Below are 112,320 nucleotides of genomic sequence, written 5' to 3' on the forward strand. Positions count from 1 at the left end.
CCCCACACTCTGACTGCGACCACCGACAAGCGTGAGACGTCAACGATGTCCCGACGACACGACGTCAAGCATGTCCCGAGCCCTTACACGTCACACGTCGGCAACCCACCGGTGGCGGGTGGAGCCGTCGTGCTGGTACTCCGTCTCCAACTCTTGAAAGAACTCAGTGATGTACATGCTGGAGCGATACGGGAAGTACCGAACTTCGTCGACGTTCTGGGCATCGTCGCGTCCGAGGTTGCCCACGACGAGGTTTCCAAGAGCTTCGAGGTTGCGGCGACGGAACTTCACATGGGCATTGTTGCAAGCGACGCCGACGAATGCCCACACCTCGCGCGACCCTGCGGGCGATGCCCGATCAAGACCGAGGCGTTCGACTACCAGTTCGTCGGACCATCCGGGTAGCGTGTCGCAAGGGTCGGTTCCGAACTCGGCGGCCATGCCGTCGGCGGCAGGGAGATTGCACGCCCTGGTGGTTCTCGATCAATTTCCCACGGTGTATAGCGTGGACTTGCGGCGTTGAAGGTGTGCTGCAGGAGGATTTCCATCAGTGAGTTGAGTTGCCCGACTCCTTTGAGCCCGTGGCGTCGGTATGACTCATTCGCCTCGTAGACATCTGCGCGGCACATGTGCTGATCCGCCTCAAGCGTTCCGCGGTAGAGTGAGGGCATTCTCGAAGCCACTGACGAGCGCGAGTCAGATCTGTTGCCGGAGTGTCCTGTCTGCACGTAGCTCCTTCAAGGTGGGCGCCATTCAAGTGGCTCCTCGCCGAATCCCAGGTCAGGCAACAGGCTGTTTGATCGGATTGTGGACCACTGCTCGCGTACCAGGTTGCGCGCCGAGCTGAGATCGCCGTCGTTGGAATCCTCAGAGTAGAGCGATTCTGTCGCGAACTCGGCGGCCCCGCCGGTGTAGACCTCCCAAATCGCGACGGCTAGCGCGTGTGGAGTCACTGCTCTGAACGTGCGGCTCGTGCTAAGAATTCTCGCAATGGAGATCGTGAGATCTGGATTGGCAAGTTGAAGCCGCCGGCGGTGGTAATCGATAGGAGGCGGGCCGGTGAGCAGTTCCCGGGTCTGGTTCTCGATCTGATCCAGGGTGTCGGTCCAATCGCCGCTGCGCTTGATCTGGCGGATGAGTAGTGGTGGGTAGCGCGAGAATTCGTGAGGCAGTCCTAGCGCGAAAGCGATATGGCCCCAAGGTCTCGCGGTCCCAGACCGTGCAAGGAGCATGGAAAGGACGGCGCGATCCTTCGCAGTCGTGTAGTCGCGGAATCCCGTCCAGTGAACTTGAGGTATCGACGAGAGAGGAATGTGGTTGCCCGGGATCTCGTGGGCCGTCGGATAACGGGCACACCCACTAGCAACTCGAAACGTCAGTTGTGCCGTCGGCGATAGCTTTTCGGCGAGCGGGGTGATGGCGAGGTGGCCGATAACCGCATTCGTCCGACTACGGGGCAAATCTCGGCCGTCCCTGAGAAGCCAGGTTCCTGGAGTAAGGACGCTCTGCTCTACGGCGAGCGAATGAGCCGCATGAACGTCCTCCTCGCAGAGGATGGACTTTACCTTGAGGAGTTGCTCGAGGCACGCGGCGTCAGGGTCGCTTGCTGCCTGACAGCTCATAATGGGCTTGCCCAGCGTCAGAGCCGCGTCGAAGTATTCGCGTGTACTGAACCGCTGACCGCCAAAGCTGTTCGTCGAAGGCTCTGATGCACCGCGTGCGAGTTCGAGAATCCAAACCTGAGCTTCAACGATCTCGGGGGCAACCCTACGGAACTCGACGTCGCGCAAGTCGTGGCCGCAGTATGCGTGTCGAGTTCTTGGTGTTCGGGGGCGATTGTCGCGCTGCGGACAGGCCCAGTTGGGGTCGGTGCTATTGGGCCAACTCGTGCCCGCCCACGGCGTCTCGGCACACCGAGGGCAGTTGGTAGGCATCAAGATCGCATGTTCGACACAGACGCGGTGTAGCGGCAGTGACCATGTCGAGTTCCAGTATCCTTGCTGAGCAAGGCATTCGGGACAGTAGGAAGGGTCGAGGGGCATCGATTCCGAAGACTTACCGTACCGTTCCCAGTGCGTGCGAAATGCGGAAACAGCCTCGGATATGAGTCCTGCCCGGAGGTATCGGGCTCGTTCGTCCGGTAGCCCCACCGTATCCACAATCAAATCACTGTGCTCAGCGATATGCGCAGAGACTCGTGTGGGGGACCAGGCACTCGTTGGAATCCCGAGTTCTCGGAGTAGCGCGCGTGCGGTGAGTCCGTAGCGGTGGCCGAAACGGCGCAGCCAACTCGGTGCGGTCTCATCGTCCCTGGGGGCGACGAGTATGGGAAGCCGCCGCGGGTTGTACCCGTCTGGTATCGCAATTGCGGAGGGTAGTTGCTCCGCGTCGGTTCTCTCACCTCTTGGGAGTGGTGAGCCGCTGAGCGGCATTGTCAACGACGACCTCCTCCAGGATGCTCGCAGTAATTTGCTCGGTGCCCGTCTTAATAGCCAGATAGGCGGCCCGATCGAGCAGGTTCGTCAGTGAACCGATGTGCCCTTGCGTTCGGCGGAAGAGTTCCTTGCCGAAATCGGATAGTGTCCCAGGCGTTTGCGCGGCGAGCATTAGGTGCAATTCGAGGGCGTTGAGAAGCGAGATCCAGGCGACGTTGCTGGCATCGGAGTCGGTGTTGAACGGCGCGACGCGTGCACGTGTGGCACGGCGGGCAGTCTGTGCGTACACGGCACCGTCATCGCCTCCCAGGCCCTCGTCGAAGAACTTCTTCTCTGTGAGGCGTACACCGACGTAAATGAACGTGACCGCCATTTCGTTGGCCAAGCCCTTCAGATGATTGCTTACTTCGCGACCGTGACGGTCTCGAAAGTCGATGAAGTGAAGGTCATCGATGACAATTATCTGAGTCTCGCAGCTCCGTACGCAGTCGACCGCGAGCGCACCCAAACCAGAAGTATTCGCACCAGCTACCCCCAGATGGCCATAGAAGGCGAGGATCTTTCTGTTCAGGCCCTTGAGGGTGATTCCAGCATCGAGCGGGATGAAGGCGACCGGAATACGCTGATCGCCTGCGGCGGTCTCGCTGCTGAGGCGGCGAATTGCAGTTCGATGGAACTGCCTTGCGTAGCGGATGGCGATGGTGGTCTTACCGAGACCTGGCGGGGCGTCGATCACGACCGATCCGCGGAGGCGGTCGCCATCGCGACGGTTGGACGCCATGACTTGATCGATGACAGCGAAGGCGTGCGTGAGTTGAGCTGTCTTGACAGTCGGGAGGTTGGCATTCCATACAAAGCGAGCTTCGTTGTAGTCTTCGCGCTCGTCGTCGCTGAGCGCTGCGATCTGTCCCTTCGTGAGGAGTTCCAGGCTCGCGCGCGGCGGCGAATGCACGAAGTCGTGCCAGCCCACTTTTGACGCCAGGTTGTAGCGATGCGGTTGATTGTTTCGAAGCCATAGTGCCCATGGGTTACTCATTCGTCGAATACCTCATAGCTCGAATCGTCTGCACCTTGGTACTTCTCAAACACATCGAGGTCATCGTCCAAATCCCAACCTGGAGGGCGACGTTCTGCTCTCCTCGCGAGAAGGTCGATAACTCCTGGCAGTGATGCAATCTCGTCGTCAGGTTGGCCATCGCCAGTATCGCTTGCCGTGGAACGGGTGCTGGCCAGGCGTCGTGCGAGGGCGCGGTCGCGCTTGGATTTGGTGTTGCCTTTGGACCACTCATCGAGGAGGTTGCGGACGGCGTCCTGTGGGTCGACATGCCGGTTTTCGCGGACGGCCAGAAGCTTGGTGTAGTCGGCGGCGTCCGAGGAGAAGGGCTGGTCGAGTCCACCTGCGTGCTCCCAGACCAGAGGCGACCATTTGCCAGATGAGGGGTCGCGGAAGTACACGCGTCGAACATCGCCGCTGTCTATGTGGATTGGCCATTTTCTAGCCTTCGGACCACCGAAGTTGGACTTGCTATTCCGGTAAGGGTTGAGCGCCGCGCCATCGTATCGGCGCCCATCCACTTCTATGCCATAGTGCTGGATCGTGCGCCACTCCACATTGAGAAACTCGTACGCAAGGTCCGGTGAGGACGGGATGGTGAGTCCACCGGCGCGAGCCAGGCCGATCTCGTACATTTCGAGCGGTGATAGCTCGAGGCCGGGCGTCTCAGGGAGACACAAGCCTTCGTGTTTCGACCGGTGGTACACCCGAGCTGTCCACTCGCGAATTATCGACTCAAGCTCGGCGACGTAGTAGAACGCTTGACTCTCAATGTCTTCACCGCGGTGATAGACGTCGGGTCCCTTGTAGCCCGGCAGTTGCTGAAGCAGGCCGAGCCGAATGGTCTTGAAGAAGCGTTCGACAGTTGGCTTGTCTGACGCCTTCTTTACGATCGCAGGCTGAATCGAGATTCCGAGTCGCGCACAGGCGGATCTGACATGGTGCGAGAGGTAGATCTTGCCATGGTCAACAACGATTGACTCGGGTAGGCAGCCTGGGATGCTCGGAGTGGCATCGTCTGCGGTCGGGTCGTCGCGTTCGATTGCGATCGAACTAGGCACGCCGTGAAACGGCCACGCTCCGTCGTCGACCGGTTCTTGGGGCGTCACCGACTGGTGTAACACATTGGCCACGTCGATTGCCTTGGTTGAAATCGGGGTCAGGCGCAGACCGACAATGCAGCGTGTATAGAGGTCTTGCGCCACAGTGAGTTCGACCGGCACCCAACGCAGCGTGATCGGCTCCATCGCGAACACGTCGAGGCGCGTTGTGTCGAGTACGAAGTACTCTCCGGGGCGCGTGGCGCGCAAACGGCCATACGGGGCCTCCGGCCGGTCGGCGGCGATTCGCCGTGCCTTTCCGCTGCCAAATGAATAGCGACCCTTGGAGAGCTCGTCCAGCCAGCGGTAGGCGGTCGCATTGGATGGGGTGGGCGCCAGATCGGCGCCACACCGCTCGGTCAGCAGATTGTTGGCCTGGTCGATTACTATGTTTCTGCTGGGTGTGGATTCGCGTGTGTACCGATTGAGTACGTCGAGGCACGCCTCCCGCCAGAGTGGGTCGATCGGCGAGCGCTGCTTCCTTGCTTCGACGAGGCCGGCTGGTCCTGACTCTTGATACGCCTTCACCCAGCGTTTGACGGTGCGGTCAGACATGTTGTGTGCGAGAGCGACCGTTTCGGAGCTGCGACCGATAGAGTCGCCGCTGTTGTGATGCATCTCCAGTACTGCTTCGACGACGGCGAGCCGTGCGTTGTAAGTCTCTTGCTGTTTCTTCGTAAGATTCGAAAGCAGTTGTCCGGACGTCTCGCAGGGCCTGCGAGGTGCGTCGAGCGGCTGAGAAGACCTCACGAGGTGTGGAGTGCTCACCGCTCGTGTGCCGCGATCCGATTCGACTATCGACCGACTGTCGCTGATCTCGACTATGCGGACCACGGATCCGTCGATCCACACCCGATCGCCAACAGCAAGTCGATAAGTGTTGCTCATACGGCCTCGGCTCGATGGATCAAGGTGTTGTCGCCGAATGGCCGGGTGAGATCGGCCGTGAAGGTGCCCGTCCACAGAAGCTCGAGGACGATGTGTCGAGGCCGTGCAATCCGCTCGGCTGCGAGTGTGGCTTCAGCGTGCGCGATTGAGAGCTCCTCTGGAAATCGTTCGAGCACCGTCTGGAACAGGGCCGCGCGCGACTCGCGGCGAGCCTGAGAAGCGAATCTGATGTTGTTGATCAACGCCGAGTCCTCGCCGGTCCAAACCTCATAATCGGCGGAGAGGCGCTTGGACACCACCTTGGTCCACGTGAACACGGCCTTGACCTCGTCTTTCTGCGCGATTCGTGGATTCTTGACGTCCACGACCAAATATGACCCATCAGCCCGCGTCAGTAGGAGATCGGGACAGTGGCGTCGGCCGGTACCTCTGTCGTCGCCGGTGATCCAGAAAGGTTGCGCCGTGATCCAAACGACTTCGGGATCGAAGTCGGCAAGCAAGATGCGGTCGCGTTCGAGAAGGCTTTCGTAAACCACGTGGTCGGCTGTTGTACGGGTCCAAAAAAGACCTGGATAGTGGCGTTGGCCGGCGTGGGACGGTGGCAGGCGCACTGGCTGGGCTCGGGCCATCGAGCTGATCGAGTGATCCCTGACCTGACTGATGGTCTCGTCACCGGCTTCGGTAACGAAGCGAATCTCGGTCGCACCGATCTGATCAGGCATTTTGCTATCGTGCCGCATGACAGCCCGATGAGAACGATGACACGCCTATGACAAGCCGATGAGAAAATGACACGTTCGGTGAGAAGCTACACGTTTCACCCACGGCATAAATCCACCGGGAACAAACATCCTGCCACCAGGGTTGAGTCGGTCAGACTGAACTTTGGAGGATGAATGTCTGACAAGACCTATTCACTGCCCGTGCTGTTCGTGCCCGACGTCGTGGTTCTGCCCGGGATGGTCGTGCCGATCCCGCTCGACGACGCTGCTCAGGCGACGATTGATGCTGCACGTGCCAGCGAGTCCGGCAAACTGCTGGTCGCGCCGCGACTGGACGACCGCTACCCGACCTACGGCGTGATCGCGTCGATCGTGCAGGTCGGGCGCATTCCCGGCGGCGGGACTGCGGCGGTGCTGAAAGGTGAGCAGCGCGCCCACATCGGGACCGGGACCACCGGCAACGGCAATGCGCTGTGGGTCGAGGTCACCGAGACCGACGATCCCACAATCACCGACGAGACCAGGGCAAAGGCGGCCGAGTACAAGAAGCTCGTGCTCGCGATGCTGCAACGACGCGAGGCCTGGCAGGTCATCGACGCCGTCAACAAGATGAGTGACCCGTCGGAGCTGGCCGATACGTCCGGCTACTCGTCGTGGCTCACCGATGTCCAGAAGCGGCAACTGCTGGAGACGCCGGACGTCGGCGAACGCCTGCAGCTGCTCATCGACTGGACCGGCGAGCACATCGCCGAGACCGAGGTGAGCGACAAGATCGCCGACGACGTGCGTAACGGCATGGAGAAGCAGCAGAAGGAATTCCTGCTTCGGCAGCAGCTCAACGCCATTCGCAAGGAACTCGGCGAGGACGAGCCTGACGGTGCCGACGACTACCGCGGCCGCGTCGAAGCCGCCGACCTGCCCGACAATGTGCGCGAGGCCGCACTGCGCGAGGTCGGAAAGCTCGAACGCGCCAGCGACCAGTCACCCGAAACCGGTTGGATCAGAACATGGTTGGACACCGTGCTCGACCTGCCGTGGAGTGTCACCACCGAGGACTCGACCGACATCAAGGGTGCCCGCGACATCCTCGACACCGACCACCACGGACTCGACGACGTGAAAGACCGCATCGTCGAATACCTGGCGGTGCGTGCGCGTCGTGCCGAGCGCGGCCTACAGGTCGTCGGCGGACGCGGATCGGGTGCCGTGATGGTGCTCGCCGGCCCGCCCGGCGTCGGCAAGACGTCGCTCGGAGAGTCCGTCGCACGTGCGCTGGGTCGCAAGTTCGTGCGCGTCGCCCTCGGCGGCGTCCGCGACGAGGCGGAGATCCGCGGCCACCGACGCACCTACGTCGGCGCGCTGCCCGGCCGGATCGTGCGCGCCATCGGCGAAGCGGGATCGATGAATCCCGTTGTGCTGCTGGACGAAATCGACAAGGTGGGCTCGGACTACCGGGGTGACCCGGCGGCTGCGCTACTCGAGGTCCTCGACCCCGCACAGAACCACACGTTCCGCGACCACTACCTCGATCTCGATCTCGACCTCTCCGACGTCCTGTTCCTCGCGACCGCCAACGTCATCGAGAACATCCCGTCGGCGTTGCTCGACCGGATGGAACTGGTGACGCTCGACGGCTACACCGAGGACGACAAGGTCGCGATCGCCCGCGACTACCTGTTGCCGAGGCAAGCCGAGAAGGCCGCGCTCGACGACGACGAGGTGACCGTCACCGACGCCGCGCTGCGCGAGATCGCCGCGAACTACACCCGGGAACCCGGTGTGCGACAGTTCGAACGGCTCCTCGCCAAGGCGCTGCGCAAGGCGGCAACCAACCTCGCGTCGGGCAAATCCCAAGCACCGGTGACGATCGACGAACCCGACTTGCGGGACTATCTGGGCCGGGCCCGGTTCACCCCGGAGTCGGCCGAACGGACCGCGGTGCCCGGTGTGGCAACGGGTTTGGCGGTCACCGGCATGGGCGGCGACGTCCTGTTCATCGAGGCCAACCGCACCGAGGGGAAGAACGGTCTGCAACTGACCGGACAACTGGGTGACGTGATGAAGGAGTCCGCGCAGATCGCGCTCTCCTACGTCCGGGCCCACGCCGATCAACTCGGCATCGATCCGAAGAACCTCGACGGCACCATCCACGTCCACGTCCCGGCGGGCGCGGTGCCCAAGGACGGTCCGAGCGCGGGTATCACGATGGTGACCGCGCTGGTGTCGATGGCCACCGGCCGCAAGGTGCGCGCCGAGGTCGGCATGACCGGTGAGGTCACGCTGAACGGCCGGGTCCTGCCCATCGGTGGGCTCAAGCAGAAACTGCTTGCCGCCCAACGCAACGGGCTGACCCAGGTGTTCATCTCGCCACGCAATGAGGCCGACCTCGACGATGTCCCGGCCGAGGTCCTCGACGCGGTGGCGGTGACTCCGTTCGCCGATGTCGCCGACGTCGTCGCAGCCGCTCTCGAGCCCGCTGCTGAGGTGACCGCAGAGACAGTGAACACAGCGGCCTGATCGTCGGGCTACGGTGGGAGGGAACCCTCGGCACGTGTCAGCAAAGGAGCTTTGCATGTCCGACCTCCCACCGATCACCGACGCGGAGATGAAGACGATCATCGCGTACTCGCAGCCGTATTCGGTGGTCGTCCTGAAAGCCGGCCCCAAGTTCCACACCGACGAGGCGAAACCCCTCATCTGGGAGCACAGCCGCCGCAACTTCTCGTTGCGGGCCAGCGGCAAACTCTCGATCATCCTCGGTGCCAGCGACGACTCCGACATCCGTGGCTACGGGATCTTCGACCAAGACCCCGAAACCACCGCGAAGATCATGAACGACGACCCGGCCGTACAGGCCGGCGTCTTCGAGTTCGACGTTCACCCGGTCCGCGGCTTCCCGGGTGACGCGCTCATCCCCACGCCGGACTGAACCAGCTCAGCTCTTCGCCGAGAATCCCAGGATGCGCGCGACTGTCTCACGATTCATCGCCGCATCAAACGGCTGCGCGGTGACCAGGGTCTGCTGCTGGATGAGGCCTTCGATCACCGCGACGATCAGTTCGGCGGCACGGGTGGGGCGCTTCGGCCAGAACTCGAGCGTGATCTGATCGGCAAACCCCACGAACCGACTGCGATTGGCCACGATCAGTTCGCGCAGCGCCGGATCGAACTGCGCCTCGATCAGCAGCGCATGCCGCACCACCACGAGTCCGCGACCCTCCGTCGTCATCGCCTCGATGAACCTCACCACGCAGTCGAGGATCATCGTCTCCGACGGCCGGTGACCGCCGGCCATGGTGTCGAAGATCGGTTCGAACTCGCGCACCGCGATCTCCCGCATCCGTTCAAACGCTTCCTGGAGCGCGAGTTGCTGCAGCTTGGAACGGTTGGGTGCGTAGTAGTTGACCGAACCGGGGGGCACGCCGGCAGCGTCGTCGACGGCGCGGTGCGTGAGTGCTCTCAATCCGCCGGACGCGACGACGTCGAAGGCGGCGCTGCTGAATTGGGCAAAACGATCGGGTGTCGCGTTGCCGGTAACCATGTGCGGCGCACCCCCGTCCCGTCCGCGTGACCATACCTCGCCGAATGTAGTCGCTCGTTCGCGAATGGCCTCACACGCTCACCGCGCTCAGCATGGCCAGTTTCTCGTGACTCACGGTGCCCGGGGTCGCGGTGTAGACGAGCAGGCCCTGGTTGGCGTCGGGGTCGAACAGGGTCTGGCAGAACACCTCGATCAGCCCCAGCTCGGGATGGAGCAGCCGTTTGCGCTGGTCGGTGAGCCGAACGTTCACGTCGTGCTCCTTCCACAACGACGCGAACTCGGGGCTTTCCGCGAGCAGGGCGTCGGCGATCACCGCGGCGCGGGAGTCGGGTCCCTCCGTGGTGACCGCGGCGCGCAGTCGGGCGGTGTGGGCTCGTGCGTGATGGTCGTGGTCGTCGGCAGGGAAGCGTTGTCGGGTCGCTGGGTCGGTGAACCAGCGGTAGGCGATGCTGCGTGCGACGCCCTCGAAGTGCGTCTCGTCGCCTACGAGAGCCTTCGCCGGCATGGTCTGCAGCAGCGTCTCACCGGCGCTGTTGACGACCATCGCCGGTGTGTCGGCGAGACGGTCGACGATCCGCAGCATCCCCGGCCCGACGTGGTCGGACGCCGATCGGCGTCCCGGAGCGTGCTGGCCGGCGAGCCGGAAAAGGTGGTCACGCTCATCGAGCGACAGGTGCAGCGCCCGGGCCAACGCGGTCAGCATCTGCTCTGACGGATGCGGGCCGCGTTGCTGTTCGAGGCGGCTGTAGTAGTCCGTGGACATCTGCGCGAGCAGCGCGACCTCTTCGCGACGCAATCCGCTGGTACGACGCCGACTCCCGGCGGGCAACCCTACGTCCGCAGGCGTCAGCGTCTCCCGGCGGCGTCGCAGGAACTCCGCCAAACCGGCCCGGTCGAAGTCCATGGGCCCTCCTCACGATCGACTCTGCATTCCACTCTTGCCGATCGGCCCGTACTCATCCAGGGATCGACGGTCCGTGGATGAGTGGTGCCTTGTTGCCCTCGCCGCACTGCGGTGGTGTGGAGGTCGAAAGGTTCAGTCGTCAACAAGGAGACAGATCATGCGTATCAGCGGCAACACCATCTTCATCCCGGGCGCGACCTCGGGAATCGGGCTCGGTCTCGCACTGCGCCTGCACGAGGCGGGCAATCGGGTCATCGTCGGCGGTCGACGCACAGAACTGCTGTCGCAGATCGCCGACGCGCACCCCGGCATCGAGACCGTCCGCATCGACACCGCCGACGCCGACGACGTCGTGCGGGTGTCCGCCGAGGTCCAGCGACGATTCCCGGACACCAACGTGCTGATCGCGATGGCCGGCATCATGCGCTCAGAAGATCTGCGCGACAACGACTTTCTCAGCACAGCGGTCGCGGAGGTGGAGACCAACATCCTCGGACCCCTGCGCCTGGTGGCGGCGTTCACCGAATTCCTCGCCGCACAGCCCGACGCCACGATCATCACGGTGTCCTCGGGGCTCGCGTTCACCCCGATGGTGGGCACACCCACCTACAGCGCAACCAAGGCGGCCATCCACTCCTTCACCGACAGCCTGCGAATCCAGTTGGCCGACAGCGGTATCGGTGTTCTCGAGCTCGTCCCGCCGGCCGTCCAGACCGATCTCATGCCCGGGCAGGCAGAGGCCGAATGGGCGATGCCGCTCGACGACTTCCTCGACGAGGTGATGCACCTTCTCCCGGAGGCCACCCGCGAGATCCTCGTCGAACGCGTGAAGCCGCTGCGGTTCGCCGAACTCAACGGCAACCGCGATGACCTGATGGCAGCGCTGGCGCACGCGTAAGGCATACGCTGGCCTTACCGCTCCCTGAGGTGCGAGGAGCGCTAGCCGCCGGGTTGAGGAGCGACGAGGGAGCGGAGCGACCCGACGCGTCTCGAAATCGACGAGCCTCGAAGGGCAGGTGACGCCGGCTCATGTCGGAAGGTCTCTCCGCATCGTCGAGTTCCGGTCGCTGGCTCATCGCCGCGGCCGTGCTCGGCTCGGGGGTGGCGTTCCTCGACAGCACGGTGGTCAACGTCGCACTTCCCGCCATTTCCCGCGACCTCGACACTGGACTGTCCGGGCAGCAGTGGGTGCTCGACGGCTACCTGCTGACCCTCAGCGCTCTGCTGCTGGTCGGTGGCGTGGCCGGCGATCGTTACGGTCGGCGTCGGATCTTCGTCGGCGGACTGGTGATCTTCGGGCTGGCATCCATGGCCTGCGGCCTGGCGCCGACGATCGAGGCGTTGATCGCGGCTCGCATCGTCCAGGGCGTCGGCGCGGCCGCCGTGGTACCGGGCAGCCTCGCATTGATCGACGCGGAGATTCGCGAAGAGGACCGCGGCCAGGCGATCGGCCTGTGGGCCGGCATGTCCGGTGCCACAACCGCTTTGGGCCCGTTCGTCGGTGGGTGGTTGGTCGACGCCGTGTCGTGGCGATGGGTGTTCTACCTCAGCGTTCCACTTGCCGTCGGTGCCATCGCGATCGCGTTGAGGCACGTGCCGAAGTCGGACGGCGCCGGCACGGGAAGGCTCGACGTCGCAGGCGCTCTCGCGATGATCGTCGGGTTGAGTGGGGTGATCTATGCGCTGATCGAGTTCCCGGATCGAGGCTCGGACGCCGGTGTGATCGCCTGGGCGGCAATAGGTGTCATCGGACTGATCGGTTTCGTTGTCATCGAATCCCGGGTCGACGACCCACTACTGCCGCTCGGGCTGTTCCGGTCTGCGCAGTTCACCGGAGCCAACCTGACAACGCTGGCCGTGTACGCGGCACTCGGCGGAGCGCTGTTCCTGCTTGCGCTGCAACTGCAGCAGAGTATGGGCTACTCGGCGCTCGAGGCCGGGGCCGCGACCACACCGAGCACCATCATCATGCTGTTCGGGTCACCACTGTCCGGCAAGGTGTCGCAGATGACGGGACCGCGACTGCCGATGACCGTCGGACCGCTCGTCGCGGCCACCGGATTGGCGCTGATGACGCGGATCGAACCCGGCGCCGGCTACTTCACTGCAGTGTTCCCGGCTGTTGTGGTGTTCGGGCTCGGTATGACCATCACGGTTGCGCCCTTGACCTCCGCGGCGCTGGGCGCGGTCGACGACGCACATGCAGGCACTGCGTCGGGCGTCAACAACGCAGTTGCGCGTCTCGCCGGGTTGCTCGCGGTCGCGATCCTGCCGGTCGTCGCCGGTATCCACAGCGGTCCCGGCCAACCGCTGGGTGCGGGATTTCATACCGCGATGGTCATCGCGGCGGTCTGCTGTGCGCTCGGTGGGATCGTGGCGGCCGCGACCATCCGATCCGGGGCGCCGGTGACACCGCACGTCCAGCCGGCAATGAATCACGCATGCCAGCCGCCGGAGCGACTCACTTCTTGAGCCGACGACTCCCTGCGTGCCAATCTTCTTGGACCCCCACTTCAGCGTCTTCGACGCCGAAGGCACGGAGTTGAGGCTTCTCGCGCAGGCTGCGTTTGAGTTCCGCGAAGCCGGGAAAGCTCGCGAGGCCGATGACGTGGTCCCACAGGGCGACTGCGTCGTCGTCGCTGGGCAGCCGGCTGATGACCGGGCCGAAGAAGGCGACTCCGTTTGGCGGCTGGAAATGGATGATCGGCGTGCCCACGTCCCGTCCGGTGAGCGACAGCGCTTCGTCGGTCTCGGCTTGGATCTCGGCGTCCCACGACGAGTCCTCAAGGGCATCAATGTGTTCGGGTGACAGTCCGAGTTCGGCGAGGATCGGTTCGAGGAATTCGGCCGTGCCGCGGTGATCGCGCTCGCCCACCATGTAGGTTCCGGTGTGCGAGTCGAAGATTCGGGTCCCGAAAGCGGCGTAGAGCGGGCCGATGGCGTCGCGCCCGTGTTCGCGTCGGACACTTGCCGCCGCCCGCAGGAGCTTCAAACCGGCCCAGTGCCCGGCCTCGTACTCGGGCGGGAAGTGCGCGTCGTAGTCGATGTGCGCGTTGAGAAGTCGCAGCGAGATGAATCGCCAGTCCACCGCATACTCGCGTTGCGCCTGCACCTTGCGCACCCACTTGCTGGTCATCCAGGCAAACGGGCAGACCGGATCGAAGTAGAAGCGGATGTCGGCGTCGCTCACGGATCACCTCTCGATCAGTATGATTTTGGGTCCGGAATCCGGCCCCAAAATCATACTGATCGCGTGGACCTCAGACGAGGCCGAGTGAGTGCAGGATTTGATAGACCTGGTACAGGCCGACGATTGTTTCAACTGATCCCATGATGTCCCCCGACATATAGTGCGATTCTTACGTGTCATCGAATCTGATCACGACGACAAGGCTGACCTTAAGCCCGCGAATCGTGTTCTGCGAGTGGTAGTGACAGCACACACAGTGGGCTGAACCGGTGGTCCGCACCGCTTTTCGGCCCCGGCACCTGGCGGGCTCGGTCGCCCAAGCCGTCGCGCCGCAGACGCGAGCCTCACATTTGCCCAGTTCGCAGCGTCGGTCACCGGACTCTGTCGGATCAGCGTCCCGCCCGCCGGCGTCGTCGGCGATCGTGGCGGCGGGAAGAGCGTGGTCGCCGAGCGCGAGGGCAATGACACCCACCGGGAGGCGCCCGAAACGGGCCTCCTCAGTGCCCGCCGAGGCATATTGCCCTCGGCGACACCTCACGGCGACCGCTTCAGACGCCAACTCCCGGAGTCGAGCCGGCCCAACGACCCGAACGCACCGCGACCCGTCGGATGTCTGTACCCCTCAGCCCGGCCAAGGGCACTATGTGCTTGGCAAGCCTCCCAGGTACAGATTTCCGCAGCTCAGCGGAGGCGGTCACCCCAACTCTTCGAGTCGGCGACCCATCCGCCGACATCGTCGGTGATTGCAACGCCGAGCAGAACCGACCCTGACCAGCGATTACTCACATTGAGCGTATCGCGCTCAACTTTTTCGGGAATCCGGGAATGATCCCGGCCATGTCCCGGTTGAACAAATCGAGAAACCTGAGTCGTGTAGGCTCAACCCAGGTTGACTCCGGCTGTGTCCTCCAGTAGGACATGAGTCGGATGCACTGAAGTTCGGGTTTCGAACAACGTACTTGGGTGCACACCCACGAACTAGGAGGAAGCAACAAGATGTCCCGTGCTGTTGGAATCGACCTCGGCACCACCAACTCCGTGGTCGCGGTGCTCGAAGGTGGAGAGCCGGCCGTCATCGCCAATGCCGAAGGCTCCCGGACCACCCCGTCGGTGGTCGCCTTCGCGCGTAACGGCGAGGTGCTGGTCGGTCAGCCCGCAAAGAATCAGGCGGTCACCAATGTCGACCGCACCATCCGTTCGGTCAAGCGCCACATGGGCGAAGGTGACTGGACCGTCGACATCGACGACAAGAAGTACACCCCGCAGGAGATCAGCGCGCGCACGCTCATGAAGCTCAAGCGCGACGCCGAGTCGTACCTGGGTGAAGACGTCTCCGACGCCGTCATCACGGTGCCCGCATACTTCAACGACGCCCAGCGCCAGGCAACCAAGGAAGCCGGCCAGATCGCCGGCCTCAACGTCCTGCGCATCGTCAACGAGCCCACCGCCGCAGCCCTGGCCTATGGACTCGACAAGGGTGAGAAGGAACAGACCATCCTGGTCTTCGACCTCGGTGGCGGAACGTTCGACGTCTCGCTGCTCGAGATCGGCGACGGCGTGGTCGAGGTCCGCGCGACCTCCGGTGACAACCACCTCGGTGGTGACGACTGGGATCAGCGCGTCGTCGACTGGCTCGTCGAGAAGTTCAAGAGCTCCAGCGGCATCGATCTGACCAAGGACAAGATGGCCATGCAGCGTCTACGCGAGGCTGCCGAGAAGGCCAAGATCGAACTGTCGTCCTCGCAGTCGACGTCGATCAACCTGCCCTACATCACCGTCGACGCCGACAAGAATCCGCTGTTCCTCGACGAGCAGCTGAGCCGCAGCGAGTTCCAGAAGATCACCAGCGACCTGCTCGAGCGCACTCGCGCACCGTTCCAGGCGGTCATCAAGGACGCCGGCATCTCCGTCGGCGACATCGACCACGTGGTCATGGTCGGCGGCTCGACCCGTATGCCGGCCGTCACCGAGCTGGTCAAGGAACTGACCGGCGGCCGGGAGCCCAACAAGGGCGTCAACCCGGACGAGGTCGTCGCCGTGGGCGCCGCCCTGCAGGCCGGTGTGCTGCGCGGTGAGGTCAAGGACGTGCTGCTGCTCGACGTCACCCCGCTCTCCCTCGGTATCGAGACCAAGGGCGGCGTGATGCACAAGCTGATCGAGCGCAACACCACCATCCCGACCAAGCGGTCGGAGACCTACACCACGGCCGAGGACAATCAGCCGTCGGTGCAGATCCAGGTGTATCAGGGTGAGCGTGAGATCGCTTCGCACAACAAGCTTCTCGGCTCCTTCGAGCTCGGTGGCATCGCCCCCGCGCCGCAGGGTGTCCCGCAGATCGAGGTGACCTTCGACATCGACGCCAACGGCATCGTGCACGTCACCGCGAAGGACAAGGGCACCGGCAAGGAGAACTCCATCCGCATCCAGGACGGCTCGGGCCTGAGCAAGGACGAGATCGACCGGATGATCAAGGATGCCGAGGCGCATGCCGACGAGGATCGCAAGCGGCGTGAAGAGGCCGAGACCCGCAACCAGGCGGAGTCGTTGGTCAACCACACCGAGAAGTTCCTCAAGGACAACGAGGACAAGGTTCCCGCCGACGTCAAGGAGAAGGTCGAATCGGCCATCTCCAACGCGCAGGAGGCACTGAAGGGCACCGATTCGACCGCCATCAAGAACGCGATCGAGAAGCTGTCCGAGGAGTCCCAGGCTCTCGGCCAGGCCATCTACGCCAACACCGCCGAGTCGCCCAACGGTGACGCACCGGCCGGTGACGCCGCAGATGCCGACGCCGACGTCGTGGACGCCGAGGTCGTCGACGAGGAGAAGAAGTGACCCAGAGCGAGTCCTCGCCCGACACCGGGTTCGACCCGACCGAAGCCGAACTCGGCGGGGTCGAACCCGAGCGCGAGGGCGACATGCCCATCACCGTCACCGACAAGCGGGTCATCGACCCGGACACGGGGGAGGTGCGCCCGGGTACCCACCCGGCGGCCGAACCCGACGCGGCCGACGCGCGGGTGGCAGAACTGACCGCGGACCTGCAACGGGAACGCGCGCAGTTCGCCAACTTCAAGCGGCGTGCGGCGGAGGAGAAGCAGGGATCGGTTGCCTACGGCAAGCAGATCCTGATCGACAAGCTGCTCCCCGTCCTCGACGACCTCGACCGTGCGCGTGAGCACGGCGATCTCGAGAGCGGTCCGTTGCGTGCGGTCGCCGACAAGCTCGTCGGTGCCCTCACCGCGGAGGGCCTCGCCCGCTTCGGCGAGCCCGGCGACGAGTTCAACCCGGAACTGCACGAGGCCGTCCAGCACGACGGCGACGGCGCACACCCGGTACTCGGGGCCGTGTACCGCTGCGGTTACCGACTGGGCGACAAGGTGATCCGCACCGCGATGGTCACGGTCACCGATCCGGCAGAAACCGCCGCACCCTGAGGGTCAACGTTCCCTGAGGTGCGAGGAGCGCTAGCGACGAGCCTCGAAGGGCTTGGTGAGACAATGTCGCCAGCCCCTTCGAGGCTCGCAGGCTCGCACCTCAGGGAGCGGGGCTTACGGCTCAGAAAGTGGATTGCTTCACAATTTCATTGACAGACCAGACAACAGAACATCAAAGGAGGTGACGTCTGGTGGCTCCACAACGCGAATGGTTGGAACACGACTTCTACCAGGACCTCGGCGTTGCTTCTGACGCTTCGGCCGACGAGATCAAGAAGGCTTATCGGAAGCTCGCCCGCGAGCTGCATCCGGACGCCAACCCGGGGGACAGCGCGGCCGAGGAACGCTTCAAGCGCGTATCCGAGGCCCACAGCGTGCTCTCCGATCCCGCGAAGCGTAAGGAGTACGACGAGACCCGCGCCATGTTCGCGGGCGGTCGATTCCGCGGCGGCGGCAACGGTTTTCCGGGCGGCTTCGGCGGCGGCACAAACTACAACACGTCGGGCGGCGGGGCCGACTTCAACATCGGCGACCTGTTCGGCAGCGGTGCCGAGGCCGGTGGTGGCTCGGGTGGATTCAGTGACCTTTTCGAGGGCCTGTTCAACCGTGGCGGCGGCGGTCAGCGAACCTCGACCGCAAGCCGGCCACGCCGCGGCAACGACCTCGAAACCGAGACGTCGCTGTCGTTCAAGGACGCCGCACTCGGTACCACCGTCCAGCTTCGGGTGACCAGCCCATCGCCGTGCACCACGTGTCACGGCAGTGGCGCCAAGCCGGGCACCAGCCCGCGAGTGTGCCCGAGCTGCAACGGTTCCGGGTTCATCAGCCGCAACCAGGGCGCGTTCGGATTCAGCGAACCCTGCCAGGATTGTCAGGGCACCGGAAGCCGCATCGACGATCCGTGCACCGACTGCGACGGCAGCGGCGTCAAGGTCCGCGCCCGCACGATCAACGTCCGCATTCCCGCGGGAGTCGAAGACGGGCAACGCATCCGGCTTGCCGGACAGGGTGAGGCCGGACGACGCGGCGCGCCGTCGGGCGACCTCTACGTGGTCGTCCACGTGACCGCCGACAAGGTGTTCACGCGCAGTGGCAACGACCTCAAGGTGCAGTTGCCGGTGAGCATCTCCGAACTCGTGCTCGGGGCGACGGTGTCGGTGCCGACCCTCGAGGGGTCGGTCGGGGTCAAGATCCCGGCCAACACCACCGACGGCCGCACGCTGCGAGTGCGTGGTCGGGGCGTGCCGAAGCGTTCGGGTGGGGCAGGCGATCTGCTGGTGACCGTCAAGGTCGCGGTGCCGCCCAAGCTCGACGACGACGCCACCGAGGCCATGCGCCGCTATGCCGAGGCCGAACGCGCGAGCGGATTCGATCCGCGCGCCGGGTGGGGGCGATGATGATGGCGTCCCGTGACTTCGACGAGTCGGCGACGTTCCTGATCTCCGTGGCCGCCGAGCTGGCCGGTATGCATGCGCAGACCCTGCGCACATACGACCGGCTCGGCCTGGTCACCCCCCAACGCACGAGCGGCGGCGGCCGGCGCTACTCCACCCGCGACGTCGAACTGCTGCGCGAGATCCAGCGACTCTCCCAGGAGGAGGGTGTCAACCTCGCCGGCATCAAACGGATCATCGATCTGGAGAATCAGGTCGATGCGCTGAGCCAGCGGGTGCGTGAACTCGGCGACGAACTGCAGCAGGCCCGCGGCCGACGCGGCGGCGAACTCGTCCCGGTGCCGCGCACCAGCGCGCTGGTGGTGTGGCAGCCGCGTAACAGGCGTCCCAAGAGTTAACCCCGATCGGCCCCGGCAGCCGAGGACCCGGGACCTGCCGTTATCCTGTCTGGTCAAGGATCGACGTGAGAGGTAGTGCCCGGTGGCCGAGATGACCGATACCGTGCTCGGTATCTCCGTCGTCGACGACCAGATCGCCTCTGTCGTCCGCGACGGGGACGGCCGTGTCGTCGCCAGCAACCTCGTCGACCTGCCGGATTCGGCGACGTCGTCGCAGGTGGAGTCGGCGATCGAAGAACTCGTGACCTCGGTCCCGATGGACTTCCAGCACATCGGTCTCGCGGTCGCCGACGACTCCCTGCGCGAGCATCTCAACAGCGCATTCGCTCCGACCGCCGGCACTCCCGACTGGCACTCGAAGATCGGGGTGACCGATTTCCCGACCGCCCTGGCGGAGGTCGCCCGAGCGCAGGCGACGCGTCCCGGCGTGGTCGCGGTGGTCGACCTCGGAACCAACGCCGCCCCCTCGGTCGGGGCCACCACGGTCACCGTCGACGTCGCGACCGGACGTCTCGTCGGGGTCGGGCAATTCGATCGAGGTGAGTGCGGACCGGTCACCGAGCATGAGGGTGCCTCCGCGTTGGCCGACGCCATCACCGAGATGCCCGGCGGCGACAAGCTCACCTCGGTGATCTGCACCGGACCTGGTGCCGAGACCCCGGGCGTCGCGCCCGCCTTCGAGTACGCCGTCCAGCGTCCCGTGACGATCGCCGACCAGCCTTCCCTCGCGTCGGCCATCAGCTCCGCCGAGTTGGCCCGCGTCGCCGAGGCACCGACGATGCTGACCAGATCGGCGCCCGCATCATCGGGCCGACGCTGGTGGTTCATCGGCGCAGCAATCGGCGCTGCGATCGTCCTGGGTGCCCTTGCCATCACCGCGGTGCTCGCCGCCGACGGAGAACTCCGCGAGACCAGTCCGAGCACCATCACCTCCACCGTCACCACCCCCGGACCGGGCAGGACGGTGACCAAGACCGAGGCCGCCGACACCGTCGTCGAGACGGAAACCCGGACCGTCACCCAGACCACCACACCGCGGCCCGTCACCCGGACGAGGACGATCACCGAGACACCACCCGCGGAGACGACGACGGAGACGGAGACCGTCACCGAGACGGTCAACCCCAACCCCTACGACCCCAACGCCCAGAACTGAGACTTCTCAGATCACCGGATCGTATTGGATGCGGCTCGCGGGCACCCCGGCGATGATCAGCTTGCGCCGCGTCGCCTCCACCATCTGCGGCGACCCCGCGACCAGAACCTGATGGTCGTCCCACGATCCTTGTCCGACGACGACGTCACCGAGTCGCCCGATCAGGTGCGGCATCCCCAGATCTTCGGGTGACGGGAGCGAGCTCAGCCACCAAGGGTCGGTCGTCTCCTCGGTCACCGCGGTCACCTGCAGCCACGGATTGGTGGTGGCGATGCGTCGCAGCACGGCGAGGTCGTAGAGCTCACCGGGGTAGCGCATGCCGTAGAAAATGTGTGTGCGGGGCGAATCCGCGCGTTTGGACATCTCGATGATCAGCGCGCGAAGTGGTGCCAGCCCGGTGCCACCGGCGACCATCAGTACGTCGCGGTCGGGGTCGACGTGCAGCGTGCCGTGTCCCTGCGCCAGATGCCAGACATCCCCGACGCGGGTGTCGGCGACGATGGTCGGGCTCACCGTGCCGCCCTTGATGGCCCGGACATGGAACTCGAGTTCGCCGTCCGGATTCGGCGGGATCGCCGACGACAGATTCCGCCACGCCTTGGGCCACTGCGGGATCTGCACCTCGACGTACTGGCCGGCGTGAAAATGCAGCGGGGCGTCGGCCACCAGGCGGACGACGGCGAGGTCGCGGGATATCCGGTACTTCTCGGCGACGGTGGCAGTCCAGGTCGCCGGCTGTGTCGCGGTTTCGGCGGCGCCACGCATGACGCCGGTCAGCAGCATCGTCGCCTGCGCGACGACGTCGGCGGTGTCGGTGTCCCAATACCCGTCCATCAACTCGGCGAACTCACCCATGAGCGCGAGGTACATGACGCGGTAATGCTCGGGTTCGACGCCGAACTTCCGATGGTCGCGGCCCAGCTGGGCCAAGAACTCGACCAGCTCGGGCTGGCCGGATTCGGCGGGGATGACCTCCAGGACGTGGTCGACGACGCGGTAGAAGGCGTCGCGCTGGCCGGCCATCATCGCGGGGAAGAGGTCCCGGAGGTCCGGGTCGATGGCGAACATGCGCGTGTACACGTTCTTGGCGAAGCGGTCGGGATCTCGGTTCACCGCGGTCCGCAGATGGTGCAGCGCATGCCGAGAGTGCGTCGCCATCGCGTCCTTTCACCTCCCCGGTCGCTCGTGTCGATGTGGTCGGGACCGGTCGCGGCTGGATCGAGACCGATTCACGATCCTCCATCGTATGCCGCCTCGCCGAAGCCTGTGGCAGGGTACGTGTTGTGACGTCTCTCGACGGTGTGATTCCCGGGATCGTCGATGCACACCTGCAGCAGTGGAATCCGCGACGGACACCGTGGGCTGCCAACCGTGCGTCCCGCCTCTATCGCTTCGTGCCCGGCATCGGGGACCGGATCTTCCCCGTCATCGTCTCGCGCGCCGATCGCGAATACGTGCTGACTCCCCGAACCGTCGCGCGCACCTACGAGCCGCGGCAGTACGCCGCCGACATCGCGGGCGTGCCGGCCGTCGCCGGGGTGCCGATCGACACCGTCGTGCACATGGAATCGCACTGGCGCGCCGAGTCCATCGAAGACCAGCCGGCAGAAGATACGACGTCGGTCGAGGAGACCCGCTACGTGGTGGGATTGCCCTTCGGTGAGCGGGGCGCCCCGCGACTCGGCGCCCTGATCGCACACGCCGATCCGCGCGCTCCCGAGTTCGGCCGCATCCTCGACGAGCACGCGGCGGTCACCGATCTGTTCCGCGGTGTTCGTATCATCTCGTCACGGCACCCCGATCCCCGCGTTCGGGACGGCGGCGACACCGAAGGCATGCTGGCGTCGGCCGCCTTCCTGGAAGGGTTCGGCGAGATCGCCGCCAGGAAGCTGATTTTCGACGCCTCGGTGTATTCCCACCAGCTCTACGACGTCGTCACCCTGGCCCGTGAGTATCCTGACACGCCGATCGTCCTCGACCACTTCGGCATTCCCGCAGGGGTTTTCGGTCCCATCGGCCTGCGAACCGGAGCCACCGCCGCAGCCCGCGCCGACATCATGCGCCTGTGGCGGGAACGGATGACGACGCTCGCCGGCCATCGCAATGTGTCGGTCAAGCTGTCCGGCCTGGCGATGCCGGTCCTCGGGTTCGGCCACGAACGGTGGGGCAACATCGGTGACCAGGCCACCCTCGCCGAGATGATCGGACCGTTCGTCGAACACATCATCACCCACTTCGGCACCGAACGTGTCATGTACGGCAGCAACTACCCGATCGACAAACCGAACTCCCGGATGGACATGCAGGTGGGTGCGCTCATCGACTGCCTGTCCCGATTGGGTCCGGACGCGCTTCGTAAAGTGTTCCGCGACAACGCGCTACGCACCTACAGCATCGAAGAGGTGTCCGCTCCCTGAGGACTCCGGCTCAGTCCTCCTCCGACTCCTGATGACGCCCGTGCGGCGCCTCGGGGACCGGCGGTTGCGGCACGACGGGGTAGTCGCCGGTGTAGCCTTCGCGTGCCGCTGCCATCGTCATCACCTTGCCGCGCACCGCATACCAGCCGACGATCAGCATCGGGATGATGACGAGGATGGCGATCAGGTTCCAGATGTTCTCGTAGCACATCAGCACGGTCACCGCGGCAAGGAAAAGCAGCGTCACGTAGCTCGTGTAGGGAGCACCCGGCAGCCGGAATGCGGGGCGTTCGAGAATTCCCTTGCGCTCCCAGCGATACAGCTGAATCTGGCAGGCGACGATCATCGCCCAGGTCGAGATGATCCCCAGTGCAGACAGATCGAGCGCGATGTTGAATGCGTCCTCGGGAACGAACAGGTTGAGCACGATGCCGAGGAGCGTCAGGGCTCCGGTGAGTGCGATGCCGCCGAACGGCACTCCATTGCGATTCATCTTGCCGGTGAACGCCGGGCCCGAACCGTTCATCGCCATCGAACGCAGGATGCGGCCGGTGGAGTACAGGCCGGCATTGAGGCTCGACAGAGCGGCCGTCAGCACAACAAGATTCATGATCCCGCCCGCGGCAGGCATGCCGATCTTGGAGAAGAACGTGACGAATGGACTCTCGCCGGCGCGATAGGCGGTATAGGGCAGCAGCAACGCGAGCAGCAGAACCGAGCCGACGTAGAACACGGCGATGCGCACGATGACGGAGTTGATGGCCCGTGGCATCACCTTGGGCGGATCCTCGGTCTCGCCGGCCGCGATACCGACCAATTCGACTGCCGCGTAGGCGAAGATGACCCCGGACGTGACGATGCACAGCGGGAAGATGCCCTCGGGGAAGAGACCGCCGTTGTCGGTGATGACGCTGATCCCGGCCTGCTGTCCGTCGATGTCGAAGCGTCCGGCCAGGAACACCATGCCGACCACGAGGAAGGCGATGAGCGCGGTGACCTTGATGATCGATGCCCAGAACTCCATCTCGCCGAACAGTTTCACCGAGATGACGTTCATGGTGAGGACGATGCAGAGTGCGATGAGCGCGATGAGCCACTGCGGTATCGCCTCGAACATGCTCCAGTAGTGCACGTAGAGCGCAACCGCGGTGACGTCGACCACCGCGGTCGCCGCCCAGTTGAAGAAGTAGAGCCATCCGGTGACAAATGCTGTTTTCTCACCGAAGAATTCGCGTGCATACGACACGAACGAGCCCGACGACGGGCGGTGCAGTACCAGCTCACCGAGGGCCCGCAGGATGAAGAAGACGAAGATGCCGCAGACGGCGTACACGATGAACAGGCCGGGTCCGGCGTCGTGCAAGCGGCTGCCCGCGCCCATGAACAGGCCGGTGCCGATCGCGCCGCCGATGGCGATCATCTGAATCTGCCGCGGTTTGAGGCTCTTGTGATAGCCCTCGTCTTCGTGTGCGAGGGACGAATTGTCGTACGTGGTGGTTTCGGACGTCATGTTTCCCTTGTGGTGGTGGGTTTTTTCGCGCAGCATTGGGCACCCTCGGATCGCGAGAGCGCACGCGCAGATGAACAGAACCAGAACAGAGATTAGACGTGCTAAATGGTCGGCGCGAGCGGTGGAATGTTAAAGAAATCGGACATCATTCGGCTCGACGTGGCACCGTGCAACGCGAATCATCTTGGCGCCAGGCAGTTTAACGGATCGGATGTCCGATTTAACATCTCCTTCGGATGTGATCGCCGCCACCCTCCGGCCGTCCCCAAGAAAATAGGGGAAGAAACTCTTCCCCTAACCTCGGTGTCCTCCCCGCGAATTTTCTGGGGGACGACACCAAACCCCGGGGAAGAGACTTCCTCCCCTACTTTCAGTGGCACCCCGTCGGCCCATCGACACCTGCGCGGCTCCCGGCCGGCGCCTCGAGCCCCCAGGCAGCAGAGAAGTCAGCGTCGGGTCCGCGATCGCCCGAACAGTCGGTGCGGGGGTGCCTCCGGGATCGGGACGTCGCGCATGAGCCGGGTGATGATCTCGACCAGTTCGCCGCACGACGAATAGCGGTCGGTGGGCGATTTGGCGAGAGCCTTTGCGAAGATCGAATCCATCGCCGACGGTAGCCATCTGCGCCGTCGGGTGAGTTTCGGCGGGTCGTCGTTGATGTGTGCGTAGGTGATGGCGAAGGCGGTGGTGCGTGGGTACGGAGGGAAGCCGGTCAGCAGTTCCACCAACGAGCAAGCGAAGGCGTACAGATCGGTGGCTGGGGAAAGCTGTTGAGCCTGAAGAAGTTCCGGTGCTGCGTAGGCGATCGAACCTTGCACGCGTCCGTTTCGGGCCAGGGGCCGGGTGTCATCGAGGAACTGCGCGATGCCGAAGTCGGACAGAAACCCGTCGAGCCCCGACGACGTCGGCGTCGTGAGGATGTTCGCGGGTTTGACGTCGCGGTGCAGGATCTCCTGTCCGTGCGCGTAGTCGAGCGCGCTCGCAATCTGTGCGGCGATGCGCAGGATCGCCGGTACGTCGGGTTCGGCGTCGTGGGGTATCAGCGTCGTCGCGGGGGAGCCGGGCACGTACTGCATCGCCATCCAGAGCGCCGGGTAGTGCGGTCGGCGGAGCGCGGGTGCGGTGTCCGGATCGTCGACCTCGCCGCGGGCATAGATCTTGACGATGTGTGGATGGTCGAGTTTGCGGGCGATGGTGAATTCGCGGTCGAATCGCTCGCGCATGCGGCTGGGATCGGACCCTTTCGGGTGCAGCACCTTGAGTGCCACAGGTCGGTCGTCACCGCGGTGCACACGGAAGACGTCGGCCGTCGCACCGCCTCCCAGGAATTCGTCGACGGTGTAGCCGGCCACCACATCGCCAACTTCGAACACACCGACAGGGTAGGGGCAGCCGACGTCGGGCCGCTATTCGGTGGGGCTCACGCGGAAGATCGGGAACTGGCGGCCCTCCGCAGTCTCGGTGTACTTGAGGAAGCCGTCAGATTTGGCGGTGAAACGGTCCCACGCGGCGTCGCGCTCGTCGGGCGGGAGTTCGGTGACGGTGGCCTGCTGGGTCTTGACGCCGCCTATGTCGGGGGATTCGACCGTCACCGACGAGTCGGCGCGCAGATTGTGCACCCAGGCCGGTGTCTTCGGTGACCCGCCGGCCGAGCCGATGACCAGCCATCCGCCTTCGTCGGGCAGCGCGAGCAGCGGGTTGATGCGCGGCTCACCCGACTTGGCGCCGACGGTGTGCAGCAGGATCAGATTGCGCCCGAACCCTGCGGTCTGCACAAATCCGCTGTTGGTACGGAACTCGTCGATGATGGTGCCGTTGAAATCGCTCATGCCGCCATTGTGCACACCGACGCCCCATAGGCTGGCAAACATGAGCGGTGCCGATCTGAGCGAGTTGATGTCCCAGCTACCCGACGGCATGGTCGTCACCGATCCCGACATCCTCGCCGCCTACCGCCAGGACCGGGCGGCAGACCCGGACGCCGGAACCCCACTCGCCTTGATCCGCCCGACGAGCACCGCCGAGGTGCAGACCGCCGTGCGCTGGTGCGTGTCGCACGCCACGCCGATCATCACGCGCGGTGCCGGCACCAGCCTGTCCGGAGGTTCCACCGCGGTCGACGGCGCGGTGATGATCTCGACGGAGAAGATGCGCGAACTCACCATCGACACCGCCACCCGCACCGCGGTGAGTCAGCCGGGCCTGTTCAACTCCGAGGTGAAGGCGGCCGCATCGGCCAACGGGCTCTGGTACCCGCCGGACCCGTCGTCGTTCGAGATCTGCTCGATCGGCGGCAACGTCGCCACCAACGCCGGCGGCCTGTGTTGCGTCAAGTACGGGGTCACGACTGATTACGTCCTCGGCCTCGAAGTGGTCCTCGCCGACGGCCGAGCGGTACGGCTCGGCGGCAAACAACTCAAGGACTCCGCAGGACTGCCGTTGACCAAACTGTTTGTCGGCAGCGAGGGCCTGCTCGGCATCATCACCGAGGTCACCCTGCGCCTGCTCCCGCCGCAGGCGCCGGCGTGCACGGTGGTCGGCACCTTCTCCTCGGTGCACGACGCGAGCGCTGCAGTGCTCGCCGTGACCTCCGAAATACGGCCTGCCATGCTGGAATTCATGGATTCGGTCTCCATCAACGCCGTCGAGGACATGCTGCGGATGGGTCTCGATCGCGAGGCAGGCGCGTTGCTCGTCGCCCAGTCCGACGCGCCGGGTCCGGCGGGTGTCGCCGAGGTGGAACTGATTCAGAATGCCTTCGAAACCCACGGGGCCGCCGAGGTTTTCGCGACCGACGACCCGGCCGAGGGGGAGGCATTCACCGCGGCGCGACGAGCGGCGATCCCCGCAGTCGAGAAACTCGGGACGCTGTTGCTCGAGGATGTCGGCGTGCCGTTGCCGTCGCTTCCGTCGCTGATCGACGGAGTTGCCGACATCGCGTCGGACAACTCGGTGATGATCTCGGTGATCGCGCATGCGGGCGACGGCAACACGCATCCGCTGATCGTGTTCGACCCCGACGACGCCGACGAGCACGATCGGGCCCACCGCGCGTTCGGTCAGATCATGGATCTGGCTATCTCGTTGGGCGGCACCATCACCGGTGAGCACGGCGTCGGCCGGTTGAAGAAGGCGTGGCTGCCCGATCAGGTCGGACCCGACGTGATGGAACTGACGACCCTGATCAAGCAGGCACTCGACCCGCAGGGGCTGCTCAACCCGGGTGTCATTCTCTGACCGTCGATACCGGAGCTTCAGGTGGTGGGTGGAGCCTTGGTGGCGCTCGAACGAATCACTCTGGGCCCCATGCCATATTGGGCACGCAGAATGGCTGCGCATCGTTGCTGTCGACGTGAATCCGGATTCAGTGGCGATATCCTCGGCCGGGCGGGTTGGATTCGTGACGAGCAATGATCGAGCGGTCCGGGCACGCTGAGCCCCGATCAGCTCGGCCATGGACTGAGGCTCCTGCTCGAAGTGCCGATAGAGTTGTCGCCGACTGACGTGTAGTAGCCGCGCAATGGTGTCAGGCGTGAAATCCGGGTCACAGTGGTGACGTCGGATCAACTCATCGGCGGCCTGCCGGATGAAGACCCCGTTGTCGGACAGCCGATACTTCTCGTAGTTCAGCTCGCCGAGGGCCGCACAGATCAACTCGAGTGCGGCGACCTCTGTTCCTGGGGAAGGTGTCTCCCCACGGACTGCGGTCTCGCGGGCAAACTGCCTGACGAAGGCCGACGCTGAACGGGCAACTCAGGACGGTGCTTCGGTGGTCGACAGACCGGCCCGGCCCGATGCCTTGGCACGCAGCAGCGCGAGATCGGCACTGGCGAGTGTCGCGTTGACGATCGCGATCACCATCGACGCCGACACCGGCGTACGTTTCGCCCGGCGGACCGAGATCCCCAGGCTCATGGTGATCGTCACGTCACCCTGAATCGAGTGCGGGACCTCGGTGATGCGGCGAGCCATGCGGATCGCTTCCTCACGCTCGAGCGGTGCCGCGATGGCGAACTCGTCGCCGCCCATGCGCCCGACCACGGCAGATGGTCCGGCGACATCTTGCAGTGATCGTGCGATGCGGATGAGGACGGCATCCCCGACGACATGCCCGTGCTGGTCGTTGATCTGTTTGAAGTTGTCGATGTCGACCATCGCAATGGCGAACGGGCCCGACAAGCAACCCCGACGCAGTTCGGATGCGACGGTGTTGAGAAAGCCTCGTCTGTTGCGGACCTCGGTCAGCGGGTCGGTACTGGCAAGTTCGAGCTGGCGCGCAATGGCGCGCTGGAAATCGATGGTGTAGGTCCGCAGCAGAACCACGATGCCGTTCGACGCAGCCAGTGCGACGACGGTGTAGTACACGCTGGTCGCCACCGGATAGTCCAGCAGGACCGTGGCAATCCCACACGCAACGATCACCAAGCTCGTGAACGTCACATGCGCTATGACCACCGGCAACCGCACGAAGTGCGCGACATAGCCGGCGATCACCGCGAACAGCGTGGCTCCATGCAGCGCCATCAGCGGATTCTGAAATGTGGCGAGGACTATCGCGACGCCCAGATCGGCGTAGATCACGAAGGCCGTGTTGGCGCCCTTGATCGATGCCTCCTTGGACCACCACACAGTGCCGAGGTTGACCCTGCTGACCACGATGGCCGCTGGGATGGTGCTGGCCGACGCGGCGAGAGCGACGGCGAGGCGGACCGGTGACCCCGCCGAACCTCCCGGCGCGAAGGCGCTCACGAGTCCCACAACACCAAAGGTGATGGTCAGTGCGGCGATGCTGTAGCGAATGAACCGCTCACGGATGCCGATCTGGTTGACAATCTCGAGCGCGTCACTGTAGTCCGCGCTGACCTCAGCGGACGCACGCGGAATGCGCTTGCGTATCCGGGCATACCGGGGTGTGCCGACCATGTTGCCCACGCTGCGCCCCTCCCAAGCCTGCGTGGCACACGAGCCTGACCCCCGGAAGTCGCGCGCGCATCAAAGGTTGTTGATGCCAAAAGTGTAGTCAAGGATCGCATAGGTGATGGGCCGCGGTGCATAGGTGGAACCGGCCAGGGAAGCGCAAATGGGTCCACGCATCCCCTCAGTGCGTGGACCCACGTGAAGCGAAGCGATGCGAGCGGTGTCGGGGGTACCGCTCGCATCGCAAGTTCAAGCCTAAGGATCGAATTGACAATCTACAATCAGACCAAATCGGATAGTTGACAGGAATCACTTGATGAACTCACCGTCGGCCGGTGATCGCGACCTCGATCTGCGTCGGCTCCGTATGTTCGTCACGGTGGTCGATTCGCCGAACCTGCGGGTCGCGGCCGACGAGCTCTACATCACCCAGCAGGCGCTGTCGTCGGCGATTCGCGAACTCGAACGGCAGATGGGCGTCACGTTGTTCTCGCGCGCGAATCGACGCCTGGTGCTGACCGAGGCGGGTTCGGCGCTCTACGACGGGGCGGTGCCGTTGCTAGCCGGCGGTCGGCACCTCGCTTCGTCAGTGCGCAGCGCCGACGCCGATCGTCGGGTGCCGTTCGTGATTGGTCATACGCCGGACCTCGCGCCGTCGGAGATCTTCCGAATCATCGAGCCCGTGGTGCGCGACGATCCCACAGTGCCGATCACCGTGCGCCCGGTGTTTGCGTCCGACATCCACGACGCCCTGGTCGGTGGCGCGATCGATCTGGCCTTCGGTCGGGGTGTCGGCGATCCGTCCAGGCTGGCGTCGGCGATCGCGACCTATCACGTGCTCCGCCTGGCCATGCACGCCGATCATCCTCTCGCCCAGCACGAGCGCGTCGACCTCGAGGCTCTCGCCAACCACGAGATCGTGGTGTGGGGCGCCGAGGGCGACGCCGAATACACCGACATTCTCGTAGACATCTGTCGCAGAGCGGGATTCGAACCTAGGGTGATCGTCTCCACCCTCATCGGAACCCCGCCACACACCTCTGTCATCGCACACCCGCAGGCCTGCGCCTTCGTGACCAATGCGCCCGGATGGCTCGACAACGGTCGCATCAGGATCGTCGAATTCACCGACCCGCCCGTGGCCCCCGCCCGCGCCACCTGGCTACCGAACACGACATCGCCACTCCGGCAACAGATCTTGGACTCACTGCGCACCGACGGCTGATCCCACCCGCTGACCCCTTCCGCTGCCTGAGGTGTGAGGAGCGCTAGCGACGAGCCTCGAAGGCCCAGTGAGACAACAATGTCCGCAACACCGATGGCTCACCGCGCATCAGTGCCGCTCGACGATCGCTCCCACGTCGACTCCGACCGGCAGCGCTCCGTACTCGAACGAGCGATCGGCACCCAGCCGTGCGGCGATGAACGCCTCCGACACCGCCGTCGGTGCGTACCGCACCAGCAGCGAGGCCTCCAACGCGAGCGCCATCGCCTCGATCGTCACTCGTGCCCTCGCCTGCGCGGCAGCAGGTTCGAACCGTGCGAGTTCGCCGAGTTCGACGCGGACGTGGTCGAGATGCGCGTCGAGCGTCGTGTTGGCACCGCGCGCCTTGGACAACTCAGCGTCGAACGCCGCAACAGACTCTGGTTCGCGGGTCATTGCGCGCAGCACGTCGAGTGCGATCACGTTGCCCGATCCCTCCCACACGGCCATCACCGGTTGCTCGCGGTAGCGCATGGCGAGCGGGAAGTCCTCGGTATAGCCGTTGCCGCCCAGGCATTCCAGCGACTCGTACGCGTGGTGGGGTCCGCGCTTGCAGATCCAGTACTTGGCGACGGCCGTCGCCAGCCGACGGAAAGCGCGTTCCTGGTCGTCGGCGTCCTCGTCGTGGGCGCGGGCGAGCCGCATGGCGGTGGTGGTGGCGGCCTCCGATTCGAGAGCAAGGTCGGCGAGAACCGCGGTCATGGCCGGCTGGTCGACGAGACGCGCACCAAAGGCGTTGCGGTGGCGGGCATGCCACACCGCTTCGGCGACGGACTGTCGCATGCCGGCCGCGCTGCCGAGGACACAGTCGAGGCGCGTCTGCGCCACCATCTCGATGATGGTGCGCACCCCGCGACCGGGTTCGCCCACCATGTAGGCGACTGTTCCGTCGAGTTCGATCTCGCTCGACGCATTGGACTTGTTGCCCAGCTTGTCCTTCAGTCGCTGGATGCGGAACACGTTGCGTGTCCCGTCCGGCAGCACACGGGGCAGGAGGAAGCACGAAAGTCCTTCACCGCCAGGCCCGTACGCCTGAGCGAGCACCAGGAACGCATCCGACATGGGTGCCGAGCAGAACCACTTGTGTCCGGTCAGAAGGTATTCCGCGCCCGGGCCGCCCGCACCGGCCGGTTTGGCCACGGTGGTGTTGGCGCGGACGTCGGAGCCGCCCTGCTTCTCGGTCATCGACATGCCGAAGATGGCCGACGACTTGTCGGCGCTCAGTTCGGGGGAGTACTCGCGCGATAGCGCCTTGGGCACCCAGAGCGCGGCGACATCGGGCTGCAGTTCGAGCGACGGGATCACCGCATGCGTCATCGACACCGGACACGCATGACCCGGCTCGATCTGACCGAACAGCATGAACGCGGCCGCCCGGGCGACGTGCGATCCCGGCTGCGGGTCGGCCCAGCAACGGGTATGTGCGCCATGGGAAATCGACGCCGAGATGATCCGGTGATACGACGGGTGGTACTCGACCTCGTCGATCCGCCGCCCCCACCGGTCGAAGGTGTGCAACTGCGGCGTGATGGTGTTCGCCAATTTGGCGTCGTGCTGGAACTGTTCGCTGCCGACCAGCGCACCGATCTCGCGGAGCTCCGCGTCCGCCCACCCGGCGTCGTGTCGGGCGACGGATTCCCTGAGTACGGTGTCGAGTTCGTACTCGTTGATGTCGACGCGCGGTGTCGACTGGTTGAGCACCTCGTGCGTGAGGTGCGGCTGCGGGTGGGTGGTGGTCGATCGGGTCATGATGTTCCTTTCAGGGCTGAACCCCCGCTGGTCGAGGAGCCACGTGCGAGCTTGCTCGCCCGAGGCGTCTCGAGACCACTCAGCGGTTGGTCCAGTACGTTTTCCGGTATCTGAAGATTCGTGAAGATCACGGCCACCGACTCCTCCAGCGTGTAGCCGAATTCCGCTCCGGTGGCGGCCTTTTGGACGACAAGTCCAAACGTGGCCGACCAGAATGCCTTGGCCTCGACGTCGATCGGCGCACGCAATTGCCATCCGGTACGCACCAGCGTCGCCATAAGGGCGTCTCCGCCACGTTCGTGCAGTGTGTGCAGAGTCTCGGAGATGAGTTCGCGTAGGTCTGGCCTGCGTGCGACCAGCAGCATCGCGGTCGTGAACATCTCGACGCTGCGGGCCTCGCTGCCCAGTAGCGAACCGATGAGCGCATGTGTGTACTCGCGGACGGTCGTCGCGTTGGCTGCGGCCTCTTCAGCATGACGCCCGGCGCGCAGCACGGCCGCGCACGCGACCTCGACGAACAGTTGCTCCTTGGAGCCGAAGTAGTAAGTGACCTGATTGGGAAAAGCATTGGCACGCTGGCAGATCTGCGCGACTGATGCAGTTTCGCCATGCTCGGCGAACACCTCGGTGGCCGCACGCAGCAATGACTGCCGGGTGGACTTCCCGGACTCCCGACTCGCGCGACGAGAGGGTGCGGTGGACGTGGTGGACATGCGCTCGATCCCGTTGTTTGTACGGCAAACAATAAACAGGGCCGGCGTTCTCGTCAAGCAAGCAAGCAGCAGTGCAGACAGACGAAGACGGCATCACGGTTCCGGAACTGTTGCAGCGCGAAGCCACGAAAATCGCAGAACGGCCGTCCATTGCCGAATGGCTGCGTCGCACGGGTCGTCGGCCGTCGCAGATTCGCACCGAAGACGTCTTGGCGGACCTCGACAAATGGCGAGGCGAGTGGCCCGATGCTCGTCGTTGACGCGTCGTGCCTGTTCGAAATCGTCGCCGACACCCCGCGGTCAGTCGAGGTCGGCGCACGCCTCGCCGCCGACCCCGACCATGTGGCCCCTGAGGTCATCGATGTCGAAGTGTTGGGCGTGGTCCGTGCGCAGTACCTGCGCGGCGGATTGGACGGAACGGCCGCAGGTCAGGCGGTGGAGGATCGGCGCGAGTGGCCCGGTGAGCGGTACTCCCACCGGTGGATGCTCGACCGAGTCTGGGAACTGCGGGAGTCGATTCGCGGCCCGGACGCGTTCTATGTCACGTTGGCCGAGGCGCTTGACGCCACCTTGGTCACGCTCGACGCGAAACTCGCTCGCGCACATGGCCCGACGTGTCGGATCGAAGTACTTGGCGGGTGAGTCGCGAATCAGGTGGATTGCCGGTGCTGGCGGGCTCGTTTCGGCGCGATCCTCCTCGTGCCGCGCCGATTCCGGCCGCCACCACCAGCCCGAGTCCGAGAATCGATGCGGGTCCGGGGATTTGGTGGAGTACGAGGAGTCCGATCAGCATGGCGAAGCCGGGTTCGAGGGCCATCAGCGTGCCGAAGGACGACGTGGTGAGGCGCCGCAATGCCTGCATTTCCAGCACGAACGGAACCACCGGCAGCAAAATCGCGAGGCCCAGGCCGATCAGCAGCAACTCGGGAGTCAGCCGACCGAATGCCGAGGGACCCGCGACGACGGTCGCGACGATACCGGCAACCGGCATCGACACCGCCAACCCCTGCACTCCGGCCACCTCGTCGCCGATGTGCTGGGTCAACAGGATGTAGCTGCCCCAGCACGCCGCGGCGGCGAGTGCGAACAGCACTCCGACGGTGTTCACCGTGCCCGACCACGGTTGAGTCAACAGGATCACGCCGGTCGCTGCCAGTGCCGGCCACAGGATGCGCTTGCCTCCGCGGGCTGTCGCCACGGCGACGCCCAAGGGGCCCAGGAACTCGATCGCACTGGCCGTACCGAGCGGAATTCGCGCCACCGCGGCCATGAACAGCAGAACGATACCGGCGGTGACGATTCCGAGGAGTACCGCCGCGGCAAACGTGCGTCGGGTGAACGCCGACGGTGAGGGCCGCACGATCACGAGCAGCAAGATTCCGGCCCACGCCAGCCTCAGCCAGCCCGCGCCCTCGGCGCCGACGCGGTCGATGAGGGTCACCGAAAACGCCAGTCCGAGTTGGACACACAGCATCGACACGATGGCCATCGCCGTCCCGGCGCGTGCTGTGTTCTGTCCCATGGCGCTGGTGAAGTGTTGCACGCTCTCATTGAAGGCCACTCAGATCGTTCGTGTCCACGTGACATTTATGGACATATCGTTCGGAAATTATGAACAATAGACCAGTGGACTTCCGGCGGCTGGAATTGTTGCTCGCGCTCTCGCGGATGGGTTCGATGCGAGCGGTTGCCGACGCCTACCACTTGACCACCTCGACGGTGTCGCAGCAGATCGCTGCGCTCGCCCGCGAGACCAAGACATCGCTGATCGAGCCCGACGGCCGCCGCGTTCGGCTGACCCCGGCGGGTCGTCGGCTGGCCGATCACGCGGTGACCATCCTCGCCGAGGTCGATGCGGCACTGCGCGACCTCGATCCCGATGCCGAACCCGTCGGCACGCTGCGGGTCGGCGGATTCGCCACCGGCATCCGAGTGTCGTTGCTTCCGGTCCTCGCCGAGTTGAGGGACTCCCATCCGGGTTTGCGGGCGGTCATCAGTGAGTACGAGCCCGTCGAAGCCTTCGAACTACTCATGAACGACGACATCGACCTCGCGCTGTCCTACGACTACAACCTCGCGCCGGCCACGATCGATCCCGCGCTGCAGAGCGTCGCGTTGTGGTCCACGCCGTGGGGGCTGGCAGTACCCGACGACGACGCGGGCACGCGCGCGCCGTCCGATTACGCGGACCGGTATTGGATTGTCAACTCCCGCAACAGTGCTGACGAGACGGCCGTTCGTACCTTGGCCTCGCTGTCGGGATTCACACCGACGATCGCGCATCAGATCGACAGTCTCGAACTCGTCGAGGACCTCATCCTCGCCGGCTACGGAGTGGCATTGCTGCCGCTGCATCGCGCGTCTCGCGAGGGCTTGACGGTGCTGCCTCTCGGCACACATGACCTGCGGATGACCGCCTATGCGGTCACGCGACGGGGCCGAGACACCTGGCCGCCGCTGCGAGTCTTGTTGAGCCGCTTGGTTCCTCCCGGGAATGTGGTCCCGGAGCTCCATCGATGGCCGCGCACCGTGTGATGATCAATCATCAATGCCGCAACGCAGTTGCCTTGAAGTGCAAACGAATCCAACGAGTCCAGGAGACTCAGGATCTCACGGCTGGCTCTCTGCTTCTGTCGAGGTGTCGTGATGATGGTGGTGTTCGCCGGTGACCGGATACAGGGCGTCGACGTCGATGGCGGAGGTTCGGGAATCCCTGTTGCCCATGATGTTCCAGACCAGCACCAGCAGAGTGCCGATTCCTGCGTACAGGCCGAGGCACAGCAGGGCCGTGGTGTTGCTCGCGGCGGGGAAGTACAGCGAGTTGCGGATGAGTTGCGCACCACCGCCGGTGGGCAGCCATTGACCCAGTAGCGCCCAGAAATGGGGGAGGAAGGTCCACGGTATCGATGCGCCGGAGATGGTCGCACCGATCAGGAAGTAGAAGCCACCGGTCAGGGACCCCACCGGCCCGAATAGCGTGACTAGGCCGGAGATCGATCCGGTGATGGCCAGTGAGATGAGTGCATATGTCCAGAACAGTTCTCCGGTGTCGGCGCCGGACCCGACCCCGTAGATCGACGAGAACGCCAGGACTATCGCCGCGGACACCAACGCGTAGGCGATCAGGGCGGCGACATGTCCCAGCCCCCGGCGAAGTGACTTTTGGACGCGCGGCATCAACCGTCCCAAGCCGAGCGAGGCGATGCTGCCGCCCAGCGAGATCACCTGCAGGATGTAGCCGAGGGACGCTCCGTTGATGTCGCTGTCCGCCAACGGCACGACGTCGCGGGGGATGGTCTGCGGAGAGTTGTTGCGTTGGTTGGCTTCTGCCGCGACCGTCTTCAACGTCGCCGCCGGAAGCGTCCCACCGGCTCCGGCGACGACGGCCACGACGCCGCCCGATGTGATCTCCAGACCCCCGGCCGCGTCCCGTGCCCTGATCGCGGCGGTGAGTGCTTCCGGTGAAGGGTACGATGTCACGTCGAACTTCCCGGCGGATTCGAGCTGGGCGGCAACGGGTTCGACCTGTGCGGGCGGCCCGACGATACCGACCGGAAGGTTCCGCGGCTCCGGCGAGTGACCGACCCCGAGATAGAAGGTGCCGAGAAGGAACTGGGTGAGGGCGCCGAGGACCACGACGCCGATCAAGAGGCGGCGGTAGTGGGTGCCGAAGGACAACGGCTCGCCAGACAACAACGTCATGATGGACCTCCGAAGGGTGTGTGGGACGAGGCGTCCCGGCGATGGCATTCGCCGGGACGCAGGAGGTGGTGGTGGGTCAGGCGGGCATGCTCAGAGGATGTGGTTCTCGGAGAGGAGCTGCCCGATCTGGGTCTCGTTGAGCTTGCCGATCAGCTTGTTGCGCAGGAACTGCGGCCCTGGCAGACCGACCTCCTCGCCGTCGCGCAACCGGCTGGTCGCGGCCAGCAGCGCCCGCACGTCGTAGGTGGAGTTGAACACCTCCGGGACACCACGCTCGATGTCGAGCAAGGTGTACACGGCTTCCATCGGCGTGCGGACCGAGTACTCGGTGGTGAAGATGCAATCGCGCTGTGCCGATTCGGCGAACTGCCCGATGAAGGCGAAGTTCACCGCACCTGCCGGCACCACGTCGGGGCGGTCGCCGGCCTGACGAGGCATGAAGAACGAAGTCACGTACGGCATCATCACCGGCACCGTCTTGGCGCCGTTCGCCGCCAACTCGGGAATGTCCTCGACCGGAACGCCCAGGTGGTACAGCCACTCCTGGGTGATCTCCTCGCCGGTGCACTCTTGCATCGTCTTGGTGACATAGTCGCCGGGCTCGTCCACGAACAGCGCATAGACCCACACCACGATCTGGTCGGCGGGCTGCTGCTTGAAGTGGGGCTGCCGGTTGACCGTCCAGCTCATCAGCCAACGGGAGTCCTTCGCCGTGACGATGCCACCCGTTACGACCCTGCCGCTGAACGGGTCTCGCTTGCAGATCTTCTCGATGTAGGCCGGAATCCGGCGGTCGAGGGTAGTGACGGTGGCCGACTCCCATTTGGTCTCCGGGATGTGGCCGCCGAAGACATCGGGGCGGCCGAACGACGGGTCCTTGGCGGCGATGCGACGCCACAGGTCCCACGCGGGCGCGGGTCCCTCGTCGAGCGCGGCGGGGGTGTGATGATCGCCGTTGTCGGAGTTCTCGGTGAGCGACCCGATGGTCATGAAGAGAAGATCGTTCTCGGTCAACGATGTGCCGCCCTCATCTCCGTCGGCGTCGACCCAGTGAAGGTAGGTGGCTTGCTTGCGCTCACCGTGGATGTCGAAGTCGACGTCGGTGACCTCGGTGTCGAATCGGAACGTGACGCCCTGATCGAGCAGCCAGGTGTAGAGCGGCAGGACCAGCGATTCGTACTGGTTGTACTTGGTGAATTTCAGCGCCGAGAAGTCGGGCAGACCACCGATGTGGTGGATGAACCGATGCAGGTAGAGCTTCATCTCCAGCGCGGAGTGCCATTCCTCGAACGCGAACATGGTGCGCCAGTAGAGCCAGAAGTTGGAGTCCAGGAACTCCTGGGAGAAGACCTCATCGATGCGTTTGTTCTCCATCTCCTCGCGGGTCGCGAGGAAGATCTTGATGATGTCCTTCTGTGCCTTTTCCGAGAGGGTGAACAGCCCGTCGGTGTGCGCGTCCTTGCCTTGCTCGACGGTGGCGCGTTGCAGTGAATAGTTGGGGTCGTCCTTGTTGAGCCAATAGAATTCGTCGAGCACGCTGGCGCCGTCGATCTCCAGCGACGGGATCGAGCGGAACAGGTCCCAGAGACATTCGAAGTGGTTTTCCATCTCGCGACCGCCCCTGATCACGAAGCCCTTCTCGGGTTCCTTGATGCCGTCGAGCGCGCCGCCGGGCAGCGTGAGACGTTCGAGAATGGTGATCCGATCCCCGGCCATCCGTCCGTCACGGATGAGGAATGCCGCGCCCGACAGTGACGACAGTCCGGCGCCGACGAACCAGGCCGACTTGTCGTCGACTCCGGCCGGCTTGCGGGGACGGGCGAATGCCTCGTAGTTTCCGTTGGTGTACTGCATGATTCAGCTTCCTTTCGTGGGGCTGATGGGCGGTAGGCGGTGGAGGTAGCCGGCCGTGGCAGCATCGATCTGGTTCCGGATGTCGGTCACCGGGTCCCGGTCGGGATGCGCGCCGGTACTCGGGCGCGCCAGCGTCAGATGCACGACTCCGAAGATCATGTTGCCTACCAGTAGAGCTGCATTCGGATCTGGTTGCAGCCCCGCCTTTTCCGCGTCGGCCATCAATCTTTCGGCGATGGTGTTCTGCAGCTTGAGAACGAGTGCAAGCCCCTCGGCGCGGTATCGGTCGGACGGGTCGCCGAACAACAATTCGCGCTGGTAGGTCCGCCCGTTTTCGGGGTGCGCGACCGCATACTCCAGGATGGGGACAATCATCGCTGTGATGGCCGCCGAAGTATCGGGCAGAGATGTGGCCCGCTGGGCTCCGGCCGCGATCGCCTGGCCCAGCTCCTTGTTGAGAACCATCAGTAGCAACTCGCCCTTGGTGGCCGCGTATCGGAAGACCGTTCCGGATGCGACGCCGGCCTTCTTCGCGATTTCGTTCGTCGACACCGACTCGAACCCGTGATCAGAAAAGAGTCCTGCAGCAGAACGGAATATCCGTTCCTGCTTGTCGCGCATGTTGCGTTCGCGAAGTCCTGCCGATGGTGACGTGTCCGGCACTGCAAACTCCTCCGTGGATCGCTACCCGGGACGGTGATCCGGTCGTGGACGATAATGACTGTGCTCATTAATGAGCGTACTCAGTTTTTTCCGAATGTCCATGGCCAACCGAAGGTGTGAGAGGCGTCGGCCCCGCCCATCGCACATGTGTGCGAAGATGGATCGGTGAGTGTGCAGAAGGTGAATGGATTGACCGCCGACGACCTGGTCGCGTTGGCGGCGGGGGTGGAAGCGGGCAAACGTGTCACCGTGTACCTGCGAGAGCCGATGGTGTCCCTGGGGCTCGAGGCAGGCGCGTCTGCGCGTGTCGTCGGCGTCGACGGGTCGACCGTCACGGTGCGGCCCAAGGGCGTCGACGACGAGTTGCCGTTCGAGGCGAACGAGCTGAATAGGACTCGCTCCCAGGCGCCTACCCGGGCGCCGGCAAAGCCGTCAACCCCCCGGCAGTCTCGAGGGGAATCGACGCCGGTCGCCACGCCCGCATCCTCACCTGCGCCCGCGCCGGAGGTAGTGAGTTCGCCGAGTCCGAAACCCGTTCCGGCGAAAGCGTCTTCGCGTCGCAGCAAGGAATCAACGGCGGCGGTGAGTGTGACGGTCACCTCTGCAGGCGCGAGCACGTGGACGGTGTCGGTGTCGCGCGGCGCGAAGAAGCAGGGAAAACCGGTGGAGGTCACCGCGGATCGGGTGGCTCGGGCCGTGCGTGAACTCGGCGACGATGCGGCGATTGCCGCTGTCGACGGTGTCATCGCGTCGGCACGGGAGGCGGCGCAGAAGCGGGTCGCCGAACTCAGCCAAGAACTCGAGAATGCGAGGGCCGCGTTGGCCGACCTGGACGGTGACTGACGTCGTGAGGTCAGCGGGGTTGACGCCGCTACGGCGTGACCACGACCTTGCCGAGCGCGTGGCCGTTGCCCACATGTGACAGCGCCTCGGGAACCTCGTCGAGGCCGTAGGTGCGTTCCACGTGGATCGCGATCTCGCCAGCGCTGCACAGCGTTGCCAGCGGTTCGAAGTACTGCGGCCCGGGACGTACTGCGAGGACACCGATTCGACGCCCGCTGACAGGGCCGACGACGAAGCCCGCAGTGAGCAGCCGCACCAAGGTGGGTACTGATCCGCCAACGCACCGGTATCGCCCGCCGCGTGACAGCGCCCGGCGATACGCGAACACCGAGCGGTGGGCGACGAGGTCGAGGATCAGGTCGTGGCTGTCCTCGGTGAAATCCGTTGTACGGTAGTCGATCACCGCGTCGGCACCGACTGATCGCATGAAGTCGAGTTTGCCGGCGTTGTCCACAGCGGTGACATGAGCACCGGCCTGCTTGGCGAGTTGGATCGCGAAGGCGCCCGACCCGCCCCCGCCGCCGTTGATCAGAACTCGGCATCCGTCGGTGGCGCCCGCAGTGCCCTGAAGGGCGATCGGTCCAGCCTGCGGGATCGTCGACGCCTCGACGAAGGTCAGCTCGGATGGCTTGTGGGCCAATGCTTTCTCGTCGACGGTCGCGTACTCGGCGAAGCCGCCCTTGAGGCGCATGTTATCGCCGTACACCTCGTCACCAGGCCGGAACCGGGTGACGCCCGCACCCACATCGTCGACCCAGCCGGCGATGTCCGAACCGAGGATGTGCTTGCCCGGCCGCCGCAGCCCACCCATCCGTGCGTACGCGGGATAGCCGGTCAGACACTCCCAGTCGCTGAGGTTGATCGAGGTGGCGGCCACTTTGACCCGCACCTGCCCTGCCGCGGGTGTGGGAATCGGGATCTCGTCGACTCTCAGGACGTCGGGCATCCCGTAGCGGTCGTACACGACGGCGCGCATGGCGTCGATGGTACGCCCGCGCAGGCGATCGTTGAGGTGTCGTCTCGACTATCCTGCAGTCGTGACCGGCACGCACCAGGTACTGAGCAAAGGTCAGAACGCACCGCTGACAGTGTCAGACGTGGCGGTGACGCTCACCCTCGACGCCGCAGCCGACCTGTCCGCGCTTCTCGTCACGGACGCGGGAACCGTTCGCGGCGACCACGATTTCGTCTTCTACAACCAGCTCGCCGGCCCCGGAGTTCGCCTGCACCTGGCGCAGGCCGGACAACCGGCCACCCTGGCCATCGCGCTTTCCGGCATCCCGGCCGAGATCAGTCAGGTGCGGACCGTCATCACCCTCGACGACGCGGCGGGCCGCTTCGGCAACCATGCGGCACCCGTCGCGTGGCTCTGGGACGGGGCCGGAAATGTACTGTTCGAGTATCGAATCGACGGTCTTGACACCGAATCGATCGTCATCGCCCTCGATCTCTATCGGCGCCAAGGGCATTGGAAGGTTCGGGCTGTCGGGCAGGGGTACGCCGGGGGATTCGCTGCGCTGGTCACCGACCACGGGGTCAGCGTCGACGACGAACCCGCACGTATCCCGACCTCGGCCACGTCGGTTGCACAGTCGACGCCCGGCATGGACCGCCTGCCGATCGACATGCGTAAGCGCCTCGACCTGCGCAAGCAGAAGGTCGCGGTGTCGCTGGAGAAGCGTGGCGCCGGGCAACTCAAGGCCCGGGTGATCTTGGTCCTCGACGCGTCGGGATCGATGTCTGGCCTGTACTCCAAAGGTGTTGTCGCGGGCGTCGTCGAACGGATGGCGGCCGTTGCCGCACAGCTCGACGACGACGGGACCATGCAGGCCTTCATCTTCGCGTCCAACAGTGCTCGCTTGCCGGACTTCGAGATCGGTAACCTGCCGGAATGGATCGGCCTGCACGTGCGGGTGGGCCAGATGAAGATCGGCAGGGGCACCAAGCGTTCGAAGAACCTCGCCAACGGCCAGCTCGATATGAGGAACCTCGGCATCGGTAACGAAGAGCAGAAGGTGATCGCCGACGTCCGCGCCTTGGTCGCCAAGGACCCTCAGCCAGTCCCGACGCTGGTGCTGTTCTTCTCCGATGGCGGCGTCTACCGCAACAAGGAGATCGAAGACCAATTGCGCAGCGCGGTAACGGAACCCATCTTCTGGCAGTTCGTCGGTCTCGGCCGCGCCAACTTCGGGATTCTCGAGAAATTCGACACGCTACCCGGCCGGCTCGTCGACAACGTCGGGTTCTTCGCGGTCGACAACATCGACAAGCTGCCCGACGAAGAACTCTACGACCGATTGCTCTCCGAGTTTCCCTCGTGGGTGGCCGAGGCCAAGCGTCACCGCATCCTCTGATCTGTCCGCGTGACTCTCACTGCGGTGGCGGAAGCTCCAGCGCGCGGGAATGACGCATCCGCCAGGCCAGGTAGGCGACTCCCAAGCGGGCCTTGCCCAGACCGTCGAAGGGGTCGAATCCGAGCTCACCCGAGAGGGTCTCGACGCGCACCTGCATCGTCGAATGATGGATGTCGAGCGAGCGGGCGGCCTGCCGGGCGCTCGAGGACTCGATGACCGCGACGATCGTCGCCGACGCCCAGGTGTGCTCGGTGAGGAGCGTTTCGAGGCGGTCGACGTCGGGATTGGTCGCCGTCGACGGCGACTCGGCCAGCATGTGGATGAGGCCGCCGTAGCGTTCGGCATCGACAGCGCTGCTGGCGGGGCGCTCGCACAGCCGAAGCGCGATGAGCGCGGTGCGGAACGACAACGCCAGATCGGGGATCGCGCCGGTCACCCCGAGCCCGCAGGGTGCGGCAGGCGCGTCGTCGGCTGTGACCGAGGCGGGAGCGATCAGCGTGTGGATCGTGCCGAGCGAGGTGGAGATGACATCGCTCGGCCAGTTCGGATGCGACGCCCATTCTGCGAAGAGCGGCTGCGTCAACACGCGGTACCGCTGCGACGGTGAGAGTCCGAGTCGGGCGGCGGCCTCCGACCGCTCATCGACGGGGTGGTCGCGGCCGAGCAGAACCGCGATATCGCGTCGAGCTGCATCCGGGTTGGCGCCGGACCGCCGGATACCGACGGCGAGCGCGAGCCGTTCCAGGATGATGGCGTCATTGGCTTCCTCGGGTCCGGCGCGCTCGAGCCATACCGCGGCGTCGGAGTCGACGCCGTGGCTGAGTCGGCCAGTGGGCGGATCGCCGGCGAGTGTCTCCCCGAGAGGCGAGACGCGCGGGCCGAACGAACACCCGGCGGGACACCCGGCCAGGGCTGCGGCGGTGGCAAGCAGCCCATGAATATTCACCTGGCCGACGATGAGTTCGTCGAAACAGGCAATGACCCGCAGACCGAGACTTGCGGTCGGATCCAGAGCGGCGATCCGACCGAGGAGTTCCTGCACGACGCCTCCTGAGGTCCGGCCGAGATGATGTCGTCGACCCTACGCCGCGTCGCCGGTACCCGAGGTCGGTCGGGCCCGACGACGCGCAGCGCCGGGTCAGTGCGCGAGTGCGCGGTACACAGCGGTCTCGAAATCGAGGTAGCCGCCCACCGATGCCGCGTCGGCGAACGGGAAGATCTGCGTCGCCCAGTAGCCGCCGATCTTGTTCTGCCGGTCGATCCAGTAGTAGAGGTTCGCCAGACCTGCCCAGGCCAGAGCGCCGGCGGGCCGGCCGGTCGGCGCGTCCTCGTCGTTGATCATGAATGTGAGCGCCCACGACTTCGGCATCCCGGGAAAGAACTCGGCATCGTTGGACAACGCCGGGATCACGCCGGGCAGCATCTTCACCTTCAGCTCGCCGAGGTGATTGCGCCCGGCATCGGCCACAGTGTCCGGTCGGAGAATCTGTGCGCCCGAGTCCGCGCGTCCGTCGTTGAGCCACATGCGAATGAATGTGAGGTAGTCGCCCACGGTCGAGTAGAGGCCGTGTCCGCCCATGTGCACCTCGGGGTCGTCGGGAAGTGCGAAGCCATGATCGGGAGTCAGCGAGCCGTCGGCGTTGCGATGGTGCATCGTGGCGGTCCGGCTCCGCATGTCGTCGTTGCGAGTGAACGAGGTGTCGGTCATGCCGAGCGGGTCGAGGATGTTCTCCGTGACCACCTCGCCGAGTCGCTGTCCGGCGATCGCCTCGATGACCAGTCCTGCCCAGTCGATGTTGCTGCCGTACTCCCACTCGGTGCCCGGGTCGAACAGCAGCGGGCTTCTCAGTGAGGCCATCGACGAGGTGACGATGCTGGGTTGGCCGTGTTCGGTGGCGAGACGGTTGTAGGTTTCATTGAAGAAGTCGTAGCCGAAACCCGCTGTGTGGGTAAGGAGTTGACGGGTGGTGATTTCCGACTTCGGTGCCCGTAGGCGAGGTTGCCCGGCGTCGTCGAATCCGTCGATGACCGACACCTCACCCAGTCGTGGCTCGTACTCGCGCGCGGGTGCATCGAGATCCAATTGGCCGCGCTCGACGAGTTGCAGCGCCGCGGTGCCGGTGATCGCCTTGGTGGTGGAGAAGATCGCGAAGACCGTGTCGGTGGTCATCGGAGTGTCTTTGTCCAGTGCTCGACGCCCGGAGGACTCCAGCACGATGGTCTCGCGGTCGGTGGTTACTCCGGCGACCACACCGGGTACGCGATCCGTCCCGGCCGACGCGGCGGCGATGACCGCGCTCGCGGCATCTTCGACCTTCTTCGGGTCGATGGTGGGTGCACTCATTGTTATTCCTTCCATTGGGGACGCTCGTGGATCAGTGGGGGGTTCAGTCGGCGAGCATTCGCTGTACCCACGAAAAGCGGGTGTGCAGCATCGCTTTCGCCATCGCGGTGTGCGGGGCGAAGATGTCGCAGGCATGGAACGCGCCGGGCCAGACGTGGAGTTCGGCGTTGACCCCGGCCGCCCACAAACTGTTGGCGTAGGCAACGACCTCGTCGCGAAAGATCTCGCAATCGCCGACGTCGAGGAAGGCCGGCGGCAGCCCGCGGAGATCCTCCGCCCGCGCGGGAACCGCATATGGCGACACTGCGTCGGTTCGATATGCATCCTGAAGGTAGGCCTGCCAACCGGTTTCGTTGGACACCCGATCCCACACCCCGACGCCGTCGAACTGCTGTGTGGATGGCGCGATCCCGCGGTCATCGAGCATCGGGTAGGACAGCAACTGGCCGCGGATGGCCGGTCCGTCGCGGTCACGTGCGGCCAACGCCAACCCCGCCGCGAGACCACCACCGGAACTGGCTCCCGCGACCAGGAGTCGACGCCGATCGATGCCGACGCGCTCGGCATTGCGGGCGGCCCAGTCGAGGGTCGCGTACATGTCTTCGCGCGCATATGGATCGGCGAACTCTGGAGCCAATCGGTACTCGGTCGAGATCAGCACTGCACCAAGCTTTTCCACCCAATCCAAGCTGGCGTCGAGCGCGTTGAAGCGATCCCCGAACATCAATCCGCCGGAGTGGGCGTAGACGATGGCCGGCCGCCGCGACGTCATCCCGAGCGGAGTGAAGATGGATAGGGTGACCGGGTCGCCCCGAAATCCCTCGATGGTCGCTTCTCGATGTGCGACGGCTCGTCCCCGCATAGTGTCGGCCAACGGGCGTGAGGCATAGGACTGCCGCATGAACCCGATGAGGTCCGGCGTCACCGTGGGTGGAAAAGTGCCGCCCACAACGGCGAGGCTGGCCCGCAACTCGGCGTCGAACGGTGGGCCGCTCTCCGTCGAGCCGGCGGGCTGTGTCATGGAACACAGTCTAGGAACGATGTGACCCAGCCGAAACCGCCGACCCGACGGAGTTGGTGGTGGTGTCGACCGCCAGATGGCGGTTGCAGTGCGGGCAGCCGCCAGGGGCGGAGACTTTCGGCGAGAGCTTCCGGCCTCGTACGTCTGTGCGAAAATTGAGGGCGACGTGCGTAGAACCCGATGGATTGTCCACCAGGAGGACTCATGAGCTCAGGCGAAATCCCGTCCATCTCAGAACATTTCGGTGATCCGATCACCGTCGACGAGCATACGACGTTCATCCCGGTGAGTCGGCGCGGGCTGTTCGGTCGCCCAGTTGCCATGGGCGCATTCACGATCAGCGACGGAACTGCCACATGGACGCCGATAGTCGATCAGGGGAGGGTCGCGCTCAGCGGCGTGGTCACCGGACTTGTCGCCGCGACCCTGGGCTCGGCAGCGGTGTACAAGCAACCGCCGTGGCCGACGATGACGATCGTCGATGACCGGGGGACCGCCAGCTAGGTAGCGGACCCCGAGCGACGTTTGCGGGTCATCGCGCTGTGGGTGATCGCGGAACTCAGCGCGGGTGCCGGTAGCGGGGAGAACTGTCTGTCACTGCGAATTCCGTCGAAAATGAAGGTCAGGTAGCGCTCGTACAGATCGGGTGCGACGTCGCGTGTGCTGTCCATGATCGGCGCCATCGCCGACTGGATGAACGTGACGTCGGTGGGGGCAAAGTCGTCGCGGACGACGCCGGCCTGCTTGGCGCGGTCGACAAGTTCGACGATCAGCGGTGCGATGCGGACGCGGACGTCGTTGATGCGTTCGTCGCCCAGCGTTGGGTCGCTGAGAATCTGGTGGAGTCCGCGGTCGCCGATCTGCATCTGCAGGGTGCGGCGCAGGTAACTGGTGAGGGCCAGCCAGGGATCCGGTTCATCGAGTGCTTCCCGGGCGACGGCCTCGACGGCCTGAAGTCGCTCCTCGAAGAGCGCGTCGATGATCTCGCCCTTGTTCGCGAAACGTCGGTAAGCCGTGCCCACGCCGACCCCCGCGTGGTGGGCGATGTCGTTCAGTGTGACGTCAAGACCCTTCGCGGCGAACAACTCTCGGGCGGCTTCCAGTAGTCGCTCGCGGTTGATCTGTGCGTCCTTGCGGAGCGGTCGGGCTGCGTCCGCCTGTGCCATGACGTGAACCCTAGCATAAGCGGATTGACTATATCCGCTTGGTGAGTATCGTGGTAAGCGGACAACGATATCCGGTAACGGAGGAACGCGAGATGAAGTACACCAAGAGTGGCGGCCAGACTGGGGCCGGACCGGCCGACTGGTTCACCGGCACCGTCCAGATCGACGGCATTCGCAACCCAGATGAACAGACAGCCATCGGTTGCGCGCACGTCCGGTTCTCGCCCGGCGCGCGCACCGCCTGGCACCACCATCCGAAGGGCCAAACCCTGTACGTCACAGACGGTATCGGCCTCGTTGCCACCCGAGACGGTGTCGTACAGGAGATCCGGCCCGGCGACGTGGTCTACATCGAGCCTGGCGAAGAGCATTGGCACGGCGCGACAGCCGACCGCTTCATGGCGCACGTCGCCATGCAGGAGGCCGACGAGAACGGCGAGGTCGTCACCTGGCTCGACCACGTCACCGATGAGGAGTACACAGCGTGATTCTCGACGAAACCTACACACTGTCCAACGACGTGACGATTCCCAAGCTGGGCATGGGGACGTGGTTCATCGACGACGACAAGGCCGCCCAGGCGGTACGCGACGCCGTCGACGTCGGCTACCGCAACATCGATACCGCGCAGGCATACGGCAATGAGCGCGGCGTCGGTGAAGGTGTCCGCACCAGCGGTGTCGCCCGCGATGAACTGTTCGTGTCCAGCAAACTGGCTGCCGAGATCAAGAACTACGACGACGCCGTCAATGCGATCGAAGGATCACTGTCGACGATGGGGCTCGATTACCTCGACCTGATGCTGATCCACAGCCCGCAGCCGTGGGGCGATTGGCGCGGCGGCGACTACGCCGAGGGCAACCGCGAAGCGTGGCGTGCGCTCGAGGACGCCCACAAGGCGGGACAGCTCCGGTCGATCGGGGTCTCCAACTTCGAGGAGCACGATCTCGACAGCATCCTGGCGGCCAGCACGGTAGCGCCGCACGTCAACCAGATCCTTGTGCACGCGGGCAACACCCCGGCCGAGCTCATTGCCTACTGCGACGGGAAAGGCATTCTCGTCGAGGCGTATTCACCGATTGGCCACGGTGAGATCCTCCACAATCCGGACATCGTCGCGATTGCCGAGCGCTACGACGTCACGGTGCCCCAGCTGTGCATCCGCTACACACTGCAGCTGGGGGCGGTGTCTCTGCCGAAGACCGCCAATCCCGAGCACATGCGGAGCAACGCGCAAGTCGACTTCACGATCTCCGCCGAGGACATGAACACGCTGCGCGGCATGCACATTCGGGACTACGGCGAAGCGGGCGCATTCCCGGTCTTCAGCGGGAAGTGACGTGAGTAGCGGCCGGCCGGTGTCGAGTGAAGGTATCCGTTGCCCATATCCTCAGTTACGCAATCAGGTGAAGATATGGCCGATCTAGCTCACACGGCGGTGCCGCCGGTCAGATAGTGATCGATCGCGGGACCCATGCGGGCGGCGAGGTCGCCGATGTCGGCGCCGGCAATGTCGGGTTGGCGCAAGACGAACCGCATCATGAGGATTCCCAGGACGTGGCTGGCGATCAAGGCGATGCGGAGCTCGCGATCCTCGGCGAGTGCGAAGTCACCGAGCACCATGGTCGCCATCCCGATGAAGAAAGCACGCATCCGTTCGGCGACCTCGTCGTGTGTGACGGCGATGCGCAACAGCGCGATCGCACGTTCGCGCTGCGCGGCGTCGTTCTCCCAGATCGTCAGCACGCGGGTGACGAACTCGGTTCCGAGATGTGGGGCGTAGGCGTCGAGTCCGCCGAGAACGGCGGTCGGGTCGACCTGCGGGCGCAGGGCCTCGACGGTCAGTGCGTTCTTGTTGCCGAAGTAGTGGTGGATCAGGGCGGGGTCGACGCCGGCACGTGAAGCGATGGCGCGCATGGTGGTTCGGTCGAATCCGCGTTCGGCGAACAGCTCTCGGGCTGCGGTCAGGATCGCCTCCCGCGAGTCCGGTCGTCCGGCATCGAGGCGCGGTCGCCCCCGTTTTCGTTCGCTCATGGGTCAATCGTGCCGGGCGAGAACCAGCATCTTCTCCTCGATGGTGGCCGGCACGGGCGTGATGGTGGCGGGAATGCCTGCCTGATCGAGGATCGCATCGAGCTTGGCCGTGTCGGTGTCGGCGACGCGAATTGCGCGCCCGGACAGGATGACCGGCACACTCGCCGCATTCAGGACCGCGAAGGCCTGCTGCCAGTCGTCGGTGCTCACCGATACTGCGCGAGTGTCGCCGATGATGTCGGCTTCGCTGCCGTGTGCGACGAGCTTGCCCGACGACATCAGCAACAGCCGGTCGCATTCCTGGGCTTCTTCCATGTAGTGGGTGGTGACGAGAACGCCGGTGCCCTTGTCGGATTCACCTCGGATGGTGTCCCACAGCCGTGCACGGGACAGGGCGTCGACCCCCGAGGTCGGTTCGTCGAGCACAAGTGCGGCAGGGGAGTGCGCGAGGGCGACGAGGAACGCGATCCGTCGTTGCGCGCCGAGCGGGAGCTCGCCGACCAGGGTGTCGGCATGCGACCGGAGATCGTCGGGCAAGGCCGGTGTTGTAACACCATAGGTTCCGGTGGAGAAATCGAGATTCTCGGCGACGGTCAGGTCCCGATACAAACCGAGGTTCTGGGGGACATAGCCGAGGCGTGCGCGCCGGTCGCGATCGGGCGGACCGTCGAACAGGGAGGTTGTGCCCTCGGTGGGTCGGAGTAGTCCCAGGAGTATGCGGATCAGGGTGGTCTTGCCGGCGCCGTTGGCTCCGAGCAGCCCGACGACCTCGCCGGGCTTGACGTCCATCGTGACGTCGTCGACGGCGGTGAAGTCACCAAACCTCTTGGTGACCGATGTGGCGCGAATGACTGCGTTGCTGCTCATGCCGGCGCTCCCGCGGCCAGCTGTCGTTGCAGCGACAGTGAGATGACGATGTCCTCGAGGTCGGGTTCGACGACAGAGCCCGGATCGATGTCTGCGGGCGTCGAGCCGTCGGGCCAGAATTCGTGACGCTCGTGGCCACGACGCCACGACCATTCAGGTCGCACCGGTCGGGTTGCGCGCGTGATGGTTCCACGAAATCCGGCCCGGACGTCGTCGTAGGAACCTTGCGCGAGGGTGCGTCCACCGTCGAGTACCAGGAGTGAGCCCGCACGCTCGGCCTCGTCGAGGTAGGTCGTCGACATGATCACCGCGGCGCCATCGGCGGCGCACTCGGAGATCATGCGCCACAGATCGATTCGGCTGACCGGATCGACGCCGGTACTGGGTTCGTCGAGGATGATCAGCTTCGGGCGGTGGATCATGGCCATCGACGCGGCCAGTTTGCGACGCATGCCACCGGACAGTGCCGACGCCAGCCGGTCGGCGGCGACGCCGAGACCGGCGCGAGTGATCATCTCCTCACGGCGTTCGGCCAGTTCGGCTCCGGAGAGCCCGTAGATACCGCCGACGAAATCGAGGTTCTGCCGGACGGTCAGCGCACCCCAATTGCCCGGTCCCGCAGGCAGAAAGCCCAGGCCGTTCTTGTCGGGCGACGTCACCTGTCCCGAGTTGGGAATCACCTTGCGCGCAAACGCCCGCAGCAGCGTGGTCTTGCCCGCACCGTCACCGCCGACCACCGCGACCACGGTGCCGGCGGGCAGTTCCACCGACACGCCGTCCAGTGCTACTGTGTCGCCGAACTGGACGGATATCGATGTGGCCGAGGCGATCACGAGGCATCGGCCGGTGCAGTGACGCTGCGCGCCTTGGGTGCATTGGGCGCCAGGTCTCGCCGGAACCGCAACGTCGCTCCGGTGAACACCACGACGGCCATCACGGTCAGAATCAGCAGCGGCAGCCAGAGCGAAGATATCGGCGCGCCTCGGAGCATGACACCCTGGGAGATCATCGTGAAGTAGGTCAGCGGCAATAGGTAGCCGATCCAGCGCACGCCGGCGGCCATGGCGTCGAGCGGAAAGATCATGCCCGACAGGAGGATCTGGGGTAACAGGAAGAAGAAAGCCGTTTGAATTGCCTGGCCGGTGGTTTGCGAGATCGTCGATATCAGCACGCCGAGGCCTAGTACGACGAACAAGAAGATCCCGCCGCCGAGCGCGAACGTCAACACATTTCCGTTGAAGGGAACACCGAACAGCCACATACCCAACAGGGTCACGATGATCATGTCGATCGCCGCGAGCAGGAAGTAGGGGGCGATCTTGCCCAGGATCACCTGGCTGGGTTTGATGGGCATGACGGCCAGCTGTTCCAGTGTGCCCGCTTCTCTTTCGCGCACCAGGCCGATGCTGGTGACGATGGTTCCGATGAAGGTGAGGATCAGCCCGATGATCGCGGGCACCATCACCCAGGAGGTCTTCAGGTCGGGATTGAACAGCACCTGCGTCTTCACCATGTTGCCGGCCTTGTTGAGGGCGGCAACCGTGGACTGGGCCGAGAACAGATTGGAGCCGTCGACCAACGCCAGAGCCGGTGTCTGTCCGGTGACGATCGCGACGTCAACCTTGTTCTCCTTCAACAGGTTCACCGCGTCCTGCTCGGTGTCGCCGGGCTCGATGGTCTTGACGTCGAAGTACGACGGCAGTTGGTCGGCCACCTGCTGGGCTTGTGGACCGACGACCGCCGTTTCCGTCGAGGAGACGAAAAAGTTTGCGGCGTAACCGAATATGACCAGCAGCAGCAACGGGAGCGCAATCAACATCGCGAGCGTGCGCGGATCGCGCCGCAACTCGCGGAACTCTTTGAGAATCATCGCACGCATGCACTTGAGCTTAAGACTCAAGCGGGAGAATGTCACCAGTTGTTGAATATTTCCTCATTGACTCCCGTCGGCACCGCTGCCTATGGTCATACACCATCCAATTGATGTATGGCGTAACGCGGAGGCTGGGATGGGGCTACTGGGTGGGCGTGCTGTCGTGATGGGCGGCAGTGTTGCGGGGATGTGCGCGGCCGGTGCGCTGGCGCCGTATTTCGACGAGGTCGTCGTGCTCGAACGCGACCTCATACCCGACGACGCCGAGCATCGGCGCGGAGTGCCACAGAGCAAGCACCCGCACTTCCTGCTCAACGCGGGTCGCCGCGCGATGGACACCCTCTTCCCCGGCTACGAAGACGCTTTGATCGACGCCGGAGGAATGCATCTCATGCCGTCGATGGCGGCCGCGCATTGCGAAGGCAGCGGCTGGATTCCGCGGCAGGAAAGCACCATGACCATGGTGTATGCGTCGCGGCTGCTGATCGAGCGCACCTTGCGCGGCAAGCTGCGTGAGCTCAGGAATGTTCACGTCGTCGAGGGCGTCAACGTCGAGGGCATCGAGATCGTCGGTGACGCCGAGTCGGGCGGCCGGGTCACCGGCGTGTGGGCGACCGGCGGTGACGACGGCCCCGACCGTCGGCTGATCGAGGGTGACCTCGTTGTCGACACGCTCGGTCGCGGATCGCTCGTGTCGGACTGGCTGGTCAAGGCGGGCTGGCCGGAGGCGCCGGTGCAATCGCTCGACGCCGGGGTCACCTACACCACCCAGTGGTTCCAGAAACCGGCCGATCTGCCGGAGTCCTGGTGGTGGCACCAACTGTCGGTGATGCCGACCAGCGACACCGGTCCGCACCCGCCTGAACACGACTTCCTGTGCCAGATCTTCCCGATCGAAGGCGACCGAGTGCTCGTGACCATGGGCTCCTGGGGGCACCCGATGCCGCGCAAGGAGAACGACTTCTACGACGCCGCCACTCGGCTCCGGACCCCCGTCTTCGCCAAGATCATGGCGTTGTGTGAGCCACTGTCGAAGGTGTTCGTCACCAAGTCGACCGGCAACAAGCGGCGTCGTTTCGACGAGCTCGAGAACCCGCCCGCCGGCCTCATCGTCCTCGGTGATGCGATCTGTGGCTTCAATCCCTTTTACGCACAGGGGATGACGTCGGCTGCCAAGAGCGCCGTCCTGCTGAGCGACATGCTCGACGTCGAGCTGCGTCGCGGTCAGGCCCTGCTCGACGCCGCCTTCCCGCAGCGATACTTCGCGGCGCAACGCGAATTGCTGGACGACATCTGGGTTCTCGCGCTGGCCCGAGACCATGGCTACGAGAACGCCGAAGGAACCGAGATCGCGCCCCGCTGGCGCCAGCGCATCGCCGCCCGCGCGGGATGGCCGATCTTCAACCTGATCTCGGCGACGAGTCGTGAGGACAAAGCGGTGGAGAGTGCCTTCACCGCGGTGTTCAACCTCGAACAACCGGTCACCGCGATGGTGACCAGTCCGCGAGTGCTGTTCGGGCTGGCCAGGTTTGCCATCAAACGTGCAGTGGGTCGCAACCGGCTGCCGATCGGATTCGATCCGCAAGCCGACCCGCCGTCGGACATCTATCGCGATGGCCGGCCCCAGCCGGGTGGCCCGGCCACGGTGCTCCCGCGCGTGCAGGTGGTCTGATCATGGCGGTATCGTGCGACACCGGATCACCCGCCTACATCATCACCCGCTACCTGGGCTTCGACTGTCAGGACTCCAATCCATTTGTCACACTCCGGAATCCATTTGGCCTCGACAACTGGACGCTGCCTGTGCTGGAGCTGACGATCGTTGTGGGCGCGATCCTCGCACTCGTCCACGCGATCCGGCGCCTGCGCAACGATGGTGACGCCACCAACCTCGCGCTGTGGTTCGGTGGACTCGTCTACCTTTTCATCATCGAGCCACCGCTGTACTTCCCGGAGTGGTTCGGCATGCAAGACGCGATGGGATTCATGTTCTCCCACAACGTCTTCACCGTGCAGTTCATGTACGACCGGCTACCCTTGTACATCGTTGCGTTCTATCCGGCGCTCAGTCAGGTGGCCTACGAGATCGTGCGTGCCCTGGGAATCTTCGACGGCAGCAAGGGATCCACGCTGCGGGGTGCCGTCGGTGTAGCACTTGTCTACCAGGCGTTCTACGAGATCTTCGATCAGCTGGGACCGCAACTGAAGTGGTGGGCCTGGAACGTCGACGAGCCGTTCTACGGACCTGACTCCGCCAAACTCGGCAACCCGTCGGCGGTTCCGTTGATGGACTCGGTGCCCTTGAACAGCGTGTGGCTCTTCGCTTCTGTGTCGTTCGGTGTCCTCGTCTACTTCTGCGCGAAGCTGGTCGCCGACCCCACGCGAGCCGGGAATCCGCCACGCGGGTGGTCGTTGACGTGGCGCACCGTGGTGGCCGGGGCTCTGGCAGTCGTCTGCATGCCGCTGTTCAGCATTCCGACCGCGGTATTCGGCCGCGAGAACGCCAACCTGACCGGCCAGACGATCGTGCTCGGCATCGAGATCGCCCTGCTGTGGCTGGTCGGCGGCTACATCCTGGTGACGCATTGGTGGCGTCACCGCCGAGATCCGTCGGGAACCGCTGCGCGGACCGCGCGGCCGTTCCTGCGGGTCTTCCCGGTCCTCTACCTCGCCGTGCTGGCCATTCTGTGGATCACCGCTCTGCCCGACGTCATCGGCGCATCCGACGTGGTCACGGTCAATGACACACCGACTGGCAACCTCTTCTACGTCGTGTGCTGTTTCGTGGTCGCCGGGACATCGCTCACCGCGGCGTTGCTCCGTGGACGCGCTGCGGTCGAGATTGAGCAGCAAGCGGCTCCGGCGACACCGTCGGCCAGCGGCTCATGAGAAAATCGTCCGGGTGAGAACACGTGGGTGGCAGGGTGACCTGCCGCGAAACTCGGAAGAGGCGCGGTCGCGCATCCTGGACGCGGCCATCCGCTGCGTCGACCGATACGGCGCGCAGAAAACCACCCTGGCCGACGTGGCCAACGAGATCGGCGTCACCCGCCAGACGGTCTACCGGTATTTCCCCACGGTCAACGACATGCTTGCCGCGGTCGCCGCCGCCGGCGCGCAGGACTTCCTCGATCGCATGGCTGTCGACCTCGCGCACGTCACCACAGCGCAGGACGCGATCACCGAGACGATCATCTACTGCCTGCGGGTGCTGCCCGACGAACCGGCGATCGGCCTGCTCGTGCGCGCCGGGGAGACCGAGTTCTTCACAAAGGAGGCCACCACGGCCGGTGCCATTGCGCTCGGTGCGTCGATGCTTCGCCGGCTGTCGGTGGACTGGGAAGCCGAAGGCTACGACGAGACGGCGATGCAGGGGCTTGCCGAGATGGTGATGCGCGTCTGGCTCAGCTTTCTGCAATACCCCACGCACCCGCCGCGTACCGACGACGAACTGCGAGAGTTCTTGCGTGCCTGGGTGTGTCCGCGAGCGCGCACGTCGTCGTAGCGTCTCCGCTGGCGGAGCCCCTCCCGCTGGCTGAGGTGCGAGGAGCGCTAGCCGCCGGGCTGAGGAGCCCCATGCGAGGTACGAGCATGGAGCGTCTCGAAGTCGACGAGCCTCGAAGCCCCTGGTGACCGTAGCTACGTGGTCGTCTAATTGCCTTGTCTCACTGGCCCTTCGAGGCTCTCGGCTAGCGCCTCGAGCACCTCAGGGAGCGGGGGGGGGGGGGCGATCGGCGAAGGGCTCGTTACGTCAGTCGGCGCCGACAAAGGTGGCCAGAATCGTCCGGATTACCGCCATGCCGGGCTCGATCGACACCGATGGATTGACCGCACGCTGGACGCCGAGTCCGAAGGTGGTCGCGGTCAACATCCCGGCCAGTTCCTGGGCTTGCTCGTCGGAGATGGCCCCCAGGCCGAGGTGATCGGCGGCCTGCTGGATGACCGACACCATCGTGTCCCGCATGCCGGTGTGCATGGTCATGATCATCTCGGCCACCCGACGGTCACCGCGCGAATCAAGCGAGAGTTCCATCTCCAGCATTGTCCAGCCGACGTCGCCGATGGTGTCGCTCATCCACTTCTCCAGCCCATGCTGAAGGTCAGAGACTCCGTCGCTGCGGGCCACGATGTCGGCGACCTCGGCGAGTTTCTCCTGCTGCACACCCTGCAGGACGACGCGGCAGAGGTTCGCCTTGTTCTGGAAGTTGGAGTAGACGGCTCCCTTGGAGTAGCCGGCGTCGTCGGCGATCTGTTCGAGGCTTGTGGCGCGATAACCGTCGCGCAGAAAGCGCACACGTGCGGCGTCAAGGATCTCGCGTCGAGTGATGGCCTGACGGTCGGCCCTGCTCATTCGCGCCACCGTCACACTGTAGCGTGACAACGGCCATTGACATTCTCGAAGTATCCAAATACCGTCGGTATCCGAAATGGCGACGGCGAGGATATGCATGCGACGACTCACAGCGCGACCACTGTCCGACTCGGTGGTGGTGATCACCGGCGGTGCTCGCGGAATCGGAGCGTCCACCGCCGAAGTGTTTGCGGCTCAAGGATCTTCGGTATGGATCGGTGACCTGGACGCCGACGTGGCCCAGGAGACCGCCGCAGGCTTGCCCGGTGTGCGCTCCGCGGGCCTCGACGTGCGGGATCGCGAGTCGTGGCAGACGTTTGTCGACGAGGTGATTCGTGAGTCGGGTCGTATCGACGTGCTCGTCAACAACGCCGGCGTGATGCCACTCGGTCCGTTCCTCGACGAGGCCGACGACGTCATCGACCTGACCTTGGACGTCAACGTACGAGGCGTCATCAACGGAATGCGGGCGGTCGCCCCGGAGATGATCCGCGGCGGGGGCGGGCGCATCGTCAATGTGGCGTCGATGGCGGGACGGCTCCCGATTCCCGGAATGGTGGCCTACAACGCCAGCAAATTCGCCGCGCGCGGTGTATCACTCGCTGCGCGAAGGGAACTGATCGAGCAGGGTGTGGTGGTGTCGACCGTCCTGCCGTCGGCGGTTCGGACCGAACTGTCGTCAGGCGCTCCGCTGGGGCACGGCATGCCGACCGTCGACCCCGTCGAGGTGGCCAAGGCCGTCGTCGGCGCCTCTCTCAGCGGTGCGCGTGAGGTCTCGGTACCGCGCTGGTTGGGGCCGGGCTGGTCGCTGGTCGACGGCCTCGTACCCGAATGGCTGGAGTCCCGTGCGCGGCGGCTCATCGGTGACAATCGCGCGTTGACCTCGCTCGATGCCGATGCGCGTCGCGCGTACACCGACCGGATTGCCCGTCACGCCGGCAGTGCCGATGTGGCCTCGCGAGGAGGGAACCGATGAGCAAGACCGCGATCGTCATCGGCTGCGGCGGCACGATCGGTGGGGCGTGGGTCGTAGCCGCCCTACACGCGCTGGCCGAACAACTCGGGTCCGAACCCCGCGACGCCGATGTCCTGCAAGGAACGTCGGCCGGCGCGGAACTCGTCACCATCATCGGCGGCGGCGCCGACATCGACGAACTCGTTGCGATGCAGCGCGGCACCAGCGCCGACCTCCGATTGCGTCGCCACGTCGTCGACACGCCCTTCGGCCTGCCGCGGATCCCGCGTCCGCCGCTGCTTAATCCGAGACTGCTGCGATCACAGCACGGACTGGCGGCGCTCACCGGCATCGCACCGACCGGACGTGCCGATGCCGCGTGGCTGCAACGACTGGCGGACGGGTATGCCGACTCGTCGGGTTGGCTCGCTCACCCCGATGCCCGCATGGTCGCGTTCGACTACCGCGCCGGTCGGCGAACCGTATGGGGCGGAACCGAACCCGGATCTATCACCGTTGGTGAGGCATTGCGATCATCCTGGGCGATCCCCGGCTGGATGCCGCCGGTCGTGATCGACGGCAGGTCCTACGTCGACGGTGGCGCGGCATCGACCGCCTCCGTCGATCTCATCGAACCCGAGGATGCCGACGTCATCTACGTGATCGCTCCGATGGCGTCACATCCTGGAGTGCGTGTACCCGGCGTGGGTGGACTGATCGAGCAGGCCGCGTTGCGCGGACCTATGTCGAGCTTGTTGCGCCGGGAGGTCGCCGAGGTTCGCGGCCGCGGCACTCAGGTGGTCGAAATTCTGCCCACTGCAGCCGATCTCGCTGGACTCGGGGCCAACTTCATGAACCGAGGGCGTCGCGCCGAAGCGTTCGAATCCGCCATGCGCACTGCGTGGCACACCGTTCGGCGTGCTCTGAGGGAAAGCAAGGCCGGTGGATGACCGCGCCGCGAATCCTGATCATCGGAGCAGGGGTCGCCGGCATCACTGCGCTGCACGTACTGCGTGAACGCGGATACACCGACGTGGCTGTTCTCGAGAAGGGCGACGACGTCGGCGGTGTGTGGCACTGGAATCGGTATCCGGGTCTGACGTGCGACGTACCGTCGCAGATCTATCAGTTCGGGTTCGCCCCGAAACCCGACTGGACTCGAATCTGGGCCGACGGCAGCGAGATTCAACCCTACCACCGTGATGTCGTCGAACAGTTCGGGCTCGCACCGCACATCCGGTGCAACACCGAGGTGACCTCTGCCGCCTGGGACGACGACGCCCGCACGTGGGCGGTCTCGACGGCAGCGGGCGAGGATCTGGTCGTCGACGTCCTCATCTGTGCCACCGGTGTTCTCCATCATCCCGCCATTCCTGACATTCCTGGTCTGGCAGAGTTCGACGGCCCGGTGGTTCACACCGCGCGCTGGGACGGCGATGTGGTGACCGACGGCAAACGCATCGCTGTGATCGGCACGGGATCGACCGGGGTTCAGGTGGTTTCGGCACTGCAGCCCGCGGCCTCCTCGATCGTCCACTTCGTCCGGTCGCCGCAGTGGATTCTGTGGGCACCCATGGGAATTCGGCAGTCACGAGTTGTGTCGTCGGTTCTGCGACGACTCCCTCCGGTGCATCAGACGCTGACAAAGTCACTGCTCTGGGGCTCAGGAATTCTTGCCGACATCACCACCCGTCCGAGTTGGCGCCGCCGGCTCGTCCAAGCGTACGCACGTCTGTCGTTGAGGGTTCAGGTACGCGACCGTGCGCTCCGTACGGTGCTGACCCCCGACTACGAACCGCTCTGCAAACGACAGGTCGTGTCGGGCACGTACTACCGTGCGATCCAGGCACACAATGCAATTCTCGTCAACGATCCGATTACGGAGATCACCGCTCAGGGCATTCGGACCGCCGACGGCACAACGCATCCCGTCGATGTGGTCGTGCTGGCGACCGGATTCCATGCGCACAACTACACGCGGCCGATGACCGTGTCCGGGCGAGACGGTATGACGCTCGACGAGGCGTGGGCCGACGGGCCGCGCGCCTACCGGACCCTCGCAGTTCCTGGGTTCCCCAACATGTTCACGGTGCTGGGGCCGAACTCGCCCACCGGTTCGATCTCGCTGCAACTCACCTCCGAACTCACCGCAGGCTACATCGCCGACCTCCTCGATCACCTCGAGCAGACGTCCAGCGCAACGGTCGAGGTGACCGAGGAAGCGACCAAGAAGTTCAATGCCGATGTGACGCAAGCGATGACACCGACGGTCTGGAACACCGGTTGTAACTCCTGGTATCTCACCCCCAACGGTGCCGTCGACCTGTGGCCGTGGGACAAGCCGACTCTCACCAGAATGCTGGCGCATCCCGATCTCGATCACTCGACGTTCGCGCCGCGGATGGTGCGCAGGTGCTGTCGGCACGTTGACGCATCCGGCGCGCAGGTGCGAATCAGTTCACCGATAGCGTGGGTCGTCGCGGCTGACGTTCGGCGACATTGTGCGCGAGCGCTTCTCGGAGTGCTCGCACGGCTGGATGTCCGGCTCGACCGGCGCGCACCGCGGTGAACAGGATGCGTTCGGGCCTGCCGGGCAACTCGATGAGTTGGGTGCCCTCGAGGTGATCCGTCGCGATCAGGGCGGGTACGAACGCGACCGCGTGGCCGGTGCGCACGAGGTGGGCGTGCAGTAGCGGATCCGGCCCCTCGAACCGCACCCGAGGTTCGAAGCCCGCGCTGCGGCACATGGCACGGGCCCAATCCCCGCTCGCGCTGCCCGGCGGGTCCAATGCCCATGGGGTCGAGGCGAGTTCGGCGATGGTGCCGGGCCGTGCGGCCCACGGACCGTGCGAGGGCACGGCGAGGTAGAGCGGATCGGGCGCGAGGTCGGTTCGGTCGGTTCCCTCGCGTACCGGGTCGGGGAGGCCGGGGTACTCCTCGCCGAGAATCACGTCGAACAGGCCGGACAGCAGGCCGCTGAATGCCGCGTCGACCTCGCGCATGGTGATCTCCACCTCGAGAGCCGGGTGGCTCTGCTCGAGCAGTGTCAGCACGCGCGGTGCGATCTCGAGGACCACCGTCTGGAACGACGCCAGGCGCAGCGTTCCGTGTACGGCCGGTTGCGCGGCGGCGAGATCGGATTCGGCCTGCTCCAACTGCGCGAGCACCGCCTCGGTATGTGCGACGAGCGTGAGTGCGTCGTCGGTGAGACGGACGCGTCGGCCTACGTGCTCCAACAGTTGGACACCGGTTTCCCGTTCGAGCATTGAGAGCTGCTGTGAGATCGCCGACGGCGTGTACGACAACGCCTGAGCGACCTGTGCGAGCGTTCCCCGCAGGTAGAGTTCGCGCAGGATTCGCAGCCGTGCGACGTTCAGCATCCTGCCTCCATTGGTTAGCTGAAGTGATGATACAGCGCCAGAAACATTCACTGGACTGATCAATTATGCGAGTCGATGCTTGATGCGTGAGCACGACGGCACGCACTCCCGCATCTGCTCCCGCAGTGGGGATGATCCTCGGATCATGCGTATCGCTGCAGTTCGGGGCGGCGATCGCGGTGCACCTGTTTCCGGCCATGGGCTCGTGGGGCGTCACCACGATGCGCTTGGGACTGGCTGCCGCGATCCTCCTGGTCGTGGTTCGCCCGCGAGTGCGACGGTGGACCTGGTCCCAGTGGCGGTCCGTCGGGTTGTTCGGACTCGCACTGGGCGGGATGAACGGGTCGTTCTACTGCGCCATCGAGCGGTTGCCGCTGGGCGCGGCGGTGGCCATCGAGTTCCTGGGACCACTGCTGCTGTCGGCCGTGCTGTCGCGTCGCGCCGTCGACCTGGCCTGGGTTGCGCTGGCGTTCACCGGTATCGGCCTGCTCGGCGTCGAGAGCGCGACGCAGGCTGATTCGCTCGATTTCGTCGGCGTTCTGTTCGCCTTGGTGGCCGGATCATTCTGGGCGCTCTACATCATCGCGAGTGCGCGAGTCGGCGACGCAGTGCCGGGCGCCGGCGGACTTGCTGTCGCACTGGCATTTTCGACGGTGTTCGTGTTGCCGTTGGGAGCATCAGGCGCAATGCGTGCGCTCGATGACCCAATTCTGCTGGTGGGTGTTCTTGCGGTTGCCGTGCTGTCGTCGGTCATCCCATACACGCTGGAATTCGCTGCGCTGCGCCGACTTCCGCGACATGTCTTCAGCATCCTGCTGAGCCTGGAGCCCATCGTCGCGGCACTTGCCGGCTGGGTGTTGCTGAATCAGCCGACCGGGCCACTACGACTCGCGGCCATCGACTTGGTCATCGCCGCCAGCATCGGCACCGTGGTGACGGCCCGGTCGGTGTCAGGGCGTGACGAGCGACTTGATGGCGCGACGTTCGTCCATGGCGGCGAAGGCCTCGGCGATGTCGCTGAGCGGGAGGTCGAGGTCGAAGACCAAGCCGGGGTGGATCTTTCGCGACCACGTCAGATCCATGAGGTGAGGTAGGTAGGCTCGGCAATTCGCCGGTCCGCCCTTGATGCCGACGTTGCGCCAGAACAACTGGTCGATGGGGAGATCGCCGTGCGGCACCCCGACGAGCCCGATGTTGCCGCCATCGCGAACAGAGCCCGCCGCCTGCAGCCGGGCTCCTTCGGTGCCAACGCACTCGAGGACGCAATCGGCGCCGATGCCGCCGGTCAGATCCTTGATCTTGGCGATGCCCTCGTCGTCGCGTTCGGGGACGATGTGGGTGGCGCCGAATTCGTTCGCGATCTTCTGGCGTGCCTCATGACGGCTCATGGCGATCACCGTCTGGGCACCCAGCTGCCGCGCGGCGAGCACCGCGCACAGGCCGACGGCCCCGTCGCCGACGACAGCGACACTCGTGCCGGGCCCGACACCTGCCGACACCGCCGCGTGCCACCCGGTGCACATGACGTCCGACAGCGCGAGCAGGCTCGGGATCAGGTCGTCGGGTGGCGACTCGGGGGTCGCGATCAGCGTGCCGTCGGCCATCGGGATGCGGATCTGCTCGGCCTGCGCGCCGTCGTAGTGCGATCCGTGCTGACAGTTGGCGGTGGCGCCCTTGCGGCACAGCGGGCAGGTGTTGTCGGAGGGATTGAATCCGCCGACCACGAAGTCGCCCGGTTTCACGGTGGTGACGCCATCGCCGATCGCGGTGACCACCCCGCAGAACTCGTGACCGATCGGCATGGGCTTGGGCACGGGTGTGATTCCGCGGTATCGCCACAGGTCGGACCCGCAGACGCAGGCCGCGACCGTGCGGACAACCGCATCCGACGGTTCGACGATGGTGGGGTCGGATCGTTCCTCGAAGCGGACGTCCCGTGGCGCATGCAATACGGCTCCGTACATGCTTTCCACTCAACTCCACTTCGCCCGCGCATGGGAGGCATTGCCGTTACCCCTAACGTGCGACCCGCCGCTTCCAGAGCACAGGAAGCGGCGGGAGCGACGCAGGTACAGGTCAGACGGGTGAGCCCGCCACCGCGCGGGAGTGGTCGATCTCCAGTGGGATGTTCTCCTCGGCTGCTTCGACGGCCGGCGGTTCCTGCCCGGGGCCGAAGTGCGCGAACTGCTCGATGTGCTGATCGAGCGTGAGTGGACTGGGGGTTCCGTAGGTGAAGTAGGTCTCCCAGGGGAGTTTCGCCCCACCAATGGCCAGGCCGGTGTCGATGTCGGCCATGTTCCAGGTCTTGGTCTGTGCATCCGGATCCATGTGCAGATAGCCCGCTTCGCCGAACAGTTCGACGCGGTTGCCGCCGGGCTCGAACACATAGAGGAACTGTCCTTGCGTGATGCCGTGCACGTCCGGTCCGGCCTCGATCTGAATGTCGTAGTCGCGGAACATCTCTGCCGCGTCGATGTTGTGCTGGCCGTTACCGTAGTAGAACGCGAGGTGGTGGAGTTTACCTGCGCCGCCGGTCATGTCGCGCATGCAGGCGATCTCGTGGCCCAACAGATTCGAACTCATCCATGCGCCGATTTCGACCTCACCATCGACGACGCGTTCGGTGGTACGGAATCCGAGGTGCCGCTCGAACTCGTTCTTCACCGCAGTCACGTCCGACGCCATCAGGTTCAGGTGGTCGATGCGCTTCACGGGAATGCCCTGCAACGGCTTCTTCGACGGACGCGAGAGAATCTTGCTCTGCAATTCCGTTGGGGCGACGTACTTCTCGGCCTCCCATAAGAGGGCAAAGTTGTGGCCGTCGGCGGTCTTGTAGGACAGGGTCTTGCCGTAGCCGAACTCGTCTTCGTGCCACTTGCTGTCGATGTTGCCGTCCTTGAGCGACGACGCCCGGCGCTCGAGAGCCTCCGGTGAGCTGGTGCGCATTGCTGCGTGACCCATGCCGGGCTGGTCGGACTCGGTGATCTTGAGGCTCCACTGATAGGGGTCCTCGTAACCACGGAGAAACACCGACTGACCTTCGCGCTTGGTCACGTACATCCCGAGAAAACGGGTGAAGAAGTCCTCGGTTTCCTGCGGCTTGGGGCTGAAGAGTTCGCAGCGCGCCAGGTGCGCGACATCGAAACGGGCGGGGTTCTCGCTCATCGGTTCTCCTGTGGTCAATCGTGCGGGCACCGCGTCTGCGGGGACCTTCCATCTACTGGATGCTCACAGCATGGCCGTGTTTGTGACCCCAGTCACCCACGTTCGGCATTGCCGAACAACCGCCGATTGTCGTCGCCGTTGATCCGGGTACGTCGTCGACCGGCCCGCTCGCCGGGACCAAGTACCTACCGTCGTCGGTATCGCACCGCGAGTAGAGGAGAACACCATGAGTCGGTTGACCGCCGCGATAGTCGGATCGGGCAACATCGGGACGGACCTGATGTACAAGCTGCTGCGTTCGGAGAACGTGGAACCCAAGTACATGATCGGCATCGACCCGAAGAGTGAAGGCATTGCCCGCGCCCGCGCGGAGGGACTGGAAACCTCCGCCGAGGGTGTCGATTGGCTCCTCGCACAGCCCGAGCGGCCCGACCTCATCTTCGAGGCCACCTCGGCCAAGATCCACGCTGCGGCGGCACCCCGCTACGCCGAGGCGGGCATCACGGCCATCGATCTGACCCCGTCGTCGGTCGGTCCCTACGTCGTGCCTGCGGTCAACCTGCACGAACATCTCAGGGCACCCAACGTCAACATGGTGAGTTGCGCCGGGCAGGCGACCATCCCGATCCTGTATGCGATCAACGAGGTGGCCGACGCCTCCTACGGCGAGATCGTCGCCGCGATCGCGTCGAAGAGCGCCGGCCCGGGCACCCGGCAGAACCTCAGTGAGTTCAGTGAGAAGACGGGCCGCGCGCTCGCGACGGTGGCCGGCGCCGACCGCGCCAAGGCCATCTCGGTGATCAATCCGGCCGAGCCGCCGATGAACATGCGCGACACCGTCTACGCCAAGGTGCGCAACCCCGACGCCGTCGCCATCGAGCGGGCCGTCATCGACATGGTCGCCGAAGTCCAGAAGTACGTGCCCGGATACACCCTCAAGCTCGTCGACGTCGACGGTGATCTCGTCACCGTCATGCTCGAAGTGGTTGGCGCAGGCGATTTCCTGCCCACCTACGCCGGCAACCTCGACATCATCACCGCAGCCGCCGTGCGCGTCGCCGACGTCATGGCCTCCGAGAACCTCGTGACAGGAGCAGCTCAATGAGCACCGACGGAACCGCAGCCGACCGCAAGGTCACCCTCGTCGACACCACCCTCCGCGATGGGATGTCGAGTGTGTCGCATCAGTTCACCACCGACAACGTCGCCGCCATCGCCGCCGGACTCGACCGGGCCGGAATCTCCACGATCGAGGTCGCGCACGGCATTGGGCTGGGGGCGTCGTCGATCCAGTACGGATTCGCCGCGGCCACCGACCCCGACTATGTGCGGGCCGCCGTCGGCGCGGTCGACAACGCCGACATCGCCGTGCTCTACGTCCCGGGCATCGCCACGTTGAACGAGTTGCAGGGAGCCATCGACGCCGGGATCAAGACCGTGCGCGTCGCCGTGCACTGCACCGAGGCCGATTGCGGTCAGCAGCCTGTCGAGTGGGCAAAAGACAAGGGCCTCAACGTCATGTGCTTCCTGATGATGAGCCACAAGCTCGAGGCAGAGCCACTGGCCGAACAGGCCGCCAAGCTCGACTCGTACGGCGCCGACGTCGTCTACGTGGTGGACTCCGCCGGCGCGATGGTGCCGCAGCAGGCCGGCGAGCGGGTGGCCGCGCTGCGCACGGCGATCTCGGCCGACATCGGCTTCCACGCCCACAACAACCTCGGAGTGGGAATTGCCAACGCGCTCACGGCCGCCGAGAACGGTGCCACCTACATCGACGGATCGCTGCGAGGGCTCGGCGCCAGCGCAGGCAACGCACAGACCGAGGTGCTTGCAGCCGCCTTCGAGCGCGCAGGCTGGGACACCGGCGTCGACCTCTTCCCGCTCATCGACACCGCCGAACATGTTGTCGCGCCGTTGATGAAGGAACCGCAGATCGTGGACGAGACCGCCCTGGTGCTCGGCTATGCGGGCGTCTACTCGACGTTCTTCCACCCCACCAAGCGTGCGGCAAAGAAGTTCGGCATCTCGACTCGGGAAATCCTTCTGGAACTCGGTCGTCGTGGTGTGATCGGAGGACAAGAGGACATGATCATCGACGTCGCGTCGGAGCTGGCGGGACGCACCTATGAGACCCCGGAGGTGGCCACGGTATGACCGCGATCAACGCCCCGATCGAGATACGCCATCTCATCGGCGACGAGTGGAAGACGGCGTCGGACGGATCCACCTTCGAGTCTCGTGATCCGCACGACGGGAGTCTGCTGGCCACCGTCGCCCGTGGCACCGCCGACGACGGCAGTGCGGCCATCTCGGTGGCTCGCAAGGCGTTCGACGACGGCCCGTGGCCGCAGATGTCACCGAAAGAACGCGCCAAGGTTCTCCACGCTGTCGCCGACGCCGTAGACGATCACCGAGAAGAACTTGCGCAGTTGGAAACCCGTGACGGCGGCAAGACCATCACGCAGTCGCTGCACGCGGAAATCCCGCGAGTGGCACACAACCTGCGGTTCTTCGCCGACTACGTGGCGATGGCGGCGAATGAGGCCTATCCCGACGGAGATCTGCTGTCGTACGTGCTGTATCCGCCGGCCGGTGTGGTGTCCGCGATCAGCCCGTGGAATGCGCCGCTGATGCTGGCGACCTGGAAAATCGCTCCCGCATTGGCTTTTGGCAACACCGTTGTCCTCAAGCCGGCGCCGCAGACTCCGTTGACCGCCAACCGATTCGCCGAGATCGCCTTGGAGGCCGGACTTCCGGCCGGTGTTCTCAACGTGGTGCACGGCTTCGGTGGCGAGGCGGTCGCCGGACCACTGACGTCCGATCCGCGAGTCGACCGGATAACCTTCACCGGCTCGAGCGCCACCGGCGTCAAGATCCTGCAGGCGGCTGCGCTCAATCACACGCCGGTGTCGGCGGAGATGGGTGGGAAGTCGGCGAACATCGTCTTCGCCGACGCGGATCTCGATGTGGCCGTGCCGATGTCGATTCGCGCCATCTTCGGCGGCAATGGTCAGGTCTGTCTGTCGGGGTCGCGTCTCCTGGTACAGAACTCGATCCGGGAAGAGTTCCTGGAGCGCTTCGCCGAGGAGGCCCGCACACTCACGGTCGGTGATCCGAAGGAAGCGTCGACGTTCATGGGGCCGTTGATCGAGCAGCGCCACCTCGAGAAGGTGGCGGGTTACGTCGAACTTGCGCAGGAGGAAGGCGGCAAGATCGTCACCGGCGGTGAACGTCTCACCGATGAGGCCCACGCCGGGGGATTCTATTTCCCGCCGACCGTCATCACGGGTTTGACCAACGAATCCCGCACCGCGCGTGAGGAGATCTTCGGTCCTGTCGAGACGGTGATCGGTTTCGACACCGAAGAGGAAGCTCTGCGGATCACCAACGATTCACCCTACGGGCTCGCCGGAATCCTGTTCACCCAGAACCTCGATCGTGCCCACCGTCTCGCTGCGCGATGGAAGGCCGGCACCGTGTGGATCAACACATTCTTCGAACGCGATCTGCGCCTCCCGTTCGGCGGGGAGGGCATCAGCGGCCTCGGCCGCGAGGGAGGTCAGTACTCACGTGAGTTCTTCACCGAACCGCGCGCTGTCACGATCCGGTTGCGCGGCTGAGCACCATGTCAGTCGACGAAACCTGCGTGGTGGTCGGTGCGACCGGCGCCATGGGGGCGATCTTCACCGAACGTCTGGCGGCGAAGGGCTACCAGGTAGTCGCGGTGGCGCGTTCGGCGGACGAGCTGGAGAAGCTTGCCGCAATCAGTGATCTGGTCGTCTGCTGCGCGGCGGACATCGCGAGTGACGAGTCTGTGGATCAGATCAAGGGATCCTTGGACGGACCGGTCCGCATGGCCGTGTTCGCGGCCGGCCTTCCGGTCAAGGGATCGGCCGACTCGATCGAGCCGTCGGCGCTGGCAACCGCGGCCAACATCAAGGTTGCGGGGCCGGTACGCCTCCTGCAGGGGGTCCGCGATCGCCTCGTCGAGGGGTCTCGCTTTGTGGCGATCGCCGGGTCACTGGGCTTGGAGCCGGGGCCGCTGGACGCCGGCCCGGGCACGGCGAACGCCGCTTTGCTCAACCTCATGCGACAGATCAGTGCGCTCTACGGACCGAAGGGCGTCACGACGCACACCATCGCTCCGGGTCCGATCGACACACCTCGCCTCCGACGCTTCATCGAGACGGAGTCCGCCGAGACCGGTCAGCCGATCGAGCAGATCTGGGATCGGTACCGGAACAAGACCACGCTCGGTCGATTGCCGACTCTCGACGAGATCGCCTGGCTTGTCGAGACACTGCTCGCCCCGCAAGCGTCCGTCCTGCACGGTTGTGTCCTGACCGCCGACGGTGGCGTGCGACGCGGAATCCAATGACATGTAGGAGTTTCCATGCCCGTAGCCCATTTTCACCTACCCACAGGACTTGCGACGGCGGAGCAGGAGCGGTCGTTGCTGATCGAGTCCAGCACGCTCTACTCGCAGATCCTTGACTCACCGATCGAGCGGGTCCGGACCTTCGTCGTGCACTACGAGCCGACGCAACTTGCCGTCGCGGGTGAGATCGTGGCCGAGGGTGGTTCTGCTGCACCGTATTTCACCGCGATCGTGCTCGCTGGGCGCCCAGCTGCACAGCGACAGGAACTAATGGCCGCCTTCACGACTCTGATCGTCGATGTCCTCGGCGTCGAGCGCGGACTCGTGCGTGGCCAGATCATTGAAGTGGCGCCGGAAAACTGGGGGATCGGCGGCAAGGCCGCCAGTGCCGTGCGTTCGAAAGAGGTCGCGGACCGCGCGAGAGTAGAGAGCGGAGACTGGCGGTAGGCGAGGATAAGTGTAGGAATTGGCCCGGCGATCACGGATCGCCGGGCCTTTTCGTGTGACTCACCGCTGCGGTGCGCATTGCGCCACGAATTGGTGCGCATGACGACATGGGCATGCATCCGGGCTTGCCATAGTGTTGTGGATCACACCACCAGAATGTTCTGAATCATTGTTCAGCACAGCCTATTTCACACACCCGGAAGGAACTGACATGAGCGATGTGCATGTCCGGTCAGATATCTCGATCGCAACCGTGAACGGCGTGGAGATCACCGCCGACCTCCATCGACCGTCGGCGGAGCTGCCGCCCGTCGTCGTCTACCTGCACGGGGGTGGGTGGCAGCTCGGCGACAAGGCGGACGGTGCCGACGATCGCCTCTCGCGGCTTGCGTCGTACGGCGTCGCAGTGCTGTCGGTGAACTATCGGCTCGGACAGCATGGAGCCTTCCCGAACCCGATCCATGATGTGAAGGGTGCTGTGCGCTGGTTGCGTGCCAACGGAGACAGCTTGCAGGTTGCCACCGAACGCGTCGGTGTGTGGGGCGCGTCCGCAGGTGCGTACCTCGCGACCATGGTCGGCCTGACCGCGGGAGACTCTGCGCTCGAGGGCGACGTGGGCGGGAACCTGCAGGAGTCCAGCCGCGTCGATGCGGTGGTGCACTGGTTCGGTCCGTCGGATCTTGCTGCAAACACGCATCGCAGTGCTGTGGAATCCTTTTTGCTGCCTCCGCCGTTCGAGGCGACCCTGATCGGAGATGCCGAAGTCGATACACCCACCGAGGTGTCCTGGCAGGCGAGCCCGCTCTCCCGGGTCGCGCCCTCGGCGCCGCCATTCCTCATCTCCCACGGTGACCGCGACAGGATCACTCCGCCGGCCCAGAGTCGACTGCTGCACGACTCGCTCGTCGGGGTCGGCGCGGAATCCACATTGGTGGTTCTCGGAGGCGCCGGCCACGAGGGAGCGGAGTTCGACTCGCCCGGCAACCTGGCGATCACCGCAGGATTCCTTTCGGCCCAACTCAATTCGTGACACGCGGCCGAACCCACAGCCCGTTTCGATAAAAGGAGAGCTTCCATGACACACGAATCAACCCTGACCCCAACCACTCCCGATCCGGTTGGTGTACCTGCGTTCGACGTCAACCTGCACGTAGACGAGATCCTGACCAACCCGTACCCGACCTATGCCGAATTGCGAGAGGCCGGTCCGGTCGTCTGGCTGCGCCACTACGGATACTACGCACTGCCGAGGTATACGGAAGTCGCCGAGACCCTGGCTGATTGGGAAACCTTTACCAGCGGTGAGGGAGTCGGTTTCAACGACATGTTCAACTCGATACGGGAAACAAGTCTCATGAACGAAGGAGACTTCCACGACCAGATCCGTCAGGTGGAGGGCTGTCCGATCAAGAAGGGGCCACTCGAGGAACTCAAGCCGCGGCTGGCCGCTTTCACTGACGACCTGATCGCCGAGCTGAGGAGCAAGGGCGAGGGAGCAACGCTGGACGGCGTGGCCGACATCGCAATGCGGATGCCGATCGACGTGGTCACCGATCTCGTCGGTATCGCGGAGGCTGGTCGCGCACAGTTCTTCGAATGGGGCAAAGCGGGTTTCGACAGCATCGGTCCGCTCGATGCGCCGCGAACGATGCCCGCACTGCAGACGATGGCGGGCTACATGCAGTACGCCGAAGAAAACTTTCCCGCCAACATTCGCGACGGTGGCTGGGCCGATCAATTGTTCAAGAACGGTGCCGAGGCCGGATGGGACGAGGCCCTCTGTCGCGGCGTCATGAACGATTACGTGTATCCGAGCATCGACAGCACGATCAGTGCCATCGGGATCGGCTTGTTGCTGTTCGCCCAGCATCCGGATCAATGGGATCTGCTGCGCGGTGACCGAAGGTTGCTGCAGAGTGCGATACCGGAGATCGTCCGGTTGGCCTCGCCGCTCCAATTCTTCACGCGTGTCGCCACCCGCGATGCTGACATCGCCGGCACCCGGATCCCCGAGGGCTCGCGGCTGATCGTGATGTATGGCTCCGCGAATCGCGACGAACGCCAGTTCCCCGATCCCGACGGCTTCGACATCACCAGGAACCCGGCGCAGCATCTGGGGTGGGGGCGCGGTAAGCACTCCTGTCTCGGCAAACCGTTGGCGCGGCTGGAGATGATCACGCTGTTCAACGCCTTGGCCGATCATGTCGAGCGCTTCGAGGCAGGCGCATACCGGTACGAGCCCAACAACATCATCCGCAGTCTCGGCGAACTTGAGCTGTCGATCAGGTGGGCCGACTGATGAAGATCTCTGTCGATTACGACATGTGCGACGGACACGGCGAGTGCGTCATCGCGGCTCCGGAGGTGTTCGATCTCAATGACGACGGTGACACCGTGCTTCTGCTGAACGACGATCCCGGTGAAGAACTGCGGCCGAAGGTGGCCGCCGCCGTGAAACTTTGCCCGGTGGCGGTGTTGCGGATCGAGGACCCCCGATGACGACCGTGGTCGTCGGTGCCGGGTTGGGCGGGCTTCGTGCTGGGCAGCGGATCCGTGAGCTGTCGGGCGATGAGGTGGTGATCGTGGGCGATGAGGCTTACCGGCCGTACAACCGACCGCCTGTCTCAAAGGAGCTTCTGGCCGGCACGATGTCGGCCGAGGAATGCATCTTCCCCGACGCCGACGACGGCTTTCGCTGGGAACTGGGCAATCCCGCGGTCGGTCTGGATCTCGAGCACAACGAGGTTGCGCTCCGACACGATTCGATCGCTTTCGACCGACTCGTCATTGCCACCGGACGTCGTGCGCGGTTGCCGTCCAACATTCCTGACCTGCAGGGTATCCACGTGCTTCGCGGCATCGATGACGCGCGGCGATTCGGCAAAGCGGTCTCGTCGACGTCCAACGTCGTGATCATGGGTGGCGGATTCATCGGGTGCGAGGTTGCCGCGGTGCTCCGTGCTGCCGGGGTCGGGTCGGTGACGATCGTGGAGATGTCCGAAACCGTAATGCCGGTGCTGGGACCGACGATCGGTGCATTCGCGCAGCGTGTCCATGGCCGGCACGGCGTAGACGTTCGCTGCCGCACCGGTGTCGTCGCGATTCATGGGGCCACCTGTGTCGAAGAGATCGAACTCTCCACTGGGGAACGGCTCGCGGCCGACGTGGTGCTGGTCGCGATCGGGTCGCAGCCCAACACGGAATGGCTCACCGGATCCGGTGTCGACCTCGACGGAGGGAATGTCGTGTGCGATGAGTTCTGTTTTGCCGCAAACCGTCCAGACGTTGTCGCAGTGGGAGATGTCGCGCAGTGGACGCACGTCGGTGTCGGCGGCGTGATCAGGGTGGAACACTGGTCGAATGCAGCGGACATGGGCCTGCATGCGGCGGAGAATCTAGTCAACCCGAGCAGCGCCAAGCCGTACGCGCCGATCCCGACATTCTGGTCGGATCAGTATGACTTGCACATCAAAGCGGCAGGCTTCCTCGGTCGGGTGGTCGAATTCCAACCCGTCGAGACGGCGCCCGGAAAGTACAGCTGGGATGGTCTCGACAGCAGCGGTGATCTGATCGCGGGCGTCACAGTGAACGACAACAAGTCCTTCATCGGATATCGACGGCGAGTCGCCGCAGGCTTGACCGTCGAGGCATGATGTCCGAGCCGCCGACGGCCACGTTGATGTTCTCGCCGGCGCGAACCGCACGACGGAATCGGCCCGGGCTCATGCCGAAACGGGCCGAGAAGGCCCTGCTGAAGTGGGAACTCTCCCGGAATCCCACCGACTGACTCAGTTCCGCGACCGTGTGGCTGCCGGACAGGAGAAGGGTCCTGGCGCGCTCGAGACGTATCCATGTCAACCACTCCCGAGGCGCGGTCCCTGCTGTGGCGAAGATCTTCTGCAGGTATCTCACCGACATACCGAGGTCGGCCGCAGCCGAAGAGATGGTGAGGGTCTCGTCGCCGAGCCGTGCGCGGAACAAGGTCTGGGCGCGGAGCAGGTCGTCGCGGTGTGCCGCATCAGTCGCGGATTCGGTCGGCCGTCCGGCGGTGAGGGCTACGAGCATCATGTCGATTGCGGCGGCGGACAATGCGGTCGCGATGCCCGAGTCGACCGGCATGCGGTCCGAGGCAAGTTGTTGCACGAGCCGACTGACCACCGCGCCGGCGCCGGTGTCGGCACCCAAGCGGCGCATTATCAGCGAATCGAGGTCGTCTGCGTCGGCACTGGCGATCAACCGCTGTCGGGGTATCCGGACCACGGTCTGGGTGAAGGACTGCGGAAAGTCGAACCGGTAGGGCAGTGCGGAGTCGATCACGGTGAAATCGCCATGGTCGAGCACCACCGCCTCACCTTTCTGTTCGACGGTGCCCGGGCCCGCGGTGACCGCGCAGAGAAACAAGTCGTGCTCGACCGCTCCGCTGATCATCGCTGGTGTGCGTATTACGGAATGGCCATCTGCGTGGACATTTGTCATCTGCAGATCGCCGAAGTCGTAGGTGGACAACTCGGCGGTGAAGCGCGAGCCACGATCAGACCACTGGGGGTCCATCTCGCAATACACGGTCGCAAGTGTGTTCGTCCACCAGTCGCGACCGCCTGCGGACTCGGTGGTCTCATTGATGTGCCGCTCGGGCCGTCGGGAAATGGTCGCTGCCATTGAGAACACCTCCAAGATCAGTGTCCCACCTGCACCGAACAGGTGGTATCACCCCGTGATATCTCGTCCGAAGATCTGCCGCGCGAGCACCCAGCGCTGGATCTCGTTGGCGCCTTCGTAGATCTCGCCGATCTTCGCGTCCCGATAGATGGCTTCCACCGGGCTCGAGGAATCGTCGTCACCGAGCTCACGAGTGAATCCGAAGCCGCCGAACGCTTGAATGGCGTCGCGGGCCATCTGGACCGAGATCTCGGTGCCGCGGAGCTTTGCCATTGCCGCCTCGGGCTCCGGGAATGCGGTTCCCGAATCCAGACGCAGAGCCGCCTTGAGATACAGATCGCGTGCGATGGCGATCTCGGTGGCGCGATCGGCCATCAAGAACTGCCAGTGCTGTTTGGCAGCGAGGGGTTCGCCGAATGCGTGGCGACTCTTCAAATGCGCTGCGGTGTGATCGAAGGCCGCTTGGGCCATGCCGACTCCGGCAGCGGCGATTCCGATCCGACCATAGGTGAGTGTCTGTAGTGCCACCTTGAGGCCACCGCCTTCCTCGCCGAGAAGTGTGGCCGCCCCGAGCTCGACGTCGTCGAGAATAACGTCGGCGGTGATCTGCCCGTTGTTGCCGAGCTTGCGGTCCGGAACGCCGATGCGGACACCTGGTGTATCGGTCGGAACGATGAAGGTGCTCAGTCGATCTCCGGTCCGGGCCAGCACCACCACGAACGCCGCTACCGCGGAGTTGGTGATCCACCGTTTGCGGCCGTTCAGAATCCAGCCGTCGGCGCGACGCTCGGCAACCGTGGACACGGCGGACGGCGAGAGGTCGCTGGACGCGGCCGGCTCACTGGTCGCGAACGAACCGACGATGTCACCCTTCACCACCGGCGCGAGCCACCGCTGCCGCTGCTCGTCGGTGCCCTGGTTGACTGCGTTACCGGCCAGAATGCAGTGCACGTCGAAGATCGCGGCCACGCTGTTGGAATGGTAGGCGAGTTCCTCGACCGCAGTTGCTGTTGCGGTTGCCGGATGCCGCAGATCGTCACCACCAACATCTCCGGGGAACGGGATCCGGAACACGCCGTTGACGGCAAGTGCGTCGAATGCGTCACGCGGGAACCCGTCGATTCGTTCATCACCGTGCGAGATTCGCTGTGCCAGAGGGGAGATGAACTCGTGCGCCACAGTCCGCACGCGAGAACGGACGTCGCTGACCTCTGCTGGGGACAGGAGATCGTGATACATGGTGTCCGCCAACCGTGCCGGCGGTGCGGCGGGGTTGGCGGGTGGGGTGCTGATCGTCGACGTCATCTGGCGCTCCCAAAGCTTCTGTGCGGATATATACCTCGGGTCTAGTCCCGATTCGAATTCGGCTCAACACCGAGTCGGTTATCTCGACTGCGCGTCGCTTCGCGGCGCAAGTTGTTCGGTTTTGTCAGGGCGACGGCGTGGTGCCCGCCTCCCGTTCGGCCACCGTCACATCCCCGGCCGACCAGTGCGTCTTCGGAACCTCGCGGACGACGACCCGGATGTTCGCGATCGGCGCGCCGATGGCCCGGTGCGTGGCCTCGGTCAATTCATGCATCAGCGCTCGGATCTCCGCCGGCGTGCGACCGTGCGCGATGGTGACGTCGATGAACGGCATGATCAACCTCCTGCGACGGTGACGGAGCCAAGTGAGGTGAAGTGTGCGGCAACGCGACTCCCGGGTTCGACCGCGATGGCGTCGGTCATGCCGCCGGTGAGCACCACCCAGCCCGGTTCCAGGGTCACGCCGCGCGCACCAAAGGTGTTGGCGGCGAATGCCAATGCCTCTGCCGGATGACCGAGCACCGCAGATCCGGTTGCGCTGTCGACGATGTCGCCGTCCACCTCGAGCAGGCACGCTTCCAGCGAGAGATCGATCTCGGAGACGTTCCGCGTGATGGGTCCGGTGAGGTAGACGCCCGAGGAGTTGTTGTCGGCGACGGCGTCGGCCAGGGTGAACTTGAACCCTGAATACCGGCTGTCGATGATCTCGATCGCACCCATCACGTGGTCGACCGCCGCAAGGGCCTGTGCGGCAGTCACTCCCGGCCCGGACAACGGCCGGCCGAGGACGAACGCGATCTCCGGTTCGGCGCGCGGGTGGATGAGCCGCTCGCGCGGGACCGGCAGTCCCGCAGGAAGTGCCATGGCATCGGTCAGCCATGCGACCGATGGTTCGTCGACACCCATCTGCTTCTGTTTGGCCCGAGAGGTGAGTCCCAACTTGATGCCGGTCACCACCTCGCCGCGAGATCGACGGTCCGCCAGCGCGATGTCCTGCGCCGCGTAGGCGACGTCGAGGGTGAGGCCGGGCCACTCGTGTGCGATCGAGGTACGGGCGGTGCGGGAGCGTTCGGCGGTGAGGAGGGTGTCGGCGACCCGGGCGGCATTCCACTGCGCGTCGGTGTTGCTGTTGCTCATCGGTTTTCCCCTTCCATGACGGCGGTGACGGTGCCGAGGCCGGCGATGCTCGCGACAATGGTGTCCCCGGCCCCGATGGGCACCGCCTTGGTCATGGAACCGGGGAGCACCACATGCCCGGGTTCCAGCGTGACGCCCAGTGGCCCGACGGTGTTGGCCAGCCACACGAGCGCGTTGATCGGTGATCCGAGGACGGCGCCGCCTCCGCCGGTGGCGATGAGTTCGCCGTTGACGTGGAGGTTGCAGCCGGCCAACCGGAGGTCGACGTCGGAGAGCTTCGACGGTCGGCTTCCGAGAATGACGCCGCCGGATGACGCGTTGTCGGCGATGGTGTCGAAGATGCCGATCTTCCAGTCGCGGATACGGGAGTCGACGATCTCCAGTGCGGGGAGCACGAAGTCGACCGCGGCGACGGCCTCGGCGACGGTGACACCCGGCCCGGTCAGCGGCTTGCCCAGAACGAACGCAACCTCGGGCTCGATCCGCGGTTGAATGAACGTGCCCGCCGGGATCGGTGCGTGTTCGAGGTGGAACATGCTCGCGGTGAGATGACCGAAGTCGGGTTGGTCGACGCCCATCTGGCGCTGGATCGCCCGCGACGCGAGGCCCACCTTGTGGCCTTTGACGGTGTCCCCGTTCTTCTCCCAGTCCTGAACTTGCGCGAGCGCGATCTCGTAGGCCGCGGACAGTGGGGCGTCCGCGAAATGGGGCGTGAGGGGATCGATGGGTTCCATCGATCGGTATGCGCCGAGAAGGGATTCGGCGGCGACCTGGATGTCATCGGCCATGGGTGGCACGTGCTTTCTGCTCGGGCATCGCGGAACATGACTGCAATGCATTGCTTTCGGTGATGGGGGTGCGGCACGATGGGAAACCGTGCATGGTGAACGGAGTGCGGAACTCGGTTCGATTGCGCGCGCGGTCAGGGTGCTCGATGCCGTCGGCGCTGCCGAACTCGGCATGGGTGTTTCGGAGATCGCCCGCCAGACCGGGATCTCCAAATCGAGTGCCCAGCGGATCGCGGTCGAACTGGTGGAGAACGGGCTGCTCGAACGCGATGGGACGCGGTACCGGTTGGGGCTGCACCTCTTTGAACTCGGTCAGCGGGTTCCGCGGCGTCGAGATCTGCGCGATGCCGCGGCGCCGTTCATGCACGATCTGCGTGAGGCAACCGGTCACTCGGTGCATCTGGCGGTGCTCGACGGTACGTCGGTCGTCTACCTGGATGTGCTGCGCAGTCCCTCGGCCCCACCGCTGCCTACGCGCGCCGGTGGACGGTGGCCGGCGCACGGAACCGGTATCGGCAAGGCGATCCTGGCATTTTCGTCGGCCGACGTCGTCGACCGGGTTGTGGCAGGCGGCCTCCGGCGACTCAGCGAACGCACCATCACCAATCCTGGCCTGTTCGCTGCCGAACTCGCGCGCATCCGGGAACGCGGTGTCAGCTACGACCTCGAGGAGTCTCGCGCCGGAGTGGCCTGCGTGGCCAGCCCCGTCGTCGGCAGCGATGACCAGGTGGTGGCCGGCATCTCGGTGTCGGGATGGCACAACCGCATCAACCTCGATCACTCGGCCGCTGCGGTACGTACTGCAGCTCTTGGTCTTTCGCGTCAGTTGTCGGGTCCCTGATCGTCGGGCCATGAGCATCACCCTGCGACGGCGTGCAGAGTCAGGTTGTCGAGTTCCGTGGGCAGAGGGGTCGGCATCGGCGTGCTCAGCGCGCGCGACACCTCGGCGGACGCGGCGATCACCGCGCGTCGGAACTCCTGTTGTGCCGGTATGAATCGGCTCGCGGGTGCGGTGATGGACATCGCAGCGACCACAACACCCATGTCGTCGCGAATCGGTGCCGCCACACAGTGGACCTCGGCGACGGCCTCCCCGTTGTCGAAGGCGCAGCCTTGGCGCAGTACCGATCTCAACTCGCGGCTCAGTTCGGCGGGATCGGTGATCGTCGACGGTGTGAGCCGCCGCAACGGCTGATTGGTCACGTTGCGTTCGATCTCACCTGGGTCACATTGTGCCAGTAACGCTTTGCCGACAGCGCTGCAGTGTGCGTCGAGGTGCGCGCCGATCCGCGCGCCGTTCACCGTGATCACGTGATTGCCGAGGACCTTGTCGACGTACATCACCCGATAGCGTTCCATGATCGCGAGGTGGGTGGTCTCGCCATACTTCTCGGACAACGATTGCAGGATCGGCGCTGCGCACGTCCGCACATCGACGGTGCCCTGGAGTGTTTGATTGAGTTCCACCACCCGCCACCCGATGCGGTAGCGTCCGCGCGCGCGGCACTGCAGGAGTCCTATGTCGACCAGTGAGGCGAGGAGCGCATGCGCGCTCGACCGGGGAACACCTATCGCGGAGGCCACCTCCGACACGCCCCACTCGGGGCGAGCCACGGTGAACAGATCCAGAACCGGACCGATCTTCTGAACCGTCTGCAGTGCTGCCATGATCAACCTTCCTTGATTCCGTGGAGCGTGAATCGGCTGCCACTATGTGCTTGTTCGGGGGTGCTGTCCACCAACTTGTGCCGCTCAGCGGCACATGAAGCGCAGGACGTGCAGCCAGTTCGTGACTGCACGCCCGCGGTCTATCGGGGCTTGTCAGAAGCCCCACGTACCCGTGTCGCCCTGGAGTTCGAGCGCTCGGAAACTGCCTGTGTAGAAGAGCAGTGGCCGCCCGTCGTCGTACCAGAGTTCCTCGACTCGACCGACGTGCAAAGTGTGGTCGCCGGCGACGTGCGAGTCGGTGACCGAACACGAGAGGTGAACGAGGGCACCGTCGAGCAGTGGGACGCCCTTGCGCCAGGTGAACCGAACGAGATCGGGCTCGTTCGCGGCTCCGGCGAAATGGAGCGACAACGGCTCTTGATCGTTCGCCAGGATGGATACGCCGTAGCGCCCGGTTTCGCTGATCTTGGCGTTCATCTTGGCTCGGTTCGCGATCGACACCAGCACCAAAGGCGGGTCCAGGGAGACCGACGTGAACGCGTTGGCCGTCATCCCGTGCACCGATCCCTCGTCCTCGCTCTCGGCTGTGGTCACGATGGTGACGCCACTGGCGAAGCGGCCCAACGCCTTACGCATGCGGAGGGGAGTGGGCTCCAGGTCGGTGCCCTCCTGCGGCTGAGTCACGGTACTCACCGCGCGGTCCGTAGGATCTGCAGGTCGTCGTTGTTGATCAGATCCGGCCGGGTCCAACCGTTGATGTCGTACTCGGACATGCACTGTTCGGCGAAGCCCTTGAGCGCGACATCCTGCCCTGTGCCCTGATAGGCGAACAAGGTCTGGAAGCGCACGGCCTCGTGGTCGCCGCCGTAGTTGCGTTCGTAGAGTTCGTGGCGGCCACCGAATTCGGAGCCGACGGCATCCCACAGCAACTTCAGGAGCTGCACGCGGTCGATGGCGGCGATGCCGTTGGACCCGCGCACGTACTGATTGAGGTAGGGCTCGATATCCGGGTTCTTCCAGTCGTCGGCGTGCGAGTTCAGGTAGATCAGGCCGCTGCCGAGGACCTGCTGGATGATCTCCTTGATGCGTGGGTAACCGACGCCCATGAATGTGCGGTAGGCGAGTCCGTAGTTGAGATTCGGCTGGACGGCCCCGTTGACCCACTCGTCGGGCGACTTGGCCATCGCGTCGGACAGGCCCCAGAACATGTCTCGCCAGTTGAGGATCTCGCCGATCTGCATCTGCACACCACGGAAGCCTGCCGAACCGGTCATCTCCACGCCCTTCATCACACAGCCGGCGATGAAGTCGAGCTTGACGGCGAGACGTGCACAACCATGGAACATGAAGCGGTTCAGGAAGCCTGATCGCATGACGAAGTTGTTGGTGGTCTCGGCATCGTAGGCGAAGACGTTCTCCCACGGAACGAGGACCTTGTCGAAAACCATGATCGCGTCGTTCTCGTCAAAGCGGCTCGACAGCGGGTAGTCGAAGGGGGTGCCCATCACGGCGGCGTTCATCTCATAGGAGGTGCGGCACAACAGCTTCAGCCCGGGTGAATCCATCGGGACCGTGAAGATCAGGCCGAACTCCTTCTTGCGCAATGGGAGTCCGTAGTGCGCGATGAAGTTGGCGTTGGTGATCGCCGACCCGGTGGCCACCACCTTGGCGCCGGAGACGACGAGTCCGGCGTCGGTCTCGTCGACGACGTGCACGCAGACGTCTGCTGTCTCATCGGCGGGCTTGTCGCGGTCGATGGGCGGGTTGACGATCGCGTGATTGAGGTACAGCACTCGTTCCTGGGACTTCTTGTACCAGTTGAGGGCGTTCTGCTTGTACTCGCCGTAGAAGTCGGCGTTGGCCCCCAGGGTGCCCAGGAACGACGCCTTGTAGTCGGGTGAACGGCCGAGCCAGCCGTACACCTCCCGTTGCCATTCGACGATGGCGTTGCGGGCGGTGAGGAGGTCGTCGGCACTGTGTGCGGTCTTGAAGAACGGGTGGGTGAAGCCTCCGTTTCCGGTGTCGGTGGGCACGGAGAGTACGCCTTTGGCGTCCGGCTGGTGCAGGGCGTCGTACATCCGGGCCACCGAGCGCGCGGAATTCCGGAATGCCGGATGAGTCGTGACGTCGTCGACTCGTTCGCCGCGGAAGTAGATCTCGCGGCCGTCGCGCAGGGAGTCGAGATACTCGGCCCCGGTCATCGGCCGCACGTCGTTGGCGGTGCTCGTACTGGGCGCAATGGGGGTGATGGTCATGGCGTTCATCCTCCGGATCTACTGCCAAACTTGATGATTCGATTGGTGGTCGCCAGGGAGGGGGACTCCGGTATATCGTGACGAGGCCACGTCCCTGTGACGTAGAACACTAGAAGGGTCAGGTGTGGCAAGACATGGCCGAGAGCGAACAATCGGATGACTCTGCGCGACCGGAGTCCGATGACGTGGTCGCCCTGCGGACCTCCGAACTCGACGGCTCCGAGGGCCGCGACGAATGGCAGCACACGCTCGGTCACCTGTACGCAGAGATGGATGTCGACTGGCCGTACCGTCCTGGCGGGTTGGACGCCGAGTGGGGTGGTCGGCCGCTGGGGCGATTGCATTTCAGCAGCATCCGATGCGACGAGCAGACCGTCGTCCGCAGCCCGACAATGATCCAATCGGATTCGTGCACCGACTACCTGGTGTGTCTGGTGACCGACGGCCATGTCGAGGTGACTCAATCGGATCGAACGGCAGTCCTCGAGAGTGGCGCGTTCGCGATCCTGGATCTGGGTTCTCCCTTTGTCTTTCATTCCCCGGCCACCTTTCGGCAGGTTGTTGTCCGTGTTCCGCACGAAGCCATGGCGTCGCGACTGCCCGAGAACGCCGCACGGCTCTCGACCGGGCGATCCTTTGATCCCCATGCCGGGTCGGTGGGGGTCATCGGCCGGCTGATCGTCGACCTGGCGACCACCGAGATGTCGACGACGATCGCGGAGTCGTTCTCGTCGTCGGCGCTGGAGATGCTCTCTGCCGCAATCATCGAAGACACCCCTACCGCGACGCCGGGCGAGCTGCTCCGCCTGCAGGATCTGGCACGCATCCGGCAGGTGATCGACGACAACCTTCACGATCCGGAGTTCACGCTGACCGACGTTGCACACGTCGCGGGGATGTCGTTGCGCAATGTGCAGAAGCTCGTGCGCACGACGGGGACGACGCCCGGAGCCCTGCTGTACGACGCCCGGGTGGACCGCGCAAAGATGTTGTTGCTCAACACTCAAGCTCCGCTGACCGACATCAGTCTCAGTGTGGGGTTCCGTGACGTCTCCCATTTCAGCCGAGTGTTCCGTAAGCAGGCGGGTATCTCGCCGGGGCGCTATCGAAACTCGGAATCGGCTATGGGCCAATGAGGTTCACGAGATCAGGAATCGCCGGAGAACAGCATGGTGGCACCACCTGTGGCGAAGTTGGCGACGTCGGCGGCCGCGGCCTGGCCGGCCGGTGAGCCGAGAGCCCGGAGCGCGTCGTCCTTGGAGTCGAAACGCAACTGCGCCAGCGCGTAGGCTGCCGGTGGGTTCTCATCCAGCGATTCGCATTTGTTCATCGTGAAAGCTCGAACGCCGGTGATCGCATCGACCAACGGAACGTGCTTGGTCGCGTAGTAGTCGTCGAACGCGGCGCTGTCATTCGGCTGGCTGTAGATGATGGTGACGTCATACATGGGAGTTCTCCATTCGTGAGTGTTGGTGTGGTGATCAACTATTCGACTTCGGGTGTGGCTGCGGGGGTGAACTCCTCGCGGAAGATGAGACGTGGAGCCATCCGGCGCCGTTTGAGCGCCTTCACCGACGCCTCGATCATGGCGGGCGGCCCGCATAGGTAGGCGCTCATTCCCTTGCAGGACGAGAAGTCCTCGAGGACGACGTCGGTCACCAATCCGTTGGCGCCCGACCAGGTCTCCTCACTCAGTGCCGGCCGATAGTGCAGGTTGGCGTTGTCTTCTGACAATGCGGTGAAGTACTCGAAGTCGTAGAGGTCTTCGCGGCGACGCCCACCGTGGTAGAGATAGATCTCCGGGACAAGTTGGTGTGCAAGGCTGTGCTGCACAATCGATTTCAAGGGCGCCAACCCTGTTCCGCCGCCAATCAGGATCGCCGGCTGGGGTTGCTCGGCGACGAGATTGAATTGCCCCAGTGGTCCACGCAGCGAGATCGGGTCGCCGACGGACAGTGACGAGAAGATCCAGCCATCGGTCGCCAGGCCGCCTGGGGTCAGCTTGACATGAAACTCGAGACGTCGTGATTCGCTCGGCGGATTGGCCATCGAATACTGTCGGCCGACGCCGGTGCCCGGCACGATCAGCTCGCTGTATTGCCCGGCGTTGAACGTCATCTCCGTGTCGAGTTCGACGACCAGGCGGCGGGTGTTGGCCGCGATGTCGTCGAGTTGAATGACCGTGCCGGTGTAGTCCCGCAGCGGGTGATGGGGCACCCCGTCGTCAACGGCACCGATGGGTTCGACCGTGACGTCGGTCCGCGGAGTTGCCATGCAGGCCAACGCCAGTCCGCTCGATCGTTCCTCGGCGGTCAAGGTGTAGTCGGGTGAACCGTGATGGTCGACCGCACCGCACAGAACCTTCAGTTTGCATGTACCGCAGGTGCCCTGAGTACACGAGTGAGGAATCCAGGCGTTGGCGCGCAACGCGGCATCGAGGATCGGTTGATCCTGCGCCACCGAGAGATCGGTGTCGGTGCCGGCAATCCTGACCCGGTGTGTCTGATCCATGGGCCTCTCCGTGATGTCCGATTCCGGGATCGTCGCGGTCACCTCACACCTCCCAGGCGACGTGCAGTTCCTTGGGTCCTCGGAATCCCCAGCCCCAGAAGTCGACATCATGGTTGGGGTCGAGTTCGATGTTGGGAATCGTCTCGAAGAGCTCCTCGAGGGCAATCCGCACCACCGCACTGGCGAAATACGTTCCGGCGCAGGCGTGAACACCGCCGCCGAAGGTCATGTTCGGGATGACCGCGCGATCGAGGTCATAGGATGTCGGTGCGTCGTAGGCATTCTCGTCGTTGTTGGCCGAGCCGTAGGACAGCATGACCAGCGAGCCCTCCGGCAGGGTGACGCCGCCGACGGTGACCTCACTGGTCGAGACCTTCACGGCGGCCGACCAGATCGGAGCAACCCAGCGCATCCCCTCGTTGACCGCACGCGGGATCAGTGTCGGGTCGTCGATGACCCGCTCGAGCTGTTGCGGACGACTGAACAGTCCGGCCAGCGTGGTGCCCATGGCGTGGCCAGGTTCCTGCATGGCGCCGAGGAGGAACACGTACAGATTCGGATAGACGACGTCGCGGCTACGGGTTTGGCCCTCGGGCATCCCGTCGTGCAGCCAGTGTGAGATGGCCGTGCGGTCGGGGTGCTCGATCCAATGGTCGATCTTCGGGTCGACGTGCGCGATGATCTCGGCCTTTGCCTCGTCGCCGGGGATGAACCCGTCGGGATTGGCGAACTCACTGTCGGCCGTCACGTCGGCGTTGGTGAACGAGACGCTGAGTTTGTGGAACCATTCGCGCAGCTTGTCGGTCGACACGTCGTCGAGGCCCAGCAGGTCGCCGAGTGCTCGCACACTGACGGGTTCGAAGTACTCGGCGACGATGTCCGCGGCGCCGTTGCCCTCGATGGCGGCGAGTCGCTCGCGGGCGAACGGCCGAACGAGCGGATCGATGTACTTGTCCACCTCGGAGGGTTGCAGGTGCGGTTCCACCATGTCCCGCAGGTCGCGATGCTCTGGGCCATTGGTGTTGAGGATTGCCCCGTGCCCGAAGGTGCGGCCGCCGGCCGGTGAGATCACTGCCGGCCAGTTGGCCGAATCCTTGGCGATCTCCATGCACAATTCCCTGGTCGAGACAATGTGCAGGCCCAGCTGCGGAAAGTAGGCAACCGGCGCCTCCCTGCGGAGACGTTCGTACACCGGGTGAGGGTCGGCCTCGAGTTCGGCCATCGTCACTTCCGTGATCCAGCTGGGGGTGAGCGCCTGCGTGGTGGTCATGGGTTCCTCCGTCGGAATAGCGGGATGGAAGGGAGTGGTGGTGAGCGATTGTTCGGCTATGACGCCGCGGGCTGGCCATTCCCTGTGACTTGGAACACTATGAGTCCAGGAGGCGCGAAAGAATGACCGAGACTGCACGGATCCTTGATCCGGAGTGCACAGCGTCGGCCGGCACAGTTGCCCTCAGCACGCGCCGGCTCGCCTCGACCGAAGGGCGCGCGATCTGGGCCGAGACCTTGGATTCCACCTACTGCGAAATGGCGGTCGACTGGCCGTCCGCGCAGACGTCTTTCGCTGCCGACATCCGCGCGCGGCCGGTGGGTGAGCTGTCGGTCAGTGTTGTCCGGGCGGACCCGCACACCGTCGTTCGGACACCCGCGATGATCGACTCCGACCCAGGCGACGACTACCTTCTGTGCCTGATCTCCAAGGGGACCGCCACAATCACGCAGGACGCCCGAACGGCCACACTGGCCCATGGGTCCTTTGGGCTGGTCGATTCATCTCGGCCGTTCGTCGTCAGCGGGAAAACCGAGTTCGAGCAGGTGGTGATGCGCGCTTCCCGATCCCTGCTTGCCTCACGTGTCGGTGCGAACATTGCCGATGGTCTGACGGCACAGGCCATTTCGGCGAATGATGGCGTCGGGCGGTTGGCGTCGAACCTTTTGGTGGACATCGCGACTCACGATGACGTGATCGCTGCCGCCTCCCTCGACGCGGTGTCCTCGGCAGTGCTCGACGTCGTATCGGCCGCCGTCAATCATCAGGCCGCCGGTTTGTCGCTCACCGAACGTGTTCACATCGATGACCTCCGGCGGGTCCAGGCGGTGATGATCCGGGACATGTCCGACCCGGATCGGACGATCGCCGATGCCGCTGCCGAACTTGGGATGTCGGTGCGCTACATACACAAACTGTTCAGCGCCTCGGGCTCGACACCGCGAGCATGGTTGTACGGCAAGAGGATTGACCGAGCGAAGAATCTACTGCTGCAAACCGATCTCGGAGCCGCGGAGATCGGCCTCCAACTCGGGTTCCGCGACGCCTCACACTTCAGCCGCACATTCAGCCGGCGTTGTGGGCGCAGTCCGAGTCAGTTCCGTGCCTCCGGTTCCTGAGAAGGGCAGGCAGCGGCCACTCGCGACACTATTGGCACCCGGTGACAAAACCCGGAGGGTGGTGTGATCGAATGGCGGAGCCGACGTTGTGATGCCGATCACGGCTGAGGCGCTACGGATCAAGTCGTGACAGAAATCAGGTGAGACGAATGACTTCAGGATTCGACGGCAAGGTTGCCTTTGTCACGGGCGCGGCCCGTGGGCAGGGCCGCGCACATTGCGTGGCGCTGGCGCGGGCGGGCGCCGACATTGTCGCGCAAGACCTTGCCGGGCCGTTGCCCGGAGTGCCCTACGACTCACCGACCTCGGCCGACCTCGACGAGACGGTGAAGTTGGTCGAGGCCGAGGGCCGCAGGATCGTCGTCGAGCAGGGCGACGTGCGCGACCTGGATCATCTGTAGGGGCTGGCCCAGCGCGGCGTCGACGAACTGGGTCGGATCGATGTGGTCGTGGCCAACGCGGGTATCTGTATTCCGGCGCCGTGGAACGAGATCACGCCGGACATCCTGCGGGACACGTTGGACATCAACGTCGTCGGCGTCTGGAACACGGTGATGGCCACGGCGTCCCACATGGCCGCAGGCGGCGGTGGCTCGATCATCCTGATCAGCTCGTATGCCGGTAAGAAGGTGCAGCCGTTCATGGTTCCCTACACCACCTCCAAGCATGCGGTCACCGGTATGACCAGGGCGTTTGCTGCCGAACTCGGCCCACTGGGCATCCGCGTCAACAGCATTCACCCGGGCGGCGTGAATACACCGATGGGTTCGGGCGACATGCAGGTGCGGCTCGCGGCCGCCGGTGAAACCAACCCGCGGCTGAACAACATGGGCACCCCGTTCCTGGACACCTACGCCGCCGAACCCGAGCAGATCTCCGACGCGGTGCTGTTCCTCGCGTCCGCCGCGTCGTCATTCGTCACCGCGGAGCACCTCAGCGTCGACGGGGGAGCCCAGTACTTCTGATCCGAAGAGCCCGGTGACCGCCCCCGCTGACCTGGGAAAACGCGTCAGCGCCGTGCCCGCGAAATCTAGGGGAAGAACTTCTTCCCCGGGGTTCATAGTCATCCGCGAGAAATTTCTAGGGGACGACACCAAGGCCGGGGGAAGAAGTTTCTTCCCCCACTTTTTGTGCCGGATCAATGCGGCCGCGACACCCGCCCTCGACGGCGGCCCTCTGCCCGCTTCCACGATCGCCTTGACGACGTCGGCGGGTGGGTCGCCGATCCGAAGACGCCCCACCGGTGAGCGAGAGGTTGCATTTGTCAGTATGTCCGGACATACTAGTGGCAACGAGAGGAGTGCAGCCATGCCGCTGGTCCACATCCATGTGACCGAGGGTCGTCGTACCGATGCCGAGTTGAGAAGATTCGCCGACGTCGTGCAGGACGTGATGCTCGAGCACTTCGCCGCGCCCGATCGGGACCGCTATCAGGTCATCACGGAACACAAGCCGGGCCGCATCATCCTCGAAGACACCGGGCTGGGTTTCGACCGCACCGACGATGCGGTGGTCATCCAGATCTTCCAGCAGGGCCGGACGATGGAGCACAAGCGCGCCGCATTCAAGGCGCTCGCCGAGCGTCTGGAAGCCGAAACCGGTTTGCGTCCAGCCGACTTGGTGATCTCGGTGTCGGCGAACACGCGCGAGGACTGGTCCTTCGGTGAGGGCGTCGCACAGTTTGTCGACGGCGCTCTTGCGTGACGCTTCTGGCGCCGGGTGGACAATGAGACCGTGACCGTCGCCGTTCGCTCCCGTCAGGCCATGGCCATCTGGCTTGTCGGCCTGGCGATCTACTTCGTCGCGGTGCTGCACCGGTCGTCGTTGGCGGTCGCGGGGTTGCTTGCCGCGGAACGATTCGACATCTCCGCATCACAGCTGTCGACGTTCGTGGTCCTGCAATTGCTCGTCTACGCACTCATGCAGATCCCGGTCGGCATCATGGTCGATCGTTTCGGTCCGCGCCGCGTATTGCTCACGGGTACCGCCATTCTGACCGTCGCCCAGCTGAGCTTCGCCTTCGCCGACAGCTACACCGGGGCCCTACTGTCGCGCACCTTCGTCGGTATCGGCGACGCCATGACCTTCATCTGCGTCCTGCGCCTGGTGACCGCGTGGTTCCCGACCCGGCGCATCCCGCTGATGACCCAGTTGACCGGCGTGCTGGGGCAACTGGGTGCCGTCGCGGCCGCGGTACCGATGACGTGGGCGTTCTCGACGCTGGGCTGGACGCGCGCCTACGTGGTCATCGCATCGATCGGCGCGGTGCTGTTCGTCGTGGCGCTGTTCATGGTGCGAGACACCCCCGACGCGCGATCGGCGTCGCGGCCGTCGATGGGTCTGACGGAAATCTGGGATGGGCTCAAGGCGTCGTGGGAGCACCCGGGAACGCGCCTCGGGTTCTGGATGCATTTCTCGACCCAGTTCAGCGCGACGGTGCTCGGACTTCTCTGGGGTTACCCGTTTCTCGTCCAAGGGCAGGGCCAGAGCTCCGCGTCGGCCGGCGTGCTGCTGACCGTGATGGTGCTGTCGATCATGGCCTTCGGGCCGATCTTCGCGTGGCTGATCACGCGTTGGCCGTGGCACCGCTCGACCCTCGTGCTTCTGGTGGTTGCCTCGATCGCGTCGATGTGGGCGCTCGTGCTGGCCTGGCCGGGGTCGGCGCCGTTCGGGGTGCTCGTGGTGTTGGTGGTGGTCTGCGGCATGGGTGGACCCGCGTCGATGATCGGGTTCGACCTCGGCCGGACGTCGAATCCCGTTGTCCGCGTTGGCACCGCGACGGGCATCATCAACCAGGCCGGTTTCCTCGCCAGCCTGCTCACGGTGGCCATGATCGGGCTTGTGCTGGACTGGCGTACGCCCGACGGTGGATCGGGCTACTCGGCGGACGCGTTCACCTGGGCGATGTCGACACAGTTCGTGCTGTGGGGGTTCGGTGCGTTGCAGATCTGGCGCTATCGCCGAAAGGGGCGCAATCGGCTGCTCCGCGAAGACCCGGTGTTGTGGTCGCAGCAGTCGGGGCGGCCGGTGCCGGACCGGTGACGGCTCCGCGACAACGATCTCGAGGTATCAGGTCCGCTTGTTCTGGGTGCGGCTCGTCAGTTCGCCGCGGTCGGATGAACACTCACGACTAGTCGCTGCCGTCGTTCCTCTTGTTCCGATTCTGGACCCGAGTGCGGTAGGCCAGGATGACGCCGCCGACGACGATGGCAAGGAGAATGCCCACAACGACAAGCCATTCCGTGAGGCTGCTGTCACGACCACCGGAGTGGTGCGGCACGTAGACGGAGGCGAGGGCGATCACGTCTGGCATTCTCACACAGCCGTCAACGGTCGTGGTCCGGCGAACACGGCGTTCGTGGTGCCTTTGTCTGGCAGTGTGGATTGCGAGAGTCGACGGTGTGCCAGGTGAGAGGAAGTGGTGACAATGCCGGTCAACGCGCCGATCGTGGTGGCGGTGGACGGGTCGGAACAGGCAACGAATGCGGTGCGGTGGGGATCACGTGCCGCGGTGCGGGAGAACCGTCCGTTGCACATCGTGAGCGTTACCGCGCCGCCCGCCCCGGCGTTCACCCTTGCCGCGGTGTCCGCAGTCGAGGCCTCGGCGAGCGCCGGACGTGCCTTCGCCGAAGCGGCCGTCGAGCTGGCGAAAGGCCTGGCTGAGGACACTGCCGAAGGTGTCGCCGTGAGCGGCGAGGTCATCGAGGGCAGGCCGGGCCTTGCGCTCCGTGACATCTCCAGTCGCGCCCACATCCTGGTGGTCGGCCGCCGCGGTCTGGGCGGTGTCAGCGGGCTGCTCCTGGGTTCGGTCAGCACCCATGTGGCGTCCCATGCCGAGTGTCCGGTCGTGGTGGTGTCGGATCAGCTACCGTCGAGCGGGCCGGTGGTGGTGGGCGTCGACGGTTCGCCGACGTCGACCGACGCGATCGCGCAGGCATTCGCTCAGGCAGGATTCCTCGACACCTCGCTGGTCGCGGTGCACGCCTACGGCGGGTACTCGGGCGCGGCGTTCTTCGAGGCAAGCGAAGAGGTCAAGCGCGAGATGGACGACGAGGCCCGCGAGACTCTGGGCACGCAACTGGCGGGGTATGGCCAGGACTTTCCCGACGTCGACGTCGAGACCGTGGTCACCTCCGATGCCCCGTCGAACCGGATCACCGAACTGTCGAAGGACGCCCAGCTCGTGGTGGTCGGCAGCCGTGGTTACGGAGGCTTCCGCGGACTGATGCTGGGCTCGACCAGCCAAGCGGTGCTGCACGTCGCGCAGTGTCCGGTGATGGTCGTGCAGGCTGCGTAGCCGGCCCTCAGCTCTCGGCCAGCACTCCCGAAGCGATCCGGAATGCCGAATTGGCATCGGGCACACCGCAATAGATGGCGCTTTGCAGGATGACCTCCTTGATCTCGTCTGGGGTCAGTCCATTGCGCAGCGCAGCGCGCACGTGCATCGCGAACTCCTCATGGTGACCGCGGGCGATGAGCGCCGTGAGGGTGATCATCGACCGCGCTTTGCGATCCAGACCGGGACGCGTCCAGATCTCGCCCCACGCGTAGCGGGTGATGAGGTTCTGGAAGTCCTCGGTGAACTCCGTGGTGCCGGCCACGGCGCGGTCGACGTGGTTGTCGCCGAGCACTTCCCGGCGAACCGACATACCGGCGTCGTAGGTGGATTCGGTTGTGGTCACGACGACTCCTTCAGGTGGTGGCGGGCGCGTTCGAGGATGGTGTCGATCTGATGGTCGACGGCGCCGAGATAGGTCGACGCGGGGGTACGATCCGCGAGCTCGGCCATGGTGCACTGCTCGGCGAGAATTCCTTGTGCTGCTTCGAGATTGGATCGCGATCGGTCGGTGTCGACGCGCAGCCCGACGAGGAGGTCGATGGTCTGCCCGGCAGCGACGACTGTGCGTCGGGCCAGGGTGCGTAATGTGGACCACTCGACATGCCAGCCGCCGTCGGAGCGCTCATCGACGCTACTCGCCGACGCGGTGTGCAGCGTCGCGCCCAGGGCAGGCGCCGCGAGCGCCGCGCGGCGGATCAGTACGGAGAGCATGGGATTGGACTTGTGCGGCATGGTCGACGACCCGCCGCCGGCACCTTCCGTCAATTCGCCTATCTCGCCGCGACTCCCGGCAAGCACGTCGTTGGCGATGTGACCCCAGATGTCGGTGCATTCGACCAGGGCATCGCCGGCCCGGGTGATCGGCGCGCGCGTGGTGTGCCAGGGCAGTGCGCGCGCCAGACCGAGTCGATCGGCGAGGGCATCGGACAGTGCGACCGCCGCGTCGGGGGATCCGGTCAGCTCGGTGGTGGCGGCCAAGGTCCCTGCTGCGCCGCCCATCTGCACCGGAAGAGGCGGCAGAGAACGCAGGGTCGACGCCGCGTCGAGCACCCCCGACAACCACACCGCGAACTTCTTCCCGGCGGTACTCGGGAGCGCGGGCTGGGTGAGGGTGTGGGCGAGCATCGGCGCATCGCGATACTTCTCGACGAGCCCGACCAGGACGCGAATCTGTTCGTCGACGTCCCGGGAAACCCGGGCGACGGCATCGCGCAGACACAACATCAATGCGGTGTCGACGACGTCCTGGCTGGTGAGTCCGCGGTGAATCCATTGTGCGGCAGCACCTTGCGTGCGTTCCCTCAGCAGTGCGACGAGGCCGGTCACCGGATTCCCGTCGCGTTCGGCTCCTGCCGCGAGTCGCTCGTTGTCATCGGCGCCGACGAGGCCCGTCAGGTCGATCGCCGCGTCATCGGGCGCGACACCGCCGTCGACCAGGCAGCCCAGCCACGCATCCTCCACGGTGACAAGAGCATCCACGAACGCCGCGTCGGACATGAGGCTGCCGGCACGATGGTCGCCGGGCCAGAACAGGTCGGTCATATTCCCGGGTAGGCGAGGAAGACGGTCTCGTCGTCGCCCTGGAGTCGGATGTCGAAGCGGAGGCCCTGCTCGTCGCGCTCGGCGATGAGAGTGTGGCGCCGATCGGCGGGGACGGATTGCAGCAGCCGGTCGGTCTCCAACGCGGGACCTGGAACGTAGGCGCGGGTGAACAGTCGGTTCAGCAACCCGCGGCCGAAGACCGTCACCATGATGAACGCCGCGTGGTCGGGCCGTACGGGGCCGGGTTCGACTGTGGTGAAGGAGAAGTCGCCCGCGTCGTCGGTTGGTCCGCGTCCCCAGCCGGTGAAGGTCCATCCGTCGCGCTTGAGCGATCCCGGTTCGCGGGAGATGGTCCCGTCGGCGTCGGCCTGCCAGATCTCCAGCATCACGTCGGGGACGGGTGTTCCGTCGCCGTCGGTGACGGTGCCGTGGAAGCGAATGGCGCCGGGCGAGCGTGGCGGCACCAGCTCGTCACCGCCGTCGAACGGTAGGGCGTAGCCGTAGAAGGGGCCGATCGTCTGGCCGGGGGTCGGGGTCAGCAGGGTGCTCATCGTTTCCTCACTCGTCCTCGAAGACGGTCCGGTTGGTACCGGAAAGGGCGATGTCCCAGCGGTATCCGGTGCTCCACTCGTGGGTGGCGACGTCGTGGTCGTAGGTCGCGACGAGGCGGTCGCGTGCCTTCTGGTCGGTGATCGACTGATAGATCGGGTCGAGTGCGAACAGCGGATCGCCCGGAAAGTACATCTGGGTGATCATCCGCTGCGTGAATTCCGTTCCGAACAACGAGAAGTGGATGTGCGCGGGCCGCCAGGCGTTGTTGTGATTCTTCCATGGGTAAGGCCCGGGCTTGATGGTCGTGAACTTGTACCAGCCGTCGTCGTCGGTGAGGCAGCGGCCGACACCGGTGAAGTTGGGATCGATGGGGGCGTGGTGCTGGTCGCGCTTGTGGACATACCGGCCGGCAGCGTTGGCCTGCCACACCTCGACGAGCTGGTTGCGCACCGGGCGGCCGTTGCCGTCGAGCACACGTCCGGTCACGATGAGTCGCTCGCCGATCGGATCGCCGTTGTGCTGGATCGTCAGGTCCGCCTCGAGCGGGTGCACGTCGCGGGCGCCGAACGCCGGGGTCCACAGTTCGACGTCCTCGGGATCGGCGTGGTGCAGATCCTTGGTGGGATGGCGCAGCAGGCTGCTGCGGTAGGGCGGATAGTCGAGCCGGGGCTGGGTCTCCTCGATCCCACCGTGCTGGTAGGCGGTCTCGATCGCGGCGATCTCCGCGTTGATCTGATTCTGGGTGGCCGACGCGCTGTCGGGATCGGTGTTGATGATCGTGGTCATGAGGGTGTCACTCCTGAGTGGCTGTGCGAGTGAATGTCAGTGATGGACAAGCTCTTTGGCGTTGTCCGACGAGGGGGTACGGCCGAGCTGTTCGGTGGGCACGTCCTTGGTCTCCCGGGCGGTCAGCGCGGCGCCGGCAGCGATCGCGCAGATCACGGCGGTGAAGATGCTGATGACGGTCCAGCCGCCTTCGCGAACACCGCCGAGGGCGGTCACGATCGTCGGCGCGAAACCGGCCATCAGGAAACCGAGCTGGGTGCCGATCGCCATACCGGAGAAGCGCACCTCGGTGGAGAACATCTCGCCGTAGAACGACGGCCACACGGCGTTCGCGGCGGCGTATCCGAAGGAGAAGGTCGCGATCGCCAGGGCGAAGGTTATGACGTGGTTGTCCTGGCTCATCGACAGCATGTAGAAGGGCATCAGGACGGCCGAGGCGACGGCGCCGTAGATGAAGACCGGCTTGCGTCCGATGCGGTCGGCGAGCTTGCCGAAAGCGGGCTGAGTGAACAGGGCGCCGATGTTGGCGACGACGATCAGCCACAGGGTGAGGTCGGCGTCGAGTCCGACCTTCTTGCCATAGGCGAGGGCCAGATTCGCGAAAACTGTTGAGACAGCGGCGATGAAGGCGCACAGGATGACGCGCAGGACGCTGCGCCACTGTTCACGCATCAGCGGGACGAGCGGCATCTTGGCGATGGTGCCGGCTTCCTTTGCCTCGGTGAACTGCGGGGTTTCGTGCAACTGGCGACGGATGAAGTAGGCGACCACGACGACCACGGCGGACAGCCAGAACGGGACACGCCAGCCCCAGGAGTACTTCGCGTCGTCGGGCAGGGCCATGAACGGGATGAGGATCAGCGAGGCGAGGATCAGGCCACCCTGGGTTCCGGTGAGGGTCCACGAGGTGAAGAACGCGCGCTGATGGTCGGGGGAGTGTTCCAGGGTCAGAGAACTGGCGCCGGCCTGCTCGCCTGCGGCGGAGAAGCCCTGCATCAGCCGACACAGGACCAGGAGTCCGGGTGCGAGCCATCCGATGGTGCCGAAGGTCGGCAGGCAGCCGATGATGAAGGTCGACAGACCCATCAGGACCAGGGTGAACATGAGGACGCGCTGCCGTCCGATGCGGTCACCGAAGTGGCCGAGCACTACCGCGCCGATCGGTCGGGCGATGTAGGCGAAGCCGAACGTCATGAACGACATGACCAGGGCGGCGTCGTTGTCCGACGGGAAGAAGACGTGCGGGAAGATGAGCGCCGCGGCGGAGCCGAAGAGGAAGAAGTCGTAGTACTCGACGGCGCTGCCCATGAAACTGGCCAGCGCGGCGCGCTTGGGAGTGCGCACAGGAATGTCTTCCGTGTGTGCGTGGTCGATGGTGGTCATGAGGTGAACTCCTCGGGGGTGATTCTGCTCTGGTTCAGGACGGGTTTGCGACGAGTTCGCGGAAGTGGCGGGACATGCGGGCGGCGTCCGGGGCTGTCCCGGTGATCAGGGCAAAGGCGTCGACGGCCTGGTGAACGGCCATATGGCCTCCGTCGAGAGTGCGGCAGCCGGCCCTACGGGCTGCCTGCAGAAGTGCGGTGTCGAGGGGTCGGTAGACGATGTCGGCGACCCACAGTCCGGGGTGCAGCAGCGCGGCGTCGAAGGCGATGCCGGGATGCTCGGCCATGCCGGTGGGGGTGGCGTGCACGACGCCGGTCGACTCGGGGAGGAGAACCGAGAGCTTGTCGAACGAGGATGCCTCGATGCGGGCGGTCGGGTAGCGCGTGCCCAGTTCGTGGGCCAGCTCGCTGGCGCGGTCGACGTTCATGTCGACGATGGTGAGGTGGGCGGCCCCGAGTCGGGCGAGGGCGTCGGCGACGGCGGTTCCGGCGCCGCCCGCGCCCACGAGGACAACGTCGGCGAGGTCGGCGCCGGGCAGCCCCTCGGTGAATCCGTGTGCGAATCCCGTTGTGTCGGTGTTGTATCCGATGGTGCCGTGGTCGGTGAAGCGGACCGTGTTGACCGCGCCGAGGGTGGCGGCGACCGGATCGATCTCGTCGAGGTGCTCCAGCACGAGCTGCTTGCAGGGATGCGTGACGTTCACGGCGTCGAACCCGAGCGTCCGTGCCCAGGCGAGGACCTCGCCGACCCGGGTGGGCTCGATCGCGAGGGTGTCGAGGTCGATGGTGCGGTAGACGTAGTCGAACCCCTTGGCCCGACCCTCGGCCATGTGCATCGCCGGGGTCAGCGAGGGTCCGACGCCGGTGCCGATGAGACCGACGAGGAAGCTTGGGCGGTGGTTCATGGTGACTCTCCGTAATGTACGAACTAGTACGTTCGCAATTGAGTAGAGCATTGTGACCCGGGTCGCGTCAAGACTTTGGTGTGATCGGTATCGCGTTTACCGCCGGCTGGGGTCCGCCTCCCGCCGGCTGAGGTGTGAGGAGCGCAAGCGACGAGCCTCGAAGCCCCTGGTGAGACGACATTGTTGTCTCACCGGCGCCCTTCGAGGCTCGCAGGCTCGCACCTCAGGGGGCGGTGGGGATCGCCTCGGGGAGCGGTGGGTTCACCGAGGGAGCGTAGTCGTACTCGGGTCAGTTCTTGCTGGTCAGCCAGCCGACCACGACGTCGCCGATCATGCGGCGCAGGTGGGCGCGCTGGGAGACTTCAGTGAGGTCGACGTCGAAGAGGTAGCCGAAGGTGTACTGGTTGGCGACCTGGAATACGCAGTACGAGCTGATCACGAGGTGGACGTCGAGGGCGGTCGCGTCGTCGCGGAACACGCCGGTCTTGCGGCCGTCGATCAGGATCTCGTCGAGCAGTGATGTCGCCGGCGCGGAGAGGCCGGGGAGGTCGGCGAGTTTGCGGATGAATTCGCCGCGATGGATGTTCTCGATCGACACCAGTCGGATGAACGCGTCGTGCGCGATGTGGTGGTCGAAGGTGACCTCGGCCAGGCGTCGGATCGCTTCGACGGGGTCGCGGTGGTCGACGGTGAGCTTCTGTTCGGCCGACCGGATACCGCGGTAGGCGTTCTCGAGAACGGCCAGGTAGAGGCCCTCTTTGCCGCCGAAATAGTAGTAGATCATCCGCTTGGTGGTGCGGGTGCGTTCGGCGATCTCGTCGACGCGGGCGCCGGAGTAGCCGGATTCGGCGAACACCTCGGTGGCAACGGTCAGCAGCTCCGCACGCGTCCGTTCGGCGTCGCGCTGGAGTTCGGCTTTCGGCTTGGCTGCCACGATCGGCAGCTTACCCAGCCCGGTGCGAAAACCTGCGCAACCCTTGTTCGGTAATGAACCAATTGGTACATTCGTGTGATGAAGACCTCGATCGCCACCGTTTCGATCTCCGGATCACTGGTCGAGAAGCTGCACGCGTGCGCGTCGGCCGGCTTCGACGGTGTGGAGATCTTCGAACCCGACCTGATCTCCAGCGACCACTCGCCCGAGGAGATCCGCGCGCTCGCGGCGCGCCTCGGACTCACCCTGTACCTCTACCAGCCGCTTCGTGACCTCGAAGGAGTCGACGACGACGTCTTCGCCGACAACCTCCGACGCGCCGAGGCGACCTTCGTGACGGCGCAGCGCCTCGGCATCGACACCATCCTGGTGTGCAGCAACGTCGCGACCGCGACCATCGACTCCGACGAGGTCTCCGCCTCCCAACTCCGACGCCTCGGCGACGTTGCCGCCGGATACGGCATCCGCATCGCATTCGAGGCGCTCGCGTGGGGCAGGTACATCGACGACTATCGCCGTAGTTGGCGGGTCGTCGAACTCGCCGATCACCGCAGCGTCGGACTCTGCCTCGACAGCTTCCATGTGCTGTCCCGCGGCCACGACCCCGCGGCGATCGCGACGATCCCCGGTGACAAGATCTTCTTCCTCCAGCTCGCCGACGCACCCGCGCTGTCGATGGATGTGCTCTCCTGGAGTCGCCATCATCGGCTGTTCCCGGGCGAGGGTGCGTTCGATCTCGCGCGCTTCGTCGGGCACGTGCTGACCGCCGGCTACGACGGTCCGCTCTCGCTGGAGGTCTTCAACGACACCTTCCGCCAGACCGATCCGGCGCGCACCGCGATCCACGCGCTGCGATCGCTGCTCTGGTTGCAGGACGAGCTGAATCTCCTCGACATCGCGGATACCAAGCCGCCCAGCGGGTTCGACTTCGTCGAGATCAAGGCCGAGGACACCAGCGAGGTGGAGGTGCTGCTCGGCCAACTCGGGTTCACCGCCCGCGGCCGACACCGTAGCAAGCCGGTCTCCCTGTGGACCGCCGGCGACGCGCGGGTGGTGCTCAACGAACAGCAGGCGCGCGACGAACAGCCGCATGTGGCGGCGATCGGACTTCAGGTGCCCGACGCCGAGGCGCTGTCGGAGCGTGCCGCCGGCCTGATGGCGCCGACTGCGTACCGGCGCACCTACGCCTCGGAGCAGAGTTTCGGCGCAACCCGGGCGCCCGACGGCACGGAGTTCTTCTGGGTCGACCAACCGCCGACAGGCGTGCCGTCCTGGGTCGACGAATTCCGCGACGGCCGCACCGAGATGCCCGGAGAGGTCACCTCCATCGACCACGTGAACCTCACCCAGACGTGGCAGACCGCGCAGGACACCACGCTGTTCCTGAGTAGCGTCTTCGGGCTGAGCGCCGACGCGCCCACCGAGGTGCCCGGACCCGCCGGTTTGGTGCGCAGTCAGGTGATGCGCACCCTCGACGGTGGGGTCCGGCTTCCGCTCAACGTCGCACCTCATGTGCTCGACGGCGCCGTGATGCCGCAGCACGTCGCGTTCGGGTGCCGTGACGTCGTCGGACTTGCTCGCGCCGCCCGGTCGGCCGGGTTGGAGTTCTTGCCGGTTCCCGACAACTACTACGACTACCTCCGTGGGCGATTCGGTCTCGAGGACGGCATCGTCGACGAACTGCAATCGCTGGATCTGCTCTACGATCGCGGACCGGGGCCGTGTGGTGGCCACTTCATCCACTTCTACACGCGCACAATCGGTTCCGTATTCTTCGAGTTCGTCCAGCGATTCGACCACTACGACGGCTACGGCGTCGACAACGCGCCGGTGCGTCTTGCGGCGCAGCAGGGCAGCCGGAACTGAGCCGATGTCCGTGGAAGGTGACCTGGGTCGGTAGTTCCCCTACTTTTTGTGCGGACCAGGACGGACGGCGACCCTCGTCCGAGTGCTCGTCGGCGTGTCGCGAACCCAGAAGCCGCGTGTCTGGTCAGAAACCCGATGCGCACCAGAGGTTTCCGACCGCAGATGCGGTTTCTGGCGACGAGTGCGGTGGAAAGCAATTTACCGCGCGTGACGTTGCACCGATCATGACCACAGCCGAGTTCGACCCCGCACTTGTCCGCATCGTCGCCGACCACCGCGAATCCATCTTGATCACGCTTCGACGCGACGGTCGTCCGCAGTCGTCGAACGTCATTCACTCCTGGGATGACGAGTCGGCGTCGGCGCTGGTGTCGGTGACCGCGACACGCGCAAAATCCCGCAACGTCGAACGCGATCCACGTGTCAGCCTGCACGTTCTCGGCGACGGATTCTTCGCCGGCTACGCGGTTGCCGAGGGACTCGGTGAACTCACGCCGGCTGCGGCCGACCCGCACGACGCCACGGTCGACGCCCTCGTAGACCTCTATCGATCGCTCAGCGGCGAGCATCCCGACTGGGACGACTACCGGCAGGCGATGGTCCGCGACCAGCGGCAATTGCTGCGGATCCGCGTCGAACGCATCTACGGAATGTCGCGCTGATCGAGCGTCAGGACCGGGACGGTTCCTGCGAGCGCGCGTCCCGGATCAGCCCGCGCAGTTCGTCGAGCTGTGCCTTTGCGCCCTGGTAGTAGGGCTTGGGCAGCGGCAGCGTGTCGGTGCGGGTCCACGGGTTGTGGTCTGGTGCGTAGCGCGCTGCCGGCCAGAACCCATCGTGCTCCGGCTCGGCATCCTCGGCGGTATGTACCTGGAGCAGACCGGTGAGAGCGCCGCACCGGTAGTCGATGCCGGTGATCTCGCCGAGCGGGAACTCGCCGACCTGAACGTCCGACGACGAGATGTTGCGGTCCTTCTTCAGTACGACGACACGGTCGTCGTACGCTGCCAACTGGCCGGACCGGCCACAGTTGAGCAGCAGCCACGGATGCTCGTCGCCCGGTGCGTGGGCTTCGATCGCGGTCCATTGGGCATCGGTGACCGGCTCGCCGAAGACGGCGACATGCTGCCGGTCGACGAGGCGCTGCGACTCGGCCTGTCGGGCGAGTTCTGCCGCGCGCCGTAGTCCGTCGATTCCGGCGGCTGCCGCGGGATCGATGCCGTTGTCGCGGAGGGTGTCGAGGAAATAGGCGAGGAACTTCGCCTCTGTCTTCTCGAACGTGCCGAACACCTCGGGACCGTGCGGCGTGTGGACCGTCAGGGTCGGCACCAGCCGATCGGAGGTGAGGTCGTACCCTTCGATCTCATCGGCGCACACTGACACGGCGATCACATCCTCGCCGGGTTCGGCGGCGGTGTTGAAGCCCAGGACACGCGCGTTGGTGATCGCGACACCCTCGGTCGTGGGCCGCAGGCGACGGGCCGAAGCCAGCGCGACGATGCGTTCGCCGTCGACGAGGTGGGGAGCCAGACGCTGTCGCCAGTGCGTGGCCCGTAGTGCGGGAATCTCGGTGCTCAATTTGGCCATGTTGTCCATTTTACGCGAGGCGACCGGACGACGCAGATCAGATGAATGCCCGATTATCCTCAAAGATGTTGAATTGCACCGTGTTTGGATGTCATCCGAAAGTCGGGACCTTGGTCCTCACCTGTGTGGCGAGGTGACGACGCAGTCGCGCGATCTGGCCTGGACTGTCGATTCCGACTGCACCGACAACTTCGGACCCGTCCCGGTACTCGAAGTACCCGTCGTCGACGGCGATCTCCTCGATCGAGTCCTCGGCCGTCGAACCGGTCCGTCCGACCATCTGGATGCGGTGGCCGTACCAGGTGGACCATGCGAACGGAACACCGGAGTAGATCTCCTGTGCCCCAGCGGCATTGGCCCCAGCGATGTAACCGGTGTCGACGGCGGTCGTCCAGTGTCCGGCGGGGTGGCCGGCCAGAGACGCGACGTCGCCCGCCGCGAAGACGCCCGATGCCGACGTGGACATGTCGCGGCCGCATCGCACGCCCCGCCCGGCCGGGTCCAGGTCGATCTCGGCGCCACCGAGCCAGTCGGTGGTGGGGGTGGACCCGACGGCGACGATGACGGCATCGGTCTCCAACCGTTCACCGGAGGTCAGCGAGACGGAACGAATGACGTTGTCCTGCATATCCATCTGCGTGATCTCGGTACCGAGAACCGTGCGGACACCGGCACTGCGGTGCAATTCGACGAGCGCAGCGGCCGCCAGTGGACCAGTGCACCGCGCGAGTGGGCGGTGCGAGGCATTCACGATCGTCACGTCCGTACCGCGGGACACCGCTGCCGAGGCGATCTCGGCGCCGATGAATCCCGCCCCGAACACCACCAACTGCCGAACGGAGTCCAGTGTGGTGCGCACTCGGATCGCGTCGTCGTAGGTGCGGAGGTGACGGGCATTGTCCAAGGTGCCGACGTCGAGTCCGGAGGTCGGATCGCGGAGTACTCGGGGAGTCGATCCGGTCGCGATGACGAGCGCGTCGTAGTCGACGTCTCCGTGGTCGGTTCGGAGGACTCTATCGCCGATGCCGATTCCGGTTGCCGCACAACCGGTCCGCAGATCGATGCCCAGGGCATCCCAGGTCTGCGTGCTGCGAAGTCGCTGCGGCTCGGGCAGGTCGTCGGAGTTCAGGACGGCCTTGGACAGCGGCGGACGGTCGTATGGTGCGTGGACCTCGTCGCCGATCATGACGATCTCGCCGGTCCATCCGTGTGCGCGTGCACCCTCCGCTGCGCGAACACCGGCCAGTGAAGCGCCGACGATGGCCAGTCGGCGCATCAGTCGACGATCCGCAGCGCCGACATCGGGCACGAGTCGACGGCGGCCCGGACGTAGTCGCGATCGCCGTCGGGGACCTCCGGCGTCACCAGGTCGACGAGACCGTCGTCGCCGATCTGGAAGTACTCGTGGGCCTGCGTTTCGCACATACCGATGCCCTCGCAGGCCGGTCGATCGACGTGGACGGTGCTCATGGTGCTCTCCTCCGAATTGGGCTGTGAACTGTGTGTGACTGTCATTCTGACTGGCCTGAGAGAGGGTTTCACTGGCCTTTCGCGCGAATCGGCCCGCTGGTTCTTGTGAAAAATCACAAGCTGTTGTGCAAGGCTTCCACCATGTCGGAACTGGGTGGATGGCTTGAAGAGTTCGAAGCGACGCAGCGTGACCCCGCAGCGGTCGAGGAGTGGGTCACCCGTACCGCCGACGTCATCTTCGCCGGCGTCGATCTTCCGGAAGACCTGCACGATGTGGTGCGTCAGGCCATTGCGGAGCACTGGTTGGCCTTCCTCGGCGGAATCACCGTCAGCGCGGCCGGAACCGATGATCTCGTGCCGGCCGCGCACACCCTGGCGGTGCGGGTCGCGCGAGGTCACCTCGGACTCCCGGTGTTGCTGAAGATCTACCAGGCCGCACAGGAGGCGGCGTGGGATTTCGCCGTCGAGGTGGTTCGCGGTGCCCCGGCGGAACTCGATCACGAAGCCCTACTGGTGTGGTTCTGGAGCAAGGCGACGAGGTGGTTCGGATCGTCGGTCGAGTTGTCGGTGGCGGTGTTCTCCGACGAGGTGGAGCGGATTCGACGTCGTGGCGACGCCCGCCGATATGAACTGGTCGCCGAAGTCCTGGCGGGCCGCAGCGTGGGACCCGCCGAACTCTCCGCGGAACTCGGGGGACACCCCGTCAACGGTGTCGCTCACGTGGCGGTCATCGCCCATGCGGTGGACGCCGACTCTATCGAGCGGCTCGAGCCGGCGGTGACCGCACTGGCAGCCGGACGGCGGGGCGCCCGCACGGTCGTCGTGCGTCCGGGCGGGCGGGAGCTGTGGGCCTGGTTCACGATCCGCGGTGACGCTCAACCACCGCTCGACGAGGGACTCATCGATCCGCGCGTCATGCGGGTCACCGTGGGGGGTCCGGCTCTGGGCTACGACGGATTCATCTGGGCGCACCGTGACGCCCGGACGGCCCAGCGCGTCGCACTTGCGCCGCACCGCGATGAGGGCGTCACCCGATACTCCGATGTTGCGGCGCTCACCATGTTGGCACTCGATCACCCTGCCGCCGAACGATTCTCGCGATCAGTCCTCGGCGAGCTCGCGGAATCCGGCAACGAACACCTGCATGAGACCATCAGGGAGGTGTTGACGTCGTCCAAGACCGCCGATCTCGTGGCGAAAGATCTTGGAGTGCACAAGAACACCGTGCGCTACCGGACTCAGCAAGCCGAACGCCTGCTCGGACGGCCACTGACCGAACGAGCAGGCGATCTTCTTCTCGCGCTGGACTACTTCGACGCCTTCCTCAGGTGAGCCTCCTCGTCCGCATACGTCATCGGGACGAAGTCGACCTTTTCCCGAACCCCGCAGTCCGGGCAGCACCAGTCGTCCGGGATGTCGCGCCACTCGGTCCCGGCTGCGAAGCCTTCGAGTTCGTTGCCGGACGCGACGTCGTACACATAGTCGCAGCCAGGGCAGCTGGCCGCGCGCACGCCGTCGTCGAACGTGTTGCGGGTCGAGTCGACGATGTCGAACACGGTTTCGGTTGTCGGGGTGGGGAATTGCCGGAGAAGACGGTCGAGCTTGCCCGGTGCGACATTCGCGAGCCGGACGTCGCCGTCGAAGTGCGCTGCGACGCGCTTGTCCATCACCCGTCGCCAGAGCGGCGGGAACAGTGCGAGCACGATCATCCCCGCATAGCCGGTCGGCAGCGTTGGCGACTCCTTGTAATCGCGCAACGTCTGATAGCGGCGCGTCGGGTTGGCGTGATGGTCACTGTGGCGTTGCAGGTGGTAGAGGAGCACGTTGGTGGCGATGTTGTTCGAGTTCCATGAGTGCATCGGCAACACACGCTCGTAGCGTCCACTGTCGGTGCGCTGCCGGAGCATTCCGTAGTGCTCGAGGTAGTTCACGATCTCCAGCAGCGAGAAGCCGGCCACTGCCTGCAAGAGGATGTAGGGAAGGATGCCGACGCCCAGCCAGGCGATCAGCGCACCCCAGAGCACCAGGGTCATCAACCACGCGTTGAGCACGTCGTTGCCGATGTGAAAAGGATGGGTTCCTTTGCGTCGGTACCGCTTTGCCTCGATCTCCCACGCGCTGCGCAGCGATCCGGTGACGGTACGGAGCCAGAAGCGGTACAGGTTCTCGCCGAGCCGCGACGACGCCGGATCCTCCGGGGTGGCCACCCGGACGTGGTGGCCACGATTGTGCTCGATGTAGAAGTGGCCGTAGAAGCTCTGGGCCAGAGCGATCTTCGACAACCAGCGCTCGTGGCTCTCCTTCTTGTGGCCGAGTTCGTGCGCGGTGTTGATACCGATACCGCCGATGAAGCCGAGAGTCATTGCCAGCCCGACCTTGTCGATGACGGGCCACCCCTGGGTGGCGATGAGGTACATCGACACGATGAAGCCGGCGTACTGGATCGGCAGGAACGCGAAGGTGATGTAGCGGTAGTACTTGTCGTTCTCGAGTTCCTCGATCACGTCATCGGGTGGGTTGGTGGGATCGAAGCCGGTGAGGAAGTCGATGGTCGGGACGATGACGAGCACCATGATCGGGCCGACCCAGAGGAACACGCTCCATCCGGTCAGTTCGTATCCCCCGATGGCCATGAACGCGAATGACGGCACGATCAGGCCGATGAGCCAGAGATAGCGCTTCCTGTCGCGCCATCGCGCGGTCGAAGTATCGGCTACGGTGCCGGTGGCCTCCAATGCCATGGTGGGTACCTCCTGAATCGGGCTGGAATCGAAGTGTGTTGTCAGAATGACCCCATCTGGAGCCCTCGACACCGTGGTCGTGCACCGAAAATCGATCGTGGATTGTGAATATTCACAATCGCCTCGAACTGGCGGGGCTGCGACGCATACGCTGGGCCGATGAGTGCGACCGTCGCGGAGTACACGACCATTTCCCATCCCGAACCCGACACGCGCGTCTGGCATGAGGTCCACGGAGAAGGGCCGCCGGTCGTCTTGCTGCACGGCGCGTTCTCCGGTGCGTCGTCGTGGGGAGCGCAGGTTCCCGCGCTGGTCGACGCGGGGTGGCAGGTGTTCTGTCCGGAGCGCCACGGCCACGGACACAGCCCCGACGTGACCGAAGAGTTCCACTATGCCGACATGGCCACCGAGACCATCGCCTATCTCGACGAGGTGGTCGGTGGTCCGGCGCAGATCGTTGGTTGGAGCGATGGGGCCGTGGTGGGAGCGCTCGTCGCCCTGGCGCGTCCCGACCTGGTGCGCGGCCTGGTGCTCGTCGGTCAGTACTACAACAGCGCGGGCCGTGCGCCTGGGGGAATCCTGGATGCCCTGCAATCCGGCGATCCCGATCTGCTGGCCTTCTTCAAGGCCGAGTACGCCGATGAATCACCCGACGGCGCAGACCATTTCGAGGTCGTTTTCGACAAGACCATGGCGATGATCACCGCCGAGCCGGAGATCGACCTCGGCGAGCTCTCGGCGATCGCCTGCCCGACGCTGGTGATGCAGGGCGACAAGGACGAGGTCACCCTCGACCACGGCCGTGAGGTCGCGGCGGCGATCCCCGACGCGCGGTTGTGCGTGATCCCCGGATCGCATCTCATCCCGATCGAGGCCGCACCCCAGGTCAATGCGGCAATCCTCGATTTTCTCGGCGACCCGGCTACTGCGCAGGGTTGACGGCGTAGCGTGGCGGAGGGGAAGTCAACGACGAACGGACCAGGAGACCGCGTGCCCGAAACCACCAGAACCATCGTCCTCACCGGTGCGAGCGACGGAATCGGGGCGGTCGCGGCGCGCAAGCTCGCCGGACCCGGAACCGACCTGATCCTCGTCGGTCGGTCCGCGAACAAGCTGGCGCCGATCGCATCGGAGACCGGCGCGCGATCGTTCACCGCGGACTTCTCCGAACTTGCGCAGGTGCGTGAGTTGGCCGACAGCATCGCGTCGGCCGTCGACTCGATCGACGTGCTGATGAACAACGCCGGCGGCACGTTCGACCCCAAGGACCGCACCGCCGACGGGCACGAGCCCAACTTCCAGATCGACCACCTGGCACCGTTTCTGCTGACGAACTTGCTCCGCGAGCGGCTGGCCGCTGCGGGGTCGTCGTTGGTGCTCAACACCTCCAGTGTCGGCAATCTCGCCGGCAGCATCGACCTCGACGACCTCGACTTCGAGAAGCGACGTGCCTTCGGGTTGCGTGCCTACGGCACGGCGAAGCTGATGAACATCCTGTTCACCCGTGGCATCGCCGAGCGGTGGTCCGACGACAAGATCTATTCGGCAGCAGTACATCCCGGCCCCGCAGCGACCAGCTTCGGCCGCGACTCGAAGTTCATCGGCCTCGCCTATCGTTCACCGCTGACGCGATTCGTGACGATCACTCCCGACCAGGGCGCGGCACCGCTGATCGAACTCGCACAGCGTGGCGCCGACCCGACGATCAACGGGGTGTACTTCAGTCGGCACAAGGCCAACGGGCTGCAGAATCCGCAGGCCCGCAACGAATCCCTGATCGATGGTCTGTGGCAGCGCTCTGCCGAGTTGGTGGGAGTCGCCTGAGGAGACCGTCACTGCCCGTCGCGTGGCGGAGTCGCGGTCGACGACAGAGCGGCCAGCGCCAGAGCGGCCACCAGCACGGCTCCCATGGCGGCGAACACGACGGCCGAACGGGTGGCCGCAATGAGTGCACCGCCCGCGAGCCCCGCCTGCTGCGCCGTCCCGAGCGCGGCGGCGCGGGCGACGGATCGTTCGGTTGCCGTCGCCAGCGTTGCGTGATTGGCGAGCGGGAAGACTACGCCGATGCCGAGACCAACCGGAATCGTGATGGCCAGCAACGTAATAGGCGTCAGTGTGACGACCGCGAACAGGACACAGCCCGCGGCAAGGAGTACGGTCCCCACCGCCAGTAGACGGCCGACTGCCCGAGCCGGGCTCACGGCGCCGACCACGGCCGCACCCAGTGCTGCCGCGCCGTTGAGCGGAAGGAAGCCGAGACCCGCGCTGGTCGGCGTCCAACCGAAATCCTGCTGCAGTACGAAACTCGCCGTGATCACCGTGGCCGCCAACACCGCATTGCCGCCGACGGTCGCGGAGAACGTCCAGGCGGTCAGCGGATCGACGTGGTCTCGATGAGGTTCCACATGTTGTTCGGGCTCGCTCCGAACCGTGCGTCGCGCGGCCATCACCCACCCGCCCGCGCAGACGAGTGCGGCGGCGGCGATGGCCCAATAGCACCAGCGCCACGAGTGGGTCGCCAACGGGGCGACCACGAGAAGCGCTGTGACAGAACCCGAGCCGGAGATCAGCGAGAAGACCGCGAACGCGCGAACTCTGCGCCGATACCCGCGTGTCACGAGGTGGAGCGACGCGAGTACGCCGGTGGTGACGACGGCACCCGCCACCCCCTGGGCTGCGCGGGAGGCGACGAGATCGGTGAGGGTTTGTGCGCGAGCGGCCGATCCCGCTGTGACTGCGAACGCGAGTGTCGCGGGTGCCACGACGATACGAGGGTCCGCCCACCGCAGCAACACACCGGCCAGTGGGAGCGTGCAGACGAACGCCGCGGCGAAGGGTGTCACGAGGACGTGCCGGGCTTCGCCGCCGAGCCCGAGCTCGTCGGCCACGGCGGGGCCGAGCAGCGACACGACGGTCTCGTCGACGATGATGACGAACTGGGTGAATGCCAGTACGAGCACCGCGACTCTCGGCGTTCGGTGTCCCGTCGATCCGCCGGACGTCGTCATGTCACCTCCTGGCATGCGGCCACAATGCCTTTCGCCGCGGACGATTCGTGTGCTTACTATGGCAGAGCCCGGCGGGGGACATGGGGCGCGTGCCGAACCGGAAGGCCGTCGTGAACTCTCGACATCGCTCAGGAAATCGTTTGATCACCGCACTCTGTGCGGCGCTGGTGGTCGTCGCCGGGTCGGTACTCGCTGACAGTGGCGCACAAGCCGGCGCAGACACCCTGCACGGCATCCGATATGCCCACGCCACCGCGGGTGTCCCTTACCGTGAGACACCGATCGGAGGCCGCATCGTTCTCGCGTCCGTGTGGTCGGCGTCGATGCAGACGCAGGTGCCCGTGCTGATCGGGCGTCCGGCCCGGCCCGGCCCGTCGACTCCGGTGATGTACCTGCTCAGCGGGTCGACGGGTGGCGAGGACAACGACGACTGGACGCATGCGACCGACGCCAACGCGTTCTACGCCGGTAAGAATGTCTGGACGCTCACCCCGGTGGGCGGTGCGGCGAGCTACTACGCGAACTGGCGGCATGTCGACCCGGCCGCGAACTTCCGCTTCGGTGTGCGCACGTCGCGTCCGCTGCGCTGGGAAACCTTTCTGACCGGCGAACTCCCGGCTGCCTTCGCGCGGGCACATGGCAACTCGGGACCCCGTGGCATCGCCGGGATCTCGATGTCGGGTCAGTCCGTCATCCGGCTCGCCGAGAATCACCCCGGCTTCTACCGCGCGGTGGGCGCCTACTCGGGGTGCGCGGAGACCGCGTCGCCGCAGGGGCAGCTGATCCTGCGCACCGTCGCCTTCGTGCCCGGTGGTGCCGACGCGAGCAATCTGTACGGCCCGCCGGGAGATCCCCAGTGGGTGGCACAGGACCCGGTGATCAACGCGTACAAGCTCGCCCGCCGCACTCCTGCGCTGTGGATCAGCGCCGCCACCGGGTTGCCCGGCGCGCACGACAACCTCGGTGACCGCACCATCGCCGGCAATGCCGGTCGACTCGCCGAACAGGTGACCATCGGCGGGCTCGACGAGGCGGCGGCGCGCTACTGCACCGTCAACTTGGCTCGACGACTGTCGGCCCTGCACATACCCGCCACCGTGCGACTGCCCGCCACCGGAACCCACTCGTGGGGCTACTGGCAGGATCAGATGCACCGGTCGTGGCCGATGTTTGCTCGGGCTTTTGGGCGCTGACCAGGTTTTTCAGCGGGGATTCAACTGGCGGCCGATACCGTCTGACATGGTGTGGGGCGATCAGAACGTACCGTGGGCCGTGGCTGGGACCGTCTGCCGATGACTCTCGCACGGCGGGCTCTGTGGCTGGCCCAGCTGTTGCGGCCCGACGTAGCTTACGTGATCGCGTTTGGCGTGACCATGGCTGGGCCCCTTGATGTTTCGCGCCTGATCGACGCGGCCGGCGATGTCCTCGACCACGTCGGCTGGCGCGACATCCACATCCCGGCAGCGTGTTCCCCGGCCGATCCCTCGTGCCTCGATCCGTTCCGACCGGGCCGGACGGGTTGTGCCGCGGTGGATCTCGTCGACCTGTCCGCGAATCCCGATCCGCGCCTGGACAGCGACCGGCGCGCGGCTGCCTTCATCTCGTCGCCCGCCGGATCCGATCTGGACGCCCCGCTGTGGCGCAGCGAATTGCACAGACTCGGACCGGACCGGCACCGGTGGATCGTGCGTGTGCACCACGTGCTGACCGACGGGGCCGGTGCGCTGCGGGTGATGCGGCACATCGGGGACGTCTACCGGGCGGGTGCGCTGCCGGCGGATCTCGTCGTCACGAGCGATGCCGACCTCGTGTCGGCCGAGCAGGCGTATCTCGACTCGCCGCGGCACCGGACCGACGCGGTGTACTGGGAAGAGATGCTCGACCGTCACGAGCCGTCCCTGATGACGGGTGGCTCGCCCGAACCGACCTCGGACATCACCCGGATCACGAGACCGCTGTGCGGAATTCGGCGCTCATCGTCCACAGAGGCGTTGAGCGCGATCGCCACATTCTGTGCTCGCATGCTCGACACCCCCGATGTGGGTTTGGCGTTACCCGTAGCGGCCCGTACGTCCAGGTTGCGGCGCGACGCGGTGCAGCCGCTGTCCAACGTGGTGCCGTTGACCCTCGAGGGTATCGGCGACGCCACCGCGGCGGGTGCCCTCGAGCAATTGGAGACCGCGGTCGTCGGTGCCCTGCGCCACCAGCTGTACCGCCGGGAGGAGATGCTGAACACGCGTGACGATCTCACCGATTTCGGAGCAGTCGTCAACCTGCTGCCCACCGTGTCGCTCCCGACCGTCGACGGAGTGCATTGGCATGTCGAAGTGCTTCGGACCGGACCGGTCACCGATCTGGCCGTGACGCTGCACCCCGACGACGACGACGGCCGCGGGGCGATCACCTGGGAGGCACCCGCGAGCAGTGTCCACACGGAAGAGCTGACGCGTTGGGCCACACGATTCCAGCGGTATCTCGACGCCACCCTCGACGAACTCGACAACGGGAAGCCCGTTCCCGACGGCGCGGTGTTCCTGTCCGGCGAAACAGAACGCTTCCGATGTCGATCCGGTCCACCGGCACCCCGATTCTCCACTACCGCAGCACTTCTGGATGACTACCGAGCCACCGATCCGGACGCCGAGGCAGTCATCGACGGAGAATTGTCGCTTTCCCGCGCCGAGTTGGTCCGGTGGGCCGATCGGGGCGCGCGCATGCTGACCGACGCCGGGGTGACTCCAGGCGACCCCGTCGCGGTCTGCATCGAACGGTCGGCGGCATCGGTCGTCGCGTTCTGGTCGGTGATGCGTGCGGGTGCCGTCTGGGTGCCGGTCGGCGACCAGTTCTCGCCGGAAGGGCGGACGGTCGAGATCATCGAGCGCACGAATGCCAAGGTGGGGCTCTGCGCGCCGGGCAAGCCGGGGCCGCCGGTCGTGCGGTGGGTCGAGACGGGGCCCACCGCTGCGGGGCGTCCAACCGATCTGCCCGGGCAGCAAGATGATTGGTGGCCACCCGGGTTGTCCCGCGGCCCCGATGACCGCGCGTACATCTTGTTCACCTCCGGTTCGACCGGTCACCCCAAAGGTGTCGACATGCCGCACCGGGGGATCCCGGCGCTCGTCGCCGAGATCCGCGAGTCCTACGCCCTCGACGCGGATGCCCGCATGCTGCACGCGTCGTCGCCGACCTTCGACACCGGGATCGTCGAGTTGCTCTCTGCCGTCGCCACCGGCGCGGCGCTCGTCGTCGCACCGGTGGCGGCGCACAGCGGAGATCGGCTTGCCGAGGTGATCGAGGCGCATCGCGTGACCCACATCATCGTGACCCCGTCGGTGCTCGACACCCTCCCGATCGACCTCGCGGACCGGTTGCGGCAGGTGGTGCTCGGTGGCGAGCCGGTCGGTCCGCGACTCGTCGCCCACTGGGGAAACCGCGTGCCATTGCGAACCGCGTACGGCCCCACCGAGACACGATGCAGCATCAACTTCTCCGGGCCGCTCCGCCCCGGACGCCCGCTGACCGTCGGTCCACCGATGATCGGTGTCACCGAGGCCATCCTCGATCGGCACGGTCGTGCCCAGCCGCCGGGCGCACTCGGCATCTTGTACTGTGCCGGGCCACAAGTCGCCGACGGCTATCTCGACGCACCCGACCTCACCGCCGAGGTCTTCGGCGACTGCACCTTCGCCGACGACGCGCGGATGTATCGCACCGGTGACCTCGCGACGTGGACCCCCGACGGTGAGGTGCGTATCCTCGGCAGGCGCGATCAGCAGGTCAAACTCCGCGGACTGCGCATCGAACTCGGCGAGGTCGATGCCGCACTCGGCGACGCTGCAGGAGTCCGGACGTCGGCGACACTGCTGCGCGAGACCTTCGGTGGGCGAACAGGACTCGTGTCCTTTGTTGTGCTCGATGAGGGTTCTGTGGCATCCGCTGCCGAATTGCGCAGACAGCTCGCGATCCGCCTGCCCACGTACATGATCCCGTCGGCGATCGTGTTTCTGGACGAGCTGCCGCGCACCGCCAACGACAAGCTGGACGTGCGTGCGCTCAAATCCCATGCCCTGCCGGGTCCGGGACAGGTGCGCGGGCCGACGGGACCCGCTGAGGCACTGGTGCTCCGAGTGCTCGGCGAGGTGCTGGGCAACGTGACCATCGATCCGGACGCGAGCTTCGTGGAAAACGGTGGAGATTCGCTCGCGGTCGTGCGCGCGGCACATCTGTTCGCCGCGGCCGGGCATCCGGAGATCGGACCTGGCGACGTGCTCGCCGCAACGTCGCCGGCCGACATCGCGGCTTCGATGACGATGAGCGACAACCTGGACATCCCGCCGGCGCTCCCAGCGACAGGCAACGATGACGCAGCACGCAGGCTCGCGCCCGCGGAGCTGACGGTTTCGCGCACGCCCGGCGATCCGGGAGCGCAACTGATGCGCTTCGCGTGGGTTCCCGAACCTGGTAGCGCCCCGTCGGTCGGGGATGTGCGCGCGATGGTCGGCACGCTCCTCGATCGGCACCCCGCCTTGCGATCCACCTATCCGGACGTACCGGGAGGGGCGATCCAGCTTGTGGGACAGGCTAGGCCGGAGGAATCGGTGATATCTGTCCACGCGATCGCTCCCGACCGCAACGCGCTGGGATCGCTCGCCGATCGGCTGGCGGCGCGCCTCGACGTGCGGAAGTCGCCGCCGGTCGGCGTTGCTGTTGTCACCGACGACGATACGGTCCGGGCGGTCGTCGTTGTCGTACACCACGTTGCGGTCGATGGTCATTCGCTCGCGATCCTCGCATCCGACGCGGCCGCGCTGTCGCGCGGCCAACCGCTGACCCCGGCGCCCACGCGATCACCGGGCGAGAGTCGCCACGATGCTCGAGACCACCGCTTCTGGATCGATCACCTGGGTCGCGAGCCGGACTCGTCGTGGACCCTGGCCGGAATCTCGCCCACGACCGTCGCACCGGGCCGTGCGGTGCGCCGCTCGGCGCTGGTCACCGCGCAGACGTTCCGTCGCTTCCAATCCCGCGCCGCGCGGCTGGGGATGACCCCGTTCGAGGCCTTCCGCACGGTCGTCGCGACGGCTCTCGCGGACACCACCGGCGACCGGCGGGTGATCTCGGCAACCCCGCACTCGATTCGACCCGCTGACGACGAGGGCGTCGTCGGCAACTACGTGCTCAGCGCGCTGCTACCGCTCGACGCGGACATCGCGCCCCGGCGGGCCGCGGAGATGGCGCGTGAGTATCGTGCCGCCGCGACCCTGCCGGCCGAAACCGTTCTCGATCTCATCGGCCACCCCGCCGTGGCCGAAAGCCTCTTTCCCGTACCGGTTCTCGTCGGCTGGTCCCCGCCGATTGCGGCCACCATGCCCGCGGGCAGGGCGTATGTGTTCGGGCCGTCGTACACCCGCTGGATGCTTCAGATCCAGGGCGAGCCGCATCCCACCGGGGAACTCGGCGTGCGGGTGACCGGATGCCGAGAAGTGTTCGGCGACGATAGAGCCGAGAGCCTCCTGCGGGCAGTGCTCGGCGGTCTGGAGGCGTCATGACAGCGACGACACACACACGGCCGAGTTCACTCGCCGTTGATGGGCGACCGGCCCAACCGATGGCTGCCGTCGCAGAAGGGTTGGATCGCCGACCGTCCGCAGCGGCACAAGGCGAAGGTCGAACGGTGGCGCGGTATCGGGTTCCCGTTGATGTCCACGATCTCGACGTCGCCGCGCACCACCAGGGGACCGCCGGGGGTCACGGTGATGTGCGCCGGGGTGCGTCGGCCTGTCGGTGGCGGGTGAGCGTCAGGCGTGTCCATTCCTCCATGGTGCTCGTCGGATGCCGCCGGCGCGACCACCCCGTCCGCGACGCGCCGGGGCGAGCGAGAGGATCGACGTGATGATGAGCCGCTCGGCAACGCATTCGGCTCGCTGCCCGATGCCCGAACCCTGTGGTGAGCTGAGTTCGATTGTGGTGGAACTGTTGTCCGGCGACCCGTGTGACCAGACACCGGGCCCGCCGGTCGAGCGGGTGGTCCCGAGGTCGGCGGGGGTCGACCTGCTCGACGACCTCGACATGCAGCGCGCCTGGTTTGTCCTGGCCGAACTCGACGGTCACGGCGTCTGTGGGGTTGACGACCGGTGGAACGAGCATCCTGCGGTCGCGACGCTGCGCCGATCGATGGGTGACGCGCTTGCCGAGGCAATTCGGGATCGCGTGGGGCCGGTCGCTGGGTGCTCGGCAGCCGGGTTGCCGGACCGGGTGCGAGCCGAACTCGACTCGCTCGACGCGCCTTCGCTCGCCGGTCACCTCGCCGTCGA

At 65.3% G+C, this 112,320-nt stretch carries 106 protein-coding genes and 4 pseudogenes (1 of these 110 only partly in view); 51 read left to right on the forward strand and 59 right to left on the reverse strand.

The genetic code is table 11. The features are described from left to right. Positions 1-90: 90 nt before the first annotated feature. The 6 genes and pseudogenes from ACWDTF_RS15790 to ACWDTF_RS15815 all read right to left on the reverse strand — a co-directional run bounded on the left by ACWDTF_RS15790 (position 91) and on the right by ACWDTF_RS15815 (position 6,199). The gene (locus tag ACWDTF_RS15790; protein WP_010844931.1) at positions 91-441 is read right to left on the reverse strand and encodes a hypothetical protein; all 351 of its coding nucleotides are present in this window, start codon (positions 439-441) and stop codon (positions 91-93) included. 296 nt (positions 442-737) lie between these two features. After that, positions 738-1,790 (reverse strand): hypothetical protein, encoded by a 1,053-nt coding sequence (locus tag ACWDTF_RS15795; protein ID WP_020169780.1) that lies wholly within the window; start codon positions 1,788-1,790, stop codon positions 738-740. A 159-nt stretch (positions 1,791-1,949) separates the two neighbouring features. After that, a pseudogene (locus ACWDTF_RS15800) lies at positions 1,950-2,432 on the reverse strand (TniQ family protein); the annotation flags it as partial. Then, positions 2,398-3,471 carry an ATP-binding protein gene (locus ACWDTF_RS15805; protein ID WP_006369929.1) on the reverse strand — a complete coding sequence of 358 codons (1,074 nt, stop codon included), beginning with the start codon at positions 3,469-3,471 and terminating at the stop codon, positions 2,398-2,400. The pseudogene ACWDTF_RS15800 and the gene ACWDTF_RS15805, both read right to left, overlap by 35 nt. After that, entirely contained in the window at positions 3,468-5,477 is a 2,010-nt protein-coding gene (locus ACWDTF_RS15810) for a helix-turn-helix domain-containing protein (RefSeq protein WP_079931101.1), read from the reverse strand. Before ACWDTF_RS15810 ends, ACWDTF_RS15805 begins: the two co-directional genes overlap by 4 nt. Next, positions 5,474-6,199, reverse strand: a complete 726-nt coding sequence (locus tag ACWDTF_RS15815; RefSeq protein ID WP_006369927.1) for a TnsA-like heteromeric transposase endonuclease subunit — start codon at positions 6,197-6,199, stop codon at positions 5,474-5,476. The genes ACWDTF_RS15810 and ACWDTF_RS15815 overlap by 4 nt, the downstream gene beginning before the upstream one ends. A 174-nt stretch (positions 6,200-6,373) precedes the next feature. Between ACWDTF_RS15815 and lon the strand changes: the two genes are divergently transcribed. Together lon and ACWDTF_RS15825 are read left to right on the forward strand one after the other, a co-directional pair. Then, the gene (gene lon, locus ACWDTF_RS15820; RefSeq protein WP_449754641.1) at positions 6,374-8,716 is read left to right on the forward strand and encodes an endopeptidase La; all 2,343 of its coding nucleotides are present in this window, start codon (positions 6,374-6,376) and stop codon (positions 8,714-8,716) included. 55 nt (positions 8,717-8,771) lie between these two features. Beyond that, complete coding sequence (locus ACWDTF_RS15825) at positions 8,772-9,128, forward strand: YciI family protein (protein ID WP_240857802.1); 357 nt, start codon at positions 8,772-8,774, stop codon at positions 9,126-9,128. 6 nt (positions 9,129-9,134) lie between these two features. Here ACWDTF_RS15825 and ACWDTF_RS15830 read toward each other — a convergent pair whose 3' ends face one another. Together ACWDTF_RS15830 and ACWDTF_RS15835 are read right to left on the reverse strand one after the other, a co-directional pair. Beyond that, complete coding sequence (locus ACWDTF_RS15830; RefSeq protein ID WP_449754642.1) at positions 9,135-9,740, reverse strand: TetR/AcrR family transcriptional regulator; 606 nt, start codon at positions 9,738-9,740, stop codon at positions 9,135-9,137. Positions 9,741-9,810: 70 nt separating this feature from the next. Then, entirely contained in the window at positions 9,811-10,644 is an 834-nt protein-coding gene (locus tag ACWDTF_RS15835; RefSeq protein ID WP_449754643.1) for a helix-turn-helix transcriptional regulator, read from the reverse strand. 157 nt (positions 10,645-10,801) lie between these two features. Here ACWDTF_RS15835 and ACWDTF_RS15840 point away from each other — a divergent pair, with 157 nt between their 5' ends. Together ACWDTF_RS15840 and ACWDTF_RS15845 are read left to right on the forward strand one after the other, a co-directional pair. After that, positions 10,802-11,542 (forward strand): SDR family oxidoreductase, encoded by a 741-nt coding sequence (locus tag ACWDTF_RS15840; RefSeq protein WP_449754644.1) that lies wholly within the window; start codon positions 10,802-10,804, stop codon positions 11,540-11,542. Positions 11,543-11,673: 131 nt separating this feature from the next. Continuing rightward, entirely contained in the window at positions 11,674-13,116 is a 1,443-nt protein-coding gene (locus tag ACWDTF_RS15845) for an MFS transporter (protein ID WP_449754645.1), read from the forward strand. Here the strand turns inward: ACWDTF_RS15845 and ACWDTF_RS15850 are convergent. Further along, positions 13,106-13,834: a mycothiol-dependent nitroreductase Rv2466c family protein gene (locus ACWDTF_RS15850; protein WP_449754646.1), complete on the reverse strand. Its 729-nt coding sequence runs from the start codon at positions 13,832-13,834 to the stop codon at positions 13,106-13,108. The genes ACWDTF_RS15845 and ACWDTF_RS15850 overlap by 11 nt on opposite strands. A 996-nt stretch (positions 13,835-14,830) precedes the next feature. On the opposite strand from ACWDTF_RS15850, the gene dnaK reads away from it, so the two are divergent. The 5 genes from dnaK to ACWDTF_RS15875 all read left to right on the forward strand — a co-directional run bounded on the left by dnaK (position 14,831) and on the right by ACWDTF_RS15875 (position 20,219). Then, complete coding sequence (dnaK, locus tag ACWDTF_RS15855; RefSeq protein ID WP_240857796.1) at positions 14,831-16,669, forward strand: molecular chaperone DnaK; 1,839 nt, start codon at positions 14,831-14,833, stop codon at positions 16,667-16,669. Continuing rightward, positions 16,666-17,271 (forward strand): nucleotide exchange factor GrpE, encoded by a 606-nt coding sequence (gene grpE / locus ACWDTF_RS15860; RefSeq protein ID WP_449754647.1) that lies wholly within the window; start codon positions 16,666-16,668, stop codon positions 17,269-17,271. Before dnaK ends, grpE begins: the two co-directional genes overlap by 4 nt. A gap of 191 nt (positions 17,272-17,462) precedes the next feature. Then, positions 17,463-18,668 carry a molecular chaperone DnaJ gene (gene dnaJ, locus ACWDTF_RS15865; protein WP_355275914.1) on the forward strand — a complete coding sequence of 402 codons (1,206 nt, stop codon included), beginning with the start codon at positions 17,463-17,465 and terminating at the stop codon, positions 18,666-18,668. 2 nt (positions 18,669-18,670) lie between these two features. Further along, the gene (locus ACWDTF_RS15870) at positions 18,671-19,063 is read left to right on the forward strand and encodes a heat shock protein transcriptional repressor HspR (protein ID WP_449754669.1); all 393 of its coding nucleotides are present in this window, start codon (positions 18,671-18,673) and stop codon (positions 19,061-19,063) included. 91 nt (positions 19,064-19,154) lie between these two features. After that, positions 19,155-20,219 (forward strand): hypothetical protein, encoded by a 1,065-nt coding sequence (locus ACWDTF_RS15875; RefSeq protein WP_433256614.1) that lies wholly within the window; start codon positions 19,155-19,157, stop codon positions 20,217-20,219. Positions 20,220-20,225: 6 nt separating this feature from the next. On the opposite strand, the gene ACWDTF_RS15880 is transcribed toward ACWDTF_RS15875, so the two are convergent. Next, positions 20,226-21,377: an FAD-binding oxidoreductase gene (locus ACWDTF_RS15880; RefSeq protein ID WP_240857793.1), complete on the reverse strand. Its 1,152-nt coding sequence runs from the start codon at positions 21,375-21,377 to the stop codon at positions 20,226-20,228. A gap of 125 nt (positions 21,378-21,502) precedes the next feature. On the opposite strand from ACWDTF_RS15880, the gene ACWDTF_RS15885 reads away from it, so the two are divergent. After that, a complete protein-coding gene (locus tag ACWDTF_RS15885; protein WP_449754648.1) occupies positions 21,503-22,636 on the forward strand; it encodes an amidohydrolase family protein in 1,134 nt (377 codons plus the stop codon). Positions 22,637-22,646: 10 nt separating this feature from the next. On the opposite strand, the gene ACWDTF_RS15890 is transcribed toward ACWDTF_RS15885, so the two are convergent. From ACWDTF_RS15890 to ACWDTF_RS15900, 3 genes are all read right to left on the reverse strand, one after another. Then, a complete protein-coding gene (locus ACWDTF_RS15890; protein ID WP_355275906.1) occupies positions 22,647-24,146 on the reverse strand; it encodes an amino acid permease in 1,500 nt (499 codons plus the stop codon). Between the two features lie 446 nt (positions 24,147-24,592). Continuing rightward, positions 24,593-25,519, reverse strand: a complete 927-nt coding sequence (locus tag ACWDTF_RS15895; protein WP_449754649.1) for a serine/threonine-protein kinase — start codon at positions 25,517-25,519, stop codon at positions 24,593-24,595. Between the two features lie 33 nt (positions 25,520-25,552). Continuing rightward, a complete protein-coding gene (locus ACWDTF_RS15900; protein ID WP_240857790.1) occupies positions 25,553-25,975 on the reverse strand; it encodes a nitroreductase family deazaflavin-dependent oxidoreductase in 423 nt (140 codons plus the stop codon). A 40-nt stretch (positions 25,976-26,015) separates the two neighbouring features. On the opposite strand from ACWDTF_RS15900, the gene ACWDTF_RS15905 reads away from it, so the two are divergent. Beyond that, positions 26,016-27,383 (forward strand): FAD-binding oxidoreductase, encoded by a 1,368-nt coding sequence (locus ACWDTF_RS15905; RefSeq protein WP_240857789.1) that lies wholly within the window; start codon positions 26,016-26,018, stop codon positions 27,381-27,383. A 105-nt stretch (positions 27,384-27,488) separates the two neighbouring features. On the opposite strand, the pseudogene ACWDTF_RS15910 reads toward ACWDTF_RS15905, so the two are convergent. Then, a pseudogene (locus ACWDTF_RS15910) lies at positions 27,489-27,800 on the reverse strand (helix-turn-helix domain-containing protein); the annotation flags it as partial. A gap of 99 nt (positions 27,801-27,899) precedes the next feature. Continuing rightward, a complete protein-coding gene (locus ACWDTF_RS15915; RefSeq protein ID WP_240857788.1) occupies positions 27,900-29,069 on the reverse strand; it encodes a GGDEF domain-containing protein in 1,170 nt (389 codons plus the stop codon). A 310-nt stretch (positions 29,070-29,379) separates the two neighbouring features. Between ACWDTF_RS15915 and ACWDTF_RS15920 the strand changes: the two genes are divergently transcribed. Next, the gene (locus tag ACWDTF_RS15920) at positions 29,380-30,288 is read left to right on the forward strand and encodes a LysR family transcriptional regulator (RefSeq protein ID WP_276614871.1); all 909 of its coding nucleotides are present in this window, start codon (positions 29,380-29,382) and stop codon (positions 30,286-30,288) included. Between the two features lie 108 nt (positions 30,289-30,396). On the opposite strand, the gene ACWDTF_RS15925 is transcribed toward ACWDTF_RS15920, so the two are convergent. Continuing rightward, a complete protein-coding gene (locus tag ACWDTF_RS15925) occupies positions 30,397-32,076 on the reverse strand; it encodes an acyl-CoA dehydrogenase family protein (RefSeq protein WP_240857787.1) in 1,680 nt (559 codons plus the stop codon). Next, on the reverse strand, positions 32,073-32,789 hold the full coding sequence (locus ACWDTF_RS15930) for a TetR/AcrR family transcriptional regulator C-terminal domain-containing protein (RefSeq protein ID WP_240857786.1): 717 nt from the start codon (positions 32,787-32,789) through the stop codon (positions 32,073-32,075). Before ACWDTF_RS15930 ends, ACWDTF_RS15925 begins: the two co-directional genes overlap by 4 nt. A gap of 71 nt (positions 32,790-32,860) precedes the next feature. On the opposite strand from ACWDTF_RS15930, the gene ACWDTF_RS15935 reads away from it, so the two are divergent. Next, on the forward strand, positions 32,861-33,049 hold the full coding sequence (locus ACWDTF_RS15935; protein WP_240857785.1) for a hypothetical protein: 189 nt from the start codon (positions 32,861-32,863) through the stop codon (positions 33,047-33,049). Further along, entirely contained in the window at positions 33,036-33,431 is a 396-nt protein-coding gene (locus ACWDTF_RS15940; protein WP_240857784.1) for a type II toxin-antitoxin system VapC family toxin, read from the forward strand. Before ACWDTF_RS15935 ends, ACWDTF_RS15940 begins: the two co-directional genes overlap by 14 nt. Here the strand turns inward: ACWDTF_RS15940 and ACWDTF_RS15945 are convergent. Further along, positions 33,364-34,311 carry an EamA family transporter gene (locus ACWDTF_RS15945; RefSeq protein ID WP_240857847.1) on the reverse strand — a complete coding sequence of 316 codons (948 nt, stop codon included), beginning with the start codon at positions 34,309-34,311 and terminating at the stop codon, positions 33,364-33,366. The two genes, ACWDTF_RS15940 and ACWDTF_RS15945, sit on opposite strands and share 68 nt — an antisense overlap. A 104-nt stretch (positions 34,312-34,415) precedes the next feature. Here ACWDTF_RS15945 and ACWDTF_RS15950 point away from each other — a divergent pair, with 104 nt between their 5' ends. Beyond that, positions 34,416-35,324 carry a LysR family transcriptional regulator gene (locus ACWDTF_RS15950; protein ID WP_240857846.1) on the forward strand — a complete coding sequence of 303 codons (909 nt, stop codon included), beginning with the start codon at positions 34,416-34,418 and terminating at the stop codon, positions 35,322-35,324. A gap of 75 nt (positions 35,325-35,399) precedes the next feature. Here the strand turns inward: ACWDTF_RS15950 and ACWDTF_RS15955 are convergent, their stop codons facing one another. From ACWDTF_RS15955 to ACWDTF_RS15965, 3 genes are all read right to left on the reverse strand, one after another. Further along, a complete protein-coding gene (locus ACWDTF_RS15955) occupies positions 35,400-36,491 on the reverse strand; it encodes an ABC transporter permease (protein WP_355275885.1) in 1,092 nt (363 codons plus the stop codon). A 90-nt stretch (positions 36,492-36,581) separates the two neighbouring features. Further along, the gene (locus ACWDTF_RS15960) at positions 36,582-38,345 is read right to left on the reverse strand and encodes an oleate hydratase (protein ID WP_240857782.1); all 1,764 of its coding nucleotides are present in this window, start codon (positions 38,343-38,345) and stop codon (positions 36,582-36,584) included. A 3-nt stretch (positions 38,346-38,348) separates the two neighbouring features. Beyond that, positions 38,349-38,966, reverse strand: coding sequence for a TetR/AcrR family transcriptional regulator (locus ACWDTF_RS15965; protein ID WP_449754650.1), 618 nt, complete (start codon positions 38,964-38,966; stop codon positions 38,349-38,351). Positions 38,967-39,173: 207 nt separating this feature from the next. Between ACWDTF_RS15965 and ACWDTF_RS15970 the strand changes: the two genes are divergently transcribed. Continuing rightward, positions 39,174-39,851: a DUF6319 family protein gene (locus tag ACWDTF_RS15970; RefSeq protein ID WP_240857780.1), complete on the forward strand. Its 678-nt coding sequence runs from the start codon at positions 39,174-39,176 to the stop codon at positions 39,849-39,851. A gap of 28 nt (positions 39,852-39,879) precedes the next feature. Here the strand turns inward: ACWDTF_RS15970 and ACWDTF_RS15975 are convergent, their stop codons facing one another. Continuing rightward, positions 39,880-40,827 carry an NAD(P)-dependent alcohol dehydrogenase gene (locus ACWDTF_RS15975; RefSeq protein WP_240857779.1) on the reverse strand — a complete coding sequence of 316 codons (948 nt, stop codon included), beginning with the start codon at positions 40,825-40,827 and terminating at the stop codon, positions 39,880-39,882. A 61-nt stretch (positions 40,828-40,888) separates the two neighbouring features. Here ACWDTF_RS15975 and ACWDTF_RS15980 point away from each other — a divergent pair, with 61 nt between their 5' ends. After that, positions 40,889-42,205, forward strand: a complete 1,317-nt coding sequence (locus ACWDTF_RS15980; RefSeq protein ID WP_449754651.1) for a vWA domain-containing protein — start codon at positions 40,889-40,891, stop codon at positions 42,203-42,205. 16 nt (positions 42,206-42,221) lie between these two features. Here ACWDTF_RS15980 and ACWDTF_RS15985 read toward each other — a convergent pair whose 3' ends face one another. The 3 genes from ACWDTF_RS15985 to ACWDTF_RS15995 form a co-directional block, all read right to left on the reverse strand. After that, positions 42,222-43,247, reverse strand: coding sequence for a helix-turn-helix domain-containing protein (locus tag ACWDTF_RS15985; RefSeq protein ID WP_433256592.1), 1,026 nt, complete (start codon positions 43,245-43,247; stop codon positions 42,222-42,224). A gap of 96 nt (positions 43,248-43,343) precedes the next feature. Next, the gene (locus tag ACWDTF_RS15990) at positions 43,344-44,549 is read right to left on the reverse strand and encodes a serine hydrolase (protein WP_433256590.1); all 1,206 of its coding nucleotides are present in this window, start codon (positions 44,547-44,549) and stop codon (positions 43,344-43,346) included. Positions 44,550-44,592: 43 nt separating this feature from the next. Further along, positions 44,593-45,570: an alpha/beta hydrolase fold domain-containing protein gene (locus ACWDTF_RS15995; protein WP_240857775.1), complete on the reverse strand. Its 978-nt coding sequence runs from the start codon at positions 45,568-45,570 to the stop codon at positions 44,593-44,595. Positions 45,571-45,774: 204 nt separating this feature from the next. Here ACWDTF_RS15995 and ACWDTF_RS16000 point away from each other — a divergent pair, with 204 nt between their 5' ends. Next, positions 45,775-46,074, forward strand: coding sequence for a hypothetical protein (locus ACWDTF_RS16000; RefSeq protein ID WP_240857774.1), 300 nt, complete (start codon positions 45,775-45,777; stop codon positions 46,072-46,074). Here the strand turns inward: ACWDTF_RS16000 and ACWDTF_RS16005 are convergent. Further along, entirely contained in the window at positions 46,071-46,736 is a 666-nt protein-coding gene (locus ACWDTF_RS16005) for a TetR/AcrR family transcriptional regulator (RefSeq protein WP_240857773.1), read from the reverse strand. The two genes, ACWDTF_RS16000 and ACWDTF_RS16005, sit on opposite strands and share 4 nt — an antisense overlap. A gap of 92 nt (positions 46,737-46,828) precedes the next feature. Between ACWDTF_RS16005 and ACWDTF_RS16010 the strand changes: the two genes are divergently transcribed. Both ACWDTF_RS16010 and ACWDTF_RS16015 read left to right on the forward strand, forming a co-directional pair. Next, positions 46,829-47,224 (forward strand): (R)-mandelonitrile lyase, encoded by a 396-nt coding sequence (locus ACWDTF_RS16010; protein ID WP_240857772.1) that lies wholly within the window; start codon positions 46,829-46,831, stop codon positions 47,222-47,224. A gap of 53 nt (positions 47,225-47,277) precedes the next feature. Continuing rightward, positions 47,278-48,075 carry an aldo/keto reductase gene (locus ACWDTF_RS16015; protein ID WP_240857845.1) on the forward strand — a complete coding sequence of 266 codons (798 nt, stop codon included), beginning with the start codon at positions 47,278-47,280 and terminating at the stop codon, positions 48,073-48,075. An 89-nt stretch (positions 48,076-48,164) separates the two neighbouring features. On the opposite strand, the gene ACWDTF_RS16020 is transcribed toward ACWDTF_RS16015, so the two are convergent. The 4 genes from ACWDTF_RS16020 to ACWDTF_RS16035 are packed head-to-tail and all read right to left on the reverse strand — an operon-like array spanning position 48,165 to position 51,516. Then, positions 48,165-48,770, reverse strand: a complete 606-nt coding sequence (locus ACWDTF_RS16020) for a TetR/AcrR family transcriptional regulator (RefSeq protein ID WP_240857771.1) — start codon at positions 48,768-48,770, stop codon at positions 48,165-48,167. A gap of 3 nt (positions 48,771-48,773) precedes the next feature. Beyond that, positions 48,774-49,637 carry an ABC transporter ATP-binding protein gene (locus ACWDTF_RS16025; protein ID WP_240857770.1) on the reverse strand — a complete coding sequence of 288 codons (864 nt, stop codon included), beginning with the start codon at positions 49,635-49,637 and terminating at the stop codon, positions 48,774-48,776. Next, positions 49,634-50,470 carry an ABC transporter ATP-binding protein gene (locus ACWDTF_RS16030; RefSeq protein WP_240857769.1) on the reverse strand — a complete coding sequence of 279 codons (837 nt, stop codon included), beginning with the start codon at positions 50,468-50,470 and terminating at the stop codon, positions 49,634-49,636. The genes ACWDTF_RS16025 and ACWDTF_RS16030 overlap by 4 nt, the downstream gene beginning before the upstream one ends. Then, positions 50,467-51,516 (reverse strand): ABC transporter permease, encoded by a 1,050-nt coding sequence (locus tag ACWDTF_RS16035; protein WP_240857768.1) that lies wholly within the window; start codon positions 51,514-51,516, stop codon positions 50,467-50,469. Before ACWDTF_RS16035 ends, ACWDTF_RS16030 begins: the two co-directional genes overlap by 4 nt. A gap of 130 nt (positions 51,517-51,646) precedes the next feature. Between ACWDTF_RS16035 and ACWDTF_RS16040 the strand changes: the two genes are divergently transcribed. The 3 genes from ACWDTF_RS16040 to ACWDTF_RS16050 are packed head-to-tail and all read left to right on the forward strand — an operon-like array spanning position 51,647 to position 55,015. After that, positions 51,647-53,182, forward strand: coding sequence for an NAD(P)/FAD-dependent oxidoreductase (locus tag ACWDTF_RS16040; protein WP_240857767.1), 1,536 nt, complete (start codon positions 51,647-51,649; stop codon positions 53,180-53,182). A 2-nt stretch (positions 53,183-53,184) separates the two neighbouring features. Beyond that, complete coding sequence (locus tag ACWDTF_RS16045; protein WP_240857766.1) at positions 53,185-54,399, forward strand: hypothetical protein; 1,215 nt, start codon at positions 53,185-53,187, stop codon at positions 54,397-54,399. Between the two features lie 13 nt (positions 54,400-54,412). Then, positions 54,413-55,015: a TetR/AcrR family transcriptional regulator gene (locus ACWDTF_RS16050; protein ID WP_240857765.1), complete on the forward strand. Its 603-nt coding sequence runs from the start codon at positions 54,413-54,415 to the stop codon at positions 55,013-55,015. 246 nt (positions 55,016-55,261) lie between these two features. On the opposite strand, the gene ACWDTF_RS16055 is transcribed toward ACWDTF_RS16050, so the two are convergent. After that, positions 55,262-55,861, reverse strand: a complete 600-nt coding sequence (locus ACWDTF_RS16055) for a TetR/AcrR family transcriptional regulator (RefSeq protein ID WP_240857764.1) — start codon at positions 55,859-55,861, stop codon at positions 55,262-55,264. A 97-nt stretch (positions 55,862-55,958) separates the two neighbouring features. Between ACWDTF_RS16055 and ACWDTF_RS16060 the strand changes: the two genes are divergently transcribed. From ACWDTF_RS16060 to ACWDTF_RS16070, 3 genes are read left to right on the forward strand one after another with little or no spacing between them, the layout of a single operon-like run. Beyond that, positions 55,959-56,837, forward strand: coding sequence for an SDR family oxidoreductase (locus ACWDTF_RS16060; RefSeq protein WP_240857763.1), 879 nt, complete (start codon positions 55,959-55,961; stop codon positions 56,835-56,837). Beyond that, positions 56,834-57,766, forward strand: coding sequence for a patatin-like phospholipase family protein (locus ACWDTF_RS16065; protein ID WP_240857762.1), 933 nt, complete (start codon positions 56,834-56,836; stop codon positions 57,764-57,766). The genes ACWDTF_RS16060 and ACWDTF_RS16065 overlap by 4 nt, the downstream gene beginning before the upstream one ends. Next, positions 57,763-59,385 (forward strand): flavin-containing monooxygenase, encoded by a 1,623-nt coding sequence (locus tag ACWDTF_RS16070; RefSeq protein WP_449754652.1) that lies wholly within the window; start codon positions 57,763-57,765, stop codon positions 59,383-59,385. The genes ACWDTF_RS16065 and ACWDTF_RS16070 overlap by 4 nt, the downstream gene beginning before the upstream one ends. Here the strand turns inward: ACWDTF_RS16070 and ACWDTF_RS16075 are convergent. Continuing rightward, positions 59,270-60,196: a LysR family transcriptional regulator gene (locus ACWDTF_RS16075; RefSeq protein WP_449754653.1), complete on the reverse strand. Its 927-nt coding sequence runs from the start codon at positions 60,194-60,196 to the stop codon at positions 59,270-59,272. The two genes, ACWDTF_RS16070 and ACWDTF_RS16075, sit on opposite strands and share 116 nt — an antisense overlap. 335 nt (positions 60,197-60,531) lie before the next feature. Here ACWDTF_RS16075 and ACWDTF_RS16080 point away from each other — a divergent pair. Further along, positions 60,532-61,113: pseudogene (locus ACWDTF_RS16080) on the forward strand (EamA family transporter); the annotation flags it as partial. 33 nt (positions 61,114-61,146) lie between these two features. On the opposite strand, the gene ACWDTF_RS16085 reads toward ACWDTF_RS16080, so the two are convergent. Continuing rightward, positions 61,147-62,160: a zinc-dependent alcohol dehydrogenase family protein gene (locus ACWDTF_RS16085; RefSeq protein ID WP_433256570.1), complete on the reverse strand. Its 1,014-nt coding sequence runs from the start codon at positions 62,158-62,160 to the stop codon at positions 61,147-61,149. 112 nt (positions 62,161-62,272) lie between these two features. Beyond that, positions 62,273-63,361 (reverse strand): VOC family protein, encoded by a 1,089-nt coding sequence (locus ACWDTF_RS16090; RefSeq protein ID WP_355273707.1) that lies wholly within the window; start codon positions 63,359-63,361, stop codon positions 62,273-62,275. A gap of 226 nt (positions 63,362-63,587) precedes the next feature. On the opposite strand from ACWDTF_RS16090, the gene ACWDTF_RS16095 reads away from it, so the two are divergent. From ACWDTF_RS16095 to ACWDTF_RS16135, 9 genes are all read left to right on the forward strand, one after another. After that, positions 63,588-64,466, forward strand: a complete 879-nt coding sequence (locus ACWDTF_RS16095; RefSeq protein WP_240857757.1) for an acetaldehyde dehydrogenase (acetylating) — start codon at positions 63,588-63,590, stop codon at positions 64,464-64,466. Further along, entirely contained in the window at positions 64,463-65,515 is a 1,053-nt protein-coding gene (gene dmpG / locus ACWDTF_RS16100) for a 4-hydroxy-2-oxovalerate aldolase (RefSeq protein ID WP_240857756.1), read from the forward strand. Before ACWDTF_RS16095 ends, dmpG begins: the two co-directional genes overlap by 4 nt. After that, positions 65,512-66,981, forward strand: a complete 1,470-nt coding sequence (locus ACWDTF_RS16105) for an aldehyde dehydrogenase (RefSeq protein ID WP_355273702.1) — start codon at positions 65,512-65,514, stop codon at positions 66,979-66,981. Before dmpG ends, ACWDTF_RS16105 begins: the two co-directional genes overlap by 4 nt. 5 nt (positions 66,982-66,986) lie before the next feature. Beyond that, positions 66,987-67,739 carry an SDR family NAD(P)-dependent oxidoreductase gene (locus ACWDTF_RS16110; protein ID WP_355273699.1) on the forward strand — a complete coding sequence of 251 codons (753 nt, stop codon included), beginning with the start codon at positions 66,987-66,989 and terminating at the stop codon, positions 67,737-67,739. Between the two features lie 15 nt (positions 67,740-67,754). Then, on the forward strand, positions 67,755-68,186 hold the full coding sequence (locus ACWDTF_RS16115) for a tautomerase family protein (protein ID WP_240857753.1): 432 nt from the start codon (positions 67,755-67,757) through the stop codon (positions 68,184-68,186). A 211-nt stretch (positions 68,187-68,397) separates the two neighbouring features. Continuing rightward, positions 68,398-69,216: an alpha/beta hydrolase gene (locus tag ACWDTF_RS16120; protein ID WP_355273695.1), complete on the forward strand. Its 819-nt coding sequence runs from the start codon at positions 68,398-68,400 to the stop codon at positions 69,214-69,216. A 45-nt stretch (positions 69,217-69,261) separates the two neighbouring features. Beyond that, complete coding sequence (locus ACWDTF_RS16125; protein WP_240857751.1) at positions 69,262-70,485, forward strand: cytochrome P450; 1,224 nt, start codon at positions 69,262-69,264, stop codon at positions 70,483-70,485. Next, positions 70,485-70,685, forward strand: coding sequence for a ferredoxin (locus tag ACWDTF_RS16130; RefSeq protein WP_240857750.1), 201 nt, complete (start codon positions 70,485-70,487; stop codon positions 70,683-70,685). Before ACWDTF_RS16125 ends, ACWDTF_RS16130 begins: the two co-directional genes overlap by 1 nt. After that, complete coding sequence (locus tag ACWDTF_RS16135; RefSeq protein ID WP_355273689.1) at positions 70,682-71,839, forward strand: NAD(P)/FAD-dependent oxidoreductase; 1,158 nt, start codon at positions 70,682-70,684, stop codon at positions 71,837-71,839. Before ACWDTF_RS16130 ends, ACWDTF_RS16135 begins: the two co-directional genes overlap by 4 nt. On the opposite strand, the gene ACWDTF_RS16140 is transcribed toward ACWDTF_RS16135, so the two are convergent. From ACWDTF_RS16140 to ACWDTF_RS16160, 5 genes are all read right to left on the reverse strand, one after another. After that, entirely contained in the window at positions 71,790-72,845 is a 1,056-nt protein-coding gene (locus ACWDTF_RS16140; protein ID WP_240857748.1) for an AraC-like ligand-binding domain-containing protein, read from the reverse strand. The genes ACWDTF_RS16135 and ACWDTF_RS16140 overlap by 50 nt on opposite strands. Before the next feature lie 48 nt (positions 72,846-72,893). Next, the gene (locus ACWDTF_RS16145) at positions 72,894-74,150 is read right to left on the reverse strand and encodes an acyl-CoA dehydrogenase family protein (RefSeq protein WP_240857747.1); all 1,257 of its coding nucleotides are present in this window, start codon (positions 74,148-74,150) and stop codon (positions 72,894-72,896) included. 124 nt (positions 74,151-74,274) lie between these two features. After that, positions 74,275-74,484, reverse strand: coding sequence for a tautomerase family protein (locus tag ACWDTF_RS16150; RefSeq protein WP_449754654.1), 210 nt, complete (start codon positions 74,482-74,484; stop codon positions 74,275-74,277). A gap of 2 nt (positions 74,485-74,486) precedes the next feature. Continuing rightward, positions 74,487-75,287, reverse strand: a complete 801-nt coding sequence (locus ACWDTF_RS16155; RefSeq protein WP_240857745.1) for a 2-keto-4-pentenoate hydratase — start codon at positions 75,285-75,287, stop codon at positions 74,487-74,489. Beyond that, complete coding sequence (locus ACWDTF_RS16160) at positions 75,284-76,075, reverse strand: 2-keto-4-pentenoate hydratase (protein WP_355273680.1); 792 nt, start codon at positions 76,073-76,075, stop codon at positions 75,284-75,286. Before ACWDTF_RS16160 ends, ACWDTF_RS16155 begins: the two co-directional genes overlap by 4 nt. A gap of 88 nt (positions 76,076-76,163) precedes the next feature. Between ACWDTF_RS16160 and ACWDTF_RS16165 the strand changes: the two genes are divergently transcribed. Further along, positions 76,164-76,916, forward strand: a complete 753-nt coding sequence (locus ACWDTF_RS16165) for an IclR family transcriptional regulator (RefSeq protein ID WP_449754655.1) — start codon at positions 76,164-76,166, stop codon at positions 76,914-76,916. A 17-nt stretch (positions 76,917-76,933) separates the two neighbouring features. On the opposite strand, the gene ACWDTF_RS16170 is transcribed toward ACWDTF_RS16165, so the two are convergent. The 3 genes from ACWDTF_RS16170 to ACWDTF_RS16180 all read right to left on the reverse strand — a co-directional run bounded on the left by ACWDTF_RS16170 (position 76,934) and on the right by ACWDTF_RS16180 (position 79,998). Beyond that, positions 76,934-77,743: an IclR family transcriptional regulator gene (locus tag ACWDTF_RS16170; RefSeq protein WP_449754656.1), complete on the reverse strand. Its 810-nt coding sequence runs from the start codon at positions 77,741-77,743 to the stop codon at positions 76,934-76,936. 153 nt (positions 77,744-77,896) lie between these two features. Further along, positions 77,897-78,427, reverse strand: coding sequence for a flavin reductase (locus ACWDTF_RS16175; RefSeq protein ID WP_433259642.1), 531 nt, complete (start codon positions 78,425-78,427; stop codon positions 77,897-77,899). A 5-nt stretch (positions 78,428-78,432) separates the two neighbouring features. Further along, a complete protein-coding gene (locus ACWDTF_RS16180) occupies positions 78,433-79,998 on the reverse strand; it encodes a 4-hydroxyphenylacetate 3-hydroxylase family protein (RefSeq protein WP_449754657.1) in 1,566 nt (521 codons plus the stop codon). Between the two features lie 134 nt (positions 79,999-80,132). Between ACWDTF_RS16180 and ACWDTF_RS16185 the strand changes: the two genes are divergently transcribed. Continuing rightward, on the forward strand, positions 80,133-81,134 hold the full coding sequence (locus ACWDTF_RS16185; RefSeq protein WP_449754658.1) for an AraC family transcriptional regulator: 1,002 nt from the start codon (positions 80,133-80,135) through the stop codon (positions 81,132-81,134). 11 nt (positions 81,135-81,145) lie between these two features. On the opposite strand, the gene ACWDTF_RS16190 is transcribed toward ACWDTF_RS16185, so the two are convergent. Genes ACWDTF_RS16190 through ACWDTF_RS16200 form a run of 3 tightly spaced genes read right to left on the reverse strand, consistent with a single transcriptional unit; the run spans position 81,146 to position 83,779 of the window. Next, positions 81,146-81,445 (reverse strand): EthD family reductase, encoded by a 300-nt coding sequence (locus tag ACWDTF_RS16190; RefSeq protein WP_355273668.1) that lies wholly within the window; start codon positions 81,443-81,445, stop codon positions 81,146-81,148. A gap of 38 nt (positions 81,446-81,483) precedes the next feature. Beyond that, positions 81,484-82,509, reverse strand: a complete 1,026-nt coding sequence (locus ACWDTF_RS16195; protein ID WP_449754659.1) for a 2Fe-2S iron-sulfur cluster-binding protein — start codon at positions 82,507-82,509, stop codon at positions 81,484-81,486. Between the two features lie 43 nt (positions 82,510-82,552). Further along, positions 82,553-83,779, reverse strand: coding sequence for a cytochrome P450 (locus tag ACWDTF_RS16200; RefSeq protein WP_449754660.1), 1,227 nt, complete (start codon positions 83,777-83,779; stop codon positions 82,553-82,555). Between the two features lie 122 nt (positions 83,780-83,901). Between ACWDTF_RS16200 and ACWDTF_RS16205 the strand changes: the two genes are divergently transcribed. The 4 genes and pseudogenes from ACWDTF_RS16205 to ACWDTF_RS16220 all read left to right on the forward strand — a co-directional run bounded on the left by ACWDTF_RS16205 (position 83,902) and on the right by ACWDTF_RS16220 (position 87,939). Continuing rightward, complete coding sequence (locus tag ACWDTF_RS16205) at positions 83,902-84,897, forward strand: AraC-like ligand-binding domain-containing protein (protein ID WP_449754661.1); 996 nt, start codon at positions 83,902-83,904, stop codon at positions 84,895-84,897. A 149-nt stretch (positions 84,898-85,046) separates the two neighbouring features. Further along, positions 85,047-85,862, forward strand: a pseudogene (locus ACWDTF_RS16210) (mycofactocin-coupled SDR family oxidoreductase). A 343-nt stretch (positions 85,863-86,205) separates the two neighbouring features. Then, positions 86,206-86,601 carry a tautomerase family protein gene (locus ACWDTF_RS16215; RefSeq protein WP_240860886.1) on the forward strand — a complete coding sequence of 132 codons (396 nt, stop codon included), beginning with the start codon at positions 86,206-86,208 and terminating at the stop codon, positions 86,599-86,601. A 30-nt stretch (positions 86,602-86,631) separates the two neighbouring features. After that, entirely contained in the window at positions 86,632-87,939 is a 1,308-nt protein-coding gene (locus tag ACWDTF_RS16220; protein WP_240860887.1) for an MFS transporter, read from the forward strand. Positions 87,940-88,027: 88 nt separating this feature from the next. On the opposite strand, the gene ACWDTF_RS16225 is transcribed toward ACWDTF_RS16220, so the two are convergent. Continuing rightward, positions 88,028-88,210, reverse strand: a complete 183-nt coding sequence (locus tag ACWDTF_RS16225; RefSeq protein WP_449754662.1) for a hypothetical protein — start codon at positions 88,208-88,210, stop codon at positions 88,028-88,030. Positions 88,211-88,324: 114 nt separating this feature from the next. Here ACWDTF_RS16225 and ACWDTF_RS16230 point away from each other — a divergent pair, with 114 nt between their 5' ends. Beyond that, positions 88,325-89,194 carry a universal stress protein gene (locus ACWDTF_RS16230; protein ID WP_355273716.1) on the forward strand — a complete coding sequence of 290 codons (870 nt, stop codon included), beginning with the start codon at positions 88,325-88,327 and terminating at the stop codon, positions 89,192-89,194. A gap of 7 nt (positions 89,195-89,201) precedes the next feature. Here ACWDTF_RS16230 and pcaC read toward each other — a convergent pair whose 3' ends face one another. The 7 genes from pcaC to ACWDTF_RS16265 all read right to left on the reverse strand — a co-directional run bounded on the left by pcaC (position 89,202) and on the right by ACWDTF_RS16265 (position 95,337). Next, complete coding sequence (pcaC, locus tag ACWDTF_RS16235) at positions 89,202-89,579, reverse strand: 4-carboxymuconolactone decarboxylase (RefSeq protein WP_355273656.1); 378 nt, start codon at positions 89,577-89,579, stop codon at positions 89,202-89,204. Continuing rightward, positions 89,576-90,778 carry a 3-carboxy-cis,cis-muconate cycloisomerase gene (pcaB, locus tag ACWDTF_RS16240; RefSeq protein WP_449754663.1) on the reverse strand — a complete coding sequence of 401 codons (1,203 nt, stop codon included), beginning with the start codon at positions 90,776-90,778 and terminating at the stop codon, positions 89,576-89,578. Before pcaB ends, pcaC begins: the two co-directional genes overlap by 4 nt. Beyond that, positions 90,775-91,329: a protocatechuate 3,4-dioxygenase subunit alpha gene (pcaG, locus tag ACWDTF_RS16245; protein WP_355273650.1), complete on the reverse strand. Its 555-nt coding sequence runs from the start codon at positions 91,327-91,329 to the stop codon at positions 90,775-90,777. The genes pcaB and pcaG overlap by 4 nt, the downstream gene beginning before the upstream one ends. A 7-nt stretch (positions 91,330-91,336) precedes the next feature. Continuing rightward, the gene (gene pcaH, locus ACWDTF_RS16250; RefSeq protein ID WP_240860892.1) at positions 91,337-92,116 is read right to left on the reverse strand and encodes a protocatechuate 3,4-dioxygenase subunit beta; all 780 of its coding nucleotides are present in this window, start codon (positions 92,114-92,116) and stop codon (positions 91,337-91,339) included. Between the two features lie 36 nt (positions 92,117-92,152). After that, a complete protein-coding gene (locus ACWDTF_RS16255; RefSeq protein ID WP_355273647.1) occupies positions 92,153-93,499 on the reverse strand; it encodes an MFS transporter in 1,347 nt (448 codons plus the stop codon). Between the two features lie 34 nt (positions 93,500-93,533). Continuing rightward, positions 93,534-94,403: a shikimate dehydrogenase gene (locus ACWDTF_RS16260; protein ID WP_355273644.1), complete on the reverse strand. Its 870-nt coding sequence runs from the start codon at positions 94,401-94,403 to the stop codon at positions 93,534-93,536. Between the two features lie 289 nt (positions 94,404-94,692). Further along, positions 94,693-95,337 (reverse strand): TetR/AcrR family transcriptional regulator, encoded by a 645-nt coding sequence (locus tag ACWDTF_RS16265; RefSeq protein ID WP_240860898.1) that lies wholly within the window; start codon positions 95,335-95,337, stop codon positions 94,693-94,695. A 78-nt stretch (positions 95,338-95,415) separates the two neighbouring features. Here ACWDTF_RS16265 and ACWDTF_RS16270 point away from each other — a divergent pair, with 78 nt between their 5' ends. Together ACWDTF_RS16270 and ACWDTF_RS16275 are read left to right on the forward strand one after the other, a co-directional pair. Beyond that, positions 95,416-97,203: a bifunctional sugar phosphate isomerase/epimerase/4-hydroxyphenylpyruvate dioxygenase family protein gene (locus tag ACWDTF_RS16270; protein WP_355273641.1), complete on the forward strand. Its 1,788-nt coding sequence runs from the start codon at positions 95,416-95,418 to the stop codon at positions 97,201-97,203. A gap of 224 nt (positions 97,204-97,427) precedes the next feature. Next, positions 97,428-97,865, forward strand: coding sequence for a PPOX class F420-dependent oxidoreductase (locus tag ACWDTF_RS16275; protein WP_355273639.1), 438 nt, complete (start codon positions 97,428-97,430; stop codon positions 97,863-97,865). A 7-nt stretch (positions 97,866-97,872) separates the two neighbouring features. Here ACWDTF_RS16275 and ACWDTF_RS16280 read toward each other — a convergent pair whose 3' ends face one another. The 3 genes from ACWDTF_RS16280 to ACWDTF_RS16290 all read right to left on the reverse strand — a co-directional run bounded on the left by ACWDTF_RS16280 (position 97,873) and on the right by ACWDTF_RS16290 (position 100,257). Then, entirely contained in the window at positions 97,873-98,787 is a 915-nt protein-coding gene (locus ACWDTF_RS16280) for a hypothetical protein (protein WP_240860904.1), read from the reverse strand. A 91-nt stretch (positions 98,788-98,878) separates the two neighbouring features. Further along, the gene (locus ACWDTF_RS16285) at positions 98,879-100,063 is read right to left on the reverse strand and encodes an NAD(P)/FAD-dependent oxidoreductase (protein WP_240860906.1); all 1,185 of its coding nucleotides are present in this window, start codon (positions 100,061-100,063) and stop codon (positions 98,879-98,881) included. After that, positions 100,063-100,257 (reverse strand): ferredoxin, encoded by a 195-nt coding sequence (locus tag ACWDTF_RS16290; RefSeq protein WP_240860909.1) that lies wholly within the window; start codon positions 100,255-100,257, stop codon positions 100,063-100,065. The genes ACWDTF_RS16285 and ACWDTF_RS16290 overlap by 1 nt, the downstream gene beginning before the upstream one ends. A gap of 141 nt (positions 100,258-100,398) precedes the next feature. On the opposite strand from ACWDTF_RS16290, the gene ACWDTF_RS16295 reads away from it, so the two are divergent. Continuing rightward, positions 100,399-101,589, forward strand: a complete 1,191-nt coding sequence (locus ACWDTF_RS16295; RefSeq protein ID WP_240860911.1) for a PucR family transcriptional regulator — start codon at positions 100,399-100,401, stop codon at positions 101,587-101,589. Here ACWDTF_RS16295 and ACWDTF_RS16300 read toward each other — a convergent pair. Further along, positions 101,565-102,998, reverse strand: coding sequence for a fatty acid desaturase (locus ACWDTF_RS16300; protein WP_355273634.1), 1,434 nt, complete (start codon positions 102,996-102,998; stop codon positions 101,565-101,567). The genes ACWDTF_RS16295 and ACWDTF_RS16300 overlap by 25 nt on opposite strands. Positions 102,999-103,157: 159 nt before the next feature. Between ACWDTF_RS16300 and ACWDTF_RS16305 the strand changes: the two genes are divergently transcribed. Next, a complete protein-coding gene (locus ACWDTF_RS16305; protein ID WP_355273631.1) occupies positions 103,158-103,937 on the forward strand; it encodes an alpha/beta fold hydrolase in 780 nt (259 codons plus the stop codon). A 51-nt stretch (positions 103,938-103,988) separates the two neighbouring features. After that, positions 103,989-104,822 (forward strand): SDR family NAD(P)-dependent oxidoreductase, encoded by an 834-nt coding sequence (locus ACWDTF_RS16310; RefSeq protein ID WP_355273629.1) that lies wholly within the window; start codon positions 103,989-103,991, stop codon positions 104,820-104,822. A gap of 8 nt (positions 104,823-104,830) precedes the next feature. On the opposite strand, the gene ACWDTF_RS16315 is transcribed toward ACWDTF_RS16310, so the two are convergent. After that, the gene (locus ACWDTF_RS16315) at positions 104,831-106,006 is read right to left on the reverse strand and encodes an MFS transporter (RefSeq protein WP_355273626.1); all 1,176 of its coding nucleotides are present in this window, start codon (positions 106,004-106,006) and stop codon (positions 104,831-104,833) included. Positions 106,007-106,146: 140 nt separating this feature from the next. Between ACWDTF_RS16315 and ACWDTF_RS16320 the strand changes: the two genes are divergently transcribed. Both ACWDTF_RS16320 and ACWDTF_RS16325 read left to right on the forward strand, forming a co-directional pair. After that, entirely contained in the window at positions 106,147-107,199 is a 1,053-nt protein-coding gene (locus ACWDTF_RS16320; RefSeq protein WP_240860919.1) for an alpha/beta hydrolase, read from the forward strand. Between the two features lie 99 nt (positions 107,200-107,298). Further along, on the forward strand, positions 107,299-111,555 hold the full coding sequence (locus ACWDTF_RS16325) for an amino acid adenylation domain-containing protein (RefSeq protein WP_355273623.1): 4,257 nt from the start codon (positions 107,299-107,301) through the stop codon (positions 111,553-111,555). Between the two features lie 26 nt (positions 111,556-111,581). On the opposite strand, the gene ACWDTF_RS16330 is transcribed toward ACWDTF_RS16325, so the two are convergent. Then, positions 111,582-111,818, reverse strand: a complete 237-nt coding sequence (locus ACWDTF_RS16330) for a CDGSH iron-sulfur domain-containing protein (protein WP_240860922.1) — start codon at positions 111,816-111,818, stop codon at positions 111,582-111,584. An 83-nt stretch (positions 111,819-111,901) separates the two neighbouring features. On the opposite strand from ACWDTF_RS16330, the gene ACWDTF_RS16335 reads away from it, so the two are divergent. After that, positions 111,902-112,320: the 5' portion of an iron-containing redox enzyme family protein gene (locus tag ACWDTF_RS16335; protein ID WP_449754664.1), read on the forward strand. It continues 592 nt past the right edge of the window; only the first 419 of its 1,011 coding nucleotides appear in the window; the start codon lies at positions 111,902-111,904; its stop codon lies beyond the right edge, outside the window.

The organism is Gordonia sp. NPDC003422 (assembly GCF_053588675.1).

What these genes read in the sequence shown, in the direction of transcription:
- ACWDTF_RS15790 (WP_010844931.1), bottom strand. Translation starts at nt 441, where the DNA reads ATGGCCGCCGAGTTCGGAACCGACCCTTGCGACACGCTACCCGGATGG.
- ACWDTF_RS15805 (WP_006369929.1), bottom strand. Translation starts at nt 3,471, where the DNA reads ATGAGTAACCCATGGGCACTATGGCTTCGAAACAATCAACCGCATCGC.
- ACWDTF_RS15810 (WP_079931101.1), bottom strand. Translation starts at nt 5,477, where the DNA reads ATGAGCAACACTTATCGACTTGCTGTTGGCGATCGGGTGTGGATCGAC.
- ACWDTF_RS15815 (WP_006369927.1), bottom strand. Translation starts at nt 6,199, where the DNA reads ATGCCTGATCAGATCGGTGCGACCGAGATTCGCTTCGTTACCGAAGCC.
- lon (WP_449754641.1), top strand. Translation starts at nt 6,374, where the DNA reads ATGTCTGACAAGACCTATTCACTGCCCGTGCTGTTCGTGCCCGACGTC.
- ACWDTF_RS15825 (WP_240857802.1), top strand. Translation starts at nt 8,772, where the DNA reads ATGTCCGACCTCCCACCGATCACCGACGCGGAGATGAAGACGATCATC.
- ACWDTF_RS15830 (WP_449754642.1), bottom strand. Translation starts at nt 9,740, where the DNA reads ATGGTTACCGGCAACGCGACACCCGATCGTTTTGCCCAATTCAGCAGC.
- ACWDTF_RS15835 (WP_449754643.1), bottom strand. Translation starts at nt 10,644, where the DNA reads ATGGACTTCGACCGGGCCGGTTTGGCGGAGTTCCTGCGACGCCGCCGG.
- ACWDTF_RS15840 (WP_449754644.1), top strand. Translation starts at nt 10,802, where the DNA reads ATGCGTATCAGCGGCAACACCATCTTCATCCCGGGCGCGACCTCGGGA.
- ACWDTF_RS15845 (WP_449754645.1), top strand. Translation starts at nt 11,674, where the DNA reads ATGTCGGAAGGTCTCTCCGCATCGTCGAGTTCCGGTCGCTGGCTCATC.
- dnaK (WP_240857796.1), top strand. Translation starts at nt 14,831, where the DNA reads ATGTCCCGTGCTGTTGGAATCGACCTCGGCACCACCAACTCCGTGGTC.
- ACWDTF_RS15870 (WP_449754669.1), top strand. Translation starts at nt 18,671, where the DNA reads ATGGCGTCCCGTGACTTCGACGAGTCGGCGACGTTCCTGATCTCCGTG.
- ACWDTF_RS15875 (WP_433256614.1), top strand. Translation starts at nt 19,155, where the DNA reads ATGACCGATACCGTGCTCGGTATCTCCGTCGTCGACGACCAGATCGCC.
- ACWDTF_RS15880 (WP_240857793.1), bottom strand. Translation starts at nt 21,377, where the DNA reads ATGGCGACGCACTCTCGGCATGCGCTGCACCATCTGCGGACCGCGGTG.
- ACWDTF_RS15890 (WP_355275906.1), bottom strand. Translation starts at nt 24,146, where the DNA reads ATGACGTCCGAAACCACCACGTACGACAATTCGTCCCTCGCACACGAA.
- ACWDTF_RS15900 (WP_240857790.1), bottom strand. Translation starts at nt 25,975, where the DNA reads ATGAGCGATTTCAACGGCACCATCATCGACGAGTTCCGTACCAACAGC.
- ACWDTF_RS15905 (WP_240857789.1), top strand. Translation starts at nt 26,016, where the DNA reads ATGAGCGGTGCCGATCTGAGCGAGTTGATGTCCCAGCTACCCGACGGC.
- ACWDTF_RS15915 (WP_240857788.1), bottom strand. Translation starts at nt 29,069, where the DNA reads ATGGTCGGCACACCCCGGTATGCCCGGATACGCAAGCGCATTCCGCGT.
- ACWDTF_RS15920 (WP_276614871.1), top strand. Translation starts at nt 29,380, where the DNA reads ATGAACTCACCGTCGGCCGGTGATCGCGACCTCGATCTGCGTCGGCTC.
- ACWDTF_RS15925 (WP_240857787.1), bottom strand. Translation starts at nt 32,076, where the DNA reads ATGACCCGATCGACCACCACCCACCCGCAGCCGCACCTCACGCACGAG.
- ACWDTF_RS15930 (WP_240857786.1), bottom strand. Translation starts at nt 32,789, where the DNA reads ATGTCCACCACGTCCACCGCACCCTCTCGTCGCGCGAGTCGGGAGTCC.
- ACWDTF_RS15940 (WP_240857784.1), top strand. Translation starts at nt 33,036, where the DNA reads ATGCTCGTCGTTGACGCGTCGTGCCTGTTCGAAATCGTCGCCGACACC.
- ACWDTF_RS15945 (WP_240857847.1), bottom strand. Translation starts at nt 34,311, where the DNA reads ATGGGACAGAACACAGCACGCGCCGGGACGGCGATGGCCATCGTGTCG.
- ACWDTF_RS15955 (WP_355275885.1), bottom strand. Translation starts at nt 36,491, where the DNA reads ATGACGTTGTTGTCTGGCGAGCCGTTGTCCTTCGGCACCCACTACCGC.
- ACWDTF_RS15960 (WP_240857782.1), bottom strand. Translation starts at nt 38,345, where the DNA reads ATGCAGTACACCAACGGAAACTACGAGGCATTCGCCCGTCCCCGCAAG.
- ACWDTF_RS15965 (WP_449754650.1), bottom strand. Translation starts at nt 38,966, where the DNA reads ATGCGCGACAAGCAGGAACGGATATTCCGTTCTGCTGCAGGACTCTTT.
- ACWDTF_RS15975 (WP_240857779.1), bottom strand. Translation starts at nt 40,827, where the DNA reads ATGCGCGCCGTCGTGTACGACCGCTACGGGATGCCCGACGTCCTGAGA.
- ACWDTF_RS15990 (WP_433256590.1), bottom strand. Translation starts at nt 44,549, where the DNA reads ATGAGTGCACCCACCATCGACCCGAAGAAGGTCGAAGATGCCGCGAGC.
- ACWDTF_RS15995 (WP_240857775.1), bottom strand. Translation starts at nt 45,570, where the DNA reads ATGACACAGCCCGCCGGCTCGACGGAGAGCGGCCCACCGTTCGACGCC.
- ACWDTF_RS16000 (WP_240857774.1), top strand. Translation starts at nt 45,775, where the DNA reads ATGAGCTCAGGCGAAATCCCGTCCATCTCAGAACATTTCGGTGATCCG.
- ACWDTF_RS16005 (WP_240857773.1), bottom strand. Translation starts at nt 46,736, where the DNA reads ATGGCACAGGCGGACGCAGCCCGACCGCTCCGCAAGGACGCACAGATC.
- ACWDTF_RS16010 (WP_240857772.1), top strand. Translation starts at nt 46,829, where the DNA reads ATGAAGTACACCAAGAGTGGCGGCCAGACTGGGGCCGGACCGGCCGAC.
- ACWDTF_RS16015 (WP_240857845.1), top strand. Translation starts at nt 47,278, where the DNA reads ATGGGGACGTGGTTCATCGACGACGACAAGGCCGCCCAGGCGGTACGC.
- ACWDTF_RS16020 (WP_240857771.1), bottom strand. Translation starts at nt 48,770, where the DNA reads ATGAGCGAACGAAAACGGGGGCGACCGCGCCTCGATGCCGGACGACCG.
- ACWDTF_RS16025 (WP_240857770.1), bottom strand. Translation starts at nt 49,637, where the DNA reads ATGAGCAGCAACGCAGTCATTCGCGCCACATCGGTCACCAAGAGGTTT.
- ACWDTF_RS16035 (WP_240857768.1), bottom strand. Translation starts at nt 51,516, where the DNA reads ATGCGTGCGATGATTCTCAAAGAGTTCCGCGAGTTGCGGCGCGATCCG.
- ACWDTF_RS16040 (WP_240857767.1), top strand. Translation starts at nt 51,647, where the DNA reads ATGGGGCTACTGGGTGGGCGTGCTGTCGTGATGGGCGGCAGTGTTGCG.
- ACWDTF_RS16045 (WP_240857766.1), top strand. Translation starts at nt 53,185, where the DNA reads ATGGCGGTATCGTGCGACACCGGATCACCCGCCTACATCATCACCCGC.
- ACWDTF_RS16055 (WP_240857764.1), bottom strand. Translation starts at nt 55,861, where the DNA reads ATGAGCAGGGCCGACCGTCAGGCCATCACTCGACGCGAGATCCTTGAC.
- ACWDTF_RS16060 (WP_240857763.1), top strand. Translation starts at nt 55,959, where the DNA reads ATGCGACGACTCACAGCGCGACCACTGTCCGACTCGGTGGTGGTGATC.
- ACWDTF_RS16065 (WP_240857762.1), top strand. Translation starts at nt 56,834, where the DNA reads ATGAGCAAGACCGCGATCGTCATCGGCTGCGGCGGCACGATCGGTGGG.
- ACWDTF_RS16070 (WP_449754652.1), top strand. Translation starts at nt 57,763, where the DNA reads ATGACCGCGCCGCGAATCCTGATCATCGGAGCAGGGGTCGCCGGCATC.
- ACWDTF_RS16075 (WP_449754653.1), bottom strand. Translation starts at nt 60,196, where the DNA reads ATGCTGAACGTCGCACGGCTGCGAATCCTGCGCGAACTCTACCTGCGG.
- ACWDTF_RS16085 (WP_433256570.1), bottom strand. Translation starts at nt 62,160, where the DNA reads ATGTACGGAGCCGTATTGCATGCGCCACGGGACGTCCGCTTCGAGGAA.
- ACWDTF_RS16090 (WP_355273707.1), bottom strand. Translation starts at nt 63,361, where the DNA reads ATGAGCGAGAACCCCGCCCGTTTCGATGTCGCGCACCTGGCGCGCTGC.
- ACWDTF_RS16095 (WP_240857757.1), top strand. Translation starts at nt 63,588, where the DNA reads ATGAGTCGGTTGACCGCCGCGATAGTCGGATCGGGCAACATCGGGACG.
- dmpG (WP_240857756.1), top strand. Translation starts at nt 64,463, where the DNA reads ATGAGCACCGACGGAACCGCAGCCGACCGCAAGGTCACCCTCGTCGAC.
- ACWDTF_RS16105 (WP_355273702.1), top strand. Translation starts at nt 65,512, where the DNA reads ATGACCGCGATCAACGCCCCGATCGAGATACGCCATCTCATCGGCGAC.
- ACWDTF_RS16110 (WP_355273699.1), top strand. Translation starts at nt 66,987, where the DNA reads ATGTCAGTCGACGAAACCTGCGTGGTGGTCGGTGCGACCGGCGCCATG.
- ACWDTF_RS16115 (WP_240857753.1), top strand. Translation starts at nt 67,755, where the DNA reads ATGCCCGTAGCCCATTTTCACCTACCCACAGGACTTGCGACGGCGGAG.
- ACWDTF_RS16120 (WP_355273695.1), top strand. Translation starts at nt 68,398, where the DNA reads ATGAGCGATGTGCATGTCCGGTCAGATATCTCGATCGCAACCGTGAAC.
- ACWDTF_RS16125 (WP_240857751.1), top strand. Translation starts at nt 69,262, where the DNA reads ATGACACACGAATCAACCCTGACCCCAACCACTCCCGATCCGGTTGGT.
- ACWDTF_RS16130 (WP_240857750.1), top strand. Translation starts at nt 70,485, where the DNA reads ATGAAGATCTCTGTCGATTACGACATGTGCGACGGACACGGCGAGTGC.
- ACWDTF_RS16135 (WP_355273689.1), top strand. Translation starts at nt 70,682, where the DNA reads ATGACGACCGTGGTCGTCGGTGCCGGGTTGGGCGGGCTTCGTGCTGGG.
- ACWDTF_RS16140 (WP_240857748.1), bottom strand. Translation starts at nt 72,845, where the DNA reads ATGGCAGCGACCATTTCCCGACGGCCCGAGCGGCACATCAATGAGACC.
- ACWDTF_RS16145 (WP_240857747.1), bottom strand. Translation starts at nt 74,150, where the DNA reads ATGACGTCGACGATCAGCACCCCACCCGCCAACCCCGCCGCACCGCCG.
- ACWDTF_RS16150 (WP_449754654.1), bottom strand. Translation starts at nt 74,484, where the DNA reads ATGCCGTTCATCGACGTCACCATCGCGCACGGTCGCACGCCGGCGGAG.
- ACWDTF_RS16155 (WP_240857745.1), bottom strand. Translation starts at nt 75,287, where the DNA reads ATGAGCAACAGCAACACCGACGCGCAGTGGAATGCCGCCCGGGTCGCC.
- ACWDTF_RS16160 (WP_355273680.1), bottom strand. Translation starts at nt 76,075, where the DNA reads ATGGCCGATGACATCCAGGTCGCCGCCGAATCCCTTCTCGGCGCATAC.
- ACWDTF_RS16170 (WP_449754656.1), bottom strand. Translation starts at nt 77,743, where the DNA reads ATGGCAGCACTGCAGACGGTTCAGAAGATCGGTCCGGTTCTGGATCTG.
- ACWDTF_RS16180 (WP_449754657.1), bottom strand. Translation starts at nt 79,998, where the DNA reads ATGACCATCACCCCCATTGCGCCCAGTACGAGCACCGCCAACGACGTG.
- ACWDTF_RS16185 (WP_449754658.1), top strand. Translation starts at nt 80,133, where the DNA reads ATGGCCGAGAGCGAACAATCGGATGACTCTGCGCGACCGGAGTCCGAT.
- ACWDTF_RS16190 (WP_355273668.1), bottom strand. Translation starts at nt 81,445, where the DNA reads ATGTATGACGTCACCATCATCTACAGCCAGCCGAATGACAGCGCCGCG.
- ACWDTF_RS16195 (WP_449754659.1), bottom strand. Translation starts at nt 82,509, where the DNA reads ATGGATCAGACACACCGGGTCAGGATTGCCGGCACCGACACCGATCTC.
- ACWDTF_RS16200 (WP_449754660.1), bottom strand. Translation starts at nt 83,779, where the DNA reads ATGACCACCACGCAGGCGCTCACCCCCAGCTGGATCACGGAAGTGACG.
- ACWDTF_RS16205 (WP_449754661.1), top strand. Translation starts at nt 83,902, where the DNA reads ATGACCGAGACTGCACGGATCCTTGATCCGGAGTGCACAGCGTCGGCC.
- ACWDTF_RS16215 (WP_240860886.1), top strand. Translation starts at nt 86,206, where the DNA reads ATGCCGCTGGTCCACATCCATGTGACCGAGGGTCGTCGTACCGATGCC.
- ACWDTF_RS16225 (WP_449754662.1), bottom strand. Translation starts at nt 88,210, where the DNA reads ATGCCAGACGTGATCGCCCTCGCCTCCGTCTACGTGCCGCACCACTCC.
- ACWDTF_RS16230 (WP_355273716.1), top strand. Translation starts at nt 88,325, where the DNA reads ATGCCGGTCAACGCGCCGATCGTGGTGGCGGTGGACGGGTCGGAACAG.
- pcaB (WP_449754663.1), bottom strand. Translation starts at nt 90,778, where the DNA reads ATGACCGACCTGTTCTGGCCCGGCGACCATCGTGCCGGCAGCCTCATG.
- pcaG (WP_355273650.1), bottom strand. Translation starts at nt 91,329, where the DNA reads ATGAGCACCCTGCTGACCCCGACCCCCGGCCAGACGATCGGCCCCTTC.
- pcaH (WP_240860892.1), bottom strand. Translation starts at nt 92,116, where the DNA reads ATGACCACGATCATCAACACCGATCCCGACAGCGCGTCGGCCACCCAG.
- ACWDTF_RS16255 (WP_355273647.1), bottom strand. Translation starts at nt 93,499, where the DNA reads ATGACCACCATCGACCACGCACACACGGAAGACATTCCTGTGCGCACT.
- ACWDTF_RS16260 (WP_355273644.1), bottom strand. Translation starts at nt 94,403, where the DNA reads ATGAACCACCGCCCAAGCTTCCTCGTCGGTCTCATCGGCACCGGCGTC.
- ACWDTF_RS16270 (WP_355273641.1), top strand. Translation starts at nt 95,416, where the DNA reads ATGAAGACCTCGATCGCCACCGTTTCGATCTCCGGATCACTGGTCGAG.
- ACWDTF_RS16275 (WP_355273639.1), top strand. Translation starts at nt 97,428, where the DNA reads ATGACCACAGCCGAGTTCGACCCCGCACTTGTCCGCATCGTCGCCGAC.
- ACWDTF_RS16280 (WP_240860904.1), bottom strand. Translation starts at nt 98,787, where the DNA reads ATGGCCAAATTGAGCACCGAGATTCCCGCACTACGGGCCACGCACTGG.
- ACWDTF_RS16285 (WP_240860906.1), bottom strand. Translation starts at nt 100,063, where the DNA reads ATGCGCCGACTGGCCATCGTCGGCGCTTCACTGGCCGGTGTTCGCGCA.
- ACWDTF_RS16290 (WP_240860909.1), bottom strand. Translation starts at nt 100,257, where the DNA reads ATGAGCACCGTCCACGTCGATCGACCGGCCTGCGAGGGCATCGGTATG.
- ACWDTF_RS16295 (WP_240860911.1), top strand. Translation starts at nt 100,399, where the DNA reads ATGTCGGAACTGGGTGGATGGCTTGAAGAGTTCGAAGCGACGCAGCGT.
- ACWDTF_RS16300 (WP_355273634.1), bottom strand. Translation starts at nt 102,998, where the DNA reads ATGGCATTGGAGGCCACCGGCACCGTAGCCGATACTTCGACCGCGCGA.
- ACWDTF_RS16305 (WP_355273631.1), top strand. Translation starts at nt 103,158, where the DNA reads ATGAGTGCGACCGTCGCGGAGTACACGACCATTTCCCATCCCGAACCC.
- ACWDTF_RS16315 (WP_355273626.1), bottom strand. Translation starts at nt 106,006, where the DNA reads ATGACGACGTCCGGCGGATCGACGGGACACCGAACGCCGAGAGTCGCG.
- ACWDTF_RS16325 (WP_355273623.1), top strand. Translation starts at nt 107,299, where the DNA reads ATGACTCTCGCACGGCGGGCTCTGTGGCTGGCCCAGCTGTTGCGGCCC.
- ACWDTF_RS16330 (WP_240860922.1), bottom strand. Translation starts at nt 111,818, where the DNA reads ATGGACACGCCTGACGCTCACCCGCCACCGACAGGCCGACGCACCCCG.